111 protein-coding genes and 4 pseudogenes (1 of these 115 running past the window's edge) are annotated in these 108,965 nt (G+C 71.0%); 49 read left to right on the forward strand and 66 right to left on the reverse strand.

The genetic code is table 11. From position 1 onward, the window contains the following. From AB0L65_RS51685 to AB0L65_RS51695, 3 genes and pseudogenes are all read left to right on the forward strand, one after another. Nucleotides 1-186 (forward strand): hypothetical protein (locus AB0L65_RS51685; RefSeq protein WP_364262673.1); only part of this gene is annotated, 186 nt, incomplete at its 5' end. Nucleotides 187-224: 38 nt separating this feature from the next. Next, the gene (locus AB0L65_RS51690) at nucleotides 225-4,730 is read left to right on the forward strand and encodes a polymorphic toxin-type HINT domain-containing protein (RefSeq protein ID WP_364262676.1); all 4,506 of its coding nucleotides are present in this window, start codon (nucleotides 225-227) and stop codon (nucleotides 4,728-4,730) included. 161 nt (nucleotides 4,731-4,891) lie between these two features. Further along, nucleotides 4,892-5,077, forward strand: a pseudogene (locus tag AB0L65_RS51695) (cytochrome P450); the annotation flags it as partial. 13 nt (nucleotides 5,078-5,090) lie between these two features. On the opposite strand, the gene AB0L65_RS51700 reads toward AB0L65_RS51695, so the two are convergent. Both AB0L65_RS51700 and AB0L65_RS51705 read right to left on the reverse strand, forming a co-directional pair. Next, nucleotides 5,091-5,306 carry a hypothetical protein gene (locus tag AB0L65_RS51700; RefSeq protein ID WP_364263047.1) on the reverse strand — a complete coding sequence of 72 codons (216 nt, stop codon included), beginning with the start codon at nucleotides 5,304-5,306 and terminating at the stop codon, nucleotides 5,091-5,093. Nucleotides 5,307-5,548: 242 nt separating this feature from the next. Next, nucleotides 5,549-6,508, reverse strand: coding sequence for a zinc-binding alcohol dehydrogenase family protein (locus AB0L65_RS51705; protein ID WP_364262679.1), 960 nt, complete (start codon nucleotides 6,506-6,508; stop codon nucleotides 5,549-5,551). 339 nt (nucleotides 6,509-6,847) lie between these two features. On the opposite strand from AB0L65_RS51705, the gene AB0L65_RS51710 reads away from it, so the two are divergent. After that, nucleotides 6,848-7,480: a TetR/AcrR family transcriptional regulator C-terminal domain-containing protein gene (locus AB0L65_RS51710; RefSeq protein ID WP_364262682.1), complete on the forward strand. Its 633-nt coding sequence runs from the start codon at nucleotides 6,848-6,850 to the stop codon at nucleotides 7,478-7,480. A gap of 419 nt (nucleotides 7,481-7,899) precedes the next feature. Here the strand turns inward: AB0L65_RS51710 and AB0L65_RS51715 are convergent, their stop codons facing one another. After that, nucleotides 7,900-9,030, reverse strand: a complete 1,131-nt coding sequence (locus AB0L65_RS51715; protein ID WP_364262685.1) for an NAD(P)/FAD-dependent oxidoreductase — start codon at nucleotides 9,028-9,030, stop codon at nucleotides 7,900-7,902. 88 nt (nucleotides 9,031-9,118) lie between these two features. Here AB0L65_RS51715 and AB0L65_RS51720 point away from each other — a divergent pair, with 88 nt between their 5' ends. Continuing rightward, nucleotides 9,119-9,793 carry a TetR/AcrR family transcriptional regulator gene (locus tag AB0L65_RS51720; protein ID WP_364262688.1) on the forward strand — a complete coding sequence of 225 codons (675 nt, stop codon included), beginning with the start codon at nucleotides 9,119-9,121 and terminating at the stop codon, nucleotides 9,791-9,793. A 59-nt stretch (nucleotides 9,794-9,852) separates the two neighbouring features. On the opposite strand, the gene AB0L65_RS51725 is transcribed toward AB0L65_RS51720, so the two are convergent. From AB0L65_RS51725 to AB0L65_RS51750, 6 genes and pseudogenes are all read right to left on the reverse strand, one after another. After that, a complete protein-coding gene (locus AB0L65_RS51725; RefSeq protein WP_364262690.1) occupies nucleotides 9,853-11,268 on the reverse strand; it encodes an MFS transporter in 1,416 nt (471 codons plus the stop codon). A gap of 2 nt (nucleotides 11,269-11,270) precedes the next feature. After that, nucleotides 11,271-11,648 carry a nuclear transport factor 2 family protein gene (locus AB0L65_RS51730; RefSeq protein ID WP_364262693.1) on the reverse strand — a complete coding sequence of 126 codons (378 nt, stop codon included), beginning with the start codon at nucleotides 11,646-11,648 and terminating at the stop codon, nucleotides 11,271-11,273. 807 nt (nucleotides 11,649-12,455) lie between these two features. After that, entirely contained in the window at nucleotides 12,456-13,313 is an 858-nt protein-coding gene (locus AB0L65_RS51735) for a DUF4240 domain-containing protein (RefSeq protein ID WP_364262696.1), read from the reverse strand. A gap of 226 nt (nucleotides 13,314-13,539) precedes the next feature. Beyond that, a complete protein-coding gene (locus AB0L65_RS51740) occupies nucleotides 13,540-13,755 on the reverse strand; it encodes a tyrosine-type recombinase/integrase (RefSeq protein ID WP_364262699.1) in 216 nt (71 codons plus the stop codon). Nucleotides 13,756-13,849: 94 nt separating this feature from the next. Further along, nucleotides 13,850-14,107, reverse strand: a pseudogene (locus tag AB0L65_RS51745) (tyrosine-type recombinase/integrase); the annotation flags it as partial. Between the two features lie 254 nt (nucleotides 14,108-14,361). Beyond that, nucleotides 14,362-14,835 (reverse strand): dihydrofolate reductase family protein, encoded by a 474-nt coding sequence (locus AB0L65_RS51750; RefSeq protein ID WP_364262702.1) that lies wholly within the window; start codon nucleotides 14,833-14,835, stop codon nucleotides 14,362-14,364. Between the two features lie 64 nt (nucleotides 14,836-14,899). On the opposite strand from AB0L65_RS51750, the gene AB0L65_RS51755 reads away from it, so the two are divergent. Then, nucleotides 14,900-15,088 carry a hypothetical protein gene (locus AB0L65_RS51755; RefSeq protein WP_364262705.1) on the forward strand — a complete coding sequence of 63 codons (189 nt, stop codon included), beginning with the start codon at nucleotides 14,900-14,902 and terminating at the stop codon, nucleotides 15,086-15,088. Nucleotides 15,089-15,302: 214 nt separating this feature from the next. On the opposite strand, the gene AB0L65_RS51760 is transcribed toward AB0L65_RS51755, so the two are convergent. After that, a complete protein-coding gene (locus tag AB0L65_RS51760; RefSeq protein WP_364262708.1) occupies nucleotides 15,303-16,538 on the reverse strand; it encodes an FAD-dependent oxidoreductase in 1,236 nt (411 codons plus the stop codon). A gap of 51 nt (nucleotides 16,539-16,589) precedes the next feature. Further along, complete coding sequence (locus tag AB0L65_RS51765) at nucleotides 16,590-17,441, reverse strand: SDR family NAD(P)-dependent oxidoreductase (protein ID WP_364262711.1); 852 nt, start codon at nucleotides 17,439-17,441, stop codon at nucleotides 16,590-16,592. Nucleotides 17,442-17,696: 255 nt separating this feature from the next. On the opposite strand from AB0L65_RS51765, the gene AB0L65_RS51770 reads away from it, so the two are divergent. The 4 genes from AB0L65_RS51770 (at nucleotide 17,697) to AB0L65_RS51785 (ending at nucleotide 21,076) form a co-directional block, all read left to right on the forward strand. Then, nucleotides 17,697-18,647, forward strand: a complete 951-nt coding sequence (locus AB0L65_RS51770) for an RNA polymerase sigma-70 factor (RefSeq protein WP_364262714.1) — start codon at nucleotides 17,697-17,699, stop codon at nucleotides 18,645-18,647. Nucleotides 18,648-18,806: 159 nt separating this feature from the next. After that, the gene (locus tag AB0L65_RS51775) at nucleotides 18,807-20,024 is read left to right on the forward strand and encodes a cytochrome P450 (protein ID WP_364262717.1); all 1,218 of its coding nucleotides are present in this window, start codon (nucleotides 18,807-18,809) and stop codon (nucleotides 20,022-20,024) included. 7 nt (nucleotides 20,025-20,031) lie between these two features. Then, nucleotides 20,032-20,229, forward strand: coding sequence for a (4Fe-4S)-binding protein (locus tag AB0L65_RS51780; protein WP_364262720.1), 198 nt, complete (start codon nucleotides 20,032-20,034; stop codon nucleotides 20,227-20,229). A 121-nt stretch (nucleotides 20,230-20,350) separates the two neighbouring features. After that, complete coding sequence (locus tag AB0L65_RS51785) at nucleotides 20,351-21,076, forward strand: SDR family NAD(P)-dependent oxidoreductase (RefSeq protein ID WP_364262723.1); 726 nt, start codon at nucleotides 20,351-20,353, stop codon at nucleotides 21,074-21,076. 372 nt (nucleotides 21,077-21,448) lie between these two features. On the opposite strand, the gene AB0L65_RS51790 is transcribed toward AB0L65_RS51785, so the two are convergent. Next, the gene (locus AB0L65_RS51790) at nucleotides 21,449-21,649 is read right to left on the reverse strand and encodes a hypothetical protein (RefSeq protein ID WP_364262726.1); all 201 of its coding nucleotides are present in this window, start codon (nucleotides 21,647-21,649) and stop codon (nucleotides 21,449-21,451) included. Nucleotides 21,650-22,156: 507 nt separating this feature from the next. On the opposite strand from AB0L65_RS51790, the gene AB0L65_RS51795 reads away from it, so the two are divergent. Continuing rightward, the gene (locus AB0L65_RS51795) at nucleotides 22,157-22,546 is read left to right on the forward strand and encodes a hypothetical protein (RefSeq protein WP_364262728.1); all 390 of its coding nucleotides are present in this window, start codon (nucleotides 22,157-22,159) and stop codon (nucleotides 22,544-22,546) included. A 186-nt stretch (nucleotides 22,547-22,732) separates the two neighbouring features. Here AB0L65_RS51795 and AB0L65_RS51800 read toward each other — a convergent pair. The 4 genes and pseudogenes from AB0L65_RS51800 to AB0L65_RS51815 form a co-directional block, all read right to left on the reverse strand. Further along, a pseudogene (locus tag AB0L65_RS51800) lies at nucleotides 22,733-23,670 on the reverse strand (Tn3 family transposase). A 180-nt stretch (nucleotides 23,671-23,850) separates the two neighbouring features. Next, complete coding sequence (locus AB0L65_RS51805; protein ID WP_364262731.1) at nucleotides 23,851-23,997, reverse strand: tyrosine-type recombinase/integrase; 147 nt, start codon at nucleotides 23,995-23,997, stop codon at nucleotides 23,851-23,853. A 134-nt stretch (nucleotides 23,998-24,131) separates the two neighbouring features. Beyond that, nucleotides 24,132-24,296 carry a hypothetical protein gene (locus AB0L65_RS51810; protein ID WP_364262734.1) on the reverse strand — a complete coding sequence of 55 codons (165 nt, stop codon included), beginning with the start codon at nucleotides 24,294-24,296 and terminating at the stop codon, nucleotides 24,132-24,134. Nucleotides 24,297-24,522: 226 nt separating this feature from the next. Further along, nucleotides 24,523-25,137, reverse strand: coding sequence for a TetR/AcrR family transcriptional regulator (locus AB0L65_RS51815; protein WP_364262737.1), 615 nt, complete (start codon nucleotides 25,135-25,137; stop codon nucleotides 24,523-24,525). 168 nt (nucleotides 25,138-25,305) lie between these two features. Between AB0L65_RS51815 and AB0L65_RS51820 the strand changes: the two genes are divergently transcribed. Continuing rightward, the gene (locus tag AB0L65_RS51820; RefSeq protein ID WP_364262740.1) at nucleotides 25,306-26,778 is read left to right on the forward strand and encodes an MFS transporter; all 1,473 of its coding nucleotides are present in this window, start codon (nucleotides 25,306-25,308) and stop codon (nucleotides 26,776-26,778) included. A gap of 43 nt (nucleotides 26,779-26,821) precedes the next feature. Next, nucleotides 26,822-26,956, forward strand: a complete 135-nt coding sequence (locus AB0L65_RS51825; protein WP_364262743.1) for a hypothetical protein — start codon at nucleotides 26,822-26,824, stop codon at nucleotides 26,954-26,956. Between the two features lie 75 nt (nucleotides 26,957-27,031). On the opposite strand, the gene AB0L65_RS51830 is transcribed toward AB0L65_RS51825, so the two are convergent. Continuing rightward, nucleotides 27,032-28,120, reverse strand: a complete 1,089-nt coding sequence (locus AB0L65_RS51830) for a vWA domain-containing protein (RefSeq protein ID WP_364262746.1) — start codon at nucleotides 28,118-28,120, stop codon at nucleotides 27,032-27,034. Between the two features lie 170 nt (nucleotides 28,121-28,290). Between AB0L65_RS51830 and AB0L65_RS51835 the strand changes: the two genes are divergently transcribed. Beyond that, entirely contained in the window at nucleotides 28,291-28,845 is a 555-nt protein-coding gene (locus AB0L65_RS51835) for a hypothetical protein (RefSeq protein WP_364262749.1), read from the forward strand. 13 nt (nucleotides 28,846-28,858) lie between these two features. On the opposite strand, the gene AB0L65_RS51840 is transcribed toward AB0L65_RS51835, so the two are convergent. The 5 genes from AB0L65_RS51840 to AB0L65_RS51860 are packed head-to-tail and all read right to left on the reverse strand — an operon-like array spanning nucleotide 28,859 to nucleotide 32,982. Continuing rightward, nucleotides 28,859-29,689 carry an ABC transporter permease gene (locus AB0L65_RS51840; protein WP_364262752.1) on the reverse strand — a complete coding sequence of 277 codons (831 nt, stop codon included), beginning with the start codon at nucleotides 29,687-29,689 and terminating at the stop codon, nucleotides 28,859-28,861. Beyond that, on the reverse strand, nucleotides 29,679-30,518 hold the full coding sequence (locus AB0L65_RS51845; protein ID WP_364262755.1) for an ATP-binding cassette domain-containing protein: 840 nt from the start codon (nucleotides 30,516-30,518) through the stop codon (nucleotides 29,679-29,681). Before AB0L65_RS51845 ends, AB0L65_RS51840 begins: the two co-directional genes overlap by 11 nt. Then, nucleotides 30,515-30,970 (reverse strand): MarR family transcriptional regulator, encoded by a 456-nt coding sequence (locus AB0L65_RS51850; RefSeq protein ID WP_364262758.1) that lies wholly within the window; start codon nucleotides 30,968-30,970, stop codon nucleotides 30,515-30,517. Before AB0L65_RS51850 ends, AB0L65_RS51845 begins: the two co-directional genes overlap by 4 nt. A gap of 43 nt (nucleotides 30,971-31,013) precedes the next feature. Then, nucleotides 31,014-32,603 carry a multicopper oxidase domain-containing protein gene (locus tag AB0L65_RS51855; protein ID WP_364262761.1) on the reverse strand — a complete coding sequence of 530 codons (1,590 nt, stop codon included), beginning with the start codon at nucleotides 32,601-32,603 and terminating at the stop codon, nucleotides 31,014-31,016. Then, a complete protein-coding gene (locus tag AB0L65_RS51860; protein ID WP_364262764.1) occupies nucleotides 32,596-32,982 on the reverse strand; it encodes a hypothetical protein in 387 nt (128 codons plus the stop codon). The genes AB0L65_RS51855 and AB0L65_RS51860 overlap by 8 nt, the downstream gene beginning before the upstream one ends. Before the next feature lie 110 nt (nucleotides 32,983-33,092). Here AB0L65_RS51860 and AB0L65_RS51865 point away from each other — a divergent pair, with 110 nt between their 5' ends. Together AB0L65_RS51865 and AB0L65_RS51870 are read left to right on the forward strand one after the other, a co-directional pair. After that, entirely contained in the window at nucleotides 33,093-34,013 is a 921-nt protein-coding gene (locus tag AB0L65_RS51865; protein ID WP_364262767.1) for a LysR substrate-binding domain-containing protein, read from the forward strand. 43 nt (nucleotides 34,014-34,056) lie between these two features. Next, nucleotides 34,057-34,491, forward strand: coding sequence for an ester cyclase (locus AB0L65_RS51870; protein ID WP_364262770.1), 435 nt, complete (start codon nucleotides 34,057-34,059; stop codon nucleotides 34,489-34,491). A 344-nt stretch (nucleotides 34,492-34,835) separates the two neighbouring features. On the opposite strand, the gene AB0L65_RS51875 is transcribed toward AB0L65_RS51870, so the two are convergent. Further along, nucleotides 34,836-35,432 carry an XRE family transcriptional regulator gene (locus AB0L65_RS51875; RefSeq protein WP_364262773.1) on the reverse strand — a complete coding sequence of 199 codons (597 nt, stop codon included), beginning with the start codon at nucleotides 35,430-35,432 and terminating at the stop codon, nucleotides 34,836-34,838. Nucleotides 35,433-35,539: 107 nt separating this feature from the next. Here AB0L65_RS51875 and AB0L65_RS51880 point away from each other — a divergent pair, with 107 nt between their 5' ends. After that, nucleotides 35,540-36,175 (forward strand): class I SAM-dependent methyltransferase, encoded by a 636-nt coding sequence (locus AB0L65_RS51880; RefSeq protein ID WP_364262776.1) that lies wholly within the window; start codon nucleotides 35,540-35,542, stop codon nucleotides 36,173-36,175. Between the two features lie 36 nt (nucleotides 36,176-36,211). Then, nucleotides 36,212-37,780, forward strand: coding sequence for an MFS transporter (locus AB0L65_RS51885; RefSeq protein ID WP_364262779.1), 1,569 nt, complete (start codon nucleotides 36,212-36,214; stop codon nucleotides 37,778-37,780). A 259-nt stretch (nucleotides 37,781-38,039) separates the two neighbouring features. Here the strand turns inward: AB0L65_RS51885 and AB0L65_RS51890 are convergent, their stop codons facing one another. Continuing rightward, nucleotides 38,040-38,357 carry a hypothetical protein gene (locus tag AB0L65_RS51890; RefSeq protein WP_364262782.1) on the reverse strand — a complete coding sequence of 106 codons (318 nt, stop codon included), beginning with the start codon at nucleotides 38,355-38,357 and terminating at the stop codon, nucleotides 38,040-38,042. A gap of 193 nt (nucleotides 38,358-38,550) precedes the next feature. On the opposite strand from AB0L65_RS51890, the gene AB0L65_RS51895 reads away from it, so the two are divergent. The 4 genes from AB0L65_RS51895 (at nucleotide 38,551) to AB0L65_RS51910 (ending at nucleotide 42,417) form a co-directional block, all read left to right on the forward strand. After that, a complete protein-coding gene (locus AB0L65_RS51895; RefSeq protein ID WP_364262785.1) occupies nucleotides 38,551-39,036 on the forward strand; it encodes a carboxymuconolactone decarboxylase family protein in 486 nt (161 codons plus the stop codon). A gap of 86 nt (nucleotides 39,037-39,122) precedes the next feature. After that, nucleotides 39,123-40,064 (forward strand): RNA polymerase sigma factor SigJ, encoded by a 942-nt coding sequence (sigJ, locus tag AB0L65_RS51900; RefSeq protein WP_364262788.1) that lies wholly within the window; start codon nucleotides 39,123-39,125, stop codon nucleotides 40,062-40,064. 79 nt (nucleotides 40,065-40,143) lie between these two features. After that, nucleotides 40,144-41,340, forward strand: coding sequence for an FAD-dependent oxidoreductase (locus AB0L65_RS51905; RefSeq protein WP_364262791.1), 1,197 nt, complete (start codon nucleotides 40,144-40,146; stop codon nucleotides 41,338-41,340). Between the two features lie 102 nt (nucleotides 41,341-41,442). Then, nucleotides 41,443-42,417 carry a redoxin family protein gene (locus AB0L65_RS51910; protein WP_364262794.1) on the forward strand — a complete coding sequence of 325 codons (975 nt, stop codon included), beginning with the start codon at nucleotides 41,443-41,445 and terminating at the stop codon, nucleotides 42,415-42,417. Here AB0L65_RS51910 and AB0L65_RS51915 read toward each other — a convergent pair. The 9 genes from AB0L65_RS51915 to AB0L65_RS51955 all read right to left on the reverse strand — a co-directional run bounded on the left by AB0L65_RS51915 (nucleotide 42,398) and on the right by AB0L65_RS51955 (nucleotide 51,042). After that, nucleotides 42,398-44,188 (reverse strand): FtsX-like permease family protein, encoded by a 1,791-nt coding sequence (locus AB0L65_RS51915; protein ID WP_364262797.1) that lies wholly within the window; start codon nucleotides 44,186-44,188, stop codon nucleotides 42,398-42,400. The two genes, AB0L65_RS51910 and AB0L65_RS51915, sit on opposite strands and share 20 nt — an antisense overlap. Before the next feature lie 5 nt (nucleotides 44,189-44,193). After that, complete coding sequence (locus AB0L65_RS51920; RefSeq protein WP_364262800.1) at nucleotides 44,194-44,940, reverse strand: ABC transporter ATP-binding protein; 747 nt, start codon at nucleotides 44,938-44,940, stop codon at nucleotides 44,194-44,196. Further along, entirely contained in the window at nucleotides 44,937-45,470 is a 534-nt protein-coding gene (locus tag AB0L65_RS51925) for a PadR family transcriptional regulator (RefSeq protein WP_364262803.1), read from the reverse strand. Before AB0L65_RS51925 ends, AB0L65_RS51920 begins: the two co-directional genes overlap by 4 nt. 11 nt (nucleotides 45,471-45,481) lie before the next feature. Continuing rightward, nucleotides 45,482-47,638, reverse strand: a complete 2,157-nt coding sequence (locus tag AB0L65_RS51930; protein WP_364262806.1) for a transglycosylase domain-containing protein — start codon at nucleotides 47,636-47,638, stop codon at nucleotides 45,482-45,484. Nucleotides 47,639-47,827: 189 nt separating this feature from the next. Beyond that, the gene (locus tag AB0L65_RS51935; RefSeq protein WP_364262809.1) at nucleotides 47,828-48,787 is read right to left on the reverse strand and encodes a hypothetical protein; all 960 of its coding nucleotides are present in this window, start codon (nucleotides 48,785-48,787) and stop codon (nucleotides 47,828-47,830) included. 33 nt (nucleotides 48,788-48,820) lie between these two features. After that, complete coding sequence (locus AB0L65_RS51940; protein ID WP_364262811.1) at nucleotides 48,821-48,985, reverse strand: hypothetical protein; 165 nt, start codon at nucleotides 48,983-48,985, stop codon at nucleotides 48,821-48,823. Between the two features lie 107 nt (nucleotides 48,986-49,092). Continuing rightward, nucleotides 49,093-49,968: a sigma-70 family RNA polymerase sigma factor gene (locus AB0L65_RS51945; protein WP_364262814.1), complete on the reverse strand. Its 876-nt coding sequence runs from the start codon at nucleotides 49,966-49,968 to the stop codon at nucleotides 49,093-49,095. Beyond that, the gene (locus AB0L65_RS51950) at nucleotides 49,965-50,357 is read right to left on the reverse strand and encodes a VOC family protein (RefSeq protein ID WP_364262817.1); all 393 of its coding nucleotides are present in this window, start codon (nucleotides 50,355-50,357) and stop codon (nucleotides 49,965-49,967) included. The genes AB0L65_RS51945 and AB0L65_RS51950 overlap by 4 nt, the downstream gene beginning before the upstream one ends. Before the next feature lie 97 nt (nucleotides 50,358-50,454). Then, nucleotides 50,455-51,042, reverse strand: a complete 588-nt coding sequence (locus AB0L65_RS51955; RefSeq protein ID WP_364262820.1) for a TetR family transcriptional regulator — start codon at nucleotides 51,040-51,042, stop codon at nucleotides 50,455-50,457. A 97-nt stretch (nucleotides 51,043-51,139) separates the two neighbouring features. On the opposite strand from AB0L65_RS51955, the gene AB0L65_RS51960 reads away from it, so the two are divergent. From AB0L65_RS51960 to AB0L65_RS51985, 6 genes are all read left to right on the forward strand, one after another. Further along, on the forward strand, nucleotides 51,140-52,183 hold the full coding sequence (locus tag AB0L65_RS51960; RefSeq protein ID WP_364262823.1) for an NAD(P)-dependent alcohol dehydrogenase: 1,044 nt from the start codon (nucleotides 51,140-51,142) through the stop codon (nucleotides 52,181-52,183). Nucleotides 52,184-52,416: 233 nt separating this feature from the next. After that, complete coding sequence (gene sigJ / locus AB0L65_RS51965; protein ID WP_364262826.1) at nucleotides 52,417-53,337, forward strand: RNA polymerase sigma factor SigJ; 921 nt, start codon at nucleotides 52,417-52,419, stop codon at nucleotides 53,335-53,337. Between the two features lie 112 nt (nucleotides 53,338-53,449). After that, complete coding sequence (wrbA, locus tag AB0L65_RS51970) at nucleotides 53,450-54,058, forward strand: NAD(P)H:quinone oxidoreductase (protein WP_364262829.1); 609 nt, start codon at nucleotides 53,450-53,452, stop codon at nucleotides 54,056-54,058. A gap of 29 nt (nucleotides 54,059-54,087) precedes the next feature. Continuing rightward, nucleotides 54,088-54,516 carry a nuclear transport factor 2 family protein gene (locus AB0L65_RS51975; protein WP_364262832.1) on the forward strand — a complete coding sequence of 143 codons (429 nt, stop codon included), beginning with the start codon at nucleotides 54,088-54,090 and terminating at the stop codon, nucleotides 54,514-54,516. A gap of 120 nt (nucleotides 54,517-54,636) precedes the next feature. After that, the gene (locus tag AB0L65_RS51980) at nucleotides 54,637-55,095 is read left to right on the forward strand and encodes a hypothetical protein (RefSeq protein WP_364262835.1); all 459 of its coding nucleotides are present in this window, start codon (nucleotides 54,637-54,639) and stop codon (nucleotides 55,093-55,095) included. A gap of 106 nt (nucleotides 55,096-55,201) precedes the next feature. Next, on the forward strand, nucleotides 55,202-55,666 hold the full coding sequence (locus tag AB0L65_RS51985) for a CPBP family intramembrane glutamic endopeptidase (protein WP_364262838.1): 465 nt from the start codon (nucleotides 55,202-55,204) through the stop codon (nucleotides 55,664-55,666). On the opposite strand, the gene AB0L65_RS51990 is transcribed toward AB0L65_RS51985, so the two are convergent. After that, the gene (locus AB0L65_RS51990) at nucleotides 55,630-55,881 is read right to left on the reverse strand and encodes a hypothetical protein (protein WP_355196388.1); all 252 of its coding nucleotides are present in this window, start codon (nucleotides 55,879-55,881) and stop codon (nucleotides 55,630-55,632) included. The genes AB0L65_RS51985 and AB0L65_RS51990 overlap by 37 nt on opposite strands. 125 nt (nucleotides 55,882-56,006) lie before the next feature. Here AB0L65_RS51990 and AB0L65_RS51995 point away from each other — a divergent pair, with 125 nt between their 5' ends. Next, nucleotides 56,007-56,954, forward strand: coding sequence for a DUF1152 domain-containing protein (locus AB0L65_RS51995; RefSeq protein WP_364262841.1), 948 nt, complete (start codon nucleotides 56,007-56,009; stop codon nucleotides 56,952-56,954). A 57-nt stretch (nucleotides 56,955-57,011) separates the two neighbouring features. After that, the gene (locus AB0L65_RS52000) at nucleotides 57,012-57,560 is read left to right on the forward strand and encodes a helix-turn-helix domain-containing protein (RefSeq protein WP_364262844.1); all 549 of its coding nucleotides are present in this window, start codon (nucleotides 57,012-57,014) and stop codon (nucleotides 57,558-57,560) included. Between the two features lie 106 nt (nucleotides 57,561-57,666). On the opposite strand, the gene AB0L65_RS52005 is transcribed toward AB0L65_RS52000, so the two are convergent. From AB0L65_RS52005 to AB0L65_RS52030, 6 genes are all read right to left on the reverse strand, one after another. Next, nucleotides 57,667-58,272 (reverse strand): response regulator transcription factor, encoded by a 606-nt coding sequence (locus AB0L65_RS52005; RefSeq protein WP_364262847.1) that lies wholly within the window; start codon nucleotides 58,270-58,272, stop codon nucleotides 57,667-57,669. After that, complete coding sequence (locus AB0L65_RS52010; protein ID WP_364262849.1) at nucleotides 58,269-59,414, reverse strand: histidine kinase; 1,146 nt, start codon at nucleotides 59,412-59,414, stop codon at nucleotides 58,269-58,271. The genes AB0L65_RS52005 and AB0L65_RS52010 overlap by 4 nt, the downstream gene beginning before the upstream one ends. Beyond that, nucleotides 59,411-60,067 (reverse strand): hypothetical protein, encoded by a 657-nt coding sequence (locus AB0L65_RS52015; RefSeq protein ID WP_364262852.1) that lies wholly within the window; start codon nucleotides 60,065-60,067, stop codon nucleotides 59,411-59,413. The genes AB0L65_RS52010 and AB0L65_RS52015 overlap by 4 nt, the downstream gene beginning before the upstream one ends. Nucleotides 60,068-60,266: 199 nt before the next feature. Beyond that, nucleotides 60,267-60,761, reverse strand: a complete 495-nt coding sequence (locus tag AB0L65_RS52020; RefSeq protein ID WP_364262855.1) for an SRPBCC domain-containing protein — start codon at nucleotides 60,759-60,761, stop codon at nucleotides 60,267-60,269. A gap of 130 nt (nucleotides 60,762-60,891) precedes the next feature. Then, nucleotides 60,892-61,854: a C39 family peptidase gene (locus AB0L65_RS52025; protein ID WP_364262858.1), complete on the reverse strand. Its 963-nt coding sequence runs from the start codon at nucleotides 61,852-61,854 to the stop codon at nucleotides 60,892-60,894. Between the two features lie 154 nt (nucleotides 61,855-62,008). Beyond that, nucleotides 62,009-62,344, reverse strand: a complete 336-nt coding sequence (locus tag AB0L65_RS52030; RefSeq protein WP_364262861.1) for a helix-turn-helix domain-containing protein — start codon at nucleotides 62,342-62,344, stop codon at nucleotides 62,009-62,011. Between the two features lie 84 nt (nucleotides 62,345-62,428). Between AB0L65_RS52030 and AB0L65_RS52035 the strand changes: the two genes are divergently transcribed. After that, on the forward strand, nucleotides 62,429-63,847 hold the full coding sequence (locus tag AB0L65_RS52035; protein WP_364262864.1) for a DHA2 family efflux MFS transporter permease subunit: 1,419 nt from the start codon (nucleotides 62,429-62,431) through the stop codon (nucleotides 63,845-63,847). An 84-nt stretch (nucleotides 63,848-63,931) separates the two neighbouring features. Here the strand turns inward: AB0L65_RS52035 and AB0L65_RS52040 are convergent, their stop codons facing one another. Further along, nucleotides 63,932-64,702 (reverse strand): helix-turn-helix transcriptional regulator, encoded by a 771-nt coding sequence (locus AB0L65_RS52040; protein WP_364262867.1) that lies wholly within the window; start codon nucleotides 64,700-64,702, stop codon nucleotides 63,932-63,934. Nucleotides 64,703-64,789: 87 nt separating this feature from the next. On the opposite strand from AB0L65_RS52040, the gene AB0L65_RS52045 reads away from it, so the two are divergent. Continuing rightward, complete coding sequence (locus tag AB0L65_RS52045) at nucleotides 64,790-65,188, forward strand: nuclear transport factor 2 family protein (RefSeq protein WP_364262870.1); 399 nt, start codon at nucleotides 64,790-64,792, stop codon at nucleotides 65,186-65,188. A gap of 4 nt (nucleotides 65,189-65,192) precedes the next feature. Here AB0L65_RS52045 and AB0L65_RS52050 read toward each other — a convergent pair whose 3' ends face one another. Continuing rightward, nucleotides 65,193-66,212 carry an aldo/keto reductase gene (locus tag AB0L65_RS52050; RefSeq protein WP_364262873.1) on the reverse strand — a complete coding sequence of 340 codons (1,020 nt, stop codon included), beginning with the start codon at nucleotides 66,210-66,212 and terminating at the stop codon, nucleotides 65,193-65,195. Between the two features lie 184 nt (nucleotides 66,213-66,396). On the opposite strand from AB0L65_RS52050, the gene AB0L65_RS52055 reads away from it, so the two are divergent. Next, on the forward strand, nucleotides 66,397-67,494 hold the full coding sequence (locus AB0L65_RS52055) for a MerR family transcriptional regulator (RefSeq protein ID WP_364262876.1): 1,098 nt from the start codon (nucleotides 66,397-66,399) through the stop codon (nucleotides 67,492-67,494). Beyond that, the gene (locus AB0L65_RS52060) at nucleotides 67,491-68,738 is read left to right on the forward strand and encodes an MFS transporter (protein ID WP_364262879.1); all 1,248 of its coding nucleotides are present in this window, start codon (nucleotides 67,491-67,493) and stop codon (nucleotides 68,736-68,738) included. The genes AB0L65_RS52055 and AB0L65_RS52060 overlap by 4 nt, the downstream gene beginning before the upstream one ends. On the opposite strand, the gene AB0L65_RS52065 is transcribed toward AB0L65_RS52060, so the two are convergent. Beyond that, the gene (locus AB0L65_RS52065; RefSeq protein WP_364262882.1) at nucleotides 68,720-69,373 is read right to left on the reverse strand and encodes an SDR family oxidoreductase; all 654 of its coding nucleotides are present in this window, start codon (nucleotides 69,371-69,373) and stop codon (nucleotides 68,720-68,722) included. The two genes, AB0L65_RS52060 and AB0L65_RS52065, sit on opposite strands and share 19 nt — an antisense overlap. A gap of 275 nt (nucleotides 69,374-69,648) precedes the next feature. Between AB0L65_RS52065 and AB0L65_RS52070 the strand changes: the two genes are divergently transcribed. From AB0L65_RS52070 to AB0L65_RS52080, 3 genes are all read left to right on the forward strand, one after another. Then, complete coding sequence (locus AB0L65_RS52070; RefSeq protein WP_364262885.1) at nucleotides 69,649-70,866, forward strand: riboflavin synthase; 1,218 nt, start codon at nucleotides 69,649-69,651, stop codon at nucleotides 70,864-70,866. Continuing rightward, on the forward strand, nucleotides 70,863-71,618 hold the full coding sequence (locus AB0L65_RS52075) for a class I SAM-dependent methyltransferase (RefSeq protein WP_364262888.1): 756 nt from the start codon (nucleotides 70,863-70,865) through the stop codon (nucleotides 71,616-71,618). The genes AB0L65_RS52070 and AB0L65_RS52075 overlap by 4 nt, the downstream gene beginning before the upstream one ends. Nucleotides 71,619-71,980: 362 nt before the next feature. Further along, nucleotides 71,981-72,760: a maleylpyruvate isomerase family mycothiol-dependent enzyme gene (locus AB0L65_RS52080; RefSeq protein WP_364262891.1), complete on the forward strand. Its 780-nt coding sequence runs from the start codon at nucleotides 71,981-71,983 to the stop codon at nucleotides 72,758-72,760. A 31-nt stretch (nucleotides 72,761-72,791) separates the two neighbouring features. Here the strand turns inward: AB0L65_RS52080 and AB0L65_RS52085 are convergent, their stop codons facing one another. The 14 genes from AB0L65_RS52085 to thrC form a co-directional block, all read right to left on the reverse strand. Further along, nucleotides 72,792-74,078 carry a HAMP domain-containing sensor histidine kinase gene (locus AB0L65_RS52085; RefSeq protein ID WP_364263041.1) on the reverse strand — a complete coding sequence of 429 codons (1,287 nt, stop codon included), beginning with the start codon at nucleotides 74,076-74,078 and terminating at the stop codon, nucleotides 72,792-72,794. Then, complete coding sequence (cseB, locus tag AB0L65_RS52090; protein WP_364262894.1) at nucleotides 74,078-74,743, reverse strand: two-component system response regulator CseB; 666 nt, start codon at nucleotides 74,741-74,743, stop codon at nucleotides 74,078-74,080. The genes AB0L65_RS52085 and cseB overlap by 1 nt, the downstream gene beginning before the upstream one ends. Nucleotides 74,744-74,758: 15 nt before the next feature. Beyond that, complete coding sequence (locus AB0L65_RS52095; protein ID WP_364262897.1) at nucleotides 74,759-75,934, reverse strand: ABC transporter permease; 1,176 nt, start codon at nucleotides 75,932-75,934, stop codon at nucleotides 74,759-74,761. A gap of 2 nt (nucleotides 75,935-75,936) precedes the next feature. Further along, nucleotides 75,937-76,611: an ABC transporter ATP-binding protein gene (locus AB0L65_RS52100; RefSeq protein ID WP_364262900.1), complete on the reverse strand. Its 675-nt coding sequence runs from the start codon at nucleotides 76,609-76,611 to the stop codon at nucleotides 75,937-75,939. Continuing rightward, nucleotides 76,604-78,301: a peptidoglycan-binding protein gene (locus AB0L65_RS52105; RefSeq protein WP_364262903.1), complete on the reverse strand. Its 1,698-nt coding sequence runs from the start codon at nucleotides 78,299-78,301 to the stop codon at nucleotides 76,604-76,606. The genes AB0L65_RS52100 and AB0L65_RS52105 overlap by 8 nt, the downstream gene beginning before the upstream one ends. Continuing rightward, nucleotides 78,301-79,095, reverse strand: coding sequence for a hypothetical protein (locus AB0L65_RS52110; protein WP_364262906.1), 795 nt, complete (start codon nucleotides 79,093-79,095; stop codon nucleotides 78,301-78,303). Before AB0L65_RS52110 ends, AB0L65_RS52105 begins: the two co-directional genes overlap by 1 nt. 123 nt (nucleotides 79,096-79,218) lie before the next feature. Further along, nucleotides 79,219-79,839, reverse strand: a complete 621-nt coding sequence (locus AB0L65_RS52115; RefSeq protein WP_364262908.1) for an SRPBCC family protein — start codon at nucleotides 79,837-79,839, stop codon at nucleotides 79,219-79,221. Then, the gene (locus AB0L65_RS52120) at nucleotides 79,839-80,183 is read right to left on the reverse strand and encodes a metalloregulator ArsR/SmtB family transcription factor (protein WP_192784068.1); all 345 of its coding nucleotides are present in this window, start codon (nucleotides 80,181-80,183) and stop codon (nucleotides 79,839-79,841) included. Before AB0L65_RS52120 ends, AB0L65_RS52115 begins: the two co-directional genes overlap by 1 nt. A 54-nt stretch (nucleotides 80,184-80,237) precedes the next feature. Next, a complete protein-coding gene (locus AB0L65_RS52125) occupies nucleotides 80,238-80,843 on the reverse strand; it encodes an energy-coupling factor transporter transmembrane protein EcfT (protein ID WP_364262911.1) in 606 nt (201 codons plus the stop codon). Next, nucleotides 80,840-81,514, reverse strand: a complete 675-nt coding sequence (locus tag AB0L65_RS52130; RefSeq protein WP_364262914.1) for an ABC transporter ATP-binding protein — start codon at nucleotides 81,512-81,514, stop codon at nucleotides 80,840-80,842. The genes AB0L65_RS52125 and AB0L65_RS52130 overlap by 4 nt, the downstream gene beginning before the upstream one ends. Then, nucleotides 81,511-82,704 (reverse strand): thiolase family protein, encoded by a 1,194-nt coding sequence (locus AB0L65_RS52135; protein ID WP_364262917.1) that lies wholly within the window; start codon nucleotides 82,702-82,704, stop codon nucleotides 81,511-81,513. Before AB0L65_RS52135 ends, AB0L65_RS52130 begins: the two co-directional genes overlap by 4 nt. Before the next feature lies 1 nt (nucleotide 82,705). Continuing rightward, nucleotides 82,706-84,067: an AMP-binding protein gene (locus tag AB0L65_RS52140; RefSeq protein ID WP_364262920.1), complete on the reverse strand. Its 1,362-nt coding sequence runs from the start codon at nucleotides 84,065-84,067 to the stop codon at nucleotides 82,706-82,708. A gap of 7 nt (nucleotides 84,068-84,074) precedes the next feature. Further along, entirely contained in the window at nucleotides 84,075-84,683 is a 609-nt protein-coding gene (locus tag AB0L65_RS52145) for a biotin transporter BioY (RefSeq protein ID WP_364262923.1), read from the reverse strand. A gap of 103 nt (nucleotides 84,684-84,786) precedes the next feature. Then, nucleotides 84,787-85,851, reverse strand: coding sequence for a threonine synthase (gene thrC, locus AB0L65_RS52150; protein ID WP_364262926.1), 1,065 nt, complete (start codon nucleotides 85,849-85,851; stop codon nucleotides 84,787-84,789). A gap of 63 nt (nucleotides 85,852-85,914) precedes the next feature. On the opposite strand from thrC, the gene AB0L65_RS52155 reads away from it, so the two are divergent. Next, nucleotides 85,915-86,748 (forward strand): MurR/RpiR family transcriptional regulator, encoded by an 834-nt coding sequence (locus AB0L65_RS52155; RefSeq protein WP_364262929.1) that lies wholly within the window; start codon nucleotides 85,915-85,917, stop codon nucleotides 86,746-86,748. Nucleotides 86,749-86,909: 161 nt separating this feature from the next. On the opposite strand, the pseudogene AB0L65_RS52160 reads toward AB0L65_RS52155, so the two are convergent. The 4 genes and pseudogenes from AB0L65_RS52160 to AB0L65_RS52175 form a co-directional block, all read right to left on the reverse strand. Continuing rightward, a pseudogene (locus tag AB0L65_RS52160) lies at nucleotides 86,910-87,272 on the reverse strand (GNAT family N-acetyltransferase); the annotation flags it as partial. A 31-nt stretch (nucleotides 87,273-87,303) separates the two neighbouring features. Then, entirely contained in the window at nucleotides 87,304-87,870 is a 567-nt protein-coding gene (locus tag AB0L65_RS52165) for an XRE family transcriptional regulator (RefSeq protein ID WP_364262932.1), read from the reverse strand. A gap of 27 nt (nucleotides 87,871-87,897) precedes the next feature. Then, nucleotides 87,898-88,191 carry a DUF6204 family protein gene (locus AB0L65_RS52170; RefSeq protein ID WP_364262935.1) on the reverse strand — a complete coding sequence of 98 codons (294 nt, stop codon included), beginning with the start codon at nucleotides 88,189-88,191 and terminating at the stop codon, nucleotides 87,898-87,900. Continuing rightward, nucleotides 88,188-88,826 (reverse strand): TetR/AcrR family transcriptional regulator, encoded by a 639-nt coding sequence (locus AB0L65_RS52175; protein ID WP_364262938.1) that lies wholly within the window; start codon nucleotides 88,824-88,826, stop codon nucleotides 88,188-88,190. The genes AB0L65_RS52170 and AB0L65_RS52175 overlap by 4 nt, the downstream gene beginning before the upstream one ends. A 171-nt stretch (nucleotides 88,827-88,997) precedes the next feature. On the opposite strand from AB0L65_RS52175, the gene AB0L65_RS52180 reads away from it, so the two are divergent. Together AB0L65_RS52180 and AB0L65_RS52185 are read left to right on the forward strand one after the other, a co-directional pair. Continuing rightward, nucleotides 88,998-89,927 carry a DUF1838 family protein gene (locus AB0L65_RS52180; RefSeq protein WP_364262940.1) on the forward strand — a complete coding sequence of 310 codons (930 nt, stop codon included), beginning with the start codon at nucleotides 88,998-89,000 and terminating at the stop codon, nucleotides 89,925-89,927. Further along, nucleotides 89,924-90,937, forward strand: a complete 1,014-nt coding sequence (locus AB0L65_RS52185; RefSeq protein WP_364262943.1) for a nitrilase-related carbon-nitrogen hydrolase — start codon at nucleotides 89,924-89,926, stop codon at nucleotides 90,935-90,937. The genes AB0L65_RS52180 and AB0L65_RS52185 overlap by 4 nt, the downstream gene beginning before the upstream one ends. Here the strand turns inward: AB0L65_RS52185 and AB0L65_RS52190 are convergent. Next, complete coding sequence (locus AB0L65_RS52190; RefSeq protein WP_364262946.1) at nucleotides 90,934-92,298, reverse strand: HAMP domain-containing sensor histidine kinase; 1,365 nt, start codon at nucleotides 92,296-92,298, stop codon at nucleotides 90,934-90,936. The genes AB0L65_RS52185 and AB0L65_RS52190 overlap by 4 nt on opposite strands. A gap of 172 nt (nucleotides 92,299-92,470) precedes the next feature. On the opposite strand from AB0L65_RS52190, the gene AB0L65_RS52195 reads away from it, so the two are divergent. Continuing rightward, nucleotides 92,471-93,295: a helix-turn-helix transcriptional regulator gene (locus AB0L65_RS52195; protein ID WP_364262949.1), complete on the forward strand. Its 825-nt coding sequence runs from the start codon at nucleotides 92,471-92,473 to the stop codon at nucleotides 93,293-93,295. Nucleotides 93,296-93,328: 33 nt separating this feature from the next. Next, a complete protein-coding gene (locus tag AB0L65_RS52200; protein WP_364262952.1) occupies nucleotides 93,329-93,496 on the forward strand; it encodes a hypothetical protein in 168 nt (55 codons plus the stop codon). A gap of 293 nt (nucleotides 93,497-93,789) precedes the next feature. Here AB0L65_RS52200 and AB0L65_RS52205 read toward each other — a convergent pair whose 3' ends face one another. Continuing rightward, complete coding sequence (locus tag AB0L65_RS52205) at nucleotides 93,790-94,290, reverse strand: hypothetical protein (RefSeq protein WP_364262959.1); 501 nt, start codon at nucleotides 94,288-94,290, stop codon at nucleotides 93,790-93,792. Between the two features lie 283 nt (nucleotides 94,291-94,573). Between AB0L65_RS52205 and AB0L65_RS52210 the strand changes: the two genes are divergently transcribed. Together AB0L65_RS52210 and AB0L65_RS52215 are read left to right on the forward strand one after the other, a co-directional pair. Beyond that, nucleotides 94,574-95,581, forward strand: a complete 1,008-nt coding sequence (locus AB0L65_RS52210; protein ID WP_364262962.1) for a hypothetical protein — start codon at nucleotides 94,574-94,576, stop codon at nucleotides 95,579-95,581. Between the two features lie 264 nt (nucleotides 95,582-95,845). Further along, nucleotides 95,846-97,885, forward strand: coding sequence for an FUSC family protein (locus AB0L65_RS52215; RefSeq protein ID WP_364262965.1), 2,040 nt, complete (start codon nucleotides 95,846-95,848; stop codon nucleotides 97,883-97,885). On the opposite strand, the gene AB0L65_RS52220 is transcribed toward AB0L65_RS52215, so the two are convergent. Next, nucleotides 97,882-100,587: an AAA family ATPase gene (locus AB0L65_RS52220; RefSeq protein WP_364262968.1), complete on the reverse strand. Its 2,706-nt coding sequence runs from the start codon at nucleotides 100,585-100,587 to the stop codon at nucleotides 97,882-97,884. The genes AB0L65_RS52215 and AB0L65_RS52220 overlap by 4 nt on opposite strands. A 205-nt stretch (nucleotides 100,588-100,792) precedes the next feature. Here AB0L65_RS52220 and AB0L65_RS52225 point away from each other — a divergent pair, with 205 nt between their 5' ends. Further along, a complete protein-coding gene (locus tag AB0L65_RS52225) occupies nucleotides 100,793-101,725 on the forward strand; it encodes an MBL fold metallo-hydrolase (protein ID WP_364262971.1) in 933 nt (310 codons plus the stop codon). Beyond that, nucleotides 101,722-103,212 (forward strand): carboxylesterase family protein, encoded by a 1,491-nt coding sequence (locus tag AB0L65_RS52230; RefSeq protein WP_364262974.1) that lies wholly within the window; start codon nucleotides 101,722-101,724, stop codon nucleotides 103,210-103,212. The genes AB0L65_RS52225 and AB0L65_RS52230 overlap by 4 nt, the downstream gene beginning before the upstream one ends. A gap of 82 nt (nucleotides 103,213-103,294) precedes the next feature. Here the strand turns inward: AB0L65_RS52230 and AB0L65_RS52235 are convergent, their stop codons facing one another. Then, nucleotides 103,295-104,287, reverse strand: coding sequence for an ABC transporter substrate-binding protein (locus tag AB0L65_RS52235; RefSeq protein WP_364262977.1), 993 nt, complete (start codon nucleotides 104,285-104,287; stop codon nucleotides 103,295-103,297). Nucleotides 104,288-104,601: 314 nt separating this feature from the next. Between AB0L65_RS52235 and AB0L65_RS52240 the strand changes: the two genes are divergently transcribed. Genes AB0L65_RS52240 through AB0L65_RS52250 form a run of 3 tightly spaced genes read left to right on the forward strand, consistent with a single transcriptional unit; the run spans nucleotide 104,602 to nucleotide 108,182 of the window. Further along, on the forward strand, nucleotides 104,602-107,385 hold the full coding sequence (locus tag AB0L65_RS52240) for a nitrate- and nitrite sensing domain-containing protein (protein WP_364262980.1): 2,784 nt from the start codon (nucleotides 104,602-104,604) through the stop codon (nucleotides 107,383-107,385). After that, the gene (locus AB0L65_RS52245) at nucleotides 107,382-107,780 is read left to right on the forward strand and encodes a roadblock/LC7 domain-containing protein (RefSeq protein ID WP_185075126.1); all 399 of its coding nucleotides are present in this window, start codon (nucleotides 107,382-107,384) and stop codon (nucleotides 107,778-107,780) included. Before AB0L65_RS52240 ends, AB0L65_RS52245 begins: the two co-directional genes overlap by 4 nt. Nucleotides 107,781-107,786: 6 nt before the next feature. Next, nucleotides 107,787-108,182, forward strand: a complete 396-nt coding sequence (locus tag AB0L65_RS52250; protein ID WP_364262983.1) for a DUF742 domain-containing protein — start codon at nucleotides 107,787-107,789, stop codon at nucleotides 108,180-108,182. A 36-nt stretch (nucleotides 108,183-108,218) separates the two neighbouring features. On the opposite strand, the gene AB0L65_RS52255 is transcribed toward AB0L65_RS52250, so the two are convergent. Continuing rightward, a protein-coding gene (locus tag AB0L65_RS52255; protein ID WP_364262986.1) for an adenylyl-sulfate kinase crosses the window boundary here: on the reverse strand, nucleotides 108,219-108,965 show its 3' portion. 324 nt of this gene lie beyond the right edge of the window; the window shows 747 of its 1,071 coding nt (coding positions 325-1,071); its start codon lies off the right edge, out of view — the gene reads right to left on this strand; the stop codon is at nucleotides 108,219-108,221.

The following is a 108,965-nucleotide window of genomic DNA, read 5'->3' on the forward strand; positions in this document are numbered from 1 at the left end:
TGGGACGTCTACACCGCGCTGGTCTCGACCGGCGACAACAACGGGGACGGCAAGGCCGACCTGATCGCCCGCGACTCCGCCGGCGCGCTCTGGCTCTTCAAGGGCACCGGCGTCGCCTCGGCCCCCTTCGCCGCCAAGGAGAAGATCGGCAACGCGGGCTGGAACGCCTTCAACGCCTTCTTCTGAGCGCACCCGTCCCCGTAACCAACGGCTGAAAGCTGACCATGCTCACCAACGCCTCTTCCTCGCGCCGTGCCCGGCGCCCTCTTTTAGGCCGGCTGCGCGCCACCGCAGCGGCCTTCACCTCCACCGCCGTCGTGATCGCCGGCGTGCAGTTCGTACCCCTGCCCGGCGCCGGTCCGGCGGCCGCCTTCGCCGACGCCGCCGAGTACGACCTCGCGCACGCCGCGTCGGTCCGCGCGGCCCAGTGCCTGCTCACCACCGCGCAACGCAGGGGCGGCCAGGACATGAAGGCCGTCGCCCGCGCCGGGCTGGGCGGCACCGACGACGTCCTGCTGCGCAACGCCGCCGACGAGTACTGGGCCGACCCGCCGACCCCGCTGCACGCCGCCTTCGACCAGGACGAGGAGCGGACCGGGGCCAAGCTGGACGAGCTCGACGGCCGGCACTACGTCTGGGAGGAGTCGCTCGCCGTCCCGCCCCCGAAGGGTTACACGGACGCCGAGTTCCAGTGGATCAAGCATGAGGACAACCCGTTCAGGAAGGTGGGCCTGTTCTCCTGGATCGCCAACCAGTACTGGCAGCACGAGGACGACTTCTACGCCGACCAGACCCCGCGGGCCGCCAAGGAGTCCGTGGACGCGGTCAACAAGATCGCGGCGGAGCGTTATCCCGCCGACGGCGACGACGAGCAGGAGGAGGGGCGGCAGGCGTGGGAGGGCATGACCTTCATGCACCCCATGTACGCCGACGACGCGCGGGCGTTCCTGGAGCGCGGCGGTTTCCCGACAGGCGCGCCCGATCCGGACAGCATGGAGTTCCGGGTCGACGTCGAGAATCTCAAGGCCCGCTACGCCTCCTGCACCACCGCCAACCCGCCGGACCCGCACCAGGTGCTGAGCGCCGAGTTCACCGCCGCCTCGCAGGAGTGGCAGCAGGAGGTCGACGGCCAGCGCGCCCAGCGGGACACCATCCTCAACGAGGAGGCCGGGGCCGCCGCCGACCTCCAGGTCGCCTCCCAGGCATTGGGTGAGGCGCTGGGCCAGTCGATCATCGCGAGCCGGCTGACCGAGTGGCAGGCGTACTGGCTCAAGCAGTCGCCGGACGACCTGTCCTACCCGAGCGCGGCGGAGTTCGCCAAGGTCAAGACCGACATCGTCAAGGCCCAGGCGATGGCTCTGGGCCGGGTGTTCGTGGCCTCGCGGGCCGCGCAGTCGGCCCAGCGGCACGCCGCCGCGGCGATGGTCGCACAGCAGGCGGCGTACGCGATCGCCGACGCCGCCGGGCTGCCACGGGGGCGCGGCCTGCTGTACGGACAGCAGGCCGTCCAGGTAGCCCGCGCTTCGGCCGCCGCCACGCTGGCCGTTTCCAAGGCGACCGAGACCGCGGGCAATGCCACCCGGGCCTCGGCCGCTGACAGCAAGACGCTGATGGCGCTGGCCGAGACGCAGGCGCACGCCTCGCGGGCGGAGTTCCGGCGGATGGCCGCCGAGGAGGCCGCCGCGCAGGCCAAGGCCGCCGCCGACGGCGCCGCCACGCAGGCGGCTCTCGCGGCCGAGAACGCGACGAAGGCCAAGAACGCCCAGGCCAGGGCCGAGGCCGCCGAGCAGACGGCGAAGGCGGCGGCCGCCGACGCCCGCGCCAAGCGGGAGATCGCCGAGTCCGAGCGCGACAACGCGGAGCGGCAGAAGAACATCGCCGCCGAGCAGCGCGCCAACGCCGCCGCCGCGGAACAGCGGGCCCAGTCCGAACGGCAGACGGCCGCCAACGCGCTCAGCGACGCCCAGACGGCGGGCAACGCCGCAGCTGGGAAGAAGAACGAGGCGCTGGAGGCCGAACGCAAGGCTGTCACGGCGCGCAACGACGCGCTGCAGGCCGAGGAGCAGCGGGACGCCGCGGTGGCCAAGGCCGCGGCAGCGGAGGCGCACGCCGCGGCTGTGGAGGGCACCGACGCCGCCGAGGGCGCCAGGACCGAGGCCACCCAGGCCCGCTCGGCCGCCGATCGGGCTACGGCCGCCGCCACCGACGCCCGCGCCGCCGCCGACCAGGCCACCGCCGCCGCGTCCGCCGCCCGCGAGGCGGCCACCAAGGCGGAAGCTTCCGCGGCCCGGGCGCGCTCAGCCTCCGACGCGGCCCAGCGGGACGTGGCGGTCACCAACGCGCAGGTCACGAAGGCACACGCTGCGGCGGCCGACGCCATCAAGGCCTCATGGGACGCCTCCATCAACGTCCGTGACGCCGAGCAGTACGCGAAGACCGCCAAGGCCAACGCAGTCCAGGCCAAGATCGACGCCGTCATCGCGCGCAAGGAGGCCGACGCCGCGCATGCCAGCGCGGTCAAGACCGCCGGGTTCGCCTACGCCACCGCCCAGGCGGCGTTGGCCGCCCGCGACTCGTCCGTCCAGGTGATCAAGCCGGCCAACGACGCCATCGAGCTCGGCTCCCCGTACAAGGAGACCGACGCCTCGGCGGGCCTGGCCGTGCTGACCGCGCAGGCGTCCAAGACGCTGGCCGCCCAGCAGGCCGCCGTCGCCCAGGCCAAGGCCACCCAGGCGGACAAGGCAGCCAAGGAGGCCGCGGCACTGGCCGAGCAGGCCGACGCCGACGCCAAGGCGGCCGCCACCGCATCCGCGCAAGCCGCGCAGTCCGCGGCCAGAGCCGTGGCCTCCCTCGCCCAGGCGCGCGCCTCGGCGGCCGAGGCTGCAGCGGCGGCCAAGGCGGCGGTGAAAGCCGAGGCCAACACCGTCGAGTACGACCGCCAGGCCACCGCCGACGCCGCGGCCGCCGACTCGGCCGCCACCGCCGCCGAGGACTACGCCGGCGAGGCCCGCGACTCGGCCGACGAGGCCGAACGGGACGCCGCCTCAGCGCGGGAGGCCGCCACCGCGGCCGAGAACGACGCCGCCAAGGCCCGCGACGTGGCCACCCAGGCCGAGAAGGACGCGACGACCGCCGAGGCCGCGGCCGCCCGCGCACGCGAGGCCGCGCAAGAGGCCCAGGACGCCGCCCGGCGCGCGGAAGAGGCGGCGAACCGGCAACGCGAGTCCGAACGGGCCTCCGAGCAGGGGCCTACGGGCCTGCCCGGGGTGATCGCCACAACGTACGAGCCCTGGTACGAGATCAACCCCAAGAGCGACTGCGAAAGCAGCGGGTGGTCGGGCGGCTGCGACATCGACCTCGAGCACCACATGTGGGGGACGCAAAACTACTTCCTGCTGACCTGCACCTCGTCCGGCCACGGGATCGCCGACTGCCCCGGGACCCTGGAGCTCGACTATCTCGGCAGCGGACCGTTCGACGTGCGCTTCACCAAGCGCGAGCACATCGACGGCAAGGAGCTGAGCCGCGCCGTCATCCAGGGCTTCTTCAACGCGTTGGTTCACGACTACGTGGGCTGCTGGCGCAAGGTGAGCGGCACGGGCGGATCGACCGCCAACTGCGCCTGGGCCATCGGCGGCATCGTCGTCCCGCCGATGATCTCGGCCGGATACAGGTACGCGGTGGACGTGCGCAACGCCCTGCGCGGCGGCGCGTCGCTCGGCGCGGCCCTGTACCGGCTGCGGTACACCTCGGGACTGTCCGCCCCGGCGATCTCCGGTCTTGAGCAGTCCGTGGGCAGGGCCCTGGCGGTCGGCCAGTGTTTCCCGGCCGGGACGCTGGTGGACACCGAGGACGGTCCGCGGCGGATCGAGGACATACGCGTCGGGGATCGGGTGTGGTCGGCCGATCCGACGACCGGCCGGCGGACTCTGCGCAAGGTCGCCCGGTTGTTCCACCGGTCGGTGGACTCGCTGGTGCGGATCACCACAGCTGGTGGGACACTGTCGGCGACCGACGGACACCGGTTCTGGGTTCAGGGCAGGGGATGGACTCCGGCAGAGGACCTCCGTCCTGGTGACGCGCTCCAGAACCCGTCCGGCGCGGCCGAACGCGTCCAGGCCGTGTCCGCCGCCGACGGGCCGGTGGACGTGTACAACTTCGAGGTCGAGACCGACCACACGTACTACGTGTACGCGGGCTCCACACCGGTCCTCGTACACAACGAGTGCATCACCGTCGATGAAGTCGTCAGGAGCGGCGACCACCTCGTTCTCGGCATCGGCCGGCACTCCGACGCCCTGGCCGCCCGGTTGAACAGGGAGGGTACGGCGGGAACCGCGTTCACCGTCAACGGGGACGTGCTCGGAGCACCGATACCGCACGGTGACGGCATGCCCATCTGGATGGGCGTGGTCGACCGAGTGGTGCCCAACAGGGAGTACAGGCTGTCCATCAGCCTCGACGGCGTCTACGTGGACGAGGATCTGACGCGGCTCGCCACGACAGCCGACGAGGCGATGACCGCCCTGTTGACACGGGCCGACAAGATCAAATCGTGGAGGGACGTGAAAGACGGGAGCGATCTCGGGACCGTCTGGGAGATGGGGCGGCTCCGTACGGCACACCGGACAGACGCCCGCCCTTGGGGAGTGAACGTGGACTTCTACATGACCCAGGACGGCCAGGTCGTCCGGGTGTTCCCGAAGCCTCCACCGCCTCTGAACGGATGAGCTGAGACCGGCGCCCGCCCTCGTCCCGGACGAGGGCGGGCGCCGCCGTGCTGATGCTTGCCGCGGGGCACCTGCCCACCGCCCACATGATCGCCCTGAGCGTCTTCGCCCTGCTGCACCACCCGCGCCAGCTCGAGCTCCTGCGTCGCACCCCCTCGCTCATGGACGCCGCCATCGAGGAACTGCTGCGCTACCTGACGGTCTTCAAACGAGGCGTCACCCGCATCGCCATCGAGAACGTCCGCGTCGGCGAGACGCTCATCACTGCGGGCGACACCGTGGCGGTCTGTCTCGCTCAGGCCGACCGGGACCCGGCGCGCTGGGGCGAGCCCGATCTGCTCGACATCGCCCGGCCGCTGCTCAGCACGATGTCCAGTGGCCCCATGAACCGTACGGCGATGTCGGCGGTGAACGCTCCCGACATGCGTGCCGCCGTAGCAGCGCGCGGTGCGCCGCGAGGGTCTCGACCGAGGCGGTCGTCGCCTCGGTCAGCGCCCGTCCGGCGGCGTTGGCGTCGCGGACGGCCAGGACCAGCGGCTCGACCTCTTCGGCGAAGTACGTCTGGACGGCACGCATATGTGGCGGGCCGATCGACGGACGGGCTTCGGGCAGCAGGCTCAGGGCGTGCTGGTGAAGGGAGGAGGACGTGGCCCGACTGTCTCTGATGGGTCACGCCCCATCTCAGCTGCATAAGGCCGCTATGTGATCGCCTCGCGGGGTCCCGGATCGTCGCCTGCGGCCGCTGGGGCTGAGCACCGCCGCTCGGAGACGGAACGCTGACCGGTGATCATCGCTGGTGTGTCGTGGGCGCGGGCCGGTCATGGCACCACGACGAGTCGCCTGCCTTTGAGGTCGGTTCGCTGCCAGGCGGTCTCGATGTCGCTCAGCGGGACCTTCTCCACCTCGAAGGTGAGCTCGCCGGACCGCGTCCACGTCACGACCTGCTGGTACACCTCGTCCATGGTCTGCGGGTCGAGGCCCTTGGCCGCGCCGTAGATCTCCACGCCGGAGGTGCGCAGGCTCGACCCGGCGATGGCGACCTCGGTGCCGACCGACTCGCCGATCTGGACCACCCGGGTCGGCTTGCCGAACGCGAACGACCGCGGCACCAGGGCGCGCAGCAGGATCTCGCTGGGCCTGCCCCACAGGTAGTCCACGACGACGTCGTAGCCGTCCCCCCTGGCGTCGAGGTACGCCTGGGCCAGCGCCTCGTCGGAGACCGCGGTGTTGATCACCGTGTCCGCTCCGATGGCCTGGACCTCGCGCAACTGGTTGTCGTCGCGGCCGGTGGCCACGATCCGGCCGGCGCCCAGCAGCCGGGCCACCTTGACCGCGAGCCGCCCGGCGACCCCGGTGGCGCCCTGCACCAGCACTGTCTCCCCGGGAACGAACCCCGCGGCCGTCTTCATCGACATCGCGGTGACGGCCGAGGCCATCACCGCTACCACGGCCGGGTCGATGCCGTCGGGGATCGGCATGTAGGAGCCCTGGGGCACCACGGCCTTCTCGGCGAGCGCGCCGTAGGGCGGGCGGATGTTGCCGAACCCGACGAGCGTGCCGTCCGGGAGGGCGCCGATGCCGTCGAAGGCAGGGATCACCGGAAGCCGGCCGATGTACTTCTCGCTGGCGTAGTGCGTGCCGGCCGCGATCGCCTTGTCGACGTTCTCGACGGCGACCGCCTTGACATCGATGATCACCTCGCCGTCGCCGGCCACCGGATCGGGGAAGTCCTCATAGCGCGGGATGCCGCCGACCTCGTGGAGCACCGCTGCCTTCATCCCAGCTCCTGCCCGAACAAGCGGGCGATCCGCGTCTGCCACGCCGCCAGGACGCGAGGCGGACGGGCCGGAGAGTGGTTGAGCCCGTGGTGGTGCGAACGGTGGTGTGTGAGCGAGCGCCGCCACCCGTGGCGGGCCTGGCCCTGGTGCCCGACAGGCCGCTCGATGTGCGCGGGAACCCCCGGAATGCGATGGGTCGCCCAGTGCAGTAGGTCGCGAAGCGAGTGCTGGTGTCTCATCGTTGCCTCCTCTGGCACGTGAGTCTCTATCATTGATAGAGAACTCTATCACTGATAGAGAACTCTATCACTGATAGACTCCGGAAGGGAGGTGCCGGAATTGGCTTTGGACAAGCAGCGGATCGTCACCGAGGCCGTCGCGCTACTGGACGCCGAGGGTCTCGACGGCGTGACCACGCGCAAACTGGCCGCCCGGCTCGGCGTACAGTCGCCGACCCTCTACTGGCACATCCCGAACAAGGCGGCGCTGGTCACCGCGATCGCCGAGGCGATTCTTGAGCAGCAGTTCCCCGAGCTGGCGTCGCCCGCGCCGGAGGAGCGCTGGCAGGACTGGCTGATCGGCCTGGCCGGGCGGCTGCGCCGCGCGCTGCTGGCCCACCCGGACGGAGCCCGGATCATCGCGGCCTCCCAGCTGTCCCTCAAGATGGCCGCCATCTCCGAACTGGCGATGAGCACACTGGTCGGGCGGGACATTCCCCTGCGGCAGGCTCGCCTGATCGTGTTGACGGTGTTGCGCTTCACCGTCGGCTACGTCCTGGAGGAACAGGCCGGCCGCCCCGACGCGGACGCCCTGGACGGCTTCGACATGGCCGCCTACGCCACGGCGTACCCCACCGTGATGGCCGGCGTGACAGAGTACTTCCAGGCTGGCCGCACCGTCGACGATCTGTTCCGCGACTGCCTGGAACAGATCATCCATGGTCCTGCCGCGCAGTCCGGCCCCACGTCCTGACCAGTCAGCCGCTCCGCAGGCGAGTGAGCCCTGGCACGAGCACCCCGAGTCGCTCAACACAGCAAGCCCTGCCGGAAGGCCTCCCGATGACCTTCGCGGAAGCGCCTCGCTACGACCCCGGATGAGCAGTTCGTACGGAGTGTCCGGCTGCTGTGCGCGGCCGTCGCCACGCTGACCGCGGATCCGGGCTCGTGATCGACTCGGCGCTCAGCCGCTCCACGGTCACCTCGGTGAAGTGCCGCTCGAACATTCGACTCCGCAGCGCCCAGGAGCCGTTCGATCCAGCCTGGAGTCGGCGGTTCGATCTTCTCCTCGGCCCAGCCTGGTCGATCTCGACTTGTCGGGCAGCAGCCGAGGAGGTCTTCCAGCTCCCGGCACCCCGCCGGGTCGACCTGACCACACCGCAGGGGTGCCGCAGTTCATGAACCCTGCTCGGCTCCGGCCAGCATGGCGACCATGCTGTGGGGCGCGTCGTCGCCGAACATGATCGTGTAGATGTCATCATCTACGGCAGCGGCGGCGGCGCGCGTGAACATGGCTTGTTCGTACTCGGCGAGTGCGGCCTCGACGTCGTCTGGGCTGGTGGCGATGGCCTGGCCGAGTGCGGCGCCGTCCTGCATGGCCAGGTTGGCGCCTTCACCGTTCGGGGGCATGAGGTGGGCGGCGTCGCCGAGCAGGGTCACGCCCGATGTTCGATCCCAGCGGTGTCCGGTCGGCAGGGTGAAGAGGCGGCGCAGGACCGGCGGGGTGTCGCTGTCGATGATCAGGGCGGTGAGCTCGGGAGCCCAGCCGTCGAACTCCTCGACGACACGCGCGGTCACGGTTGCGGCATCGGTGAGATCGATGCCGGCGAGCCAGTCCTGTGGTTTCACCAGCTGCGCGTAGCTGTGCAGAGTTCCGCCGCTCTCCCGATGAGCCAGGATCCCCTTACCCGGCGTGAGCGCGAACAGCGATCCGGCGCCGACCGCCTCTGCGGTGGCGGGATGGCGGGTGTCACCGTCGAACAGGAACGTCTCGATGACCGAGACGCCGACGTACTCGGGGGTTGCGCCCGAGAGCAGCGGACGGACCCGCGACCACGCGCCGTCCGCGCCGACGAGCAGACTCGTGACGACGGTGGTGCCGTCGGCCAGGCCCACCTTGTAGCGGCCCTCGTCCAGTGTCTGCACGCCGGTGACCTTGCACCCCCACCGGACGATGCCGTTCGGAAGTGAATCGAGCAGCAGTTGCCGCAGCTCGCCGCGCTGCACCTCGGGACGCTCGCCCGTGCCGTCATCGGGCCGGTCGAGCAGCACGGTCCCCTTCCGGTCGAGGACCCGGTAGGACTCGCGGCCCTCCAGGACGAGCTCGCGAAACCCCTCGATCAGGCCGGCCGCCTCGAGCGCCGGCTGGCCGTTCCAGGGGTGGATGTCGAGCATCCCGCCCTGACGGCGCGCGGCCGGTGAGGGCTCCGCCTCGTAGACCGTGACGGGGATGCCGTGTACGTGCAGGACGCGGGCCAGCACCAGACCGCCGAGGCCGGCACCGATGATCGTGACCGGTGTCGTCATGATGTTCCCTCCAGAGGGGTTTGGATCGACGATCCAATCAAGCTAGCACGACTTTGGATCGACGATCCAAAGGTGCAATAATGCGACCATGGCGAACAAGGCTCAGCGGACCCCGCGGCGCGCGGACGGGCTGTCCAAGGAGCTGATCGTCAAGGCCGCGACCGAGATTCTCGACGACGGTGGCGAGACCGCGCTGACCTTCCGTGCGCTCACCACTCGCCTGAGCACCGGCTACGGGGCGATCTACCACCATGTCGCGAACAAGAGCGACCTGCTCGCGGCGGCCACCGGCGACGTCATGGCCGGCGTGATGACGGGCGTGGTCATCGATACGGAGCCGCGGGAAGCTCTACGTACCGTCGCATCGGGCCTGTTCGACGCGATCGACGCGCACCCCTGGGTCGGCGCTCAACTCTCCCGGGAGCCGTGGCGTCCCGCGCTGCTGGAGATCTACGAGTGCATCGGCAGGCTGCTCGATGCGCTCGGCGTTCCCGAGCATGCACTTTTCGATGCCGCGGGCGCGCTCGTGAACTACGTGCTCGGAGTCGCCGGGCAGAATGCCGCGAACGCCCGGGTTCTTGCCTCCGGCGAGGCGGACCGCTCGGCCCACCTGGCCACCGTCGCCGCACAATGGTCGCAGCTGGACCCCGGCAAGTACCCGTTCGTGGTGAGAGCGGCGACGCAGCTGCGCGAGCACGACGACCGCGAACAGTTCCTCTCCGGCGTCGACATCTTCCTGGCCGGCATCGCAACCCTTCGCTAGACGACCACCACCACCTGCCAGGGGCTGTTCCGGCGTGTCACCCACCGCGCCGCGACGCTCTACCGCTGCCTGGCGTGAGCCTCCGGGACGGGTGCGTTGATCAGCAGGGCCGCCAGCGCGGCGGCCAGGAGCAGAACCCCCGCTCCCCACGCCGTCGCGGTCGTGTACCCGTGGACCAGCGCCCGCGCCTGCGGAACGCCCGCGCGCAGGGAGGCGGCGGTGGCCGCGGTGGCGACCGTGTTGAGCAGCGCGGCGCCGAGCGAGCCGCCCACCTGCTGGGCGGTGTTGACCATGGCCGAGGCCACTCCGGCCTCCCGGCGGTCGACGCCTTGGGTCACGACGCTGAACCCAGGGGTGATGACACAGCCGATCCCCCCGCCCAGCAGCACCTCGGCCGGCACGATCATGGTGAGGTAGTCGCTCTCGGGAGTGAGCCCGGTGAGCAGCAGCAGGCCGGTGGCCGTGACGAGCAGCCCGGGTACGATGAGCAGCCGCGCGGGCACCCGCGGCAGCAACGGACTGGCGATGCCGAACGCGCTGGCCGCCACGGCCAGCGTCATGGGCAGAAAGGCCAGCCCCGCCTGGAACGGCGAGTAGCCCAATACCTCCTGAAAGTGGTACGTGAGCAGCAGCGACATGCCGAACAGCCCGACGATCGCCAGCCCCGAGGCCACGCAGGCGCCGCCCCGGTTGTGCTCCCACAACAGGCGCAGGGGCAGCAGCGGCCGAGCGGCCCGCGCCTCCCACAGGACGAACGAGGCCAGCAACAGCACGGCCGCCCCGAGCGGGACGATCACCTGAGCCGCTCCCCATCCGGCCGTCACCGCCTGCGTGCACGCGTACACCACGGCTACGAGCCCGCTCGTCACCAGCAGCACGCCGGGCACGTCGAACCGCTGCCTGCCCTGGGACTCGCCATCGGCCAGCACCCACAGCCCGGCCAGACCGGCCGCCAGCCCGATGATCATGTTCACGTACAGGCACCAGCGCCACGACGCGAACTCCGTCAGCAGCCCGCCCGCCAGCAGCCCGACCGCTCCCCCGCCGCTGGCGATCGCGCCGTAGACCGCGAACGCCCTGGCCCGCTCCTTCGGCTCGGTGAACGTCACAGCCAGCAGCGAAAGCGCGGTCGGGGTCAGGACCGCGGCGAAGGCGCCCTGCAACGCCCGGCCGGCGACCAGCATGGGAAAGTTCACCGCCGCGCCCCCGATGGCCGAGGCGGCCAGGAACCCGGCCAGCCCGGTCAGGAAGGCCCGCTTGCGTCCGAGGCAGTCGGCGATCCGCCCACCCAGCAGCAACAGGCCCGCGAACGCCAGCGTGTACGCGGTCACCACCCACTGCCGGTCGGCGTCGGACGGATGCAGGGCCTGCTGCGCCGAGGGCAGCGCGATATTCATGATCGTCGCGTCCAGAGCCACCATCAGCTGGGCCACGGAGACGACGGAGAGGGCGACCCACCGCCGGGATCCGGTCATCGCTACGCGTCGTCGGCCATCGGGCTGAACTGGATGCCCGCCAACCGCCACGAGCCCTCCTGCTTCACCCACACCTGGGACACCCGCACCCGCAACGCCACCGGCCGGCCGTGCGAGGTCGCCTTGTTGCTCTGCACGTTGCGGACGATCGCGGCGTCGCCATACATCCGGACGTCGATCCGGCTGGTGTCCAGGGCGTGGTACTCGAACTGGACGTGCCGGCCGATCCACTGCTCCTTGTCGAGCACGTACCCCTTGGGCCCGATCGACTGGAAGTCCTCGGCCAGCAACTCGCGCAAGCGGTCGGCGTCCGCGGCCAACTCGGCCTCGTCGAACTGCCGCTGCAGGCCTAAGACCGTCTCTTTCTCCGTGTCCGTCATGAAGCCGAGCATAGGCGTGGCCGCGAAAATGGGAACCGGATAATTCCGTGGGCGAGAAAATGTCCGGTGAATGTCCGGTGAATGGCCTGTCGCCCATTGATCGCCATCAGCCAGACTCTCTTTCAGCCGAAGCCGGCGAAAGAATGCGAGGCGAGCATCGCCACCCGGCATATCGCGGTCACGAACGCCTGGCTCATCCCCCACCGCCCCAACCGAAACCCGCGAAACAGGAGAGTGCGGATCGGCAAACTCGTCCTCGCGGCCACCTCTGTGATCATCGGAGGAGCCGCGCTGTTCGCGACCCCGGCGACGGCCGAAGCCGCCGCCCTGGCTCCCTGCCACGTGGTCACATGGGGGGTCGTTGCGGCTCTGGTACTGCGACGGCACCGGTGGAACAAGAAACGGCTATCACGGGCAAGCGGTGGGCGCGTTCGAAGGCGATCAGCTATTCCTCAGAAGCGCCGCCGGCACCAAGACCGCCGTGGTTAACATCCCCCGGAACGGCAATTACGACACCGCCACAGTCGGTCGCCAGGGAGGGCCGTGGAAAGCCTGCTACGACCCTTGGCCAACGGCTCCGGGCGTAGGGGACGAATTCTGCACCGCGGCAGGCTGGTGACCCGAGGGTTGTTCTGTGCTCCCGGCGGCGTAGCGGATCACGGTTATCAGCCCCGATCACGATGTACGTGACACTCAGCCGCTCCGACTCCCCGTGGCGTGCCAGGTCGGAGACCAGATCCCGGCCTGGCGCAACAAGCCGGTAGCAGGCGCTTCGGCCATGAAGAGGACCCGCTCTGACGGACACACTCATCCATGCATGGGGCAGGCGTCCGGCGGCAGCGTCCCGTAGCGCAGGAAGAGACGATCGGCTTTGCTCAGGAAGGGCTCGATCTGGCCCTGCATCGTGCCGTCCGCCCCGCGGGAGAACGACCAGATGCGGGTTCTTTCTCCGCCTCGATGCATAAATCGCGGCCACCATTCGGAGACCTTTTTGTCCGGGTCGTCATTGACGCCGTAGTGGTGGGCGAGCCGCGGGAGCCGGCGCGTGAACTCGGCCTCATCGCCGAAATCCCATTCCTCGCCATCAGGCCGGGCGATGAAGCTCAGGAAGGGGAATTTGCTCTCGACCCCGCGCGCCGCGACGGCGTCCCCCAAGGCGCTCGAGTCCAGGCCTGTCGCCCGTTCGTGCGCACGCCTGGTCACATAGGCGAACAACTCGAAGTTCGGATAAACCCCCTCCGGCCAGCGTGAGCGCCTGGTAAACGTGACCCGCTTGAGCCGGAGCCTGCCGTCCCTTGATATGCTCATCCGCTCGTGTCGGTAATTACGCGACAGCTCATCGAGCTGCTGCATGGCCGACAACTCGAGAATGCGATCGGGACAGTCGACGGCCTTTTCGAAGTCCTCTCGGCCCAGGCTGATCAGCCAGTCCGCGAAATACTCGAATCCGTCGGACGATGCGTAGCCGGTGGTGATGTAGAAGGCCGCGTACATGTCCCAGGAACAGGCGCGGTTGCGGCAGATCGTGAACCAGACGTCGTAGTCCACGATCTCATCAGCGAACAGACTGGAGAGATGATTCTCGAGCCATTCCACTCGCGCCTGCCGGGTGCCGGTCTCCGCAGCGGAGCGCTCGACCAGGTCCCAGAAACCGTCGATGTCCATGGTCCATGATCATGGCATCCGGAAGGACTTCCCGCTTACCCGCCGCCTACTGGGCCGTCGGAGGCAGCGCGCCGCCGATACGCTCTGGCGCAGAGCGCTGGTGGCGAACAACGTGAGCGATGGACGAATGCCATTCCGGTGCGACACTTGGTGACCAAGACGGGGTGTCGGTAAGACTCGTGCAGCCAGGTACACGCGATTGAGTTCGCCCAGGTCAGCGGTGGCCCTACTGATCGGTGGGGAGATGGCTGACGGCGTCTTCGAGGTCGGCGTGGGTAGGCAGGGTGTCGAGGCGGGGGTGGCCGAGGAGTTCGGCGACGACGACGATGTCCACGCCCGCGCGCAGGAGGTCGGTCGCCAAGGTGTGCCGCAGGATGTGGGCGGAAAGGGCGAGGGCGCCCGCGTCCTCGAGGATGTCGGCGTCGGTGGCGAGTTCGTCCACGAGCTGGGCGACCGCCCGGGCCGACAGACGCCCCGCCGCGGCGATTGAGGAACAGAGCCGGGGTGTCGGCGCCGGGCCAGGAGGCGCGGTCGGTGCGCCACTCGGTGATGGAGGTCCGCGCGGTGCCGTCCAGGAGCGGGATCTCGCGGGAGGTCTCGCCCTTGCCGGAGCGGACGATGACCTTGCCTTTGCACGCCGACAGCGGGACGTCGTCGTCCAGAGCGACGAGCTCGGCGACCCGGACGCCGGAGTAGAACAGCAGCCGGCCGATGGCGCGGTCGCGGGCGAGGGGGCGGCGTTCGACAGCGCGCAGGTAGCGCTTCTGCCGGCGGGCGTCCAGGGCGCGGGGCACGAGCTTGGGGGCGTCGGCGCGTTGATCGGGCCCAAAGTCCCGAGGCCACGCTCAGGCCAAGTCCGTTCGGGGGTCGGCCAAGATACGACGGAAACCGGCAACCAGTGATCTTGAGTTGAACTTGCCGCAGGTGAGGTGCTGGGGCGGATCGGCGTCGGCTGCCCGGCCAGGGACAGCGATGCGCAAACGCAGCCGGAGGCCCGATCTTGTGTCACCGTTCGCAGTGGACTTCTTCGCGTACCCGCTCAGATCGGTCAACGGCGCACCCGATAGCGCAGGTGAAGCACCCGGTTGCCCTGAATCATCACGTCAGGATCCTCCAACAGGTGCTGCGCGTGGACCGACCCGAAGTAGCGCTTGCCGGACCCGAACACGACGGGTACGACGTCCATGCGCACCTCGTCGATCAGGCCCGCGGCAAGCACCTGGCCACCGACGTCGCCAGCGGCGACCTCGACCATGCGGTCACCCGCAAGCTCCTGCGCCTTGGCCATGGCTGCCTCGACGCCGTCGACGAAGTGAAACGGCGCCTCGGGGTCCCAGCCCTCGGGCATCGGCCGGTGCGACACGACGACCACGTGGTCGATGCCGCTCGGCGGCTTCCCGTCCCAGCCGTCCGTCAGGTCGAAGACGTGGCGGCCGGCGATCGTGACTCCGATCCGGTCCCAGTACGTCCGGGTGTAGTCGTAGGACGTCTGCGACACCTTCAGCTCGCCGCTCTCGTCCAACGGGACGTCACCGCTGGACAACCAGTCGAACAGCGGTCCGGGCTGGTCATTTTCGTCCGCGACGATGACCGAGGTCGCGGTCGAAGTCGTCGAGGGCTCGGATGTAGTCGAGTTCACGGGCGAGGACCTCCGATTCCGGCAGGAGATTGTGCTGCTCGGCGAGGCGGTCCAGGGCGCTGGCAAGCTCGTCCAGGCCGTGGCGCACCCGGTCGGGATCGTCGTCGTCCTCGGCTGCCGGTGGCCCACAAGATGATCAGGGCCGCAGGGTCAAGGTGGGCGGGCGCGTGGACAGGGGCGACGGCGGCGCAGATGCCGGCGGCCTGCTCGTGGGTCGCCGGCCAGCGGTCGCGGCCTGGCCGACCAGGTGGAGCAGACGCAAGAACGCGTCCTGCACGGTGTCTTCGGCGTCGGCTGCTGGTGTCGAAGCGATCGATGGCGGTGCTGTCCACGCGGACCACGTGAGGCGGCTACGCGAGCGCCTTCTCGGCGGACGCATCCGGCGCGGCGGCCAGGCGGCGCTTGCGCTTGGGCAGGCCGAAGGTCGGGTGCGAGATGCCCCACAGCGAGATCTGGAGGATGCCCGTCTTGATCCGCGCGGCCTTCCGGCCGCCCACGTACTTTGGCTTCGCTTGCGCTTTGTCGTCGACCATCTGCAGGATTCCGTCCCGCCGTCCGAGGCTGATGTGGTTGCCCGGGTAGTCCAGCTTGCTCTTCGCAATCTTGCGGCCGGTCAGGCGTCCCACGATCGCGTCCGTGGCCTGCCGACCGGTGGAGCCGGCCGAAGCGCAGGACATCGGCAGCGGCCGGCCGTTGTCGCCGGTGGCGTAGGCGCTGTCGCCGGCGGCGTAGACGTTCGGGTGCGAGACCGACCGCATGGTGTCATCGACGATGATCTGACCGTTATCGGTGACCTCCAGGCCGCTGGCGGCGGCGATGGGGTTGACCGCGAACCCGGCCGTCCACACGGTTGCGTCGGAGGCCAGGGCGGTGCCGTCGGCGCACAGCACCCGCGTCGCTTGGACGGCTTTGACGCTGGTGTGCTCCAGGACGGTGATGCCCAGCCGGTCGCAGGCCTGGCGCAGGTGGCTGCGGGCTCCGGCGGACAGCCGGGCGCCCAGCTCGCCGCGGGCGATGAGCGCCACCGACAGGCCGGGCCGGGATTCGGCGAACTCGGTGGCGGTCTCGATGCCGGTCAACCCGTCGCCGACGACCAGCACCGTTCCGCCTTCGCCACGCCTGCCCCGCCTGTCCAGGCTGTCCAGGCTGTCCAGGCTGTCCAGGCGCTCGCGCAGGCGCAGCGCCGCGGGCCGGGCGGTGACGTGGAAGGCATGCTCGGCCACGCCGGGGACGCCGCAGTCGGCGACATGGCTGCCGAGCGCGTAGACAAGCGTGTCGTAGCCGAGTTCGCCGTAGCCGAGTTCGCCGTCGGCGTCCGCGACGGCGACGACCTGGCGCTCGGGGTCGACGGCGGTGACCCGGGCCAGGCGCAGCCGTATCCCCGTGCCCGCGAAGACGTCGGCGAGTTTTGGAGCCTCGATGTCCTGGCCGGCCGCGAGCTGGTGCAGCCGCAGCCGCTCGACGAAGTCCGGCTCAGCGTTGACCACGGTGATCTCGGTGTCCGCCGGGGACAGCCGGCGGGCCAGGTTCCCGGCCACGTAGGCTCCGGCATAGCCGGCGCCGAGGACGACGATGCGGTGCTTCATGTGTTGCTCCTGTCGGTTGGCTTGCTCCAGGTGAGTTGACGCGGTCCTGGGTCACCGATTTTCTTGATCGAGGTTGCCGTGAGCCTGCGCCGAAAGGTCCTGCCAGTCGGCCCAGGTCTTGAGCCGATCGGCGTAGACCTGCTGGAGCATCGGGTAGAAGCCCAGGCCGAAGAGCACCCGCAGGGGCGGGTTGCCGGAGTCGACGATCTTGAGGAGTGCCTGGGCCGCGGCGGCCGGGTCGCCGGCGGGCTGCTTGCCCGCGAACGCGGCGATGCGCCGGCGAAGGCCGTCGTAGGTCGGGTTGGGCTCGGACAGGTGGCCGTTGTTGAGGGGGTCGGGGTTCTTGCCGGAGCGGGTGGCGAAGCCGCCGGGCTCGATCACGGTCACCTTGATGCCGAAGTCGGCGACCTCTTGGGCGAGGGATTCGTTCAGGGCTTCCAGGGCCCACTTGGAGGCGCTGTAGGCGCCGCTGAGCGGCATCGCCATGATCCCGGCGGCCGAGGACAGCTGGATGATGTGCCCCGAGCCCTGCTCGCGCAGGTAGGGCAGCGCGGCCTGGATCACCCACAGCGCGCCGAACAGGTTGGTCTCCAGCTGGTCGCGCAACTGCTGCTCGGCCAGCTCCTCGATCGCGCCGACCTGCGCGTAGCCGGCGTTGTTCACGATGACGTCCAGGCGGCCGAAGTGCTCCTTGGCCCGCTTCACACTCTCGAAGACGGCGGCCTTGTCGGTCACGTCCAGCTCCAGCGCAAGCACCGCCTCGCCGTAGGCGGCGACCAGCTCGTCAAGGCTTGCGGTGGTCCGGGCGGCCGCGGCCACTTGGTCGCCGCGCGACAGGGCGGCATCGACGAAGTTACGGCCGAGGCCGCGAGACGAACCGGTGACGAACCAGACCTTGCTCATGATGTCGTTCCGTTCCTTCTGCGGTGGCGGTCGCGCGGGGTCACCACGCAACCGGCCAAAGCGATCAATTCGGGGAGTCGTGTGCCGCGCGCATCGTTCGCGCGGCGTCCTGACGACCATGAGGCGCCGGCGACCCGGTCCCTGTGACAGTGCGGTCATGTGACGTGTGTCACCGATCACGGGTGTCACACAGCGGTGGGCGCCGGCGCCTTGTGCATGGAGCAGGATTTGCGGGTGAACTGGGAGGAGCCAGGTATGAACGAGCGCAGGGATGGAACGACGGGCACAGCCGAGCCGATGGCTGGTGGCGGCCGGATGGCCTGCGTTTCCGAGGCGACCGAGGCATTCCTCGTCCACCGCAACCTGCTGTTCACCGTCGCCTACGAGATGCTCGGCTCGGCCGCCGACGCCGAGGACGTCCTGCAGGAGACCTGGTTGCGGTGGATGAAGGTCGACCTGGAGCAGGTGCTCGACCAGCGCGCCTACCTCGTGCGGATCGCCACCCGGCGCTCGCTCGACCGGCTGCGTAGCATGAAGCGCCGCAAGGAGGCGTACGTCGGCCCCTGGTTGCCCGAGCCGCTGCTCACCGCGCCGGACGTGGCCGAGGACGTTGAGCTCGCCGAGAGCGTGTCGATGGCGCTGATGCTCGTCCTGGAGACGCTGTCGCCGACCGAGCGCGTCGTCTTCGTCCTGCGCGAGGTCTTCGACGTCGGCTACGACGAGATCTCGGCCGCCGTCGGCAAGACCCCGGCGACCGTCCGCCAGATCGCCCACCGCGCCCGCCGGCACGTCGATGCCCGCCGCCCGCGCGAGGTGGTCTCCCCGAGCCAGACCCGGGCGGTACTGGAGTCGTTCCAGCGCGCGGTCGAAACCCGGGACCTGCAGGGCCTGCTCGACGTGCTCGCCCCCGAGGTCGTCCTGATCAGCGACGGCGGCGGCGTCAAGCAGGCCGCGCCGCAGCCGATCATCGGCGCCGGCAAGGTGGCCCGCATGATCGTCAGCGGCCTCGGCAAGGCCCAGATCGCGCTCGCCGGCGAACCCACCGTGGTCAACGGCAACCCGGCACTCCTCCTGCGCGTGGACGGCGACATCGACGGCGTCATAGCAGCCCGGGTCGAGGACGCCCGCATCACCGGCCTCTACTACGTCCGCAACCCGCAGAAGCTGACCCGCATCGCATCCGAGACCCCGCTCACCCTGCGATGAACACCGGTGACGAGCCGGCCCAGAGCCTCGGGGCGATATGGACCTGACGGTGGCGCAACAGGCGCCTGTCGTCCTACGCGTAACCGGCGATGTCGATCACGCTCCGAGGCCGCCACAAGCAGAACGAATTCCGCCAGATCTCATACTGGGAGGTCATTCATGACAAAGAACGTCGCCGACACCGGCGAACTCGCCGGTCTGGAACTGCCGGTCGAGCGGGGCTGCCCGTTCACCCCGCCCGCCGCCTACGAGCGACTGCGCGAGCAGGCGCCGATCAGCAAGGTCCGGCTGGCCGGCGGCGGCGAGGCGTGGTGGGTGTCCGGGCATGAGGAAGCCCGGGCCGTCCTCGTCGACGGCCGTTTCTCCTCCGACAAGCGCAAGGACGGCTTCCCGCTCTTCACCCTCGATGCGGCGACCCTGCAGCAGCTCCGCAGCCAGCCGCCGTTGATGCTCGGGATGGACGGCGCGGAACACTCCGCGGCCCGGCGCGCGGTGATCGGCGAGTTCACCGTGAAGCGGCTGGCCGCGCTGCGCCCGCGCATCCAGGACATCGTCGACCACTTCATCGACGACATGCTCGCCGCCGACCAGCGGCCGGTCGACCTGGTGCAGGCGCTGTCCCTGCCGGTGCCCTCCCTGGTGATCTGCGAACTGCTCGGCGTCCCGTACTCCGACCACGACTTCTTCCAAAGCCGCACCACCATGATGGTGAGCCGGACCTCGATGGAAGACCGCCGGCGAGCCTTCGCCGACCTGCGCGCCTACATCGACGACCTGGTCACCCGCAAGGAATTCGAACCCGGCGACGACCTGTTCGGCCGGCAACGCCAGGAGGGCACCCTCGACCACGCGAGCCTGGTGAGCCTGGCCTTCCTGCTGCTGACCGCCGGACATGAGACCACGGCGAACATGATCTCGCTCGGCGTGGTCGGGCTGCTCTCCCATCCGGAGCAACTGGCCCTGGTCACCGCCGACCCGGGCAGGACGCCCATGGCCGTGGAGGAACTGCTGCGCTACTTCACCATCGCCGACGGGGTCACCTCCCGGCTGGCCACCGAAGAGGTGGAGATCGGCGGGGTGAGCATCAAGGCCGGCGAGGGAGTCATCGTCTCGATGCTGTCGGCCAACTGGGACCCGGCGGTGTTCAAGGACCCGGGCGAACTGGATGTCGAGCGCGGGGCCCGCCACCACCTCGCCTTCGGGTTCGGCCCGCACCAGTGCCTCGGCCAGAACCTGGCCCGGATGGAGCTGCAGATCGTCTTCGACACGCTGTTCCGCCGCATCCCCACCCTGCGGCTCGCCGCACCGGCCGAGGACCTGCCGTTCAAGACCGACGCCGTCATCTACGGCGTTCACGAACTCCCGGTCACCTGGTGAGCAGGACATGATGCGGATCAAAGCCGACACCCGTCTCTGCGTCGGCTCCGGCCAGTGCGTCCTGACCGAGCCGGCCGTCTTCGACCAAGACGACGACGGCATCGTGGCGCTGCTGACCGATCACCCCGACGACCAGAGCGCCGCACAGGCGCGCCACGCCGTCACCCTGTGCCCGTCCCGCGCCCTGTCCATCCTGCAGGAGTAAGCCCTACCCGGGGTGGACCACGCGTCCGTCCGTGTCCGTAGCGGGCGGGTAGGTCAGACCTTGCCTCCAGTGCACCCGCGCTGGAGGCATGGCCGTAGGTACAACGACGTCAGGAGAGAACATGACCTCAGTATTGATCACTGGAGCGAACAAAGGCCTGGGCTACGAGACCGCACGTAGGCTCGGAGAGCTGGGCTGGACGGTCTTCCTCGGCTCACGCGACGAGGGCCGAGGAAGGACCGCGGCGCAGAAGCTGGCCGCCGACGGCGCACACGTCATCATGGTCCCATTGGACGTGACCTCGGAGGAGTCGGTGGCCGGGGCTGTGCGGCTAGTCCGGGAGCACACCGACCGGATCGACGTGCTGATCAACAACGCCGGCACGCCGGGCGGCGGTGTCAACCCGGCGGACGCGACGGCCAAGGACATCCACGCCGTCTACGACACCAATGTGTACGGGCCGGTCCGGGTCACGCACGCGTTCCTGCCGCTGTTGCAGACGGCCGATAACCCGCGGGTGGTGATGGTCACCGGCGCCGGGGGGTCTATCGCGTTCGTGACTGACCCCGGGCAAGCCGTCTCGAAGATGTACGAACTCGCCTACACCTCGTCGAAGGCGGCACTGAACATGATCACCGTCAGATACGCCCAGGCGCTGCCAGTCATCAAGTTCAACGCCGTGACCCCCGGCGAGATCGCCAACGGCAGGTTTCCCGCCACCGACATGAACCGCGCGGGCGTGCTGACGGTCACCGAGGGCAGTGATCCGATCATCGAGCTCGCGACGCTCGCCTCTGACGGGCCGACCGGGACCTTCATCGACCGCCTCGGCCCCATCGCCTGGTAAAACATCCCAGAACGGAGAGACAGATGAGCAGGGGCTGGTTCGTCACGGGCTCCTGACCACCACCGCCAACCGCAAAGCGATCGACCGGATCCCCATCGAAACCCCGCGCAGCGGCAGATATTCGGGGAGCAGCCCGATGACCTGTGGCTGTGGGTCGAGACCGGCAAGCGCTGGCAGGCCCAGGACCTGAACACGGCCGCGACCGCGAAGGCCGACCAGCACGGGAGATCGTCGCACAACGCGGCAGCCGGGGTTCAGGCAAGCATGGCTTGACAGGTGCAGAGAAATTTCGAGCGCCGGAAGATGGCAAGCGGGGTTTGTGGCCGCGCTTACGGCACGAGCTGCCAACATGAGCATGTTTGTCTTAAATGTTCACTTTTGCGGATCGACCAAGCCGATCGACCTCGCCTGGAAGGGATCCGGGACAACGTGATCGCCCGCCTGGCCGAGGCCGAACGTGAAGGCCGGCTCGGCGAGATCGAGGAGCAGCGGATTTACCTGGCCGCCGCCGAAGGCAAGCTCGCCCAGCTCGATGAACGAGCCCGACGAGCCCGCCGCGCAGGTCGCGGCCATCCGAGACCTGGTGGCTGCCCAGAGCGTCGAAGCGGTGACCCTGACCACCCGCTGGAGCGCCTGGCTGGACGAGAACGGGATCACCGCCGGCCGCCCCGCCAACCAGCACGCGACCGCGCCGGCCCGCTGCTGCGGGCTCTGCGGCTATCTTGGGTTCTTGGCCCCTTCTCGCAGGTCAGAGCGAGATGATCTTGTCAGGCAGGTAAGGCGCGATGCCGAGCCGGGCAGCCATAGGCGCCAGGTTCGCGGCCCTGTCCCGCAAGCGCGGTGAGCACGAGGAGGTGGTCGGCGTTCCCCGGCCGCGGCGGCTGTGGCGCGGCATCGGCCGACGCGTCCGCCGTTCATCCCTTCTGCATGGGCCCGGAATCCCCACAGGGTGCATCGAGCCGCGTTTCTGAACCCCGCTTGCGGCAGACCAGCGAGGTACGGCGCACGAGACCGGGGGAAGGGCGCCGTCCGCGAAGCGGCCATGGTGACGGGGCAACGCCCCTATGCCATGGTGATCACATGACCGAGAACCCGATCCCCACGCCGGTCCCGCTTCCCCCGCCTATGCGCTACCTGACTGAAGACGAGAATAGCCACGTCAAGAAGACCGCCTCCGAACAAACCCAGAATTATGAGGTGGATGAGACAGTGGCCATCGCAGTGGCCTACGCTGCTCTGGGCGCTATAGGCCTGTTCGGGACGCAGTCGATTCTTGCGGAAAGCAACGACGAGCATTGCAACGCGCTGAGACTGGCATGGGACGCCACGCGGTCAGAGGAGAGGAAGTATCTTGGGTCGTGGTGGCAGTGCGTGGGATATCCCGGCCACCCCGGCCGCCACTTCGCCTACAGCATAGTTGAGTGGTCTGACGGCGAGCCCGGCACTGTGCCCGCCACCAGGACGGCCTGACGGCCTCACGGTGCGCAACTCAGGGCTCGGACGGCGGTCCGTCGGCCGGGCTCTGAACGAGGTACTGGCAGCACTGCGCCCACTGACGGCCGATGCGCAGGCCGCTGTCTCTTTCAACCCACAGCCCATGAGCCATCACGGTTCCGAAGGCCCACTCTTACCAGGCAACTTGCAGCCTCCATGTGATCAGATTCTTGGTTCAGAGAAGATCAGACCGAGGGCCGACTGGAGAATGTGCAGGCACAACATCCCCGGTTCCTGTTCTTCGCGCCGGTCGGAGGCGAGCTCTCCGCGCTTGCCGAACTTGATGTAGTCGTTGACGCCGTTGTAGTTCTCCACCACGTTCAGCCCGGATTCGGTCTCCTGCTGAAGATCGCGGTCGCGAAGCCAGCGGGCCGGGAAGACGGTGCGCTGGGCGCGGCCGACCTCCAGCATCGCGGCGTAGGCGGGGTGGTGGTCTCGCTGGTGAACCGGCGCAGCAGGGCCTCGGTGGAGGCGGTCCGCAGCCGGATCGCGGTGGCGTACTTCATCATGATGTCGTAGTTCTGGGTGATGATGTCCCGCCGGATCGGCCTGGTCAGCGCGAGTCCGAGCAACGGGTAGGAGAACTCCTCGCCCCGGCCGGGCACATACAGCTTCATCTTGTTGATCTGCTTGAACCTGGCGACCAGGTCGAAGTCCAGCAGCCGGGTGATCCCGAACCCGACGTACGAGGCGCCGTGGGAGTCGACGAAGTTCTGCTCGATCTCCATGTCGGTGCCGTGCCGCATCGCGCCCTCGACCATGGCGTGCACCTCGGACGCGGAGCAGGAGATCAGTTGGGAGTGGACGGCCATGGACCCGCCGGTTTCGACCGTCCAGTAGATCAGCACGCCGCGCTTGGCCCTGCGGTAGCGGGAGTGTCACTCGGTGAAGATGTTCTGATCGAAGGCCGAGAAGTGAGTGGAGTCCGAGGCGACCGCGGTCGTGCCCTCGCCCCACAGGGCGGCCTGCCAGACGGCGAAGGTCGCGTTGGCGATCACCCGGGCGACCTCGCGGCAGGCCTCGACGGTCAGATAGCGGCGGCGCGCGTACCGAAGGTCGTCCTCGGTGTGGGGATGGTCGCCGGCGGCGACCGCGCGGATCCCCGGTCCCCGTCCCGTAGGCGTAGCTCAGCAGCAGGAGCCGTTCAAACAGCACCGCCGCGTCCAGGTGGTTCTGCGTCCCGGCCGGGGTGAAGACGTTCAGGCAGCCCGTCCGCAGGGCGGTCCCGGTCAGCATGTCCATCAGCGGGACGACGCCCCACCGGTCCCGGATCGCCGCCTTCAGCCGGCGCTGTCCATGTCCTCGTGCCGCAGGCCCAGGGCCTCGCCGATGCGAACGCCGCAGTCCAGCAGAACGCCGAAGACGAGGCGATCCTGCAGATGATCGCAGGCATCCAGGATGGCATGGGCCTCGGCAGAGGCCAGCACGTGGGGCCGCCGCCGCGAGGCCCTCAGCTTGATGGTCCGCCTTCGCTCAGCCAGGTGCTTGGTGACGTGGTGCAGGAACGGCTTGTAGGAGGTCGCTGCGGATCCGCGTCGATGTCCTGAAGGGAGGTTGGTGATCAGGAGACCGGCCAGCTCGACGCCGTACCGTGCAAGGAAGTCAAGGCCGCCAGCTTGCGGTTCACGCTCGCCGCCGAGCAGTGGAGGTCAACGGTGGGCAGGACGGTGACCTTGCCATGGCGGGCCTCGGGCGGCAGCCGCAGCCAGGCCACGAACCCGGCCACGTCTTCCAGCGTGGTGGTCTTCCGGTTGAGGTCGTGGCCACGCCTTGAGCCCTACGCCGAGGCGGGCCCGCACGTGGCTGCACGGCGAGGCCGAGGTCGTCGACACCACGCACCTCACGCCCGCCCAGGCCGCCGTGCAGATTGCGGAGGCCGTCAAGAGTTGAGGTCCGCCTGCCTCGCGAAAAGAGGCGGGGTGGCAACAGCGCTCATAGGGGGATAGTGATCCTCACGGGCGGGGCACGACTCCGCTGCTGAGGGCGTCGAACAGGCGCTCCAGGCGGGCGCGGTGGTCGTCTGCGACGGTGTCGGCCGGGTCTCCGGCGATCAGGCGCCGGGCGGTCTCCACCAGCACGACAGTGTAGCCGGCGATGAAGAAGGCGGCGAGCAGCGGGGCGTCGCCGTCGAAGAGCGGGTCGTGTTCGAGCTCGTCGGCGAGAGTCCGTTGGAGGTCGGAGGCGATCTCCCTGGCGCGGGCCACCAGCGTGGGCGAGGCCGCGACGGTCCGGAAGAAGGGGGCGGACCCGTCCTTGAGGCCGGACAGGGCGTGCCGCTCCTCGAGGAGGCGGAACGCCGTGTCGCGCAGGGACTGGAGCACTCCGACGTCCGGGGCGCGGTCGCGTACCGCTGAGTGCAGGAGCCCGACGGCGTCGACCTCGCGGTCCAGCAGGAGGTCCTCCTTGCGCGGGAAGTGCTTGAAGACCGTCACGGCCGAGACCCCGGCCTCCCGCGCGACCTCGGTGACCGTGACCGTGTCGAATCCGCGTTCGAGGAACAGCCGGGTCGCGACCTCCGAGATCTTCGCGCGCGTCTGCGGTCCGCCTCGCGCTCCGGTCCTGGGCATCCCGACCTCACTTTCTTGTGTCACTTAACTTAGTCGCATAACCTAGTGGCATGTCCTTCGAACAGACCACTGTCATTGTCGCCGGAGCAGGCCCCAGCTGGCCGCGCGAGCGGCCGGATCGCCCCGGCCAGGGTTCCTGTCGGGATCACGACATGAAGGGAGTCCTCCATGAATGAGATGGCTGGTCCTACTCCCCGGTCGCTGCGGGAGGCGTGGGTCGCGTTGGCGGGGCTGTCGGCGGTGTTCCTCTTCGAGATGCTGGACAACTCGATCCTGAACGTCGCGCTGCCCGTGATCGGACGCGAGCTGCACGCCTCGACGATCGCGTTGCAGTGGGTGACGGGCGCCTATGCGGTCGTGTTCGGCGGGTTGATGCTGGCGTTCGGCGCGATCGCCGATCGGTTCGGCCGGCGGCGGATCATGCTGATCGGGCTGGTCCTGCTCGGCGTGGCGAGCCTGGCGACCGCCGTGGTCACCACCGCCGAGCAGCTGATCGCCGTCCGGGCGACGATGGGGGTCGCCGCGGCGATGACCACCCCGGGATCGATGGCGCTGGCGTTCCGGCTGTTCGACGAGGACGGCCTGCGCGTGCGCGCGGTGACCCTCATCTCGACCGTCGGCCTGATCGGGCTCGCGATCGGCCCGACGGCGGGCGGCCTGGTGCTGGAGATCGTGCCCTGGCAGGCCCTGCTGCTGGTGAATGCGCCGATCGCCGTGCTCGCGTTTCTCGGCGTGCGCGCCGGCATCGCCGCCGACGACCCGGCCGACCTCCACCGCGACCCGCTCGACGTCCCCGGGATGCTGCTGGGCACGGCGACGATCGTGCTCGCGCTCCTCACGCCGACGCTGTTCGTGGACGAGGGCGCCGGCTCATGGGCGCCCTGGGCGGCCACCGCCGCGGCCGCGGTGACGGCGATCTGCTTCGTCCTGCGCGAGCGCCTGGCCCGCCATCCGCTCCTAGACCTGAAACTCCTCGCCCTTCCCCTGGTTTCCAGCGGCCTGGCCTACAAGGCCGCCACCGGACTGGCCACCGCCGGACTCGGTTACCTGGTGACGCTGCAGTTGCAGCTCGACTGGGGCTGGACGCCCGCACAGGCAGCCATCGGGATGCTGCCGCAGGTCGTCGTCCTCATCGCGGGCAGCGTGTTCGTCAACCCGTTCGTGCAGCGCGTCGGCCTGGACCGGGCCGCCTGGATCAGCGCCGCGGCGGTCGTGTCCGGCCTCGCCGTCTACGGCCTGCTCGGCCGGTTCGGCTACCTGTGGGTCGCGATCGCGCTTGTCCTCGTGGCGGCCGGGATGCGCGTGGTCGGCGTCGTCGCCGGGCTCAACGTGGTCCGCGGCCTGCCCGCGAACCGGACCACGATCGGCACCGCGCTCGTCGACACCGCCACCGAGGTCACCTCCGGCACCGGCATCGCCATCACCGGCACCATCCTCGCCGCCCTGTTCACCGGCGACATCGCCATCTCCCACTGGAGCCCGCAGCAGACCGGCGAGTTCCACCAGGCCGTCACCATCGCGGGCCTCACCCTCACCACCGTCGCGGCGGCCCTCGTCGGCTGGGGGATCGCCCGCACCCGGTACGCCGCCGGCGACCAGGCGGCCGCTCCCCTCGACGCCGCCGTCCCCCAGGACGCCTGACACCCTCCGCCGCAGCGCCCGCACCATCATCAAAGGAGCACACATGACGATCACCCTCCGACCGGGCAGCACCGTGATGTTCACCGGCGATTCGATCACCGACTGCGAGGACGGCGTGCACCCGACGCCGGCCGGCCACGCCGCACTCGCGGCGGCGTGGCCGCGCCTGGTCCCGTGACCCAGCCTTCGAGCGTGGCCCAGCCTTCGAGCCGCCCTGGTTACGGCGCCGTGACGGTGGAGACCGCGCGTCGCCTCATCGCGACAGGGGCTTCAGCTCGTCGGCGACCAGCTTGACCACCAGGTCGTCCAGGGCCAGCACGGCGTACTCCGAGACGTGATGCTCGGTCTTGTCGCCCGGCGAGACGCCGTCGGCCCCGTACGTGAGGAAGGTGAAGCGGCCCATGGTGAGCTGGGCGAGCTGGCGGTAGATGTACTCGCCCTGGGCGTCGAGGCCCGACGAGGCGATCGGCTCGATCTTGATGCCACGTTCGGCGGCCCGGCGGGCCTCGGTCAGGTAGTCCGGCCCGTCGTAGTCGAGGTGCGGCGGGGCGTCGGCGATGAGGAAGACCAGCTTGACGGCGTCCTCGCGCCAGGCCGGCTTGGCCAGCGCCTCGGCGAGCGCCGCGTTCAGGTCCTCGGGGGTGTCACCGCCGCCGTCGGCCCGCACGGCGGTGAGCTGCTCGCGGAACGTTCCCACATCGGCGGTGAAGTCGGTGGTCCTGGTGAGGTATTCGTCGCCCTTGTCGCGATAAAGCGTCATGCCGAGCTCCAGCTCGGGCCCCGCCGTCAGCTTGGCGATGCGTGCGGCGACCGAGTCGACGCTGGCGGTCAGGCGGCCGATCTCGTCGCCCATCGAGCCGGTGGTGTCGATGAGGAACAGCACCTGCAGCTTGGCCCGGCCCTCCGGTCCGGTGACGGGCAGCTTGACCTTGGGCGTCTGGCCGGTGGCCGCGGCGGTGGCTCCGCCGTACGAGACGGTGATCCGGCCGTCACCGAAGATCAGCGCGCGTCCGTCGGCGTAGGTGCGCGCCTTCTGATCTCCAGCCTGTACGGTGGCGCCGAACAGCGGCCGGCCGCCGCGGTCCGTCACGGTCACGATCCTGCGCCCGCGGACATCGGCGTCGCGCACCTCCTGGTCGCCGTCGGCGAACTTCTTCCGGTAGTCGAGGTAGGCGGTGAAGGCGGCGTTGTCGTCGACGCTGCCCGCGCGTAACCCCGATTGCCCCTGGGCTCCGGACCTCGGTTCGGGGGCACCGGCGGCGGTCGTATCCGCTGCGCCGCAGGCGGTCAGGAGGATGGCGGACAACGGCAGGACGGCGAGACGTACACGGTGACGTGTCATGACCTTTCCGACGGAAGGATCGGCGCGGGCGTTCGAGCCTGGGCCACACGGTGACCGTGCCGTGCCCGACGTGTGACCTCCCGGCCGCTGTCATGGCCGCCAGAGGTGTACGGCGGTCGTCTCAGCGGCGTGCGAGTGCCGTGTCAGCGGCAGGCGCGATCGTCTGGCGCATGGAGAACACCGAGTCCCGAATCCGTCCCCGTACCGTCACCATCGCCGGCGTCCTGCAGCTGCTGTTCGCCCTGGCCTTCCTGATCGCCCCCGTGGCGGGCCTCGTCTACGGCGCCGAGGTCAAGACCGCGATCGAGGCCGAACTCGTCCGGCAAGGCCTGTCCCCCACCATCCTGACCGACCACGGCATCCGGCTCGACGAGGGCGGCTACGCGCTGGTGCTGCCCGTCGCCACCACGGTGATCGCCGCGATCCTGGCATGGCTGAACCTGGCGGGCAGGCGGGCCGGCCGCATCCTGACCTTGATCATTCAACCGGTCTTCCTCGCTCTGGACGTCTTCATCCTCGCCACCCAGGTGACCAGGGTGCCGACGTTCCAGTCGATCCTCGGGGAGACCGCCGACGCCCAGGCGATCTTCGACGCCGCCGGGCGCGTCTATCCGGCCTGGCTGCTCGCCGTGTCCGACGGCCGCCTCGTCTTCACCCTCCTGGCCTCGCTGACGGTCATCGTCCTGCTCCTGCTGCCCTCGGCCCGCGCCTACTTCCGCAAGTGAGGCGTCCCGCAGATCACCGTGCCAGCCGCCCCAGCAGTACGGACGCCGCCGTGATGCCGATCGCCGTGGCCGCGAACAGCACCGCGAAGTCCAGCGGCAGGTGCGCGGGCACGCCGAGCAGCAGCCCGCGCAGCGCGTCGACCTGGTAGCTGAGCGGGTTGACCGCGCTGACGTACTGCAGCCAGTCCGGCATGGCCGTGGTCGGGTAGAGCGCGTTGGACGCGAAGAACAGCGGCATCGTGATCGCCTGCCCGATGCCCATCAGCCGGTCGCGGGTCAGGACGATCCCGGCGATCGTCACCGACAGGCAGGAGAAGAACGCCGAGCCGAGCAGCACGGCCACGGTCACGCCGGCCAGGCGCACGGGGTTCCAGGTCATGCTCACGCCCAGGAGCGCGGCGATGAGCATGACGACCACCGCCTGGATCATCGCCTTCACGCCGGCGGCGAACGCCTTGCCGGTGACCAGCGCGGCTCGCGGGGTCGGCGTGACCAGGAGCTTGGTCAGGACCCCCGAGTCGCGCTCCCAGATGATCTGGATGCCGTAGAAGATGGCGATGAACATCGTGGACTGGGCGATGATCCCGGGGGCCAGATAGTCGAGGTACGGGATGCCGTCGCTGGGGATCAGCTTGATGCGGGTGAACGTCTCACCGAAGATCAGCAGCCACAGGGCGGGCTGGATCGCGCGGGTGTAGAGCTCGGTGCGATCGTGGCGCAGCTTCTGCAGCTCCACCACGCACATCGCGGCGACCCTGGCGGGCAGCACGCGCCACCCCGTACGGGCGCGCGGCGGAACGAGCAGCAGGTCGAGGCCGCCCGCGCCGGCGCTGTCAGCCGACACGGGAGGCGGTGTTGCGGGTACGGCGGACATCGCGGAACTCCCCTCCTCCTTCGTCGAGGCCGCTTCCGGCGACGTCGCGGAACACGTCCTCCAGCGTCGGCACCGCGCCGTCACCGCGCCGCTCGCGCAGGTCGGCGATGAGCCGCTCCGGGGTGCCGAGGGCCCGTACGCGTCCCTTGTGCATGAGCGCGACCCGGTCGCAGTACTGTTCGGCCTCGTCCATGTAGTGCGTGGTGACCAGGACGGTCATCCCGGTGGCGGCGCGCACCGCCATGATGTGCTCCCAGACGCTGGTGCGGGCGATGGGGTCGAGCCCGATCGTCGGCTCGTCCAGCATGAGCAGGCGGGGCGCGCTGACCAGGGCCTGGGCGAGTTCGAGGCGGCGTACCATGCCACCGGAGTAGGTGCCGGCCATCCGGTCGGCGGCGTCGGCGAGCCCGACCGCCTCCAGCGCCTGGCCGACACGGCCCGCGCGCTCGCGCCGGGGGACGTCGAACACCCGGGCGAACAGGGAGACGTTCTCACGGCCCGTGAGGCTCGCGTCCGCCGACAGCTGCTGGGGCACGTACCCGAGCAGGCGGCGCACCGCCATCTTCTCGGTGGCCGCGTCGTGCCCGAAAACCCGCACCATCCCGGACGGAACGGGCAGCAGCGTGGTCACACACCGGATGGCGGTGGTCTTGCCCGCCCCGTTGGGGCCGAGCAGACCGAACACCTCTCCGGCGGTGACCGTCAGGTCGACGCCATCGACGGCCCTGGTCTGGCCGAACGAATAGCGCAGGCCGGTGCAGGTGACCGCGTCACCCGTCGTCGGCGTACCGTCCCTCATGCCGTCCCCACCTCCTCGTGCAGGCCCTCGGCGAGCCTGCGCAGCGCCGGGAGCGCGGCGGTCAGCGCGGCCCGGTCCTCCTCACTGAGCCGCTCCACCTGCTCGCGGACGAGCGCCGCGCGCCGCTCCTCCCAGGCGCGCAGCCGCGCCTCGGCCTCGGGGGTGGGCAGCAACCGGGCGGAACGGCGGTCGTCGTGGCCGATCTCCCGGCGCAGCAACCCGGCGGTCGTGAGCTGATTGACCAGCGTGGACACCGAGTTTCCGGCCAGGTACAGCTCCTTGGCCGCCGCCGAGACGCCGATGCCGGGGTTGGTGGAGACCAGTCGCAGCAGCTCGACCTGGGCACCGCGCAACCGCGGCCCGGTCAGCCCCCGGCGCAGCCTGCGCCGGAGGAGCCGCTGGATACCGGTCAGGACGCCCGCGAGAGCGTCGGGAAGATCTGTACTGCCCATACACAAAACATTAGCTCTGTTCACGAGCTAATGTGAAGTAGTCTCAAATGATCTCGAGGTTGGCCATCATGCCCATGTCCTCGTGTTCGGCGTTGTGGCAGTGGAAAAGGTAACGGCCGCGGTAGCCGTCGAACCGGGTGATGATCTCCACGGCTTCGCCGGGCCGTAGCGAGACGGTGTCCTTGAGCCCCGCGTCGTGGGCCAGCGGCGCCCTGCCGCTGCGCGAGAGCACGCGGAAGCCGATCAGGTGCAGGTGGACGGGATGGTGAACGTCGGCGACGAGCCGCCATACTTCGACGTCGCCGAGCCCGGCCGTGACATCGGCGCGGACGGGGTCGAACGGCAGGCCGCCGATGAGCCAGCCGTGGCCCGCGTGCATCTGACCGGCGCGGAAGGAGAAGTCGCGCACCCTGACGGCGTCCGAACGCCGCCAATCCGGCAGATCGGTGGACAGCCTGCTGGGGATGCGGCTGTCGTCGGCGGCTCCGCGGGCGACGCGGAAAGCCATCACGTCGCCGGTACGGCCGGAGCCGAGCCGGTTGATCACCTTGACGAGGCTGCCCGTCGGGACGCCGGAGAAGTCGACGACCACGTCGTAGCGTTCGGCGGGCGCGATCGGCAGCAGCCGGTGGGTGACCGGGGCGGCGAGCAGCCCCTGGTCGGCCCCGATCTGGACGAGGTCGAGGCGGCGCCCGTCGTCGGTGACCGCTTCGAGTTCGTAGTGGCGGGCGTTGGAGGCGTTGAGGATGCGCAGCCGGTAGCGGGCCGCGTCGACCTCGTGCACGGGCCAGGGTGCGCCGTTGACCAGGATCACGTCGCCGAGAACCCCGGCGAGGTACGGCTCGCGGACGCCGGGCCGTACGCGCAGGGTGGGATCGAGGGCTGGGTAGGCGAGGCTGCCGTCGGCGGCGAACGCCCGGTCGGCGATCATGAGGGGCAGCTCGCGCGGTCCGGCGGGCAGGCCGAGGGCTTCCTCGGCGTCGTCGCGGACGATGTGCAGCCCGGCCAGGCCGCGCCAGATCGCGGGGGCGGTGAAGTCCATCCGATGGTCGTGGTACCACAGCAGCGTGGGCCGCTGGTCAAGCGGGAAGGTGTAGTCCCTGGTCAGCTCGGTCACCACGGCCCTCGGGTCGCGCATGCCGTGCTCCATGTGCATGGCGTGCTCCTGCCGGCCCTCGGGCAGGACGAGGTCGGTCGGATACCCGTCGGAAGCCGCCGGGGTACGCCCGCCGTGCAGGTGCACGACCGTCGGGACGGGCAGCTCGTTGCGGTGCGTCACGGTGACCGGCCGGCCGCGGCGTGACTCGATCGTCGGCCCGGGGAAGGTCCCACCGTACGTCCACATCGGCGTCGTGACCCCGGGCAGGATCTCCGCGCTCGCTTCACGCTGGGTGATCTCGTAGCGGTCGGCGCCGCCGGAGGCGCCGACCGGCTTCAGTACGGCGGGGACCGGCAGCGGCACCCGGAAAGGCGGCGGCAGCGGTACGGCACTGCGCAACTCGGCACCCGTGACCGACGGCCGGCGGGCCAGCGCGGCCGAGGCCGACAGCCCGGTGGCCGCCATCAGCCCGAGCGCCCCGCCGATGCCCAGAACCCGCCGCCGGGTCAGGCTTCGGGCGTCATCCTCACGCATCGCGAGCCTCCCGCCGCGGCAAGGGCCGGCTCCAGACGGCGATGAACAGCACGACGAGCGCGACGACGGTCATCACACCCAACGGGATGTGCAACCACAGCACGCCGTCCAACCCGGCGAAGTACTGCACCGTCTCGGCCGCCACCACCCCCGTCGTGGCCAGGAACGGCCACGCCTGACGCAGCCGGACCCACACCACGATCGCCACGATCACCTGCAGGTAGCCGATGGAGGTGACCACGTCGGCGCCGATCGCGTGCCAGCGAAGGCCGTCGAAGTCGCCGGTCAGATAGACCCCGGCGAACACCGGCTGGCCGACGATCGCCACCACATGCGCGCTGACGACGGCCCGCAGTGTCCGCGCGGCCATGGTGAGCATGCGACATCCCTCCTCACTTGTTCTCGCTGTTCGCGAGCGGGCTCGACACTATGGCTCGCCGGTTATCTTGTCTAAGATCAATATCGCTATGCTGTTATGCCTCGGGAGTCATGATGGAGCTGAACACGCTCAGGCAGTTCCTGGTGGTGGCGCGGCTGGAGCACCTCAGCCGCGCGGCCGACGAGCTGCGGGTCGCCCAGCCTTCGCTGAGCCGTACCATCGCCCGTTTGGAGAGCGAGCTGGGCACACCGCTGTTCGATCGCAGCGGCCGGCTCCGGCTGAACGACACGGGCAAGCTCTTCCGCGGTTACGTCGAACGCGCTCTCGGTGAGCTCGACGCGGGCCGGCGAGCCGTCGCCGAGGCCACCAGTGAGGGTGTGGGCACGGTGCGGCTGGCGTCGGAGACGTTCCTCACCCTCACCGGGCCGCTGGCGGCCTTCAAGCGGGCCCATCCCTCCATCGAGGTCGCGCTCCACTGGGCGGCTGCCGAGGACATGGCCCGCCACCTGCGGGCCCAAGAGGTCGATCTGTGCGTCGCCTCGCAGCCGATCCACGCCGCGGGCTTGGAGGCGGTTCAGCTGCTCGACGAGGCGGTGTGGGTGGCCACGTCGCTCGATCATCCGTTGGCGGGCCGTACCTCGGTGAGCATCGACGAACTCGCCGATCAGTCCTTCGTCTCCGCCCGCAAGGGGCACTGGCAGCGCCGGCTCCTCGACCGGCTCTTCGCCGCCAGAGGCCTCACCCCGAAGATCGTCTGTGAGGTCGACGAGCCCAGCGCCATCGCCGACCTGATCGGCGCGGGGCTCGGCATCGGCCTCGTCCCTTCGTTCGCCCGGCATACCTCCATCCGGGCTCCCCTCGCCGCGATCACCGTCGACAGCCCCGACTGCCGTCGCGCGCTCACGCTGTACTGGGGTGCCGACAGCCACCTGTCGACCGCCGCCCGCCTGATGCGCACCACGATCACCAGCTGGAACTGGAGCACCGGCGAAGCGCCGGCCTCACATTCCGAGGGGCTGTCCGGTCGGTAACTACAGAGACGCGGGTTTCACTATCTCGACCAGAAGAGGCGACATGTCAACAGCTCAGGAAGCACGCAACAAGGAGACGTACCACCGCTTCCACGAGGCCATCAACAGCGGCGATCTGGAGATCATTTCGAAGGCGATCGACGAGTTCATTCACCCGGACGGGCGCTTCCACGCGGCGGAGCGGACTGATGTGACCGCGGTGCAGGCGCAGAAGCGCATATGGGACGTCCTCCTGCGCGCGTTCCCCGACATTCACGTGAGTGTCGAGGACCTGCTCGCCGAGGGAGACAAGATCGTCGCTCGGCAGACGGTCACCGGGACCAACTCCGGTGAATACCGGGGCATGCCCCCGACCGGCAGATCCGTCACGTACAACGAGATCTTCATCGCCCGCTTCGCCGACGGCCAGATCACCGACATCTGGGGGGTCGTGGACATCTATTCACAGCTGCAGCAGCTCGGCCTGATCAAGGCGTAGCACCTCACGATCATCGTGCCCGGAGGCCCTCCCCCGGCGTCGGCCGGGGCTGGGCTTCAAGGACTTCCCCGGTCGCCCGTGGATGATGATGCGGGGAGACGGGGAAGAGGCCGGTTTCGCCGCGCTACGTGCGTGACGCTGTTATGCCGGGATGGCGCTTCGAGCGGGATGGCCGGGGCCGACCTGCTGGGCACCATGCTGGCCCGCCACCCCGGCAGCATGACGCGGACGCTGGCCGAGTGGGAGCGGCAGCTGGAGCCCTCGCCCCGGGTTCGCCCGCCCACCGAGCCGCCCCGCTCCCCCAGGTCAGGCCGGGCCTCGGCACCGCAACGGCCGACGCTTTCTTACTCGACCGGGCCCTGCCTCGGTGCCGCACGGACGTGCGCGCGTTCGCCTTGTTTCCCGATGAGGCTCAGGAACTCGACGGGTCCGGCGCTGGTGGCCCCGAACCAGTGCGGGGTGCGCGTGTCGAACTCCGCCGCCTCCCCGGGCCTGAGGATGAGGTCGTGCTCCCCGAGCACCAGGCGGAGCGTTCCGTTGAGGACATAGGCCCAGTCGTAGCCCTCGTGGGTGCGCAGGTCGGGTTCGGCGTCGTCGCTTCCGGTCGGGAGGACGAACTTGTAGGCCTGGATTCCTCCGGGCCTACGGGTCAGCGGCAGGACGATCGAGCCGTCGCCGCACGGGATGGGACGCAGATTGATGCGCGGGTCGCCGGTCGGCGGCGCGTCGACGAGCTCGTCGAGTGTGACCCCGTAGGCGCGAGCAAGCGGAAGCAGCTGCTCGAGCGTGGGACGTCGCAGGCCCGCCTCGAGCCGGGACAAGGTGCTGGTGGAGATGCCGGTCTCCGCCGCGAGGTCGGAGAGCGTGACGTCTCGATGCAGCCGAAGGCGTTTCAACCTCGGTCCCACAGCGTCAAGAGTTCGGTCCATGGTTTCGTCCACCCCGCCATTTTGCCATTCGGCAACAGCGTTTGCGCATCTGCCTGCTCTGTCAGCACCATGAACAACGCCACGGCGGAGAGATCATCGCGAACAGGGGAAAGCGACCTATGACGTACGACTTCGACAAGGACTTCTGGGAGCGGCACTGGCAGGAGGGGCGAGCCGGGGGCTCCGGGTCCATGGGCGGCAACCCGCCGAACCCGTACCTCGCCCGTGAGACCAGCGGCCTGGCACCGAGCACGGCGCTGGATGCGGGGTGCGGCGGTGGCGCGGAGGCGATCTGGCTCGCCGCTCACGGCTGGCATGTCACCGCGGCCGACATCTCGTCCGAGGCCCTTGCTCGCGCTGCCGAGCGCGCGGCGACGAGCGGGGCTTCCGAGCGCTTGCAGTGGGTCGAGGCGGATCTGGGCCTCTGGAGCCCGGGCGCTCAGTTCGACCTGGTCATGACCCACTACGCCCACCCGGCGATGCCCCAGCTGGAGTTCTACGATCGCATCGCCGGCTGGGTGGCTCCCGGGGGCACGCTGCTCATCGTGGGGCACCTGCACACCTCGGACTCCACCGGCCACGCGCACCAGCATCCTGCCGAAGCGTCGGCCACCTCCGCGGCCATAACCGCGCGCCTGGACGGCACGGAGTGGGAGATCGTCACCGCCGAAGAGTCCCGCCGCACGCTCACCGGCCACGGGGGCCGAGCGGTCCCCCTGCACGACGTCGTCGTCCGCGCCACCCGTCGCCGGTGACCGCGCCGACTCCCCTGGCCTTCTGAAAGGAATTGCATGAGTACGAACCCGGGAGCACCCGACCCGACCATCCACGACCCACGACAACGACGTACGATCCTGGCCGGGGTGTGCATCGCGCTCATGGCGGTCATCGCTTCGGTGTCCGGGCTGAACGTCGCCCAGTCGGAGCTCACCGTCGCGTTCGACGCCTCGCAGACCGAGGTCTTGTGGTTCATCAACATCTACACCCTCAGCCTGGCCGCGTTGCTCCTGCCACTCGGCGCGATGGGCGACCGGTGGGGCCGCAGGCCGGTGCTGCTCGCCGGCCTGGTCGTGTTTGGAGCAGCGAGTGCGGCGGCCGGCCTGGCCACGTCGTCCGGGATCATGCTCGCCGCGCGATTCCTGAGCGGCGTGGGCGCAGCGATGATCATGCCGGCCACCCTCGCCGTCATCACCTCGACCTTTCCGGAGGAGGAACGTTCCAAGGCGATCGGCGTGTGGACCGGCGTAGCCGGCGGTGGCGGCATCTTGGGGATGTACCTGTCGGCAGTCCTGGTCGACCTGGCGAGCTGGCGGTGGCTGTTCGTCCTGCCGGTCGTGCTCGTCGTCGTCGCCATCGTCATGGCGCTGCGATCCGTCCCGAACTCGCGCGAGGCGTCAGGGCACGGGTTCGACGCCATAGGCTCGGTGTCGTCCGCGGTCGCGGTGATCGGGCTCGTCTTCTTCCTCCACGAGGGCCCCGAACGAGGCTGGACCGCGCCCGCGACGCTGCTGGGCCTTATCGTCGGCCTCGTCGCCGCTGTCGGATTCGTGGCATGGGAGCTGCGCCGGCAAGCACCGCTTCTCGACGTCCGCCTGTTCCGCGAACCTGGTCTCGCGAGCGGTTCCGTGTCGCTCTTGACGGTCTTCGGCGTGCAGGCGGGGATCTTCGTGGTCCTCTTCCCGTACTTCCAGGCGGTGCTCGGCTGGTCCGGCCTTCGCTCCACCCTGGCGCTCATGCCGATGGCGCTGCTGATGATGTTCGCCTCCGGCCTCGCCCCGCAGGTGGCCGCGCGCATCGGCAGCCGTTCGACGATGGCCTCAGGGATCTTCCTGGGCGGCGCGGGGCTGGTCCTCATGGCCACCTTCGTCTCCATCGACGGCGGCTACCTGTCGATCCTCCCCGGCATGCTCGCCATGGGACTCGGCATGGGTTTGACGATGACGCCCTCCACCGAGGCCATCACCACCGCCTTGCCGCGTGAGCGCCAAGGTGTCGCGTCCGCGCTCAACGACGTCACCAGGGAGTTCGGGACGGCGCTCGGTGTCGCGCTGCTGGGAGCGGTCCTGACCGCCGGGTACCGCGGCGCCATCGACTCCCGGCTCGGCGGAGTGCCGGACGCCGCCGCCGACACCGCCCGCGAGGGGGTCGCCAACGCCCTCGCGGGCGGTGTCGGGACGCAGGCGCTGATCCGGGCCGCCCAAGAGTCCTTTGTCGCCGGGTGGCAGCAGGCCATGTGGGCGGGCGCAGTGGTCATGGCGGTCCTGTTCGTGTACGTTCTCGCGCGAGGTCCGCGGCCACGGCCCCGGGGTTCCGGCAGCGACAGCCGTGAATCCGACGATGTAGCCGCCGACCTGCGCTGACTCACCGAGGCGACGGCTTTCAGGATGTCCTCCCGGTGTGCTCGCTGCCGTCCTACGTTTGGGCGGGCGGCAGGTCGGCCTGCTTGGCTCTGATGAGCGGCGTCCAGCGCGGCTCCCTTGGCCTGCTCCGGCAACGGGCTCGGGGTCCAGCGACGACCGTCTCCTCGTCGCCACTCACGCACCTGACCGCTTGACCTGCCTGGTGGCCGGGAGGTTCCTTCCGATCGAAGGCTTCCGTGTCCGCCGCGAATCACCAGGGCTACAAGACCATGTACTGGTCGTGGCGGCCGTAGAGGTCGGTCCACTCCTCCTCGCCGAGTTGCCGCCCGCTCGCCACGATCTCGGCCAGCTCCTCGAAGTAGGCCTCGCGAGGAGCGCCAGGGGCGAACAGCACCAGCATCGTGGCCGGCCCGTCCGAGTTGCGGAACCCGTATTGGGGGCCGGTACTCGCGCCGGTGGCCAGGTAGTGCACCCTCGTACGCCCGCCGATCAACAGGTCCGGCGCGGTGTCCGCCGTGTGGAGCCTGCCGGTGATCTCTCCCCTGTCACCCAGGTAGCGAGCGTCCGGATATGACATCCCATTCCTCCTCGTCGATGGAGGAACTCTACGCACCTGACGCCGGTTCCGGGCGGTTTGTGACACCCAGGCCCGGTGGCGCACGTCACATCGTCGAGTTGTCACAACGAACGGGTGGCCGGCATCTCCATGCCGTCAGGACGCCGCGCGAACGATCCGCGCGGCGCACATCTCCACAAGTGAGGACGAAGTCATGGAACCCCGTATGAACCTGAACGCCAACGAGTTCGGCGCCAAGCTCGGCAAGCGGTTCTACAACGTCAGCCTGGCGATCGAGCAGTCGACGCTGCCCAAGCCCACCCAGGACCTGGTGATGCTGCGGGCCAGCCAGATCAACGGCTGCGGCTTCTGCGTCGACTACCACTCCAAGGATGCCGCGGCCGCCGGGGAGAGCGCGGTGCGGCTCAGCCTGGTCGCCGCCTGGCGCGAGTCCACCGTGTTCACCGAGGCCGAGCGGGCCGCGCTGGCGCTCGCCGAGGAGGGCACCCGGCTCGCCGACGCCTACCAAGGGGTGTCCGACGAGACCTGGGCCCAGGTGCGCAAGCACTACGACGACGACCAGATCACCGCGCTGGTCTACCTGGTCGCCATGATCAACGCGGCCAACCGGCTCGGCGTGATCGTGCGCACCCAGGGAGGCTCCTACGAGCCCGGCATGTTCGCGAGCATCTCGAGCTGATCGACGGGCGAACCCCGGTCCAGGATCGTTCGATCCGGGCCGGGGCCTGCCCATGTAAGGGTGCGGCCGCGGGCTAGGATCGCGCCATGCCCTTGACTGTGGACGACGTCGACCGGTTCGAGGCGTCCAGGCCGCGCCTGGAGGCCATCGCCTACCGCCTCCTCGGCTCCGCCGCGGAGGCCGAGGACGCCGTGCAGGAGACGTTCCTGCGCTGGCAGGCCGCCGACGTCGATCGCATCGAGGTCCACGAGGCCTGGCTGACGAAGGTCCTCACCAACCTGTGCCTCAACCAGCTCACCTCCGCGCGGGCGCGCCGCGAGACCTACGTGGGCCGATGGCTTCCCGAGCCGCTGCTCGCCGGGGACCCGATGCTCGGCCCGGCCGACACCGCCGAGCAGCGCGACTCGGTCTCGTACGCGGTCCTCACCCTCATGGAGCGCCTCTCCCCCAACGAGCGGGCCGTGTACGTGCTGCGGGAGGCCTTCGACTACCCGCACCGGGAGATCGCCGAGATCCTCGACCTCACCGAGGCCGCCAGCCAGCAGATCTTCCACCGCGCCAAGAAGCACGTCGCGGACGGCAAGGCCCGTACCGAGATCGACGCGGTCGCCGCCCGGCGGATCGTCGAGGAGTTCCTGGCGGCCGCCACCAGCGGCCGGACCGAGCCGCTCGTACGCCTGCTCACCGCGGACGCCATCTCGGTCGGCGACGGCGGCGGGAAGATCCCGGCCCGCGTCAAGGCGTTCGAGGGCGCCGTCGCGGTCTCGAAGTTCCTGCGGGGCCTGTTCAAACCCGCCGAGGCCAAGCGCACCCTGGTCGGCGGGTCGCCCGAGATCTACGCCTGGATCGCCAACGGCGACCCCGCCGTGGTGGCCGTCGTGGACGGCCGGGTCGTGGGCATCATGTGCCTGGAGGTCACCGCCGAGGGCATCACCGCGTTCCGCAACCAGGTCAACCCCGACAAGCTCGAACGCGCGACCGCGCAATGGGCGACCGCCGACCACGGAGAGCCCCTGTTCGATATGTGAGGTGCTTCACATCCCGTTCCTGTCAGGAAACGGCGGGCTGCCCGGTTCAAGAGGCAACCGCACCAGACAGGAGCAGAAAATGCAGCACCGCATCGTCGTCCTCGGAGCCGGATACACCGGAGCCGTCGCCGCCGGCCGCCTCGCCAAGCGGCTCCACCGCGAGGACGTCGCCATCACCCTCGTCAACGCCGAGCCCGACTTCGTCGAACGTGTCCGCATGCACCAGGTGGCGACCGGCCAGGACCTCAAGCCCCGGCCGTTCAGCGAGATGTTCGCGGGCACCGGCGTCGACGTCCGGCTCGCGCAGGTCACCGGCGTCGACGTCGACCGCAAGACCGTCGCCGTCATCGACGCGAACGGTGAGGGACAACTCCCCTACGACACGCTCGTCTACGCCCTCGGCAGCCGCTGGAACGCCCAAGGCGTCCCCGGGACCGCCGAGCACGCCCAGGAGATCGCCAGCCGCCCCGGAGCGCTCCGGCTGCGCGAGCGCCTGGCCCGCCTCGACGCCGGGCAGAGCGTGGTCGTCGTCGGCGGCGGTCTCACCGGTCTGGAGGCCGCGACCGAGATCGCCGAGGCCCGCCCGGACCTCGACGTCGCCCTCGCCGCCCGGGACGGCCTCGGTGACTGGCTCTCCCCCAAGGGCCGCGAGCACCTGCGCAAGGTCTTCGGCAAGCTCGGGATCACCGCGTACGAGCACGCCGCCGTCACCGGCGTCGAAGCCGACCGCGTCACCACCGCCGACGGCACGGCCATCCCGGCCGCGGTCACCGTGTGGACCGCCGGCTTCGCGGTTCACCCGATCGCGAAGGCGACCGCCCTGGAGGTCACCGGCAGCGGCCAGATCGTGGTCGACGGGACCATGCGCTCGGTCTCGCACCCGGACGTGTACGCCATCGGCGACGCGGCCATGGTGATGGGCCCCGGCGACAAGCCGCTGCGCATGTCGTGCGCCTCGGGAACCCCGACCGCGTGGCAGGCCGCCGACGTGATCGCGGCGCGCCTGACCGGCGGGAAGCTCCCGAACGTGTCGATCCGCTACTTCAACCAGTGCATCTCGCTGGGCCGCAAGGAGGGCTTGATCCAGTACGTCACCGCCGACGACCGCGCCGTGCAGGCGGTCCTGACCGGCCGGCTCGCCGCCGTCTACAAGGAACTGATCTGCAAGAGCGCCGCCTGGGGCGTCGCCAACCCGACGCTCGGGCTGCCCACCCGGCGCCGCCGCGTCACGCGGGAGCGCGCCGCGGCGGGCTCGGCCGTCAAGGCGTCGGCATAGAGCGCGAGGGGCGGCGGGCGCCCGCGCGGCCACAGAGACGTCCTCGGCCCGGCTTGACCTTACCCTCAAGGGCAGGGTTTACCGTTCTTCGAGGTGAGAGGCATGCGGATCAGCGAGCTGGCCCGTCGGGCGGGCGTGACGACAAAAGCGGTGCGTTACTACGAATCGCTGGGACTCCTCACGCCCGGGCGGCTGGCCAACGGCTACCGGGACTACGACGAGCACGACGTACGACTCACGCGGGAGATCCGGGCACTCGGCAACCTCGGGATCCCCGTCGAGCGCACCCGGCCGTTCCTGGACTGCCTCACGGCCGGCCACCGGCACGCCGACGACTGCCCGGCCTCGCTGGCCGGGTACCGGGACGCGATCGCCGAGCTCACGCAGCGGATCGAAGGGCTCACCGCCCGGCGGGCGGTGCTGATCGGGCACCTGGAGGAGGCCGCCCACCGCAACAGCCGCGTCTCACCGGCCACCGAAGGAGAGGACCCGATGACCGACTACGCGAGCCTGCCCGCTGACCTGCCCGTTCCCGAGGACGACGGCGCGGCCGCCCATCTGCCGGGCATGAAGGTGCCGCACCTGGAATTCCAGGGCACCGGCGGCGCGACGATCCGCCTTGACGCGCTCGGCGCGGGCCGTACGGTGCTCTACGTTTACCCGCTCACCGGCCGCCCGGGCACCGACCTGCCCGACGGCTGGGACTCGATCCCCGGAGCGCGCGGCTGCACCCCCGAGGCCTGCGGCTTCCGCGACCACCATCAGGACCTGCTCGCCGCCGGCGCGGCCGGCGTGTTCGGCCTGTCGAGCCAGGACACCGACTATCAGCGCGAGGTCGTCGAGCGGCTCCACCTGCCGTTCCGGATGCTCTCCGACCCTGCGCGGAGCCTGGCCCGGTCGCTCGGTCTGCCCACGTTCGAGGCCGGCGGGCGGACGCTGTACAAGCGGCTGACCCTGATCATCCGCGACGACGTGATCGAGCACGTCTTCTACCCGATCTTCCCGCCGGACGAGCACGCCGGCCAGGTCCTGACCTGGCTGCGCAACAACCCTCTGGTCAGGCCGTTTCGGCGCTGAGGGTCTGTGCCACGGGCCGACGGGCCGCCCAGCGTGCGGGTACGGCGGTGAGTGCCGCCGTTGCCAGGACGATCACGAGTGCGGCCGCCAGCATCCAGGAGACGGGCGGTGTGATCGTGTTCCCGACGCTGAAGAGCCCGAACAAGCCGATGCCCAGGGGAACACCGGCAAGTGCGCCGAGCAGGGCGGGCAGGAGCTGGGCGGCGGACAGCCCCGCGGAGATCTGTCCCGGGGTGGCGCCGAGGGTGCGGGCGATGGCCATGTTCGCTCGGGCGTCCATCGCCGTGGTCCAGGTGAGCGTGATGGTGTTCACGACGGCGAGTGCGATCAGCAGGATGGCGACGGCGAGCATCAGCCGGCGGTCGTGCTCGCCCCGCAGGTTGGGCAGGGCGGAGGAGCCGTTCAGGCCGTAACCCCTCTCGGTTTGGACGTAGAGGGTCAGCAGGGCGACGATCGCGATCATTGTGGTGGCGGTGGAGCACACCTGCAGCACGGCGCGGCCCGGCCGGCGGGCGGTCAGCCGCAGCCCGAGCAGCAGCGGCGTGGGCAGCAGCGCGGACAGCGCGGTGAGCCAGGGCCGGTGGCGGGGCTGGTGCGCGGTGGCGGACAGCGCCGTGACGGTCGCCGTACGCATGGCCCGCAGGGTGGGACGCAGCGTGGACAGCACCGCCACCGCCACGGCGAGGACGGTCGCCGTGGCGACGGTGGCACCGCCGGGCCCGGCCGCTTCGCCGATCCGGCTGGCGGTGGGGCTGGCGATGGCGGGCACGGTCAGGCGGGCGATCACCAGCCCCAGCACGTCGCCGACCAGCGCCAGCACCAGGTACTCGGTGAACAGGACGGCGGCGATCAGACCCGGGGTGGCGCCGACGGCCTTGAGCAGCCCGGCCCGGCGCGTCTGCTCGACGGCACGTCCCGCGGCCAGCGCCGCCACTCCGGTGATGGCCAGGAAGCTGAGCAGCCAGCTACCGACGACCAGGATCGGCTGGCTGTTCCTGAGGATGACCATGTCCTGTTGCGCGGTGAACTGCCAGGAGTGGAAGTTGACCCTGAGGGTGGGCACGCTGCGGGCGTCGATGAAGGTCTCGGTGGCGGCGGGGTCGCGCAGCTTGAGGTCCATGGCCGTGGTCACCGGGAGGTCTTGGGACGACGCCAGTGTCCGGGCGTCCGATCGGGTCATCCAGGCCAGGCCGCTGTAGTCGCTGGGGCCGCCGCCCGGGCCGATCTGCGCCGCCCAGGGGTAGATGGAGGTGGCCGCGGTGACGGCGATCCCGACGACGGGGTACGACCGGCCGGCGATGGTGACGTGGTCGCCGACGCCGACGCCCAGCGCGGTGGCGAAGCCGCGTTCGAGGACCGTGCCGCCGGAGCGGACCCACTGACCCGAGGTCACCAGGGGCCGGTTGACCTCGCCGGGCTTCTCGGCGAAGCCCTGCACCACCACTGGGGACGACGTTGAATCGCGCGTGGTGAGGTTGGCGTAGACGATGCGATAAGGGCCATGGTGGGCGACCACTTCGGGAGTGTCCGTCAGCGAGGCCAGGGTCGGGGTCACGGCGGGGCCCGTCTCGCCGGAGAGCACCACCACGTCCGGCCCGGCGGTGGCCGCGCGGGTCTGCTCGTACAGCGCGTCGCTCACGCCGCGCAGGGACAGGCCCAGTGCCATCGTGGCGGTGGCCACGGTCACCGCGAGCAGGAGCATCACGGCCTGGACCCGGTGCCGCCGCACGTCAGCCAGCACCAGACGCACGACGAGGACGATGGAGCCCATGCCGTTCAGCCCTCCAGCCCGATCAGGCCGCCGAGCCACCCGGTGCCGGTGCCCGTGCCGGCCATCCGGGTGTCGTCGACGAACATCCCGTCGCGCATCGAGATCAGCCGGTCCGCGGTGGCCGCCACCCGCTCGTCGTGCGTGACGATCACGAGGGTCTGCCCCGCCGAACGCAGGTCCTCGAAGATCCTCAGCACGTCGAGTGTCGCCGCGGTGTCGAGGTTGCCGGTCGGCTCGTCGGCCAGGACGACCAGCGGGTCGTTGGCCAGCGCGCGGGCGATGGCGATCCGCTGGCGCTGCCCGCCCGACAGCTGCGACGGCAGATGCCGGGCACGATCGGTGAGCCCGACCCGTTCCAGCAGCAGGCCCGTGCGCCGCCTGGCCTCGCGCCGTGAGCGTCCGGCCAGCAGTACGGGCAGCTCCACGTTCTCGGCCGCCGACAGCTCCTCCACCAGATGGAAGGCCTGGAAGACGAACCCCACCGACCGGCGCCGCAGCCGCGCCAGCGCCCGCTCGCTCAGCGTGTCGATGCGCCGGCCCGCCAGCCACACCTCCCCGTCGCTGGGCCGCTCCAGGCCACCGAGCAGGTGGAGCAGGGTGGACTTCCCGCAGCCGCTGGGGCCCATCACCGCCAGCATCTGCCCCTGGGGGACCTCCAGGTCGACGTCGTCGACCGCGCGGACCCGGCCCTGCCCCTGACCATGGTGTTTCACCAGGCCGCGGACACCGACCACGGGACTCGACTCGTTCATGCGTCCTCAACCTTGTCGTCGATCCTGGACCAGGCTCGCTCGCAGGCCGCCAGCCAGCGCAGGTCCGCCTGCAGCCGCAGCATGATCCCTTCCAGCAGCAGGCCGGCGCCCGAGCCCGCCGGCTCGGCCAGCGCCGCGTGCTGCGTCTCGTTCAGGCGGCGCAGCAGCTCGCGGCGCTGCGCCGCGACCAGCTCGACCGGGTCGGCGAGCCGGGCCGCGTCGGCCGCGACGAGCTTGAGGTGAAACTCCGCCAGGTCCGGTTTCGGCCAGCCCACCTCGGCCAGCCACGCGGCCACCCGCTGCTGCCCGGCCGGCGTCAGCGCATAGACCTTGCGGTCCGGCCGCTCGGGAAGGCCGTCGGCCCGCTCGCAGACCACGAGCCCCGCCTTTTCCAGCCGGGCCAACGTCACATAGATCTGACCGCGGTTCATCGACTCACCCAGCGGGCCGAGACTCTGCCGCAGCCGGGCGTGCAGGTGGTAGCCGTGCGACGCCTCCTTGGCGAGCATCGCCAGCACTGCGTCCTGCATGTCCCCTCCCCCTAAGGTTTCCTGAGCCGGAACCCGGTGGTGACGTCGTCCCCTTCGAGGGGATCGCCGTCCTCGAACGGGTCGTCGCTGGTGGACGGCTCCTGGGTCGGCTTGGGTGTCGGCTTCCGCACCAGGTCGTGTTGCCGGCCGCCGAAGGTCGCCGCCGGAAACTGCTCGACCGGCTTGCCGTCCATCGCGATCGTCATGAAGTCACGCCAGATCTTGGTGGGTGTCCCGGCTCCCTGGATGTTGCCCAGGGAGACCTCCTTGGGCAGGGGGTAGCCGTTGGCGTCCTTGATGATTTTCTTGGTCTTCGGGTCCGTCCGCGGGACCTCCTTGTACATCCCGACGGCCGCGGAGAGCTGCGGGGTGTATCCGACGAACCAGGCTTCCTTGTTCTCGTTGTTGGTGCCGGTCTTGCCGGCGATCGGACGCCCGCCGGGCAGTGAGGTGCCCGCGGCGGTGCCGTACTTGACCACCTGCTGCATCGCGTAGGTCGCGTCCGCGGCGCTGTCCGGGCTGATGACCGTTTTGGGCACGCCGGCCTCCTCAATGACGGTCATCCCCTTGAACGTCTTGACCGAGACGACCACGTGCGCGTCGTGGTGGACACCGCCATTGGCGAAGATGCCGTACCCGTCGGCCTGCTCGACCGGGGTGACCAGGCCGGCGCCGATGGACATGCCGAACGCGTGGTCCTTGACGGCCTGGTCCAGGTTCTTCTTGTTGATCCCGGCGCCCCCGGCGACCCTCTCGACCTCCTTCAGGCCGACCTCCTGCGCCATCGTGGCGAACGCCGTGTTCACCGACTCGGCGGTGGCCCGGTCGATCTGCACGGCCGCACCCACGTCGTGCGAGTTGCCGATCGGCTTGGTGCCCGGCAGCGTGACCGGGCCGTTGCCGGACACGTAGCTCTTGAGGCTGTAGCCGTTCTCGAGCCAGGCGGCCAGCACGTACGGCTTGAACGCCGACGCGGCCTGCTTGTAGGCGTCGAAGGCGTTGTTGGTGAAGCTCTTCAGGTAGTCGCGGCCGCTGTAGAACGCGATCACCCGGCCGTTGCGCGGGTCCACGGCGGCCATGTTCGCGCGGATGTGCTTGTCGTTGACGGTGGCCAGGTTGCTCTCCACCGCCTTCTTCGCGGCCTGCATGAGCTTCCTGTCGAACGTCGTCGTGACCCGGAAACCGCCGCTGCGCAGGCTCTCCCTGGAGATCCCCCGCTGCTCCAGCTCACGCTGCGCGATGTCGACCATGTAGCCGTTGATGCCCTTGAGGGTCTCCTTCTTGTCCAGCTTGGCGAGCTTGGGGAACTTCGCCGTCCTGGGCAGCTGCCCGTACTTCGCCGGGTCGACGATCGCCATGCCGCCGATGACGTACGCGAACCGCTCCCGGGTCGGCGCCCAGTTCTTCTTGGCCTCCGTCTTGTCGAAGACGACCGGGTTCTGGATCCGGCCCGCCAGGTAGGCCGCCTCGGCGGGGGTCAGCTTGTCGACGTCCTTGTCGAAGAACGCCTGGGCGGCGGCCTGGATGCCGTCCGCGCCGCGGCCGAAATAGATGGTGTTGAGGTAGTTGGCGAGGATCTCGTCCTTCGACATCTCCTTGCTGGCGCGGATCGAGACGAAGATCTCCTTGACCTTCCGCTGAATGGTCCGCTCCTGGCTGAGGCCGTCGTAGTAGGCCCGCGCCATCTCCTGCGTGATCGTCGAGCCACCCTGGACCTGCTGGCCGGTCAGGGTGCTCCACGCCGCCCGCGTGATGCCGGACACCGAGATGCCCGGGTCGGTGCGGAACGTGCGGTTCTCGGCGGCGATGAAGGCGTCCTGGACATGCCGCGGGATCTTGGTGATCGGGACGATCTCGCGCTTGGTGCCGAGCCGGGCGATCTCGGTCTTGCCGTCCCGGTAGTAGATGACGCTGCCCTGCTCGGTTGCCTTCTGCTGGGTCGCCAGAGGCAGCGGGGTGTTGGCGTACGCCACCATGATCATGCCGAAGAGACCCACCGCCAGCACCGTGCAGGCGAGGACCACGACCTTCCAGCTGGGGATGAACCGCTTCCAGCCGGTCCGGCGCGGCCGGCCGCCGTCCTCGTCCGGCCCTCCCCCGGGCCCTTCGCCGCCCGGCCCGCCTCGTCCCTGACCGCCGGATCTCCGTAACCCGTCACCACCTGGCACCGTCGCCTGGGGAGTGGCGCGGCGCCGCCCCCTGCGCGGGCTTTCCCCGGCACCGCTGCGGCCAGCCTCGCGCCGAGTATGTGAGCGGTACCCGCGCGACGGCTCCTCGGCCATTGCCAGCAATCCATCCCCCTAACGGTTAGCCAATAGATAGCGGTTACCCTAAGGGGTGTCAAAGCGCCGGGGGCGTCATTCCCGGGCGAGGTCGGACTCGTCCCAGATCCGCAGGACTCCGTCGCCCCCGGAGGTGACGAGCACCCGACGGCCGTCGACGATCGCCGGCTCCATCGTCGTGATGCCGTGCCCGTGCGCGTTGACGTGGCCGACCTCGGTCCCGTCGGTGGCGTCCCACAGGCGCAGCGAGTCCTGGGTCGGGGTCACCACCAGCGGCCGCCCGTCCACCGTCATCACCGCCACCGTCTCCAGAGCCCCGCCCGAAGCGGGGACCGGTCCGTACAGCGGCTCGTCCGGTTCGGCGTCAAGGGCCCAGGCGTACAGTTCGCCCTTCTCGGTGACCGCGACGATCGCCGTGCGCTCTGCGAGAGCGCAGGCCGTCACGGCCCACACCCGCCCCTCGTACGGATAGAAGGAGCCGAGCTCGGTGAGGTTCGCGGCTTCCCACACCTGGGCTCCCGAACCGCCTGCCAGGATCAGACGGCGGTCACCGACCTGTGCCGTCCCCAGGCAGGACAACTGGCCCACTTCGTCAAGCAGCGTGTCCGTGCCGTCCGGCGACCAGAGCCGCACCTCCTCGGAATACTGCTGCGCGGTGACGAACCGGCCGTCGAACGCGATGACATCGGCGAGGTAGGCACCGTTGAGCGGTGTCCGCCACAGGAGCTCACCGCTGCCGAGGTCCCACAGAGCCGGCTCCTGCTCGTCCCCGCCGGCCGCCAGGAGGAGCCTGCCGTCAACGGAGAGCGCGGCGACCATGTCGATGACGTTCCCGGCATCGGGGAACTGCGCCACGGCCGGATCCCCCGCGTGCGCGTACGGCAGGGAATGCCCCGACCACTCGCCGGTCGACGGAGACCACGTCCACACCCCGCCCCACCTGTCCGTGCAGACGATCAGGGAGCTTCCCTCGTGGCGTACAACGGAGAGGTCGCGGATCGGGGAATCGGTGGGGATCGTTTCGCTCATGATCATCCGCAGAGTGTAGCCACCCGCCGCGGGCCACCATCAAGCATTGCCGATGCGGAGTGCCTCCTTCGGGAACACGCGGTAGACGCTCGGCGTGCCCTCGGCGGTGATGGCCTCGACGACGGAGCGGACGCTGCGATCCTCGACGGCCTCGCGGACGAGCGCGTCGGCCAGGTCGCGGCGTGCGGTGAACCGGCCGACCATCTGCGCGCCTCCGGATGCCGGGTGACGGCGGTGACGGTGTGGCCCTCGGCCAGGGCCTGGGCTCGGCCCGGGTCGCACATGCACGGGCCGAGCCTGACGACACCGCCTCAGGCCGGGGCGGACAGCTGGATCGAGGCGAGTTTGGCCGGGTCGACGACGATGTGGATGCCGGTGATCCGGCCTTCGGCGACGGTGAAGGCGATGACGGAGAGAGGAGTTCCGTCGGGACGCCAGGACATGTGGCCGGGGATGCCGTTGACCAGCACGGGTCGGTGGCGGGCGACCTCGCCGGAGAACATGCGGGCGCCGGCGGCGACCTCGGTGGCGCCGAGGGTGACCACCACGCCGCCGGGGGTGTCGACGGTCAGCTTCACGTTCGGGTCGAGGACCCGCAGGAGCGCTTCGAAGTCGCCGCCGAGGGCGGCGGCGCGGAACGCGTGGACGACCTCCCGGTGCTCGCGGCCGGGGCCCGCCGGCCGGTCCGTGGCTTGGACCTTACGGCGGGCGCGGCTGGCGAGCATCTTGCTGGCGTCGGCGGATTTGCCCAGGATCTGGCCGATTTCGTGGAACGGGACCGCGAACATGTCGTGCAGGACGAACGCCAGGCGCTCGCTCGGGGTGAGCGAGTCGAGCACGACGAGCAGGGCGAGGCCGACCGAATCGGCCAGCGCCACCTGCTCGTCCGGCGCGGGTTCGTCGTGGGGCGTCACCACGAGGTCCGCATGCTCGTGCCCGTAGGCGGTTTCGGGGTGGGCCTGGCGGGATCTCAGGAGGTCCAGGCTGATGCGGCCGACCACGGTGGTCAGCCAGCCCGCCAGGTTGCCGATGGTCGCCTCGTCCTGGCGGACGAGACGCATCCAGGCCTCCTGGACCACGTCCTCGGCGTCGGCGTGCGAGCCCAGCACGCGGTACGCGACGGCGCGCAGCCGCTCGCGCTGGGCCTCGAACGCCTCGGTCACGAGACCGGACGGGTGGGCGGTCACGGCTTTCGCTGCTGACGGAGCGAGACCCGGTTGCCGTCCGGGTCCACCGCCTCGATACGGACCCCGAACGGATAGTCCACGGGTTCGGACTCTTCGAAAGTGACGCCGCGCCGGCGCAGGAGCTCGAAATCCTTCCGCAGATCATCGGATTCGAGGATCAGCGGACCGGGCGCGCCATCCTGGCCCCCGTCGCCCGGCTGACCCGCGGCCGCCGCATGCGACCACAGGAGAATCTGCACGGGGCTGTCGGGAACGCCCACGGTGAGGAAACGTCCGTCGGGCCCCCGGAAGTCGATCCGCTTTTCCAGGCCGAGTCCCTCGGTGTAGAACTCCAGCGCGCGGTCCTGATCGGTGACGTAGACCGTCGCGTACATGATGTTGTTCAGCATCTTGTTCTCACTTCACTCGTTGGCGCGACCTCGTATTCGGTCGTCGCACCTATGACGAGTGCCGATGGGAGAAGGTAACAGGACCGCTCCGGGAGCCTCAATCGGCCGCGACTGCGTGCCGGACGCATTCGCGGAGCAGGGCGCGGCGCTGTTCGTGGACGTCGGAGGGCTCCTCGGCGGTCGCCGCATAGACGTTGCTGACCGGCGACCAGGCCATGGACATGGCGATGACCATGGCCATCACGTCGAACGGGTCTCCCTGGCGCACTCGCCCGGCGGCCTGGGCCTCGGCGATGGCACGCAGCTTGCGATCGTCGACCCGGTCGTGCTCCTCCACGAGGTGGCCGGTCGGCCGGCGTTCCAGGCGCGCCCAGGTGGCCAACCGGATGAGGTCGGGACGGCGGAGGTACTCGTCGTAGAGGCGTACGGCCCAGTCCGCGAGGTCGGCGGCGTCGATCGGGACGACGTTCACGATCCGCTCCAGCGAGCCGAAGAAGATCGCGTCGAAGAGCTTGTCCTTGTTGCCGAAGTAGGCGTAGAGCTGGGCCTTGTTGGTGTTCGCAGCGGACACGATCCGCTCGATCCGCGCCCCGGCGATGCCGTACTGGGCGAACTCCCGGGTCGCCGCATCAAGAATGCGCTGGTAGGTCGCGGCTCCGCGCGAGGTCAGGGGCTGGTCCGCCATGCTGACGACCCTACCAAACAGAACAGTTGGTTTGCCGAGCAGGCGACGCCGTGCCTAGACTCCAATAAACCGAACAGTCTGTTTAAGGAGAATCGCCGTGCGAACCACGACCGGATGGCAGGCGGACGGCGCGGCGGCGAGTCTGCGGCGCACCCTGTTGCGGCGTCGCGACCTGCGCCCCGACGACCTCGCGGTCCAGATCGACTACTGCGGCGTCTGCCACAGCGACCTGCATGCGCTCCGCGACCACGACGCCAAAGCGGGGCAACCCTTGGTTCCGGGGCACGAGTTCACCGGCGTAGTGACCGAGACCGGGCCCGCGGTCACCCGCTTCTCCGCCGGCGACCGGGTCGCCGTCGGCAACATCATCGATTCCTGCGGCGAGTGCGCCATGTGCCGGGCCGGCCAGGAGAACTTCTGTCACGCCTTCCCGACCCTGACCTACGGCGGCAGCGACCGGCAGGACGAATCGACCACCCTGGGCGGGTACTCCCGCGAGTACGTCGTCCGCGAGCGGTTCGTCTACCCGCTGCCCCCTGGCCTGGACCCGGCCGGCGCCGCCCCGCTGCTCTGCGCCGGCATCACCGTCTGGGAGCCCCTGCACACTCTGGGGGTGGGGCCCGGCAGTCACGTCGCCGTGGCGGGCCTGGGCGGCCTGGGGCACCTCGCGGTCAAGATGGCCGTGGCCCTCGGCGCCACGACGTCGGTCATCAGCCGATCCCCCGCCAAGGCCGACGACGCGCGCCGTTTCGGCGCCCACGGGTTCATCGTGTCCACGGATCCGGAACAGATGGCCGCGGCCCGAGACACGTTCGACGTCGTCATCGACACCATCTCCACCCCGCACGACCTCGGCCCGTATCTGCGGCTGGTCGCCATGGACGGCACCCTCAGCCACCTCGGGCATCTCGGATCGCTCACCGTGGAGGCCATGGACCTGCTCGTGGGGCGCAAGAAGCTCAGCTCCGCGGGCAGCGGCGGCCGTCCTGCGACCGCCGCCATGCTGGACTTCTGCGCCGACAAGGGCATCACCGCCGAGATCGAACTGCTCCCCTCTGCGCGGGTGAACGAGGTCCTCGACCGCCTCCGCCGCAACGACGTCCGCTACCGTTTCGTACTCGACATGTCCGACCTGGATTAAGGACAGCCACGCGCTCATCGGCGAGGCCGCGCCCGCGATCTCCGCACCCACCGAGCCTCGGTTGATCCATGGCTCGGCTCGGCCTCCAACGGCATCCGGACGGCCTGGAGGTCTACGCCCGCGGGCCGTTCTCGGATGCGCGGCGTCGTGGAATGTCAGGCCAGACCTCACATTCCACGGCGCTGTCTCGTCGTAGTGGTGAGAGCGATTGCGACAAGGAAAGACGACATATCATGACCACCCGATCAGAGCCAGGAGACAACCGGCGCGATCCGAGCCTGAGCGCGATCATGAGCGAGCGGCGTCGGCTGATCAATCTCGCCTATCGGCTGCTCGGCTCGCTGGCCGACGCCGAGGACGTCGTGCAAGAGACCTACACCCGCTGGTACGCCATGACCCCGCAGCAACAGGAGGCCATCGAGAGCCCCGGCGCCTGGCTGACCAAGGTCGCCGGCCGCATCTGCCTGGACCTGCTCGGCTCGGCCCGGGTCCGCCGCGAGAGCTACGTGGGCGAATGGGTTCCCGAGCCGCTGCCCGACCGTACGGAGTGGACCGGCGCGCGGCCGGGCGACCCCGCCGACCGGATCACCCTCGACGAGTCGGTCACCATGGCGTTCCTCGTGGTGCTCGAAGCGATGACCCCGGCCGAGCGCGTCGCGTTCGTCCTGCACGACGTCTTCCGCTACTCCTTCGCCGAAGTGGCCGAGGTCGTCGGCCGTACCCCGGCCGCCTGCCGCCAGCTCGCGTCCTCCGCGCGCCGCCGCATCCGCGAGTCGCAGACGCCCGTGACGCCGGAGGCCCGGCAGGCCGACGTCGTCAGGGACTTCAAGCAGGCTTGGGAGGCCAAGGACATCAGAGCCCTCGTCGGCCTCCTCGACCCCGACGCCACGGCGATCGCCGACGGCGGCGGCCTGGTCACCGCCATGCTGGAGCCGGTCGAGGGCGCCGAGCGGATCGCGCGCTACCTGGTCGAGGTCGCCGGCCTGGCACCCGACCTCGTGTTCCTGGAGCGTACGGTCAACGGTCAGCCCGGCCTGGCGGCCCAGCAGAACGGGGAGACCGTGGTGGTCATGGCGTTCGACGTCGCAGGCGAGCGGATCAAGCACCTGTGGGCCGTACGCAACCCCAACAAGCTCCGGCCCTGGACGGCCTGACGCGCGCGGCGATGAACCCGCACGCGAAGCGCTCGGCAAAGACGTCCGCCTGACATTTCGCACGGCTCTGTCGTCAATCTCCTGAGACGAACATTACGAAAGGAAACTGACCATGGAACCCGTCAACCTCGCGATCATTTACTACAGTGCCACCGGCACCGTGCATGCCTTGGCGCGAGCCGCCGCCGAAGGCGCGGAAAAGGCCGGTGCCAATGTGCGACTGCGCAAGGTTGCCGAAACGGCTCCGCCGGAGGCGATCAGCGCCAATCCGGCCTGGGGCCAGCACATTCAGGACACCGCCGACGTCGTCCAGGCCGGCCTCGACGACCTGGGCTGGGCCGACGCGGTGCTGTTCGGTACCCCCACCCGCTTCGGCAACCCGGCCAGTCAGCTCAGGGCGTTCATCGACACCACCGGGCCCCTGTGGTTCCAGGGCCTGCTCGCCAACAAGGTGTACTCGGCTTTCACCGCCTCCAACACCGCCCATGGCGGGCAGGAATCCACCATCCTGGCGCTGGGGAACACGTTCTACCACTGGGGCGGCATCATCGTGCCTCCCGGCTATACCGACCCCATCCAGTTCCAGTCAGGCAACCCGTACGGCACCTCCCACGTGGCCGGCGACGGCGCGCCCGGCGAGGTGCCCTTGGACGCGGCCCGCTACCAGGCCCGCCGAATCGTCGACACCGCCGCCTCACTCAAGGCCGGCCGCGCCGCCTGACACCACACATTCCTTGAATGGAGGATGCAATGACTACGAACGATGCCGAATTTCTGGCCTTCCTGGACGGTCGAGTCGATGCCTGCCAGGCAAAGGACATTGACCGGCTCATGTCGCACTATTCTCCCGACATCGTTTATTACGATGTCGTTCCCCCTCTCCAGTTCGCGGGGTCCGACGAAGTCAGCCGCAATTTCGTGCGGTGGTTCGACGAATATGTCGGCCCCATCGGCCTGGAAACGCACGAACTCAACATCGCCATCAACGGAGACGTCGCGTTCGCGCACATGCTCCACCTGGACACCGGAACCCTGAAGGACGGCTCTGATCGCGTGATGTGGGTACGTTCGACGGTCTGCTGCCGCCGGTCCAGCGGCAAGTGGCTGATCACGCACGAACACATCTCCATGCCGTTCGACCCGGAGACCCTTCAACCCTGGGTCCCACCGGCGGTGTGAGCCGGCCGCTTGACGACAGAGACACCGCCCGCCCGGCATTCGTGACGGCCGATCCCGCATCGTGTGATGAAACGATGACAACCCGGCTGAGCTCCGAATTCGTCTGATTGCCTGCTGGCCATGCGATCGACGAACCTCTCTCGCCGGTTCCACCACGGGTACACCGGCCTGATCCTGGCTGTCGCGACCGGGCTCACACTCGCGGGTTGCGGCGCGTCCGCGACCTCCCCCGGCGCGGCGACCCAGCAGACCGCCACCGGCGTCAAGGTGCTCTGGATGGGTGACTCCATCGCGGGCGCGCAGGCCCCGGCGCTGGAGGCGGCGTTGAAGGCCGCGGGCGTGGCGTTCAAGAACGCCACGTCCGACGGCGGCGGCAACGTCGTCGCCGGTGACCACGAGGTGACGGCCATGGCGGCCAGGGACACCTGGAAGACGCTGAAGGAGAACGTCGCCTCCTTCCGGCCGACGGCGATCGCCTACCAGATCACCACCTACGATTGGGGCACCGCTGCCAACGCCCCTCACGGCGGAGCCATCCTGGCCCTCGCCCTCCCCCTGAACTCGTCCCATCCCCCGTGAGAGCTATCCCGAATGTCCCTTCCGGTGGGATGGCACAGCCCGCTCCGTTCCCTAGCCTCCCTTCTGCCGCAGGATCACTGCGGAGACCCGAACGGAAGAATCCGCCATGGCTTCCGCCTCCTCCACGGGCCGGCGCCGGCTCCGCGCGTTCCGGTTGCCCGTGCTGCTGGTCGCGATGTTCGGTGGCCTGCGGGAGGTGTCCTGGGGCTCCTTCGGCGGGTTCGTCGGCACCGCCGGCATGATGGCGAGCGTCGCGGTCGCCGAGGAACTCCTGTTCCGAGGGGTCCTGTTCCGCATCGTGGAGGAACATACCGGCACCGTGATCGCCCTGGTCGTGTCCGCCGTGCTGTTCGGCGCGACGCATCCGGTCAACGTCAACGCCACGCTGTCCGGCCCGGCCCCGCTGACCGGCGGAACGTTCGGCCCCGAGGCCAGCCTGCTCGCGCTGCTGGTCTGCCTCGGACCCACAGTCTTCTGGCTACGGCGGGCCGCCCGCACCGGCCAGATCCGGCACCGCCCGCGCCGGGCCGTGGCTCACGCCGGCTCGGATTCGTCCTCGAAGACGAAGTAGATGCTCAGGACGTACGGTTCTGCTTCACCGGTCGCGTAGTCCCACGAGACGTCCACCAGAAATACGTTGTGAGCCCCCACCCACTCCTGGGCCTTGCCGAACGCTTCCGCGGCGGTCCGTGCGGGGAACAGCAACCTGGCCATCGGATGGACTTGCGAGTCGGCATCGGAGTCGTCGAAGTCCGCCGGAACGTCGAGGCGCAAATCGGGCTTCATGCCCCGCACTCTGCCACATTGATCGCAGCGCCCGCTGATGAACGGCCCCGAACCCCGGGCCGACGCCTGCGGCGCGAGCGATTACGGGACGCTGATCGTGCTGTCCACGGTGCAAGATGTGATGCATGTTCGGATCGCCGCTGTCCGCCCGGCTTGAGCGTTGCAGCCGGATCCTCGTCGCCGGTGCGGGCGGGGGTTCCGACGTGTACGCCGGGTTACCCCTTGCCCTGACCCTCCGGGAGGCCGGCAAGGAGGTGCACCTGGCGAACCTGTCGTTCAGCCACCTCGACGCCCTCGACCTCGACGTGTGGCTGTTCGAGGACGTCGCGGAGATACGCCCGGACACCGAGGCCCGCGACTGGTACTTCCCCGAGGGCTGCCTGGCCCGCTGGCTGGCCACGCACGGCCTGCCGTCGACCGTGTACGCCTTCCCCAAGGTCGGCGTCCGCCCGCTGCGGGCCGCGTACGCCAAGCTCGCCGCGCACCTCGACCTGGACGCGGTCGTCCTGGTGGACGGTGGCACCGACATCCTCATGCGCGGCGACGAGGCCGGCCTCGGCACCCCGGCCGACGACATGACGAGCCTGGCCGCCGCCCACGCTCTCGACGTCCCCGAGAAGATCGTGGCCTGCCTGGGCTTCGGGGTGGACGCCTATCACGGCGTCAACCACGCACAGGTCCTGGAGAACCTGGCAGCCCTGGAGCGCGACGGCGCCTACCTGGGCGCGTTCTCCGTCTCCAGGACCACGAAGGCGGGCGCGCTCTACCTCGACGCCGTCGCCCACGCGCAGGCCGAGTTGCCGGCGTACCCGAGCATCGTGAACGGCTCGATCGCGGCGGCCGTGCGCGGAGAGTTCGGGGATGTCCGCTTCACCGACAGGACGAAGGGCAGCGAGCTGTTCGTCAACCCGCTGATGGCCATCTACTTCGCCGTGGACCTCGACGCGCTGGCCCGGCGCTCGCTCTACCTGGACCGGCTCCGGGACACCGTGCTCATGCGCCAGGTCGTCTCCGTCATCGAGGCGTTCCGCGACGAGGTGACGCCCCGCCCGCCGAAGGCGTTCCCGCACTAGAGGCAGCCACCGTTCTCGTGTTTGTGTAATGGTGGCACGGCATGAGACCGTTGCGAGGTGGACACCCTGGAACTGCTGGCGCATCCCGTACGGCTGCGGATCGTGCACGCGATGCGCGGAGGGCGCGAACTCACCACCGCTCAATTGTGCGCCCGCATCCCCGACAGCTCGAAGGCCATGATCTACCGGCACGTCGACCTGCTCGCGGCCAACGGAATCCTGGAGGTGGCCGACGAGCGGCGCGTGCGCGGCGCGGTGGAACGCCGCTACCGGCTACGCCTTGACCGGGTCATCGTGGACGCCGACGCGGCGGCGGCGCTGTCGCCCGACGACCACCGGCGCGTGTTCGCCACGTCGATGGCCGTGCTGGTGGCCGAGTTCAACGCCTACCTCGATCGCGACAACGCCGAGCCGGCCGCGGACCTGGTCGGCTACCGGCAGCACGCCGTCTGGCTCAACCGCGACGAACTGGAGAAGATGATCATCGAGCTGCGGCGCGTGATCCTGCCCCTGCTGGCCAACGAGCCGACGCCGGATCGCGCGCAGTACCTGCTCAGCCCGGTCTTCTTCCCCATCGAGCAAGCGTCCGCGGCCGAGACCGAGTGAGAGGACCCAGGACGCTTGACAACCTCGAAGCCCTCGACGCGACCCCGATCCTGGACGTCAAGCCCCTCCTCACCCCCGACCGCTGACAGCCCGAGCACTGACATGTCTAGAGCCAGCCGGCGTCGCGAGATATGCGGATGGCGTCGATGCGGTTGCGCCCGCCCACCTTGCTGATCGCGTTCGACAGGTAGTTGCGCACCGTGGCCTGCGAGAGCGAGAGCTGGGTGGCGATCTGGGCGACGCGGTTGCCGCTCGCCGCGGCGCGCAGCACCTCGGTCTCGCGGGCCGTCAGCGGGCTGCTGCCGGTCTCGAGAGCGGCGGCGACGAGCTCGGGGTCGATCACCCGCTCCCCCGCCGCGATGCGCCTGATCCCGTCCGTGAGGGTCTGCGCCGGGGCGTCCTTCACGATGAAGCCCTTGACGTGCACCTTCAGCGCGCGCAGCAGGCTGCCCGGCTGGCTGAGCCCTGTCAGCACGAGAGTGCGGCAGTCGGGAAGCCGCGTGGACAGTTGCTCGGCCGCCGACAGCCCGTCCAGGCCCGGCATGTCGATGTCCAGCACCGCGACGTCGGGGCGTACCCGCAGCGCGGCGTCCAGCACCTCGTCCCCGCGCTCGATCTCGGCGACCACCTCCATGTCGTCCTCCAGCGACAGCAACGCGACCAGCGCGGACCCGATCATGTGCATGTCCTCGGCGATCAGCACGCGGATCACGCGACCTCCTCGGGAACCTCGACCGACAGCCGGAACCGGCCGTCGCGGACACCGGCCTCGGACGAGCCGGACACGGCTTCGGCCCGCTCGGCCACCCCGGCGAGCCCGGAGCCGCTCCCAAGGCCGGCGGCGCCGCGGACGCCGTCGTTGACGATCTCCAGCCGTATTCTCCCGTGCTGCCGGGAAAGCCTGATGGTGCAGGAGCCGGCCTCGCTGTGGCGCAGCAGGTTGGTGGTGCCCTCTCTGACGGCCCAGGCCAGGGCGCTCTGCGCGGACGCGGGCAGCGAGCGCAGGTCGGCCACGTCGAGCCGGGTCTCCACGCCTGCGGCGCCGAGCAGGGCCGCGGCCCCGTCGATCTCCGTACGCAGCGACACGGCGTGCTGGTCCCGCGTGATCGCCCGTACGTCGTGCAGCGCGTCGCGGGCCACGCCGGTCAGGCTCTCGACCTCGGCGCGGGCGGCGACGGCGTCCCTGGTGAGCAGCCGCAGCGCCAGGTCACCCTTGAGAGCGATCGCCGACAGGCTCTGGCCGAGCAGGTCGTGCAGGTCGCGCGAGACCCGGATCCGCTCCTCGCCGACGGCGGTCGCGGCCAGCTCGGTACGGGCGGCGTCCAGCTCGTTCAGCAGCCGGACCAGCCGGGCGCCCCCGACCAGGGCCGCGGCGTACAGGCCGGTGGCGACCACCGCGTACAGGCCGAGGAGGACGGCCTGCGGGATCGTGCCCTGGCTCTGCAGCATCGTCAGCACCTCCCTCGTGGCGTTGGCCGTCAACTGCAGCGTGGCGGCCGCCGCCAGCACCCACCTGCCGCGCAGCAAGGTCATCATCGAGGCGAGCGCGAAGATCCCGGGGGCTTCCCAGTTGGAGCCGAGCCACCAGATCGGCAGGTCCGCGAGCAGCACCAGCGCCGCGAGGCTCCAGAGCCAGCCCGCGGGACGCTCTCCCCGGGCCGCCGCGAGGCTGTGCCGCAGCTGGATCGCGCCGGCCGCGGCGGCCCCCAGGATCGCGGCGACCGGGTTGCCGGGCGGGCCGTCCATGCCGAGGATCGTGTAGACCGGCACCTGCAAGGTCAGCGGCACGTGCAGGGCGATCAGCGGCCAGTGCGGGTGCCGCAGCACCCAGCGGGGCGGGATGGACGCGGTCATGCCGGTATCTCGATCGTCTCGGTGGCCTCGCCGGTGCGCAGCTCCAGCCGTAGGCGACCGTCCGTGGAGGTCACCGTGATCGTGCAGGAGGGTACGGCGTCGGCGAGCGCGGCCAGCTCGTCCGACAGGCCCTCGGGCACGGCTCCCCCGAGCCTGCGCCCGGCCTGTTCGCCGCGCGCCGCGATCGACTCCAGCGCGCGGCCGAGACTCCGGCGCAGATCGTCGTCGAGGCGGCGGCGTTCCTGCGCCACGGCCTGCTGGGCGAGCAACTCCCTGGCCGCCCGCAGCCGTGTCAGCGCGGCGGGGAGCCAGACCAGCAGCAGCGCCGACACCACCAGGGCCGCGTACGACCGCGGCCACATGTTCCCGGCCAAGGGAGTGACGCCGAGGATGACGGCGGCCATCACGGTGAAGGTCCAGACGCCGGCCGGTGGCCGCCGCGCGTGTGCCGCGTACCAGACGTGGCGCAGGTGCAGCGGCAGGTACGTCACCACCGCCGCGAGGCTCCACAGCCCCGTGCGGGTGTCGTTGCCCATGTAGCCGAACGCCAGCATCACCTGCACCACCGGCAGCAGAGCGCTGTAGGCGACCGCGCCGACCGGCGCCAGCCGGACGAGGCGGTCGGATCGCCACAGCTCCGCCAATCCTCCCACCGCCCGTCCTCGCGTCCTGGCTGACCAGAGTAGAGGCCGCGGCCGGGAGCCGGATCCGGCGCGGGCGGGAGTCCTGGACGGGCCGGCACGCCGACGACCTGGATCCGCTCCGATCGTGCGGCGGCGGAGGGGTGGGGCGAGAGCGGCGGTGTCGTGGCTGTTCAGGGGGGAGACGATGCGCACCACGAGCGTGAGAGGATCAGACTTCTCCGCCGTCGATGACCCGGCCGAGGTTGTCCAGCTCGTTGCCGCGGCCGGCCGTCAGGCGCTGGGTCCACTCCTCGTCGTGCATCGCGTCCATGGTCATGACGACGTGGACGCCGTCGCCGGAGGGCCGGATCTCGACCACGGTGAGGAAGTCGTACGGCTCCACCCCCGGGATGAAGTCGGCCAGCGAGGTGTAGGAGAGCCGCGTGGGCTCGTCCACCTCGACGAAGGTCTTGCGCGACTCGGTGCTCAGCGGCAGCCCGGCGCCCTCCATGAACGCGATCTGCTCGGGCGCGGTCGCGGTCATCGTGTAGATCAGCTCGCCGCCGGGCCGCAGGTCCAGCTTCCCGACGTTGACCGTGAAGCCGTCGGGCGACCACCAGGACTCTATGCCGGCACTGGTGGTCCACAGGCGCCACACGTGCTCGGGCGTGGTCGCGTAGGTGCGCTCGATCCGGACGGTCTTGGCCACGGGTGAGACGGTCATGAATGCTCCCTTTGAGGTGGGGTTACGCGAACGATCCTCCTCGTGAGGGCCCGTGGCAGACAGAGGTAAATGTCACGAGACAGGTGATGAGTTTCGGGCCGGCCGGGCGGTGCGCCCGGCCGGCCGGGTCTCATGACGAGATCGCCCAGATGCTGTCGCTCAACTCCGCGCCCAGTGCCGCGTGGTAGAGCTGGTCGACGGTGAGGTTCTCCTCCCGGGAGGCGCCCGGGTCCCACACCTTGAAGTTGTCGGGCACCCACGGCCAGAAACCCGGCTCCGACCACTCGTGGCCGCCGAACCCGTGGATGACGACGTAGTGCCGGATGCCCCCGGGAGCGTCGGGCGACCAAGGCAGCTGACCCGGCTTGACCAGCACCGCCACGGGCCTGCCCCGCGAGAGCGACTTCACGATGACCTCCAGCCCGCGGATCCTGGGCAGCCCGCTGGCGGCGGCCTCATAGTCCCCGTAGGGGAAGTCCTGCGGCACGTACGCGTTGATGCCGGTCTTCATCATCCACGGCATCGTCCCGAACCTGGTGGTCTCCATCTTGTCCGCCAGAGTGGACTGCGAGGGCGCGGAGACGCCCATGGTGGCGATGATCGTCTGGGCGGCCGCGGGCCCGCACCAGTTCGAGTCCTCTTGTTGCTTGCCCGAGAGCTGCATGTCGAGAGCGCGGATGGGCGTCATCCACGCGCCGGCGATGCCGACGTCCGCGTCGGCCACCACGTACGTACGCCTGAGGGCGGTGAACCCGGTGTAGCAGGCCCGGCTGGCGTTCGTGGTCATCGTGGGGCACGAGTCGGTGATCGTCGGGCCGCCGCCGCCGAACGCGAGCCGCAGGTTGACCTGGAAGTTCGTGTACGCCCCCGGATTGACGAAGGCGATGGCGCGTACCTGGGTGCGGGCGTAGTTGAACTCCAGGCACACCTGGTAGGCGGTGCCGTTGTACGTCCGGGTGTCGCTGCAGGTGCGGTTGGCCGCTGGCGGATACTCGTGCCAGATCCCGGCCTGAGCGGGAAGTGCCGGCACGGCGACGAGCGCGAGGGTCGCTCCGGTGAGGAGCGAGAGTAATGCCGACATCAGTCTTTTCACAGGCTCACACCCTTGACGTCATGGGATCGGCGGCCCGCGGACGGCACTCGGGACGCTCAATCATGCTCACTTTCGGCCCTGACCGTAACCTTGCGAGCGAGGGCGGTCAAGCGCGATGCCGAACATTGGCTTTACTTACGGCCCACACCCTTATTCACTGCAGGCCGCCGTCCGGCGGCTCGGCCGCGCTGAGGCGCAGGATCGGGTCGAGCAGGCCCGGGAAGCGGCCGCTCAGATCGTCGGCGCGCGGCCGGATCCGCCGGTGCCGGCCGTCGACGGTCATGGTGATCAGCCCGGCCTCGCGCAGGATCCGCCAGTGGTTGGACAGCGTCGACAGCGGCACGTCCAGGCCGTCGGCGAGAGCGGAGCAGGTCGACTCGGGGTTGTCCCAGGCCCGCCGTACCAGCTCCAGGCGCACCGGATCGCCGAGCGCGTGCAGGACTGGCGCGAGCGTCAACGACTCGCGGGCCGGCTGGGGTAGCGGTCGCATGCCCTCCACAATACAACGCTTCGACACTTCGGAATTATCGAACTATCGTGTGCCGGAGCATCCGCCCCATGAGAGGGAGCAGCTTTGACCGCACACGAAAGCACGAACCGGACAGCGCTACTCACAGTGGCCTGCCTGGGCCAGTTCATGGTGCTGCTCGACAGCACGATCGTCGGCGCGGCGCTGCCCGACATGCAGCAGCGGCTGCACACCCAGCTGACCGGCCTGCAATGGATCGTCGACGCCTACGTGCTGCTGGTCGCCATGCTGCTGCTGTCCGGCGGCGTCTTCGCCGACCGCTTCGGCCGCAAGCGGGTGTTCCTGGCCGGCGTCGTGGTGTTCACGGTCGCGTCCGTGGTGTGCTCCGTCGCGCCCTCGATCGGCTGGCTGATCGCCGGCCGGGTGGTGCAGGGCATCGGGGCCGCGGCGCTGAGCCCCGCCTCGCTGGCCCTGCTCGCCGCCGCGTATCCCGTTCCGCAGGAACGGGTCAAGGCGATCGGGCTGTGGGCCGGATTCAGCGGGATCGGCCTGGCCGCCGGACCGTTGGCCGGCGGCATCCTGGTGGACGCCTTCGGCTGGCCCGCCATCTTCCTCGTCAACATGCCCATCGGCGCGATCCTGCTGCTGGTCGGGATGCGCGTCCTGAGCGAGTCCCGCAATCCGAACGCGCCGGCGATCGATCTCCCGGGGACGGTCCTGTCCGTGCTGGGCGTGGGGGCGCTGACCTTTGGGCTGATCGAGGGCGGCTCCCGTGGCTGGACCTCGCCGGTGATCCTGGGCACCTTCGCCGCCGCGGTGGCGATCCTCGCCGTCTTCGTCGTCGTCGAACGACGTGGCGCGACGCCGATGCTGCCGCTGCGGCTGTTCCGGCAGCGGCTGTTCACAGTGTCCAACACGGCGATGATCGTGGTGGGTTTCGCGCTGATGGGTTCGTCCTTCTTCTTCTCCCAGTTCTTCGTGTACGTCCAGGGCAGTTCGATTCTGCTGGCCGGCCTGCAGACCCTGCCCGCCTCGCTCGCCATGGTGATCGTCAGCCCGTTCGCGGGCCGGTTCGCGGCCAGACACGGCTTCCGGATCGTGGTCACCATCGGCCTGGCGCTGGCCGGGCTGGGGCTGCTGGCGCTGGGCTTCGTGCACGCGGACACCGGCTACGGGAACGTGTGGTGGCGGCTGGCCATCGTCGGCGTCGGGTTCGCCCTGACCATGTCCCCGCTGACCGGCGCCGCCATCCAGGCGGTCAGCCCGCAGGAGGGAGGCCTCGCCTCGGGCATCAGCAGCACCACCCGGCAGATTGGCGCGGTGCTCGGCGTGGCGGTGCTCGGAGCCGTCGTCCGCTCCCGGGAGGCCGGCGGCGCGTCCTTCGAGGCCGGCCTCGACAGTGCCTTCGTCGCGGCCGGCGTCGTCACCTTGGCCGGTGCCGTGTTCACCGGCTTGTGGCTGGTGAGGTCCAGGCCCGCGGAAGTCTCCGCGCCGCAGGCGCCCACCGTCACGACACCGTCCTGATGAGCCGTCAGCCGATCGCGGGACCCGCCGCATCAAGGCGGGCGACGAGCAGGCGTCCCTGCGCCACTTCCTCCGTGGTTGAGGTCAAGCGCGGACGAGGTTCTCGAAGTAGGCGGCGCTCTCCGCGTCCTCCGGGTAGTACGACTCGATCGCGACCTCGTCCAGCGTGATGTCCATCGGGGTGCCGAACGTCGTGGTGGTCGAGAACAGCCGCAGTTCCCGCCCGCCGAAGTTGAAGATCATCGGAATCACGACCTCGGACTCGATCGCGTGGCTCATGTCCTCGGAGCCGGGCGCCAGCAGCTCCTCGTAGAGCGCGGTGAGCTCGGGGTCGGGAGCGGTGGCGAGCTGACGCGCGATCCGGGTACGGAGCACCACGCGCATCTCGGCCAGATTGACGATCCGAGGGGCGAGCCCGCGCGGGTCCAGTCCCAGGCGCAGCATGTTGATCGGCGGCCGCAGCAGGTCGGGGGCGACGTCCGCGAGGAACGGGTCGAGAGCGCGGTTGGTCATCACGATGTTCCACCGGCGGTCGATGACCAGCGCCGGGTACGGCTCGTGCGCGCGGAGCACCCTCTCGACCGCGCCCCAGGCCGCCGACAGCGCGTCCCCGTCGAGCGGCCGCTCGACGTAGCGGGGTGCGAAGCCGGCGGCCAGCAACAGCCGGTTGCGCTCACGCAACGGCACCTCGAGCTGATCCGCGAGCCGGAGGATCATGTCTGCGCTCGGGTTGGACTTGCCGGTCTCCACCAGGCTGACGTGACGAGCCGAGACGTCGGCGGCGATCGCGAGATCGAGCTGGCTGATTCGCCGGCGATGCCGCCACTGCCGCAACATCTCCCCGACCGTGTACATGCCCGTCGATGTTACTCCTCGTGGCGCCGGACGCGATGAAATGCGAGTTCATCGACAACCCTGGGCAACGGCCGAAACACTGCCGCCATGACTACGCAGAACCTGACCACGGACAACAAGAGCATCGTCCAGCGGGCGCTGACGGCACTGGTCGCGACGGGCGACGTCGATGCGCTCGCGCCGTTGCTGAGCGAGGACTTCGTCCATCACCGGCCGGGTCCGACCTCGTCGACCAAGGCGGAATGGCTCGCCGCCGTACGCGCCGCGCTCGGCCCGCTCGCCGGCATGCAGGTCGAGATCCATCACGTGCTGGCCGAGGGTGAACATGTCGTGATGTACTCGCGGCGCCGGCTCCCTGATGCCGGGCCAGAGATCGCGGTCGTCGACATCTGGCGGTTGGACGACGGGCTGATCGCCGAGGCGTGGGAGATCATCGAGCCGGTGGCCCAGGTGGCCGCCAATCTGGTGTGGTGGGAGTCCGCCTGAGCGATCAGCGGCGGCGTAGCGACGGGTCGAGCAGGGAGGGCGGGGTGTCGTACTTCTCGTCCGGGGCCAGGTCGACGCCGGGTGCGACGATCGTGTCGATGGCGTCGAGCACGTCGGCGGAGAGCACCGTGTCGGCGGCGGCGAGGTGCGAGCGCAGGTGGTCCAGCGTGCGGGGGCCGATGATCGCGCTGGTCACGGCCGGGTGCGCGGTCACGAAACCGAGCGCGAGCTGGATCATCGTCAGCCCGGCCGCGTCGGCGACCTTCGCCAGTCGCTCGACCGCGTCGAGCCTGGCGCGGTTGGACGGGATGGCGGTGTCGAACCGCCGTGGCATGAACGCCGAGCGGTTGGTGGCGATCTCCCGGCCCTGCCGGATCGCGCCCGACAGCCAGCCCGAGGCCAGCGGGCTCCACACCAGCACGCCGAGCCCGTACTGCTCGGTCACGGGCAGGACGTGGCTCTCGATCCCGCGCTGCAGGATCGAGTAGCTGGGCTGCTCGGTGACGTAGCGGCTCAGGTGGTGTTCGCGGGCGGCCCATTGGGCCTGGACGACGCGGTGGGCGGGGAAGGTCGAGGAGCCGAAGTAGCGGATCTTCCCCGCGCGCTGCAGGTCGGTCAGGGCCGACAGCGTCTCCTCGTCGCCGGCCGTCGGGTCCCACCGGTGGATCTGGTAGAGATCGACGTGGTCGACGCCGAGGCGGCGCAGGCTGTTGTCCAGCTCGGTGACCAGCCAGCGGCGCGAGCCGCCCTGACGGTTGCGCTCCTCGCCCATCGGCAGGCCCGCCTTCGTGGCCAGCACGATGTCGTCGCGGCGGCCGGCGATGGCCTTGCCGACCATCTCTTCCGACTCGCCGTCGCTGTACATGTCGGCGGTGTCGATGAGGTTGATCCCGGCTTCGAGGGCGGCGTCGACGATGGCGGTGGCGTCGTCCTGGGTGGTGCGTCCGATCCTGCCGAAGTTCATCGCGCCGAGCACGAGGGAGCTGACCTGCACACCGGTACGGCCCAAGGTGCGGTACTGCATGACTCTGTTCCTCCCGATTTAAACGGAACCGTGTTCCGATAAAGATAGGGAATGTGGTTCCGTTTTGGCAACTTGCCTGTGCTGTGCATGCGGAACTGGTTTCCGGAAAGCGCGGTGTTGACCTTCCCCTAGGGTGAAGCCGCAGCATCGTCGGTACCGGCCACGGGGGCCGGGACGAGGAGGAATGGTGCGGCTGCTGACGATCGGGGCGTTCGCTCGGGCCGCGCGGTTGTCGCCGAAGGCCCTGCGGCTCTACGACCAGCTCGGGTTGCTGCGACCGGCCGCGGTGGACGGCGAGTCCGGATACCGGTTCTACGATCCGGGGCAGCTGGAGCGGGCCCGGTTGATCGCCTGGCTGCGGCGGCTGGGCATGCCGCTGGCGCGCATCCGGCGGGTGTGCGACCTGCCGGCGGGCGCGGCGGCCGAGGAGATCGCCGGCTACTGGGAGCAGGTGCTGGCCGAGACCGCCGCCCGTGGAGAGCTGGCCACGTTCCTCGTCGACTATCTGTCGGGGAGGGGAAGCACCGTGGAAGAGACGGCGACGATGCTGGGGATCCGTTACGCGGCCCGGTCGGAGTCGGGCCTGGTGCGTACGAGCAACCAGGACACCGCCTACGCCGGCCCCCGGTTGCTGGCGGTGGCCGACGGGGCCGGCGGCTCGGGCGGGGACCTGGCGAGCGCGGCGGCCGTCGACGCGCTCAAACCGCTGGAGACGCTGGCCGTACCGGCCGAGGACCTGCTCGGCGCGCTCGCCGAGGCGGTCGGAGAAGCCGACCGGGCCATCGGGGAGATCGCCGCCTCGACGCCGTCGGGTGAGGCGGTGACCACGTTGACCGCGCTGCTGTGGTCCGGGTCCCGGCTGGCGCTGGTGCACATCGGTGACACCCGGGCGTACCTGGTGCGGGACGGCGAGTTGTTCCAGATCACGCATGACCACACCTATGTGCAGGGGCTGGTCGACGAGGGCCGGCTGACCGTGGAGGAGGCGGCCTCGCATCCGCAGCGCGCGCTGCTCGCACGAGCGCTGACCGGCACGGGCGGGGCCCGGCCGGAACTGTCGCTGCACGCCGCCGCGGCCGGCGACCGGTACCTGCTGTGCTCCGACGGGCTGTCCACCGTCGTCCCGGCCGCATCGCTGCGCGCGGCGCTGACCGGGCCCGGCGCCCCCCAGCAGGTGCTCGACGAGTTGATGGCGCTGGCGTACGCCGCCGGCGCCCCCGACAACATCGCCTGCGTCGTCGCCGACGTGGTGAGCCTGGACGCCGATGGGGCCCGACGGTGATCACGTCAACGGCCCGGTCGCTCGGCGCCTACACCGTGGACCGCCGCCCGCTGGCCATCGCGGCCTACCGGCGCTTGTGGGTGTCATCGGCGGTTTGCGCCATTGGTGGTTCGTTCAGCGTGGTCGCCCTGCCGGCGCAGCTGTTCACGGTGACCGGCTCCTCGGCGGCCGTGGGCGTGGCGGGGGCGGTGTCGTTCGTCGCGCTGGTGGTGGCGGCGTTAGGGGTGGGCGCGCTCGCCGATGTCATGGACCGGCGAAAGGTGCTGCTGGCGGCCCACTGTGGCCTGGCGCTCACGTACGTGGCCTTCTGGGCGCAGGCCGTACTGGGCGGACGTTTCGTCCCCGTCCTGATGGTGCTGGTCGCCTGCCAGGGACTGTCCTTCGCCGCGATCATGACCACGATGGGCGCCGTGGTGCCCCGCCTGGTCCCGGTCGAGCTCCTGCCGGCGGCCAACAGCCTCAGCTCCCTGACCCGTTACGCCGGGTCGATTCTCGGGCCGGTGCTGGCCGGCGGCTTGATACCGGTGGTCGGGCTCGGCGCGCTGTACCTGTTCGACGCCGTCGCGCTGCTGGCCGTCGTGTGGGCGGTCGTCAAGCTCCCGCCGCTGCCGCCCCGGCCTCACCCGGCCCCGCAGCGCCGGTCGGCGGCCGGGTTCCGGTATCTGGCGGCCAGCCGGCTGCTGGTGGCGGTGCTCCTGGTGGACCTCGCGGCGATGGTCTTCGGCATGCCGACGGCGCTGTTCCCGGAGCTCGCCCAGCAGACCTACGGCGGGCCCGCGGGAGGCGGCCTGGAGCTGGGGTTGCTGTACGCCGCCTATCCGGCCGGGGTGGTCACGGCCGGGCTGCTGTCGGGCACGTTCACCCGGGCCCGACGCCACGGCGCGCTCATGGCGGCGGCCGCCGCGGCCTGGGGCGTCACCGTGGTGCTCCTCGGGCTGGCCGCCCAGCTGTGGCTCGCCCTGGTGGCACTCGTCCTCGGCGGTGCGGTCAACTTCGTGCTGAGCACCTTCCGCAACGCCATCACACAGGCGCACACCCACGACTCCATGCGCGGCCGGATCCAGGGCTCGCTCACCGTCGTCCTCTTCGGCGGCCCGCACCTCGCGAACCTGCTGCACGGGGCCGCCACCTCGATCCTCGATCACCGGCTGGTGATCTGCGCCGGCGGGCTGCTCACCACGGTGACGGTGGCCGCGGTCGCATGGGCACTGCCGGAGCTGCGGAACTACACCTCCGGCCCCTGAGAGGCGACCGAGACGACGTGGCGGACGGACGACGGGTCGTCGATGAGGTCGAGCATGCAGTGGGCCACGTCGGCGCGGGTGGTGCTGAGCCCTCCTCTGATGTTGAGGTCCCGTGCGGTCCGGTACTGACCGGGCCGCTCGGTGTCGAGCAGGCGGGAGGGGCGCACGATCGTCCAGTCCAGGTCGGAGGCGCGCAGCAGCTCCTCGGCCTGGGCCAGGTCGGTGTAGGAGTGGCGGAACAGGCGTTGCACGATGAGCGGCTTGAGTACGTACCGCGTGAAAACGCCGTCGCCCGCGTCGGCGACCAGGCCGCTGGCGCTGACCAGCAGCATGCGGCGGGCCTGCGCCTGGGTCATGGCCTGGATGATCGAGGTGGTGCTGGCGCTGTGGACGGTGGTGGGGCCGCGATCGCGCGTGCCCATCGCGGACAGCACGGCCCCGCAGCCCTTGACCGCCGGGACGATGGCGTCGGGGTTCATCACGTCGGCCTCGACGACGTCCAGCAGCCCGCGCAGTTCGGCGGGCAGCCGGGACGCGTCGCGTACGACGGCGGTGACCTCGTGGCCGAGACCGAGGGCCTGACGCAGGAGCTGCAGGCCGATGCCGCCGGTCGCGCCGAAGATCGCGAGCCTCATCAGTGTCGCCCCTCTAGGTTTGTGAGTATTCACTCACCCTACCTCGCGGGGACGGACCAGGCGAAGACCATGCCCGCATCCCAGGGGCTTTGATCTCCCGGGCCGCCGGGTGATAAAAGGTTGATTGGTGCGATTCCAAGGTGCGGCGGTGACAGCCCGCCGGTTCTGCCGGTTCCGGCGGGACGACTCGGTGCGACTCCGGGCCACGCGGTGACACCCCGCCACCTCTCGGGCCTGTCCGGCCCCTGGTTCCTGCTGTCGAGAGGTGGTGTCGCATGTTCACCGGAAATATCCAAGAAATCGGCACGGTGGTGGCCGTCGACGAGGCGCGCATCGCGGTCAGCGCCCCCGGGGCCGCCGCCGGCGCGCCGGGTTCGATCTGCTTGAACGGCGTGGGTCTGACCGTTCTCCGGACCGCGCACGAGACGCAGCCGCTGGAGGCCGGGCTGTCGGCGGAGACCCGGCGCAGATCGACCCTCGACCAGATCAGGCCGGGCACGCGGGTCAACGTGGAGACCCCGTTGACGCTGGGCGACCCGCTCGCCGGTCACCTGGTCCAGGGCAACGTGGACGCCGTGGGCAAGATCGTGCGGATCGATGACGAGGGGATCGCACGGCGCTTGTGGATCAAGCCGCCCGAGCGCTTCCTCTCACTGGTCGTCGCGAAGGGGCAGATCGCGGTCGACGGCGTCAGCCTGACCGTCGCCGAGGTGGCCCGCGACCGGTTCTCGGTGGCGCTGATCCCGCTGACGCTGCGGGCCACCACGCTGTCGGAGCTGTCCGTCGGCGATCGGGTGAACCTGGAGCCCGACCTGGTCGTCCGCCTGGCCCGCCGCCTGCCCGACCCGGCGAAGTCGGTGACCGAGGTGGTCGCGGCGCTTCCCTGGGCCGGACGGCTCTCGGGCGCGCGCGGCGTGCAGCAGGCGCTCACGCAACTCGCCGCCGGAGGAGCCGTGGTGCTCTGGGACCCCGAGCGGGAGGGCGAAGGCGACGTGGTGTTCGCGGGGGCCCGGCTGCGCCCGGAGGCGTTCACGTTCCTGCTCACCCAGGTGTGCGGCCATCCGACCGTGCCCTGCGCGCCCGAGATCCTCGACCGGCTGGAGATCGGCCCCGTCCCCGGCCCCGGCGACCGGCACGGCACCCGCCCGCACATCCCCGTGGACCTGACCTCCGGGACCGGCACCGGAGTGTCGGCCGCCGAACGCGCCGCGACCGTGCGCCGCCTGGCCCATCCGGACGCCAGGCCGGCCGACTTCCTGCGGCCGGGACACGTCTTCCCGCTCGCCGCCCGCCCCGGCGGGCTGGCCGAACGCGCCGGACACACCGAGGCCACCGTGGCCATGTGCGTGGCGGCCGGGCTGCCGCCCATCGGGGTGTGCTGCGAGGTCATGAACCCCGACGGCACCATGGCCGGCGCCGCCGACCTGGAGATCGCCGCCCTGCGCTGGGGCCTGCCCCTGCTGGACGTGGCCGACCTCGGGAAGCACCTGTGACCGCCAATCCGTACGAGTCGATCGGGCTCGGCTACTCCCACCACCGCCGCCCCGACCCCCGGATCGCCGGCCTGATCGACCAGGCCTTGGGCCCGGCCCGAACGGTGGTCAACGTGGGCGCCGGGACCGGCTCCTACGAGCCGCGCGGCCGGCGGGTCACCGCCGTGGAGCCGTCCACGGTGATGATCGAGCAGCGTCCCCCTGGTTCCGCGACGGTCGTCCAGGGCTATGCCGAGTCCCTGCCCTTTCCCGACCGGTCGTTCGACGCCGCGATGGCGATCCTCACCGTCCACCACTGGACCGACGCGGCCGCGGGCCTCGCCGAGCTGCGCAGGGTGTCCGCCCGGCAGGTCGTCCTCACCTGGGATCCCGCCGTCACGGCACGATTCTGGCTGGTCGCGGAGTACCTCCCGGAGATCGCCGCAGCCGACGCCCGGCTTGCCGCCCTCGAGGTCGTCGAGGCCCACCTCGGGCGTGACGGCACGCCGGTGACCGTCGTCCCGGTCCCGGTGCCGGCCGACTGCACCGACGGGTTCCTGGGCGCGTACTGGCGACGGCCGCACTGCTATCTCGACCCGCAGGTCCGCGCCGCCGTCTCCGCGCTGGCGACCCTCGACCAGGAGCGGGTCGAGCGCGCGATGCGGCGCGTCGCCGCCGACCTCGCGACCGGGCGCTGGCACGAACGCCACCGGGCTCTCCTCGATGCCGACACCCTCGACCTCGGCTACCGCCTGGTGACAACCGCCGCCTGATGGTGCTCGGCGCTCAGGGCCGGACAGCCGTCGGGGCGCACGAGCACCAGAGCGTCGCCGGTGATGCCGTAGGCATCCGCCGCGTGGCCGTCGTGGTCGGCGAGCGGGCCGTTCCAGGCGACCGAGACGGCCGCGATCGAGGGCCGGCTCGCATGTCCGAACCCCAGGAGGCCCCCGGTCAGGTCCGCTTGCGGCGCACCGCCGCTGCCTTGATCGCCGCTGAAGTCCGGAGAGTGTCCGGTTACTGACCTGGTCAGGCGCGTTTCCGTAAGCCAAAATCAGTGCGGTGTTTCGCCCCTGATCATCGACACCGACTGGCGGCCGAGCTTCGGGAAGATCACAAAGCACTTGGAGGTGCAGCGATGGACACATCCGCGTATGTGAAGGCGGTCGTCGAGCAGACGAGCACGTTTGCCGATTGGGTGCACGGCAGGGATGCGGCGGCCCCGGTGCCGACCTGTCCGAAATGGACGCTGGCCGATCTTGTCGACCATGTCGGCGGGACACAGCGTATGGTGGCCATGCTCGTGAGTGAGCAGATGACCGATCCGAGCAAGGCGTTCGCCGGCTACGTTCCGGGTCCGACCGATTCGGGCCAGTGGCGCGCCTGGCTGAACGACGGCGCGGCCGAGGCGAGACAGGCGTTCGCATCGGCCGCCGATGACACGCCGGTGTGGGATCCGTCGGGCGACGCCGCAGGCGTGCCGTTCTGGTCACGTCGGCTGTTCGGCGAGGCTTGCGTGCATCGCGCGGACGCGGCTGCGGCGCTCGGCATGCGGTACGAGTTGGCGCCGGAGCTTGCCGTTGCGGCCATCGAGGACTGGCTGGACACGATGGCGTCCCGCGGCTATTGGGAGAACAGGGCGGGCTTCGCCGATGCGATGCGCGGGGAGGGTCAGACTCTGCTTTTCCACGCAACCGACGCGCCTGGGGAGTGGGTGGCACGCCGGGAACCGGACAAGGTCGTGCTGGAGCGCACGCACACCAAGGCAGACGTCGTGGTACGCGGCCCGGCCGCCGAGCTCCTGCTCGTGATCAGCAGGCGTCGCCCGCTGGATGCGGCTCCCACGCTGGAATTGCAGGGGGATCGGGCGCTGCTCGACCACTGGATCGAACACATGGACTGGGTCACCAACGGCTGACCAACCCCGAGCCGGGGCCTGCTCCTCGAAGTCACGGTAAATGTCCACTGGGATGATCTGTCGAGCACAAGCCCCGTGGGAGGCGGAGGGTGGCGACGGCGCCGCCGCCGGGGGTGTTGGCCAGGGTCAGGTCGGCGCCGATGACCTGGGCCTGGCCCAGCGCGATCGTCAGCCCGAGCCCGTGGCCACGGCCGCGTTCGGCGGCGCCCGTGCGGAAGCGGCTCGGGCCGTCGGCGAGGAGCTCAGGAGGGAAGCCCGGTCCCCGGTCGCGGACCTCGATCACGTGGTCGCGGACCGTGATCTCCACCGGGGGCGCACCGTGGCGCTGGGCGTTGAGGACGAGGTTGGCGAGGATGCGGTCCAGGCGGCGCGGGTCGGTCTCGGCCACCGGATTCCCCGACGCCGTCACGCGGGTCTCGACCCCTGCCCGGGCCGCGGACTCCTCGGCCACCTCGGCCAGCGGCACCCGTACGCGCTCGGCGACCTCGGCGCCCGTGTCCAGCCTGGAGACCTCCAGCAGGTCCTCCACCAGCGAGCGCAGCACCCGGACCCGGTCGCGTACCAGATCGGTGGCCTCGCTCTCCTCCAGCAGCTCGACCGCGGCGACCAGGCCCATCAGCGGGGTCCGCAGGTCGTGGGCGACATCGGCGGTGAAGCGCTGCTCGGCCAGCAGCCGGTGCTGCAGGCTCGCCGCCATGGAGTCCACGGCGGCGGAGATGCCGGCGATCTCGTCGCGCCCGCCCCACCGGGAGAGGCCCCGGCGGTCCGTGGCGACGCGGGCGTCCAGGTCGCCGTCCGCGATCCTGCGGGCGGTGGCGGCGACCCGGCGCAGGCGCCGGTTGGCCAGCTCGGCAATGCCCATCGAGACCGGCAGCACCACGGCGAGCGCGGTCAGGGCGGCCCGGACCATGGCTCGGTCGAGGGCACTCAGCCCGCGCATGTCCGAGGTCATGTCGATCTTCGGGGCGGCCACGAGCCCATCGCCCACCGGCCGTGCCGCCCACATCCACCGCTCTTCGGCCCGCAGGTCGTCGTACCAGGTGGCGGGCGACTCGACGGCCAGCCGCGCGCGCAGGGGCGGGGGCAGCTCGTCCGCACTCATGATCGACTCGGTGTACGGGACCAGTCCCTCCTCGGGAGGAGCGTCCCTGCGGTGCTTGTCGGCGACCTCCGCGGCCGACACCAGCGCCCGCTCCTCGCCCAGCCGCATCGTGCGCTCGAGCGTCGTGCGGTGGACCAGGATCCCGACCACGGTCACGATCGCGCAGCAGGCCAGCGTGATCAGTGCCGCCAGCTTCCAGCGCAGCGAGCCCAGCATCACGACCTGCGCAGCTTGTAGCCGAACCCGCGCACCGTCTCGATCCGGTCCGTGCCGATCTTCCTGCGCAGCCGCTGCACGCAGAGGTCGACCACGCGGCTGTCGCCGTCCCAGCCGTAGTCCCACACGTTACGCAGCAGCGTGGCGCGCTCCAGCACGATCCCCGGATTGGCGGCGAACTCCAGCAGCAGGCGCAGCTCGGTCGGCGCCAGCTCGACCAGCCGCCCGGCGAGCCGTACCTCCAGCGCGGCCGGGTCCACCGTCAGCTCCCCGAACGTCAGCACGCCCGATGAAGGGGCAGGAGCAGTGGTACGGCGCAGCAGCGACCTGATCCGGGCCACCAGCACCGGGATGTCGACCGGTTTGACCACATAGTCGTCGGCACCGGCCTCCAGGCCCGACACCACGTCCAGCGAGTCGCCGCGCGCCGACATCATCAGGATCGGCACCTGGCTGGACTCCCTGACCCTGCGGCACAGGCCGATGCCGTCCAGGCCGGGCAGCATCACATCCAGCAGCAGGAGGTCGTGGCCGCCCGCCCGGGCCGCCTCCAGGCCGCTCAGCCCGTCGGCGACGGTGGTCATCCGGTAGCCGTAGCGTTCCAGGGCCAGGCCGAGCGACTCACGGATCACCGTGTCATCTTCGACGAGCAGCAGGGATGTCATGAAAGGGCACCATATCTAGCGAAGTGCGTTGACCGGTTCCATGCGAGCGGCGCGCAGGGCCGGGTAGAGGCCCGCGAGCAGCCCGACGACGGCACCGGCGGCAGGCGCCATGAGGGCCAGCCGTACGTCCATGACCGGCGTCCACTGCTTGACGGCGCAGACCGCGACGATCACGACGATCCCTACCGAAGCGCCGATGACGCCGCCGGTCAGGCCGGTGAGGGTGGACTCCAGCAGGAACTGCGCGGCGATGTGGCGGCGGGCGGCGCCGAGGGCGCGGCGCAGGCCGATCTCGGCGACGCGCTCCATCACGGTCACCAGCGTGACGTTGGCGATGCCGACCGCGCCGACCACCAGGGAGACCAGCCCGAGGATCAGGAAGAGGGCGTCGACGTCGCCTTCCACCGCATCGCGGGCCCTGGTGGGGCTGGGCGGCGAGCCGACCTGGAGGAGTGCCTCGTTGCCGGGGCTGAGCGCGGCCGGGGCCTGCCTGGCGATCAGTTCCGCGGCGCCGAGACCGGTGTTGATCAGGACCCGGGTCACGGTGCTCAGGCCGTAGCGCCTGCCGACGGACGGCGGCAGCATGACCGCGCTCGCGAGGCTCTTCTCGCGTCGCAGGTCGCCGAGGACGCCGATGACGGTGTACGCCTGCGTGCCGATGAAGACGGCCGGAGCCCGGGTCAGCCGGGTGATGCCCAGCAGCTCGGCCGCGTGCCGGCCCAGCACGACGACCTCGTCCCCGCGGGCGATGTGCCCGGCGTCGAAGTAGCGGCCCTCGATCATCCTGCCTTTGACCGCGGCGGGCAGGTCAGGGCCGCTGGAGACCACGGTCAGGGTCTGGTCGGTGACCCGGGTGGGGTCCACGATGTCGTTGGAGCGGACGCTGAGGTTGGCGCTCTGCTTCGACTCGGCGAGGGCGGCGGCGGAGACCACCCCGCGCAGCCTGGTCACCCGGCCGATGTCGGCCCAGTCGACCAGGGGGAACGGGTTCTCCGGGACCTCGACCGTGACGGAGGTGGCGGTGAGCTCGTCGAAGCGGCCGACGATCTGGTTGCCCGCCGTCGCGGCGACGCCCAGGGTGACCACGAGCGTGGTGATGCCCAGCACGGTACCCAGCGTGGTCAGCGCCGAGCGCACCGGGCGGGCCAGCAGCCCCGCCACGGCCTCGTTCAGCAGGTCGCGAGGGTGCACGTCTACTCCTCCGTGAGGACGCCGTCGGTGATGCGCACCCGGCGCGCGGCCCGGTCGCTCACGTCGGTCTCGTGAGTGATGACCACGATGGTCATCCCCTGGGCGCGCAGCTCGTCGAACAGGTCGAGCACGGCGTCGGTGTTCCTGCTGTCGAGGTTGCCGGTGGGTTCGTCGCACAGCAGCAGCGACGGTTCGCCCATGAGGGCGCGGGCGATGGCGGCGCGCTGCCGCTCACCGCCGGACAGCCTGCCGGGCAGGAAGTCCACCCGGTGCGACAGCCGTACCCGCTCCAGGGCCCGCAGCGCGCGTTGCCGCCGCCCCGCGCGCGGTGCCGCGCCGTAGACCTCGGCCAGCATGACGTTCTCCAGCACGCTGCGGTGCGGCAACAGGTGGAAGGACTGGAAGACGAAGCCGATCCGGCTGCCGCGGATGGTGGTCCGCGCGCCGTCCTTCAGGGTGGTGGTCTCGATGCCGTCGAGCCGGTAGCTGCCGCTGGTCGGCCGGTCGAGGAGGCCGAGCGTGTTGAGCAGCGTGGACTTCCCGGACCCCGAGGGGCCAATTATGGCGACATAGTCCGATTTTTCAACTCTTAGGGTGACGGCGGAGAGCGCTCTGACGGGAGGGTCGGCGGGGAACTCCTTGGTCAGGCCGTCGAGCAGGATGACCGGCTCAGGCACTGTTGATCACCACCAGGTCGCCCGGCCTGAGCTCGCCGGTCACCTCCACGGCTCCGTCGGCGGACAGGCCCGTGCGTACCTCGACCTCCTTGGTCCGGTCGGGGGCGATCTCCACCTGCACCCGGGCCCGGCCGTCCGCGGCGGTGACGACCGCCGCGGCGGGGACCACGAGCACTTCCCGGTCGGTGGCGCCGATGGTCACGCGAACCGTGACGGGCGCGCCGGCGAGCTTCTTGAGGCCCTTCATCGACGTGGGGGTGATCGTCACCGGCACGGCGCCCTTCGCGTCGCGTCCGCCGAGGGAGGTCACCGTGCCGGGGACGGTCTTGCCGGCCTCGGTCTCGATGCTCGCGTTCAGGCCGGGTTTCACCCGCTCGGCCTCGGCCACGTCCACCGAGCCCGAGACCACGAACGAGGCGCTGGTCACCGTGGCGAACGACTTGTCCACCAGTTCGCCCGCCTTGACGGCCGGCTTGTGCAGGCGGGCGGGCAGCCTGGGCAGGAAGACGACCTCTCCCGGCGGGACGGTGACGCCGTAGGTGCGGGAGAACTCGGCCAGCAGCGCCCGTGCCGCGGCCAGGTCACGCTGGGCGTTGGCCACCTTCAGCTTGACGGGCGAGAGCTGCCTGGCCTGCCGGAGCGCCTGCTCGGCGGTGGCGACCGCCTCGCGCGCCAGCCGGACGTTCTTCCCCAGCTCGGTCAGCCGCGCGGCCCGCGTGATCCCGGCCTCCTTCAGTACGCGCTCCAGCGCCGACCTGGCGGCGGCCAGATCCGCTCGGGCGTTGGCGACCCGGAGTTCGAGCAGGCGGGTGTCGGCGGGCGGCCCGGCCGTGGCACTCACCGTGGAGCTGGGCTCAGGAGTGGGCGTCGCGGTGGCCTGGGCGAGCTCCTGCTGGGCCGTCAGCAGCTTCTCCTCGGCTGCCCGTACGGCGCTCTCGGCGGCCTCGACCTTGGCCTCGTCGTCGGTGGTGCGGTCCTGCGCCCGCGCGTTCCCGAGCGCCTGTTCGGCCTCCTTGAGATCCTGCCGGGCGTCGGCGAGCTTGAGTTTCAGCGGGAGCACGTCCTTGCCCTGGTCAAGGGCCAGGCGCTCGGTCGCGAGCACCTCCTGGGCGGTCCGTACGGCCCGGCGCAGGTCGTCGCGCTTCTGCCGGAGCTCCAAGGTGGGCTGCTGCGCCTCATAGCCCTTCTTGGCGTAGAAACGTGACACCGCGGCGACGGTCGCCCGGTCGAACACGCCGGTCGCGGGCGCGCGGTGACCGAGCCTGCGCAGCGCCTTCTGCAACTGCTCGACATCGGCCCCCTTGGCGCCGGAGACGATGCTGCGGTGCATCGGCACCGTGCCGGAGAAGACGAACACCGGGCGCCCGTTCACCTCCATCATCACCGCGCCCTCCGCCAGGGTGCCCCGCCGGGGAGCGCGGGTCGCGCGCTGGGTGGTTTCGCCGCCGCCCACCACCCCGGCCAGCGACACCGGATACGGCGAGCCGTACTCCAGCGCGCCGCTGACGACGACGGTGGCGACCAGCTTGCGCCGCTCGACCGCGACGGTGACCAGCGACGGTCTGGGCGGCTTGCGCGCCGCCGCCTCGTCGGCCGGGGAGCGCAGCAGGGCGGCCACTCCCCAGCCGGTCCCCGCGACCGCCAGGACCACGGCCGGCACGAGCAGCAGCTTTCCGCGAGGGGTGCGCATCACCGCTCTTGGAACCCGTACTTCACCCTGGCCTCGTTGGTGAGCCGCTTCTGCAGGGGGATGAAGGCGGCGTAGAAGTCCTTGCCGCATTCCAGGTCGACCAGCGCTGACTTGATCTCCCTGGCGAGGTACGGCCTGGCGGCCTCCGCCGTGACGGTGCCCGCCTTGCCGAGCCGGTCGGCCTGCTCACTCCACAGCACCACGCCGCGGCCGCTCAGCGCGACCGGCTTCTCGGAGGTCACCCGCTCGCCCTTGGACTTCAGGCACTCGGCGAACGGCGCGGCGAGCTCCAGCAGCTTGGGGTCGCCGTCGAGAGTCTTGTCGATGTTCTCGATCTCCGTGGCCATCTGGTCCTGGTAGTCGGCGACCGAGGTGGCTTTGAGGCCGTTCACCTGCCGGAGGGCGGTGACCCGGCACTCGTTCAGGGTCTTGAGGTAGGCGTCCCGCCTGGCACCGGAGAGGCCGTCGATCGTCGCCTGGTTGGGGTCCGGGGCCTGTGTCTCCGGCGGCTTCGGATAGACGACGGCGGAGAAGACGCCGAAGCCGTTCTTGCCGCGCTCGGCCTTCATCGCCGCGTAGTCAGCGGGGTTCGCCGCGGACTTCCTGGGCGGGCTGACCGAGGGGGTGTAGGTGAAACCCTTCTGCTTCATGCAGGTGGCGATGACGGTCTCGCGCTCGCGGGCCTTGTCCGTCGTGGCACCGCCACCGCCACCGCCGTCGGCCGCGGGGGCCGGGTCTCCCCCGCAGCCGGTCAGCACCGCCAGACCGAGCAGGCCACACATCAGCACACGCATCGGGGACTCCTTCCCGGTGACTCACGCCGCCCTTCGCGACGCCGTGGCCACCTTGGAGCCCTCTCCCGGCCGATCTGTATTGGCCGGGTATCCGCGCGTGCTCAGCCGTGTATCCGCCGCGTATCAACGCTCCGGTTCGGGGGCGTAGAAAGCGGTGGTGGCGGCGACGGCGGCGGCGACCTCGTCGGGCTCGCCGCCCGCGGCCAGGTGGGCCTCGCCCCAGGCCCGGCTGCTCTCGGTGATGTAGCGCCGCCCCTCGCTGGTCTCGTGGAACGTGGCCTCGTCGACCCCTGTGTCGCCACCCGTCGACAGGTGCAGGGCCAGGCCCAGCAGCGACAGGTCCCAGCCCACGCCGGTCGCGCCCGGCCCGAACCGCCCCCAGAACTCCGGCGGCACCTCGGCGCTGTGGCGCAGCTCGAACAGGGTGCCGCCGTCCTGGGCGGACAGGTGCACCTCGACCTCGGAGAAGCCGGGGTTCTCGCCGAACAGCCAGCTGACCTTCAGCAGGCTGGGCGGCTCGCAGCGCAGGATCTCCCCGCCCGCGTTGCCCTGGAGCTGGTACGTCCCCCCGACCCGGAGGTCCCCGCTCACCGGCAGGAACCAGCGGGACAGGCGCCCGGCGTCGGTGCAGGCGTCCCAGACGTCCTCGACCTCGGCGTCGTAGTGCCGTCGCAGCACCACGCTCTTGACGTCGCCGTCCTTCACCTCGCGCTGCGCCTTGAGCAGCTCGTCCACGATATCCATCAGGTGTCCTTTTCGTTCATGCGGCGCTCGCGCTTGCCGCGGGCCAGCTCCGTCGCCAGCGCGTCCAGTCGTTGGGTCCAGAAGCCGCGAAATCGCTCCAGCCAGAGATCGACCTCCTGCAGCGGCCCCGGCTCGACGGCGTAGAGCCGCCGGGTGCCCTGGGCTCGTACGCTGGCGAAGCCGTTGTCGCGCAGCACCCGCAGGTGCTGGGAGACGGCCGGTTGGGAGATGCCGAACTCGCGCTGGATGACGCCGGTGAGCTCTCCCGAGCTCTGCTCACCGGCGGCCAGCAGCTCCAGGATCCGCCGCCGGACCGGATCGCCGAGGACGTCGAATGCGTGCACGACCTGATTGTTCAGGACGGGCTTATATAAGTCAAACCTGGGATATGCCTTCGCTCAGTCGTCCAGGCCGCGGGCGCTCAGGGCCTCGCCGAGCGCGTCGGCGTGCCGGAGGGAGCCGACCACCAGCGGCACGGCGAAGGCCCGGAAGCTGCGTTCGACACCCCTGGCCCGCTGGGCCTCCCTGACGCGGGTGGCCAGCGCGGCCACGACGGGCACGCTGCGTACCGTCAGCGACAGCAGCAACGACAGCCGGAACGGGTCCAGACCCACGAACCTGGCCGGCGACAGGCAGCGCTCCAGCGCCGACATCATGGCCGAGGTGCGGGTGGTGAGCGTGACCAGCCCGGCCAGCGCGACCGCGAGGACCACGCGCAGCGTCGTGGACACCGCCCCCGGCAGGTCCACGAGCACCCACTGCATCCCGAACAACCCCACCGCGAACCACCGCACCGGCCTGACCTGCGCCCACGCCGCCGCCACGCCGACCCCGGACAGCGCGTACAGACCGGCCGCCACGACCGCCGCGCCGGCCAGCGCGATCGGCGAGCTCAGCAGCACCAGACCCGTGCACGCCAGCGCCAGCCCCGCCAGCTTGGCGCCGGCCGGGAGCCGGTGCAGCGGCGAGGAGCCGGGGACGTAGGCGCCGGTGAGGCCGTTCACGACATGATCTTCCGGTAGTGGGTGATGGCCTCGTCGGGGGTGCCGTCGGCGACGACGCGGCCCTGGTCGAGCACCAGGACGCGGTCGAAGTCGGCCAGCAGCGGCAGGTCGTGGCTGACCACCAGCACCTGTTGCGGCAGCTCGCGCAGCAGGTCGGCGACCTGGCGGGAGTGGCGCAGGTCCAGCAGTGTGGTCGGCTCGTCCATGACGAGGATGTCCGGTTCGAGCACCATGACCGAGCACAGGGCGAGCAGCTGCTTCTGGCCTCCCGACAGGTGGTGGGCGGGATGGTCGGCGTGCCCGGCCAGGCCGTACCGGCTGAGCACGTCGTGCACGCGCCGCTCGACCTCCTCGCGCGCCAGGCCCTTGCGGCGCAGGGAGAAGGCCACGTCCTCGGCCACGGTGGGCATCACGATCTGCGCGTCCGGGTCGGTGAACAGGAATCCGACGCCCCGCCTGATCTTGGCGGCGTGGCGGCGGGTGTCGAGGCCGAGCACGGTGATGCTGCCCGAGGTCGGCAGGGCCAGGCCGTTGATCAGGCGGGCGAAGGTGCTCTTGCCCGAGCCGTTGGCGCCGACCACGCCGATCCGCCGCTCGGGCAGGGCGGCGGTGACGCCGTTGAGGACGTCGCGGGCGCCGAGGCGTACGCGCACGTCGGCGAACTCGATCACGCCCGCGCTCCGTCCCGGCCGGTGCCGACCACCTCGAACAGGGCGGCCACGCCGAGCCCGCCGCCCACCGCGGCCGCCGCCAGGCCCAGCGTCCCCGGCGGGGCGCCCGCGCGCACGAGGCGGCCGAACAGCCGGGTCACCACGACCGCGCCGGTGGCGCCCCAGGGATGCCCCAGGGCCAGCGCACCGCCGTCGGCGCACACCCGATCGTCGTCCAGGGCGTCGATCCCGAGCGCGTCGGTGACGGCCAGCACCTGCGCCGCGAACGCCTCCACGATCTCCACCGCCGCGACCTGTTCCAACTCCACCCCCGCACGCGCCAGCACCCGCCGCACCGCCGGCACCGGACCCCACCCGGGCAGCTCGGGATCGCACCCGACGACGGACCCGGCCACCAGCCGCATCCCCGGCAGGCCCGCGCGCAGCCGCTCGGGCACGATGGCCACGGCCGCGGCGCCGTCGCTGACCGGGGAGGAATTACCGGCCGTCACTGTACCGTCCGCCACGAAGGCCGCGGGCAACCGGGCCAGCGACGCCGCCCGCAGCGGCCGGGGCCGCTGGTCGTCGCGGCGCTCGCCGATCGGGACGATCTCCTCCTTGAACCGGCCCGCCTCGCGCGCGGCCAGCGCCCTCGCGTGGCTGCGGCAGGCGTAGGCGTCCTGGCGCGCCCGGCTGACGCCGCGCGCCGCCGCCAGCGCCTCGGCGGCCGGCCCCATGTCGGGGTCGGGGTGGCCGTGCGGCGCGAAGGGCGCCCTGGGATACGGCTCCGTCGAACCCCGATGGGTACGCAGCGGCGCGGTCGAGGCGCTCTCCGCCCCTCCCGCGATCACCAGGTCCATCTCCCCCGCCCGGACGGCCTGGCCGGCCACCAGGATCGCGGCCAGCCCGCTGCCGCACTGCCGGTCCACCGTCAGGCCGGGCACCTCGTGCCCCAGGCCCGCCGCCAGGGCCGACACCCTGGCCACGTTCCCGCCGGGCCCCATGCAGTTGCCCAGCACCACGTCGTCCACCCGCCGCCCGGCCAGCTCGCGCGCCACGGCGGCGATCACGGGCGCGGCCAGCCGATCGACCGTCACGCCCTTGAACGCGTGCCCGGCCGTCCCGATGGGGGTGCGCCGGGCCGCCACGACGACCGGATCGTCCCCGAGGGTCCGGGTCGCGGCTTCGTGGCGCGGATCGGAGTCGCGCATGTCAGATCAGCCGCCGGATGTCGGGGTCGCCGCCCGCCAGCCGGGCCGCGACCAGGGCTCGGGCGGGCTTGCCCGTCTGGGTGCGGGGCAGGCTCGGCACCGCGTACCAGCGGCGTGGCCGTTGCGCCTCGTCCAGGCCGCCCCTGGCCGTCGCCTCCAGCAGCGCGCGCGGCGGCGGCATGGCGCACTCGGCCTCGATGACCGCCGTGACCACCGCACCCAGCGACGGATGCGGCGAGCCGATCACGACGATGTCCCCCACACCGGGCACCTTCCTGAGCACCTCCTCGACGTCCTCGGGCACGACGGTGGCGCCCCCGGTCTGGATCGCGCCGTCACCACGGCCGCGTACCCGCAGCACCTCTCCTACCCGGTACGGCTCCGCCACGTCGCCCACGCTCGCCCAACCGTCGGCGTCCCGGCGCAACGGGCCCGCCGCGTCGCCCAGATATCCGTCGGCCAGCCACGGCGACCGCGCCCACACCTCGCCGAGCCCGCCCTCGGACCTGACCTCGATCTCCACGCCCGGAAAAGGGCGCAGCCCGCCCCCGTCGGCGTCGACCGCCACGAACGACAGCTCCGTCGCCCCGTAATAGGACACGACCCGGATCCCCGCCCGGGCGGCCGCCGCCCGGGTGCCGGGGTCGAGGGCCGCGCCGCCGACGACGGCCACGCGCAGCGCCCCCGGGTGCTCCAGCACGTCGGGCAGCCGGTGCGGCACCAGGTGCACGACCGTGGCCCTGGCCAGCAGGCCGGGCAGCGTGCGGGAGGGCCGGCGGCCGGGAAGGAGGGCCGTCGCGCCGGTGGCCAGGGTGTGGACGGCGGCGAAGGCGTACAGGCTGGAGAGGAGGGGGCCCGGGATCAGCACGACGTCGTCCGGGCCGATCCCGGCCAGCTCGCCGAGGTGCCGGAACGACTCCGTCCACGACGCGCGGGTGCGCACGATCGCGCGCGGCCGGCCGGTGCTGCCCGAGCTGAAGCACGCCCACGCCCGGTCCCCGGGCTCCGGATCGTGCCGCACCGCCGGACCCGCCGCCCCGGGCAGCGGCGCGTCCACGAGGAAGCCGGGCCCGGCCGCGGCGGCGACGCTCGACCACCGCTCCCGGCCCCAGACGGGGTCGCCCACCAGCGGCGTCGCGCCCGCCAGGTCGGCCGCGAGCACGGCGGTGAGCAGCTCGACCGGGTCCGCCAGGCCGATCGAGACCAGCGCGCCCGGGCCGATCCCGCGGCCGAGCAGGTGGCGGGCGGCGCCGTGGATCCGTTCGGCGAACTGGGCGTAGGTGAACTCGACGGAGGGGCCGCACACCGCCGGGTGCGAAGGGCGTTCGGCGGCGTGCCGCATCACGTGTTGTGCTACGGGCATCGAGCGGTCAACGCCCCTCGCCGGAGCGCAGCCGTTCGCGGTGCACGGCCGGGACCGCGTCCGGGTAGGCCCGCTGCGTGCCCCTGGCCACGCCGGACGCCAGCACCACCTTGATCAGGTCGCCGGGCAGGAAGACGAGGCTGGACACCGCCGTCGCGCCCAGGGACACCCCGGTGACGAGCGACTGGACGGGGATGCCGAACAGGTAGACCACCCCGATCCCGCCCACCAGGCACGCCACCATCAGCGGGAAGATCCCCGGGTTGCGGCCCGCGCGCTCGACGAGCCAGCCGGTCACCGCCGCGCCCGGGATCCAGCCGATCAGGTATCCGGCCGACGGCATGGCGAACACGGCGAGCCCGCCCCGCCCGCCCGCCAGCAGCGGCAGGCCGACGGCGACCAGCACGAGCAGCACCACGACGGCCAGCGCGGCCCGCCACGTGCCGAGGATCGCCCCCGCCAGCATCACGCCGAGGGTCTGTAGCGTGATCGGGACCGCGTTGCCGAACAGGTTGAACGAGCCGGGCACGCCCAGCACCGCGATCAGCGCCGCGAACACGGCCACCCGCGCCAGGTCGCCCGTGGGGAACCTGCGCCGCTTCGATGCATCCATCATGGGGACGATCCCACACCAGAACCGCACCCTTCAGGCATGGAGGGATCCCACAACTTTCCGGGTGTTCCTCTGCGAACGATCGATACCTTCTCCACAACTACGGTCAGGCCGCCAGGCGGAGGGCCCGGGCCACGTCGGAGGCGGACGAGGAGGTCTCCGTCGAGGAGTAGCCGCCGCGCAGGGAGGCGTCCAGGTCCTTCAGGCCGTTGCCGCTGAGCGTGATCACGATCCGCAGGCCCGGCTCCAGCAGGCCCCGCTCGTGCCGGTCGAGCAGGCCCGCGACGCCGGCCGCCGAGGCGGGCTCGGCGAAGACGCCGTCGCGGCGGGCCAGCAGCCGGTACGCGGCGAAGATCTGCTCGTCGGTCACCGCCTCGATCAGCCCGCCGGACTCGTCGCGGGCGGCCACGGCGCCGTCCCAGGTGGCCGGGTTGCCCACGCTGATCGCGCTGGCCGCCGTCTGCGGAGCCGCCACGGGAGCGCCGTGGACGAGCGGGGCCGCCCCGGCCGCCTGGAAGCCCCACATGCGCGGCAGCCGCCCGGCCAGGCCGGCGCCGTGGTAGTTGCGGTAGCCGCCCCAGGTGGCGGTGATGTTGCCGCCGTTGCCGACCGGCAGGCAGTGCACGTCGGGCGCCTCGCCGAGGGCGTCCACGATCTCGTAGGCGACCGTGCGCTGCCCGGCCAGGCGCAGCTCGTTGCCGACCGAGTTGACCAGCGCGATCGGGTGGTGGGCGGCCAGCTCGCGGGCCACGCGCAGGCAGTCGTCGAAGTTGCCGTCGATCTCGACGATCTCGGCGCCGTAGCGTACGGCCTGGCTCAGCTTGCCGAGCGCGATCCGTCCCTTGGGGACCAGCACGGCGGCCGTCACCCCGGCGCGGGCGGCGTAGGCGGCGGCCGAGGCGCTGGTGTTGCCGGTGGAGGCGCAGATGACGGCCTGTGCCCCGGCCTCGGCGGCCTTGCTGATCGCCACCGTCATCCCGCGGTCCTTGAACGAGCCCGTCGGGTTGGCGCCCTCGACCTTCAGCCAGACCTCGCAGCCGGTGAGCTCCGACAGGTGCGCGGAGCGCAGGAGCGGGGTGTTGCCCTCGTTGAGCGAGATGGAGGGGGTGTCGGCGGTGACCGGCAGCCAGCGCCGGTAGTCGCTGTCGATCAGGCCATGCCAGGTTCTCATGCCCGCACCGTAACATTCGTTTCGCAAACCTGGGTAGCCGGTGTTGATGTAACATTTGTCATTGTGGAGAACGATCCGGTGGCCGACCGCCTCAGCGCCGTCTATCCCGAGCTGCCGCCCGGGGAGCGGGCGATCGTGCGGGTGCTGCTCGACGACTATCCGTTCGCGGCGCTGGGTTCGCTGCGGGCGCTGGCCGAGCGCGCCGGGGTGAGCCCGCCAACGGCTTCGCGGCTGTTCGACCGGCTGGGGTACGGCGGGTTCGCCGACTTCCAGGCCGCGGTGCGTGACGGGGCGCGGGGGCGGTCGCGGCTGCTGGAGTTCGTCTCGCGCGCGCCCGACTCCCCCGCCGCCAGTCCCGAGCTGCGACAGGCCGCCGAGGACCTGCGCGCGGGGCTGGACGGCACGCTCGCCGCCGCCACGGACCCGCTCCTCGACGCGTCCGCGGCCCTGCTCGCCGAGGCCAGGACCGTGTGGGCACTGGGCGGGCCGCTGAGCGAGCTGGCCGCCGAATACCTGATCCGCCAGTTGGCCAGCCTGCGGCCCGGCGCGCACCGGGTGCCCGACTCCGTGCCGGCCCGGGCGCGTACCGTGCTGGATCTGAAGGGGTCCGACCTGGTGGTGGCGTACGACTTCCGGCGCTACTCCTCCGGCACCGCCCGCTTCGTCAAGGCCGCGCGCGCCCGGGGAGCCCGGCTGGTGCTCGTCACCGACGCGTGGGAGTCGCCGCTGGCCGCCGAGGCGGAGGTGCTGATCAGGCTGCCGCGCGAGGCCGCCGGGCCGATCGCGCCGCTCGCCCACGAGATCGCCGTCACCGAGCTGCTGCTCGTCGCCACGGCCGCCCGCCTGGCCCCCACCGAGCGGCTGGCCGACCTCGACGCGCTCACCCGGACGCTGTGAGCTTCTTGTAGAAGAAGCTGCAGTCCTGGAGCGTGCCGTCCGGGGATCCGGCGTAGTCGGGGACGATGCCGTAGCGGGTCCAGCCGCCCGTGCGGTAGACGTGCTCGGCGGTGCTGCCCGGTCTCGGTGTCCAGGAGCAGCAGGTACGCGCCGGCGTCGAGGGCGGCCTGCTCGGCGGCGGCCAGCAGAGCGCGTGACAGGCCCCGGCCGCGGGCTTCGCGGTGGACCATCAGCTTGACGATCTCGGCGCGGTGGCGGGCGTTCGGCTTGCTCGCCAGGGCGAGGCTGACGGTGCCAGTGACGGGGCCGGTGACGGTGCTCCCGTCGCGGCACACCCACACCAGGAGGCTGCCGTCGGCCACCGCCGGAGCCTGGGACCGCCACCAGGCGGCGGCCTCCTCGTGGCCGAACGGCGCGAGAAAGCCCACGGACGCGCCACTGTCCACGGCGTCGACCAGCAGGCCGGCCAGCTCCTTGACGTCGGCGTCGAAGCCGTCGGCGGTCAGGCGCTCGATGGCGGGCATGGGACTCCTCCGGGGTCTTTCGAGCTGAGGGTCATGGGAGGACGATCAGGAGGGCGTACCGGACCGGGTCGGGGCCGGGGCAGCGGAAGCGGGACGGCCCCCACAGGCGGAAGCGCAGACAGTCGCCCGCCTCCACGGTGTGCGTGTGACCGTTGGCGGTGATCTCCACGGCCCCCTCCAGCACCCAGATGTGCTGCTCCAGGCCGGGCACCGGCGACGCGTCGTACGAGATGTCCGCCCCCGGCCGGAGCCTGCCCTCCACGACCTCGCCCCGCATCCCGGGATGGGGCGGCGACACCGAACGCCGGACGAATCCGGACTCCTCATCCCGGAACACCGCCTGCGCCCCCGCCCGTACGAGCTGCGGCGGCTCGGCCTCCACCTCGGCCAGCAGCCGCGACATCGTACGCCCGTAGACGGCGCACAGCCTGCCCAGCAGGGCGGCGGTCGGGCTGATCTCGCCCCGCTCCAGCCGCGACAGCGTCGAGCGGCTGATCCCCGAGTGGCTCGCCAGCTCCTCCAGCGACCAGCCCCGCTCGACGCGCAGCTCCGCGAGCCGCCCGGCGAGCCGGGCCTCGACCTCCTCCATCCGTCTCATATAAGAGAGAATATCCCAAATCTGGGATCAGCGGCGACGACGCACCTTGATCTCGCGCATGTCGGTCACCGCGAGCTGCAGGATCTCGTACGGATGTCCGTGCGCCTCCAGCGCCTCCATCGCCCCCAGCGCCGCCTCGTCCTCACCGTCGTCGGGCCCCGCGGGCACCTGGCAGCGGAAGGTGAAGGCCGTGACGCCCGCGTCATGGGTGAAGGTCCCGGCCTCGGTGTACGCCGCGCCGCTCGCGGCCAGCACGGCGGCCCGCCCGGCGTCGTCGAGCCCCTTGAACTTGCCCCTGATCGTCACCCTGAACACGGTCATCCCTTTCGTACGGCATAGGCCAGGACACGCTCGCCCAGCAGCCCTTCTGCGACATCCATCAGCTCCAGCACGGCGGCGGCGATGGCGTCGGGCGGCTCGCCCGCGACCGTCCGCCGGCCGATCTCGGCGTAGACCAGCGCGTGCAGGCACCCGATGTGCCAGGCCGCCACGCGCGGCAGCGGATCGCCCTCGGCCGCCCCGGTCTCCTCGGCCAGCACGACGGCCAGCTCGTCGGTCATCCGGCGACCGAGGTCGTCCAGGCGGGCGGCCAGCGTGGGCGCGGCCCGCATCATCTCCAGCACCCGCCCGAACCCCTCCGTCAGCCCCACCTGGCGCTCGCGCCCGCGCACCTCCGCACGCAGCCGCGCCAGCACCGCCCCGGCCGCCGACTGACCGGGCGGGCGGTCCCGCACGATGTCGGCCAGCCGGTGCGGCGAGGCCTCCTCCGGCGGCAGGACGAGGTCCTCCTTGGCCGGGAAGTAGTTGTAGACGGTGTTCACCGACACCTCGGCGGCCGCCGCGACCTCGGCGATCGTGACGTGCTCGAAGCCGCGCTCCACGAACAGGCCGATGGCCACGCCGATGATGCGCTGCCGGGTCTGCCGCTTCTTCCGCTCCCGAAGCCCCTCCACCATACCTGGAGTCTACTCCAAATTTGGAGTCCATTGCAGTTTTCTGGGCCTGATGGACAGCGCCGAGCGCGACATGATCACATTGGGCTCGCTCACTCGCCTAAGTGTTCGGAGATGCCCATGGTCAAGCGCAATATCCTCCGGTCTTTAGCCCTTGCCGCCCTCTTGTTGAGCGTGACCGCTCCAGGCGCCGCGGCCGACGACAAGCCCGCCGACCCGACAGCTCCGGGACCGGTCTACAAGACGGTCACCGATCGGAGCGGCCTGCTCTCGCTCCAGACCTTCGGCCGTCCCGACGGCAAGGACATGGTCTTCCGGATCTCCGGCAGCGTGTACGCCAACATCGAGGGCAACAGCCTGGACCCGGCGATGCGGCACGGCCAGAAGCTGTTCAACATCGAGGGCTACAACATCAGGCGGCTGTACCGGGTGCCGGACACGACGCAGCTCTACCAGCTCTCCCGCGAGATCGTCTTCTACACCGACCCCGCCGATCCCACGCGGGTCCTGCGGGAATGGAAGAACCCGATCGACCAGAAGACCTATCCGGTCATCCCCATCAACAACGACGCGGTGAACTTCGGCCCGTTCAACATCACCTCCGCCTACGTGGGCCCGCCGGTGCGCCAGTTGCATGATGAGAACGTGTGGACCAGCGACATCCCCGTACGCGCCGACTTCGGCACCGCGCTCGGCGAGCGGTTCGGCCTGGTGGGCGGCGTGTACGCGGCCCAGGAGATGTTCGACTTCTCCGTGGACGAGCGCGAGGCGGCCGCCAGGACCGTTCCGGGCACCGTCCCCTCCGGTGCCATGGAGACGAAGATCAGCTGGGCGCGGACGAGCCCGTGGGCGCCGTTCATGTGCCTGGCCGAGAGCGACGTACGCGGCCAGCTCACCTACCACGCCCGCAGCTGGTCCCTGAGTTCCTACGCCGAGATCGAGCCGTGGCTGCGCGCCGAGGTCGAGACGAACCACCCGCTCTTCAAGGCCGCCCCCACCGCGCCCGGCGCCAGCGAGAACTCCTGGAGCTCCTTCTACAACAAGCAGCTCGGCAAGGGCGCCACCACCTGGTCGTCCTGGTGCGCGGCCAACGGGCGCGCATGACCGCCTACACGGCTCTGGCGCTCCAGATGGAGACCAGGGCCGTCAACGCCGCCGCCGACCCCAGGGCCGCCATCCGCGCCGCCATCGAGCGGGTCGCCGAGCAGGTCGGCGGCAGCAAGGCCTGGCTCGGCCGCGACCTGCGCCTGGTGGTGCTGCCCGAGTACGTGCTGACCGGCTTCCCGATGCGCGAGAGCTTCGCCGAGTGGCGTGACAAGGCCGGGCTCGACCCCGGCGGCCCGGAGTACGAGGCGCTGGCCGGGATCGCCGTCCGGCACGAGGTCTACCTGTGTGTGAACGCCTATGAGCGCGACGAGCACTTCCCCGAGCTGTACTTCCAGGCGTCGGTGATCCTCTCTCCGCAGGGTGCGCCGGTCCTGCGCTACCGCAGGCTGCACTCGATGTTCACGCCGAGCCCGTACGACGTGTGGGAGCGCTACCTGGAGGTCTACGGCATCGACGGGGTGCTGCCGGTGGCCCGTACCGAGATCGGCAACCTGGCGGTGCTGGCCTCGGAGGAGATCCTCATGCCCGAGCTGGCCCGCACGCTGGCCCTGCGCGGCGCCGAGGTCTTCTGCCACCCCACCTCCGAGGCCTCCTCACCGGCGCCGACCCCGAAGGCGATCGCCCGCCGCGCCAGGGCCGCCGAGAACCTGGCCTACGTGGTCTCGGCCAACAGCGGCGGCCTGAGGGGCATCCCGATCCCCGGCGACTCCACCAACGGCGGCTCGGAGGTCCTCGACCACCAGGGACGCGTGCTCGCCCAGGCGGGCGCGGGCGAGTCGCTGGTGGCCGCCGCCGAGCTGGACGTGGGCGCGCTGCGCCGGCTGCGGCGGCGGCCCGGCATGGGCAACCTGCTGAGCAGGGTGAAGACGGGGTTGTGGGCCGAGGAGTACGCCAGGCACGACGGCGAGCGGCCCGGCGGGCTGTCGCAGGGCGCGCGCGATCGGGCTTGGTTCGCGGCCCGGCAGATCGAGGCGATCGAACGCCTGTACGACCCGGGCGACTACTAGGCGACAGCGCTCACGCGTTCCGTCTGATCGACCGGAGGGGCGTCGAGAAGCGGGAGCCGCAGGACGAAGCTGGCGCCGCGCGGCGCATCCTCGACCTTGAGCGTCCCACCGTGGCTCTGGGCGATGTCGCGGGAGATGGCCAGGCCAAGCCCGCTGCCGCCGGCGTCGCGGTGGCGGGCGTCGTCGAGGCGGGTGAACCGCTCGAAGACCCGCTCGCGGTCGGCGGGCGCGATGCCGGCGCCGTCGTCCGCCACATTCACCACGGCCTCGCCGTCCGAGGCTGCCACGAAGACGTCCACGGCGCTGCCGGCGTGCCGGATCGCGTTGCTCACCAGGTTGGCGAGCAGCCGGGCGAGCTGGATGTGGGACCCGCGGACCCAGACGTCCGAGGCCGCGTGGACGCGTACGGGCACGCGGCCCGCGCGCGGCGCCTCCTGGCCCACCAGCCGCCCGAGGTCGATGGGCTCGGGCGGCGCCGGGTCGCCGGCCCCGAGCCGCGCGAGCGCCAGCAGGTCGCCGACGATGGCGTCGAGCCGGTCGGTGACCGACAGGGCCGAGCGGATGGTCTTGTGCGGATCGATCTCGCCCGGGTGGAGCAGCGCCTCCTCCAGTTGCGCCCGCAGGCCGGCGATCGGGTTCCTGAGCTCGTGCGACGTGCTGGAGGCGAACCTGCGCTGCTGCGCCACCGCCTCGTCGAGCCGCTCCAGGGTCTGGTTGGCGGTACGGACGAGCATGGCGACCTCGTCGTCGCCCGGCGGCACGGGGATGCTCAGGCTGAGGTCGCTGACGGTGATCTCGGCCAGGCGCGCGCGGATCGCCTCGACCGGCCGCAGCGTGCGGCCCACCGTTCTCCAGGAGGTCCAGGAGACGATCGCGAGGAGGACGAGGGCCGCCGCCGCGAGCGCGTACTCCAGGTTGTGGCCGCGCAGCAGGGCCGGCTCCCGGCGCTCCGCCAGCAGGACCTGGGCGCCGGCCGCCGTGGTGATCCGGATGGCCACCAGGAGGCGGCACCCATCGCTCCGCCGCTGGACGCGATCGTCGACGGGTGGTCGCAGCGTGCTCAGCGCCGAGCGCGCGAGGGCGGAGTGGCTGGCGGCGAGGACCCGGCCGCGCGCGTCGACCAGCTGAATGAGAGCCAGGTCGTCCGGGGTGGGTATCACCTTGGGGATCGTGCCGGCGCGGGCCGCCGCACTCCACCGGCTGGCGACCTGTTCGACCCGGTTGAAGGCGTCGTCCTGGATGCGGTAGCGGATGGCCAGCGAGGAGGTGACGCCCACCACGGCCAGCGCGACCAGGGCGAGCAGTGACGCGGCCACGGTGCAGCGCGCTCGGATGGACCGGGGGCGAGGAATCACGGTCATCGTTTCCTTTCCGTCACTGCGACGGTAAGGCGGGACGATGCTGAGAAGGGTGGGCGTGTGACACCCAGGAAATTCGCATACTTGGATGAATGCCGACGGATGCGGCGGTGCCGTCTCAGCCTGGTAGTGACACGCCCACCCTGGCACTCAAATCCCGACATATCGTACTTAAATGGACAGCACTAAGTTGTTGGGGGAGTTCCTGCGCGCGCGGAGAGAGGTCATGACTCCCGCGCAGGCGGGGCTCCTCGACGTGGGCCCGCGCCGGACCCCGGGGTTGCGGCGCGAGGAGGTGGCGATGCTGGCCCACGTCAGCACGGATTACTACATCCGCCTCGAACAGGGCAGGGAGCGCCACCCGTCCGAGCGCGTGCTCGGAGCCCTTGCCCAGGTGTTCGGGCTGACTCTCGAGGCCACGGCTCACATGCACGCACTGGCCCATCCCATGCTCCAGCCCCGGCGGGCGCCGGCCCGGCGGGTCAGCCCTGCGCTGCGCACGCTGATCGGCGGCTGGCCCGTCACGCCCGCGCTGATCTGCGACGACCTCATGAACATCCTCGCCGCGAACTCCCTCGCCGACGCCCTGTACGGCGGGTTCGAGGACCGCGACAACCTGCTCCGCATGATCTTCCTGGATCCCGCGGCCCGCGAGTTCTATCCCGAGTGGGAGAAGTCGGCCCGTTCCAAGGTCGCCCACCTGCGCCTCGTCGCCGGGTCGCAGCTCGACGACCCCCGCCTGACCGAGCTCGTGGGAGAGTTGTCCGTCAAGAGCTCCGACTTCCGGAGGCTGTGGGCCCGCCACGACGTCTCGCCCAAGGTGGCCGAGGTCAAGCGCATGTGCCACCGGGAGGTCGGGGAGCTGGAGCTGACCTGCGAGGTCTTCTCGGTGAACGGCTCCGACGGCCTACAGCTCATCACTTTGCTCGCCCAGCCGGGCAGCCCTTCGGAGCAGGCGCTGAAACTGCTGGGCAGCCTCGCCGCGCCCGTCCGTGGCTGAGATCGCTCTTCAACGGCTTTCGTCCCCGGGCGGGTGGGCCGCGGCGCACGGGCTGTCCTCCCCGCGCTCTACCGGCTGCGCCACGCCGTGGAATGCGGCATCAACCTGTGCGGCATAACAATCTGTTACGACAAGCTCGCTGTACGCTACGAAGCCGTCGTCATCATCGCCGCGATCAACCAGTGGCTCAACGCCTTGTGAAACGCGGTCCCACTTGATCTTCAACCTTTCTCATCGGCCGGTTCGTTGAACTGGGTGAAGGTCGGGCCGTTCGCGGGACATGGACACGCGGCGGGCGGTGAGCACGGCACCCCTGCCCAGAGCGGCAGACGGACGGTCGGTGCTGGCGGTGGATGTGACGTGCTGGCTGCGGCCGGACGCGCACACCTCGCCAGAGCGGATCTTGTGCCACAGCAATCGAGGTGGACCGGATGTGGCAGCTGGACCTGGCCGTCTACACCCAACTCCGGCCGGCCCGCCCCTTGGCCGCCGACCTACGCCGCCCTTGGGAGGAGCCTACATCCCCGCAGCGTCTGTCGCCCGCTCGCGTTCGCAGAGGGTTTCGGCACCTGCGCGCCAAGACGCTTGGCCCGGCCCGGGCACCGAAACCTTTCCGGCCAGGACCGGGACGACCACTCGAGCGGCGCAACACCCAACCCGCCCCACGCCACGACGTCTACACCGCCGCGGACGCGGCGGTGGGCTCTCCCGCAGAACACCTCCGACACGCTGGTGCCGCCGACCACGGGTCCATCCTCGGTGGGTTCGGCGATGAACCTGCAGCGGACGTGCACCTGGTGCCAGTGCGTCCACGTGCCGGGCGGGCAGATCGAGCGGGCCCCCTGCTGCTCGCCGACGTTGATGTCCACCACGTAGCAAGGACCGTCGGTCCTCATGGTGCCGGTCTCCACGGGCACCGGCCCGAACAGCGTGAGGCCCAGGACCGGCGCGGAGAGGCCGGCCAGGAATGCCTTCCGGCCGAATTTGCGCTTCATGCGTGCTCCTTCGCGCGGCCCGGCGCCCACCCGCGGTGGACGCCGGGCGGGTGGACCAGCGCTGACCCTTGTTGATGCAGCTGGCCCAGCCGTGCGCAGGATGGCTGAGCAGCGGCAACGTGCCGGCGGCCATGACGACAGCGAAACCCACCCCGGCGGGTGTCCAACAGGAACTCGGCCAGACTCGGCCAGGCTCGGACACGCCTAGCAATCGCCCGTACACTGTCTGTCGCAACAGGCGAGGCCGAACGGCCCGGTCAGGAGAGGGCAGGGTCCGGGAACGATGAGCGAGGCCCCTCAAGGCGACCAAGATCCTCGGCCCGAGGGCGGGCCGGAGTCGGTGACGTCTCCCGAGGACCTGGTGAAACTGCTGGCCGAGCAGTTCGCGCGGGCCGACGTGTCACTTCGGGAGCTTCAGACACGGGCGGACAGGGCGGGCGGAACGCGGCTGCCACGCTCCACCTGCGCCGACATGCTGGCCGGTCGGCGCTTCCCCAAGAAGGCGGTGATGGTGGCGTTCCTTCGGGGCTGCCGCGTCCCCGACCATCAGCTCCCGGCATGGGAACGGGCGTGGGAGCGGGTGCGTGTCAATCAGCTGCCCCCCGGGTCCCCGGAGATCGCCGCCCAGGTCATGACCGCACCTGGCACCACGGGGACGACCCGTGCCACCGGCCGGCGTCGCCGCCGAGCCGCCCTGCTCACAGCGGTGACCGTGCTGGCAGCCGCGGTGGTCCTGAGCGTCGTCATCGCCCAGCGGGCTACGCCGCAACGCGCCGCATCCAAAGAGGTGCCCGACCACATCGTCAATCCCGCCCACATCGTCAGCGACGATGGTCGTGCGTTCCCCCGTGGCGGGTGGAGCCGGTTCACCGTGACCGTCGACCCGGCCAACACGGGCGTACGGCTGATCCGCCGGCTTGATGCGGGCGTCGGTCTGCAACATGCCACCATCACCGTCAACGGGACCCCGGCCGCAGAATGGCGACCGCTGCTCGAGGACGGCATCTACAAGTGGCGAAACCAGATCGTCACCCTCCCGCCGGATCTGACGACGGGGCGGCGCTCGCTCACCATCGTCAACACGTGCGTGTCCACCTCGGGCTTCAACGAGTTTCTCTACACCGTGCAGCACCAGGTCAACGGTGTCTGGTCGACTGCCGACACGGTCGACATCGGCCGCCGCCACACCGCGAGCGAAGCCGCGCACGACTACCGCGTCGTCGGGGAAGACTGGGCCGAGACGCAGACCTTCACCTATCCGCCGCGCAAGGAGGCCTGGAGCGTCCAGTGAGCCGCCTGTCCCGCGCGCCGCAGTCTGGTCGAGCGTTCTGCCCCGGGTCTCCGGCCAGGCGGTGCGCCTCACCGCTCGAGCGGGACCGTCCGCCCGCCCAGAGCCCGCCCGGTCCCAGCAGGCGGAACGCCATGCCGTCCGGCTGGTGCGTCTTCGGGGACCGGCTGCGGTAGCCGGGCTGAAGTGCAGTCATGCGTCCGATACCCCGGCGGGGCCGCACGTCCGCATGATTGCCCGGAGAACCGGACAACCTCGAGGAAACCGATGGGCATTCAACTCCGGCGTGCGTGGGATCGCCTCGCGGTCCGCGACCCCGGGCTCATGCGTTCGACGACCGCGCTCGCCGCCGTCGCGGGCATCGCGCTCGCCCTGGCGGTCCTGGCCTTCCTGGACATGCCCGCCCCGTTCCTCGTCGCCGGCTGCTTCGCCCCCTTCACCGCCGCGCTGGCCATCGGCGACGGCTCCGCGCGGGATCAGGTCTTCGTGGTCGTCGCGGCAGTTCCCCTGGTGTTCGCCGTGCTGCCCGCGGGCGGTGCGCTGGCGCCCTTTCCCGTGATGGCCGAGGCCGTCTTCGTTGTGCTGATCTTCTGGGCGGTGTACATCCGCCGGTACGGGCCGCGGGGCCAGGCGCTTGGGATCTTCGCCTTCATGGCGTATTTCCTGACCCAGTTCCTGGACGCGCGGGTGAGCGATCTGCCCGGCCTGTACGCCGCCGTGGGCGTGGGCTTCGCCGCCCATGCGCTGGTGCGTTTCGGCCTGCTGCGGACGGGACCCGCGAGGACGCTGCGACGGCTGAGGCGGGCCTTCCACACGCACCTGGGACACGTCGTGCTCGGAGCGATCGAGGTGGTGCGGGCGGGACGGGACGATGCCCGCCTTACGCGGTCGCTGGAACGCCGGGTCGCCCGGCTGCACCGTGACGCGCTGCTGATCGCGGACCTCCTGGACCAGGACGTGGGCGCGCAGTCCTCCGCGAACCGGGTGCTGAGGCGGGTCGCGCAGGCCGAGGTGGCCGCGCAGCGGCTGGCGGTGCTGATCGTCCGCTCCGCCTCGGCCGGGCCGGCGTGCTCACGCGCCCGGGAGCACCTGGTCGCGGAGCTGCAGGTTGTCCACGGCCATCTCATGCGCCCTCGTGACACGGACCACGACCGGGTCGACCGGCAGCTCGGGGGCGCTCCTGACGCCTTCCTCGACGTGCGTCACGCGATCGGCGAGCTGACGCGGGCCGTGGCCGGACTCCGGCTGGTCGACGGTGCCCCTTACCGGCTGGGAGACGGCAGGCGGCCACCTCGTACCAGCCCTCGCGGGCTGAGGCGGGTCACGACGCGGCAGGCCGTCCAGGTCGCCGCGGCAGGGGCGATCGCCGTCGTGCTCGGGGAGTTGCTGTCCTCCGAGCGCTGGTACTGGGCCGTGCTCACCGCGTGGGTCGTCTTCGTGAGCACCGAGAGCTCTGAGGAGATCCTGGTCCAGGGCTTCCAGCGGCTGCTGGGCACCGTCCTGGGCGTCGTGTGCGGGCCGGCGCTCGCCGCCGTGGGCGGGGGCGGCGTCCTGGCGGCGCTCTGCGTGTCGCTGGTCTGTGTCTACGGGATCTTCCGAACCCCGCCGCGTGCGTACTGGGCGGTCACCTTCTTCGTCACCTGCCTGATCGCCATGACGTTCGTCCTGCTCGGCACCTTCTCGGCCGAGCTCCTCGCGCTGCGCGTCCAGGAGACCGTCCTCGGGGCGCTGTGCGGGGTGCTCATGGGGACGCTCGTGCTGCCCACCACCGCGGGCCGGGCCGGCGCGGCGCGGTTGCTCGAAGTGTTGCGGATCCTCCGGCGGGCGCGCGTAAGGGAAGGGGGCGCGCTGTTCGACATCCGTGAGCTGGACGGGGCTATCGAGGAGCTGGCCGGTTCGCTCCGTCCGCTGACCCACCCGCTGAACCCGCGCCGCGCCCGGCGTGCCCATGCCCGCCGTCTGCTCGCGCTGCTGGAGTCGTGTGCCTATCACGCCCGCAGCCTCGCCGCCGTGACCGCCGAACCAGCGGCTCAGCTGGGCGGAGCGGGGTGCGAGGTGCGCGCCGTCGAGCGCATCCGGGCCACGCTCGACCGGACGATCACCCTGGTGGAGGCGGGCGGGTGGCCCGCGATCCCCTGTCACGACGGCCGCCGCACGCTGGCGCGGCTCGCCGCCGAGCGCCGGTGGGGCGGCGACCGCACCTCCGCGGCGCACCGCGAACTGTTTCACCTGGAACGCCTGGACGAGGCGACGACCGAGCTCGCGGGGGCTCTCGGCGGAGCCCGCATCGGTTGCCCGGCACGTTAGTCGGTCGTGCGGGTCCCCGTCTCCAGCACGTCACGCAGCTGGGAGCGGGCGGTGACGCCCAGCTTGGGAAAGGTGCGGTAGAGGTGGGAGCCGACGGTGCGCGGCGACAGGAAGAGGCGTTCGCCGATCTCCCGGTTGGTCAGCCCGCGGGCGGCGAGCCGGACGATCTGCTGCTGTTGCGGGGAGAGTCCGGCGAAGGCGTCGGGGTCCGGGGTGTCGACGTCCAGACCGGCCGCCCGCAGCTCGGCCTGCGCGCGTTCCGTCCACGGGCGTGCGCCGAGGCGGCGGAAGATGTCGTACGCGGTGCTGAGGTACGGCCGCGCCTCGGCGATCCGGCGTCGGCGGCGCAGCCATTCGGCGTACTCCAGCAGCGCCTGCGCGCGCTCGAAGGGCCAGTGTTCCAGTGCCGGGTCGGCCAGGGCGGCCAGGAAGTCGGGCTCGGCGTGGCTGGGCTCGGCGAGCAGCGCGCGGCTGCGGTGGACCAGGGCCCGCAGGCGGGGCGAGCCTCCGCGCGCGAGAGCGCGGGCCGAGCGCTCGACGATCTCGACGGCTTCGGCGTGGTGCCCGCCGCGCGCGGCAGACGCGGCGAGCTCCGGCAGCGCCGGGTAGGAGGCGTGGTAGTGGACGGGGTCGCCGTCGGCGTCGAACACCATCCGCGCGTGCTCGTAGGCCGCCTCGTAATCGCCCTCGGCCAGGGCGGCAGCGGCCAGGGCGCGGCGCGCGTACATGGCAACCGACCGGCTCTCCAACGGGTTCACCAGGCTCAGCGCCTCCTCGGCGAGTGCGCGGGCACCCGCGGCGTCTCCGTGGGAGGCCTGGACCATCGCGTCGACGGCGCGCGCGCACGCGACGGCGTGGGCGAGCCCGGCCGCGACGGACAGCTCGGCGAGTTCCGCGCACACCGCCCGGGCCTGTTCCCAGTGGCCGTACTCGAAGTAGGCGAGCGCGACGACGCCGCCCAGCCCGTCGGGCAGCGGTCCCGCGGCGCGCCACGACTGTACGGCCTCCTCGAACGTATGGACGGCCAGGGGCAGCTCATCCAGCACCCAGGCCGCGACGGCGAGCGCGGTCCGCCGTTCCGGGTGGGCCCCGGCCGCGGCGATCAGGTCCGGCAGCCGTGGCACGAGCTCGCGCCCGCCGCCGAACGGGTCCGACACGATCCGCACCCAGTCCCGCAGCGGTCCGGCGGGCAGGCGGGGCAGGATCCGGTCGATCTCCCGCCGTTGGGATTCCTCGCCGGAGTAGAAGCGCAACACGGCGGCGGTGGCGAGCGCGTCCAGCGCGGTGTCCGGACGCGTGGCGGCCAGGTCGTCGGCGATCGCGGCCAGGCCGGCGAAAGCGGTGGCGTGCTGCCTGGTCAGCGCCGCCAGCCGGCCGACGTGCAGGGAGGCCGCGGCGAGCACGGCCGGGTCGTCGGTACGGTCGCGGGCCCGATCGGCGAGTTCCCGCACCCAGGACAGGTCCCCGGTGAAGACGGCCAGGCCGGCCGCGTCCGCGAGCAGGCGGGCGCCGTCGTCGCGTCCGGGACGCAGCTCCGCCGCGCGGGCCAGCGCCTTGGCCGCCGCCGCGTAGCCACCTCGCCGACGAGCCCTACCGGCCGTGTGCTCCAGGGCCGCCGACACCTCGGCGTCCGGGCGGAGGGTCGCGGCGGCGAGATGCCAGGCACGGCGGTCCGGTTCGTCGCGCAGGGCGTCGGCCAGCGCGCGGTGGGCCGCCACCCGGGCGTCGAACGGCGCGGCGTGGTAGACCGCGGAGCGGATCAGCGGGTGGCGGAACCGTAGGTGCCGGCCCGCCCGGCGGATCAGCCCGGACTCTTCGACCGCGGGCCAGGCTTTGTCGTCGGCGTCGGGCAGCAGCGCCAGGACGGCGTCCGGGGGGTCCTCCACATCGGCGGCGGCCAGCAGCAGCAGGGCGCGCCGGCCGGCTTCCGGCAGCTCTGTCAGCCGGGCGGCGTAGATGTCCTCCAGGCGCTCGCCGACCGGCGGCGGACCGTGATCGTCGCGGTCGGGGCGAGCGTGTTCGGCCAGCTCGAGCAGGGCCAGCGGATTGCCCGCGGCCTGGTCGAGGACGCGGTTCCTGATCCTTCCCGTCAGGCCGGGCGAGTGCAGGTCGAGCAGCCGCCGGGACGCCACGTCGTCGAGCGGGCCCAGCGTGAGCGTCGGGAAATCCCGGTCGAGGCCGGGATCGCCGTCGCGTGCGGCGACCAGCACGGCAATCGGGTCGGCGTCCAGCCGCCGGGCGACGAAGGCGAGGACGGCGGCGGAGGCGGAGTCGATCCACTGGGCGTCGTCGAGCACGACCAGGAGGGGCGCCCGCTCGGCGACCTGGGACAGGAGGGTCAGGACCGCGACGCCTGTCAGCAGGGGGTCGGGGGCCTCGGGCGCGAAGCCGAAAGCCCCCAGCAGCGCCAGGCGCTGCCTGTCCGGCAGGTCGGCCGCCTCCTGCAGCACCGGCCGCAGGAGCTGGTGGAGTCCTGCGAAGGCCAGGTCTCTCTCGGATCCGTGGCCGGTCGCGCGCAGCACCCGGTGGCCTGCCGCCTCGGCGCGGCGGACCGCTTCCTCCAGCAGGGTGCTCTTGCCCGTCCCCTCGGCTCCGGACAGGAGTAGGACGTGTCCGCCGGACCCGTCGGCCACGAGGGCGGAGAGCCGCTCGATCTCGGAGTCCCGCCCGATGATCGGGTCGCGTGGCACCCGCTCGTCCATGGGCCTCCCTCCGGAAATCGCCTGTGCCGTCGGCCGTGGCGCAGCGTCGTCGCAGGTCCGTGCCGCCTCCTTGCCAACTTAGCAACGGGTGCCGGACGGCAGATGCAGTCACCTGTCGCATACCGCTCGACCTGGGCGGCGGCGCACGATGGACGGGCGGCGGATTCCGCCGCGTTCATCACCATACATCGATCAAGGGATACTCATGATCACCGATCGGATCACTCTGGGTGATGTCACGATCACGAGAGTGTGGGAGTTCTACGGGCCCGTCGCGATGACGCCCGAGACGTTCTTCCCGGAAAGCTCGCCACGCGCCTGGGAGGAGCACGCCTCCTGGCTGGAGCCGCACTTCGTGGACCCTGAGACGCGGATCGTCAACGCCGCGATCCAGACCTGGCTGCTGCGTAGCGAGGGCCGGAACATCCTCATCGACACCGGGGTCGGCAACCACAAGGAACGGCCCTACGCGCCGGTGTGGAGCCGCCTCGACACCGGTTTCCTGGACAACCTGGCCCGCGCCGGCGTACGGCCCGAGGACGTCGACCTCGTGGTCAACACCCACCTCCACGTGGACCACGTCGGCTGGAACACCTACCTGGACGGCCGCGCCTGGGTGCCGACCTTCCCCAACGCCACCTACCTCATGCCCAAGACCGACTTCGACTTCTGGAACCCGGCGAACGAGCACGAGCCGCTGCTCGGCCGGGGCAACCAGAACGTGTTCGAGGACAGCGTCGCCCCCGTCCACGAGGCGGGTCTGACCACGCTGTGGGAGGACTCGTACACGATCGACGCCAACCTGCGCCTGGAGTCCGCGCCCGGTCACACCCCCGGGTCCTCCGTGGTCGTCCTGGAATCGGGTGCGGACCGCGCGGTGTTCGTCGGCGACCTGCTGCACAGCCCCGTGCAGCTCGTGGAGCCCGACACGAACAGCTGCTTCTGCGAGGACCCGGCCGGGGCCCGCGCCACCCGCCGCAAGGTGCTCGGCTGGGCCGCCGATCACAACGCCCTGGTCGTCCCCGCACACCTGGGCGGACAGGGGGCCGCCGAGGTGAGGCGCGAAGGGAGCGGGTTCGCCATCAAGGGCTGGGCGCCGTTCGCACCGCACGCCGACAGCCTGGAGGACGCTCGATGAACCACCGTACGCGAGACACCGCCGTCACCGCGCAGGGCGCCGTGCGGGGCCTGCGCCGCGACGGGTCGAGCGTCTTCCTGAACATCCCCTACGCCGCTCCCCCGGTGGGCGCCGCCCGATTCGCCGCCCCAAGGCCGCACGTCCCTTGGGACGGCGTGCGGGAGGCCACCACGCCGGGTCCGACCGCGCCGCAATCCGAACGCAGGCTCGGCGGTGTGGACATGACCCCGTACTTCGGGCCGGGCTGGATCCCCGGCGAGGACTTCCTGACCGTCAACGTGTGGACGCCGGAAGCCGGCGGCGCGCGGCTGCCCGTGATGGTGTTCGTGCACGGCGGCGGGTTCGTGGCGGGATCCACCCGGTCCGAGATCTACGACGGCGCCGCCTTCGCCCGCGACGGGGTCGTCCTGGTGACGCTGAACTACCGGCTGGGCGTCGCGGGCTTCCTCGACCTGCCCGGGGCGCCCGCCAACCGGGGCCTGCTCGACGTGATCGCCGCCCTGCGCTGGGTACGGGAGAACATCGCCGCGTTCGGCGGCGACCCCGGCCGCGTCACGCTGTCCGGCCAGTCCGCGGGCGCCACGATCGTGGGCGGTGTGCTGGCCGCGCCGCAGGCCGAGGGGCTGTTCCGGCGCGCGATCGTGCAGAGCGGCAGCGGTCTGGGCGCCTTCACGTCCGAGCAGGCCGCCCGCGTGACCCGCGCCGCGGCCCGCGCCCTGGGGATCGAGCCGCACGCCGCCGCCTTCGCCGGCGTCCCCGACCAACGGCTCGTCGAGGTCGTATCCGAACTGTCGGGCATCGACCTGCGGACCGAGACCCACACGGACCCGCTCATCGGGCTCAGCGCGTTCAGCGTCGTGCTCGACCGGCAACCGGCCGAGGCGGTCGCCGCGGGCCGCGGCGCGGGCGTGGACCTGCTGGTGGGCACCAACACGGAGGAAGGCAACCTCTACCTGGCGCCGTTCGGGAGCCTGTCCACCTCGACCGCGGTGGACGTGGACGCCGCCGCGGCCCGCTCGCACCCGGATCCGGCCCGCCTCGTCGAGACCTACCGCAAGGCCAGGCCGGAGGCGTCCTTCGGGGAACTGCGCTCGGCCATCATGGGCGACGCCCTGTTCGGTGTGGGCAGCCGGCGCCTGGCCGACGCGCACGCGGGACGCGCGGACGCCGCCACTTACCGGTACTCATTCGCGTGGCGCTCGAACGCTCTGGGCGGCGAACTGGGCGCCACCCACGCCGTGGAGCTGCCGTTCGTCTTCGACGTCACCGGGCTGCCCCGGCTGCGGGGTCCCGAGGCCCTGCTCGGGCCGGACGAACCGCCCGCGGAGCCGGCCGCCCGCATGCATGCCGCCTGGGTCTCCTTCGCCACGACCGGCGACCCCGGCTGGGACCGCTACGACACCGGCCGCCGGGCCACCATGCGCATCGACGCCGAATGGAGCCTGGTGGACGACCCGCACGGCGAGGAGCTCCAGGCGTGGCCCTGACCCCATCGGCCCGGGATGCATGCAGTTCGCGGGCACCGGTGGGGCCGCCGCGAGCTGATCGCCGAGGGGTCGTCCGGCGCGGCTAACCGGGTTGCGGAACGGGCTCGGGGACGACCATGGAGGCCACGTCCACCTTGGACTTCAGGTAGCCGAACTCGTACATCAGGTCGGCCACCCGCTGGATCCGCTTGGGGTTCAGCGAGGTCGGGAAGGTGCCCATCGCCATGGTCATCACCGCCTGCTTGGGCGTCTGCGTGTAGAGCGGGACGACCTCGGCCAGCTCGGCGCGGTTGGTGGCGGCCAGGCGCTGGGCCTTGGCGACCGCGCGCTGGAAGGCGGCGGTGGTCTTCGGGTGCTTGCTCACCCACTCCGCCGTGCCGGCCCAGCCGTCGATCGGCAGCGCGTCGGTCGGGCCGGTGTTGGTGTCGAGCAGCAGCCGGGCGCCGGCCTGCTGGGCGGCCGACAGGAACGGCTCCACCATCCAGGCCGCGTCCACCTTCTCGCTCGTCAGCGCGCCCAGCTGCGCCTGGAAATCGATGGCGACGAACTTCACCTGTTTCGGCGTTACTTCATACGCCTTCAAATGGGCGCTCATAGACATGGTGCCCAGGTTGTTCAGGGAGTTGACCGCGATCGTCTTGCCTTTGAGGTCTTTGGGGGTCTGCAGCGGCGAGTCTTTGCGTACGACGACGCCGGCGATGCCGGGCGCGCCCTGCAAAGTATCTGAAAGGATCTTCAATTTGGCGGCGCCGCTGCCCTGGATGTTGATGAGGGAGACGTAACTGCCCTTGAATATGTCGATGCCGCCGTTGAGGATCTTCGGCATGACCTGCTGCGGGGCCTGGATGATCTCCGTCTTGACGGTCAGGCCCTCGGCCTTGAAGAAGCCCTTGCGATCGGCGATGAACACCGGCGCCGAGGAGGGAGTGGGGCTGACACCGATGGTCAGCGTGGTCTTCTCCAGGTCTCCCGGCGTGCCCGGGTTCGCCGCGAGGGTGCTGCCGCCGCCGCACCCGGCGAGGGCGGCGGCGGCCAGGAACGCCAGGAACGCGCGAAAAGCAGAACCGGATTCCATTGGGGGTTTCTCCTTGGCGAGTCCACGCATCCGAAAGGCCGCCGGTGATCGTACAGCAGGATCTGCGGCAATTGCCATGAAATGTCATGAGTCATGACTCGGTGGAACATTACGGGTTGTCCAAAAGTGTCCTATTTCTGACAACCTTGGGCAGATAGGAGGGATTCCAGGTCAATCGGCCATTCCAATGGAAGTCACGGTCTTTGTAAGGTTGGCCTACCTCGTCGGTGTGTGCTCAAATTGCTCTTCGTCTCATGGCGCACATCACGCGCCTCGCATGCCGGCGTGCGTTCAGGCGACAGAGTGGGGAGCCAGTGACGAAGCAACCGACCGCGCGCCGCCCTCACCCCCGATTAGCGCACGTCCGCAGGAGGCAGAAGCGCAGGCTGCGACTGCGTGACTGGCGGGTGCGGGCGCGTCTCGTCGCCCTGATCCTCATCCCCACCGGGGTGGGCGTGGTGCTCGGCGCCCAGCAGGTGATCACCTCGTGGGCCGCGGCGGGCCAGTACCAGCGCGTGCTGGAGAAGGCCGAGCTCGGTGACACCGTCATCGAGCTGACCCACCAGCTCGCCCGCGAGCGCGACCTCGCGGTCTACTTCGTGGCCACCGGCCGTTCGGCCGCGCGTGCTGAGCCGCTGCGCCGGCAGTTCGCCCCCGTCGACGAGGCGGTCGCCGCCGTACGCGCGAAGGCCCAGACGATCACCCCCGACCACGGCGAGAGCGCCTGGACCATCACCCAGCAGATGATCAGCCGCCTGCCGGAGATCCCCGCGACCCGCGGCATCGTGCAGTCCACCCAGTTGCTCGCGCTGCCGGCGCTGACCAAGTACTCCCAGATCATCAACGCCTTCCAGCAGTTCCACGACCAGATCGCCCAGGGCGGCGACCAGGAGGCCCTGGGCAACAGCGTCCGCGCGCTGGCGGCCCTGTCCAAGGCGCACGACGCCGCCTCGCAGCAGCGCGGCCTGCTCGCCGCGGTGGCCTCGGCGGGCCGCTTCCAGAGCGGCGAGCTCGAACGCTTCATGGCCGCACGGGCCCAGCAGGAGAGCGAGATCGCCGTGTTCAGGTCGGTGGCCACGCTGGACCAGCTGCAGACCTACGACGACACCGTCACCGGCACGCTGGTGGACCGCGCCGAGGCGATCAGGCTGCGCGCGCTGGCCCAGGTCACCGAGGGCGGCCGGGTCGATCTCGACCCGGGCCGCGAGGACGACGCCGAGCGCTGGTTCGAGGCGATCAGCGGCACCGTGGACGGCATGTGGACCGTCCAGCGGCGGCTCGGCGAGTCGATCAACGTGCAGAGCCGCACGCTGCAGGACTCCGCCCGCCGCGACGCGCTGCTGGCCGCCACCTACAGCCTCCTGCTGCTGCTCGCGGTGCTGATGGTCACCGCCATCATGGCCCAGTCGCTGGTGAGGCCGCTGCGCCGGCTGCGCACCGAGGCCCTGCACATCGCCGGGGTACGCCTGCCCCGGACCGTGCGCTCGCTGCACGAGGCCGGCGACGAGACCACCGTGGCCATCCCGCCCATCGGGGTCGACTCCCTGGACGAGGTCGGCGAGGTCGCGCGGGCCTTCGACGAGGTCCACCGCGAGGCCGTCCGGCTGGCCGGCGAGGAGTCCAGGCTGCGTGCCAACGTCAACGCCATGTTCGTCAGCCTGTCGAGGCGCAGCCAGACCCTGGTGCAGCGGCAGATCAAGCTCATCGACGGGCTGGAGCGGGGCGAGCAGGACGAGCAGCGGCTGGCCAGCCTGTTCACGCTCGACCACCTGGCCACGCGCATGCGGCGCAACAACGAGAACCTGCTGCTCCTGGCCGGTCAGGAGCCTCCCAGGCGCTGGAACAAACCGGTCAGCGTGGCCGACGTCGTACGCGCCTGCCTGTCGGAGGTGGAGAACTACGAGCGGGTCACGCCCCGGGTCGCCACCCGCAGCGCCGTCTCCGGGCAGGCGGTCAACGACATCATCCACCTGCTGGCCGAGCTGGTGGAGAACGCGCTGTCGTTCTCGCCCCAGACCACGTCCGTCGTCGTCACCGCCGCCGCCATCGAGGGCGGCGGCGCCGTGCTGTCCATCTCCGACAGCGGCATCGGCATGGTGCCCAACGAGCTGGCGCAGGCCAACGAGCGCCTGTCCAACGTGCCCACGGTGGACGTGTCGGTCTCGCGGCGCATGGGGCTGTTCGTGGTCGCCCGGCTGGCCCACCGCCACGGCATCCGGGTGCAGCTGCACCTCAACGACTCCAAGGGGCTGACCGCGACGGTGTTCCTGCCGGAGGCGCTGCTGCAGCCGCCCGCCCAGCCGACGCCGGAGGCCTCCTTCGGGCGGCCGTTCGACATCTCCGACTCCTGGGTCACCCCTCCCCCGCCCGTGGTCCCGTCCCCGCGGCCGTACTCGCCGGCCGTGGGGACGGGTTCGGCCGACTGGCCGTCGTTCGCCACCGATCCCGGGCCCGACAAGTCCTCGGCGGACTGGTCGGCGGCCTCCATCTGGCCGGGGATGTTCGACACGCCCGGGGCCAGGGCGCGTTTCGACCTCCTGCGCGGCGGACCGGGCCCGGTCCCGGGAGGCCCGTCCTTCGGCGGCGCGGCCCCGGGCCCGGTCCCGGAAAGCCCGACCTTCGGCGGCCCGATCCCAGGCCAGGTCCCGGACGGGTCCGTCCCCGCCAGGGCGATCTCCGTGGACCCGCTCGGCACGGGGCTGGGCGTCGCGCCCGTCCCCGACCCCGACGGCTACCTGCCGATCTTCGCGGCGGTGAAGTCGGCCTGGTTCAACCACGACACCTCCGACGGCGCCTGGAGCTCGCCCCAGGCCGACGCCGGGTGGAGCGCGGCCGAGGCCGCCGCCAGCCCGGCCAACGACGGCACCACCGCCTCCGGCCTGCCCAAGCGCGTGCCCAAGGCCAATCTGGTGCCCGGCAGCGCCGACAACCCCTCGGTGCCCAAGGGCGTCGCCCCCATCCCGCAGATCTCGCCCGAGCAGGTCCGCGACCGCATGGCCAACTACCAGCAGGGGTTCCGTGCGGCCCGCGACGACATCTGCATGCGCAGCATCCCTCCCTTCGATGCAGGGAGCACGACCCGCGAGGAAGGCCCATGACCCGCAACAGCAATCTCGACTGGCTGATCACCGACTTCGCCCGGTCGGTCCCCGGCGTCGCCCACGCGGCGGTCGTCTCCTCCGACGGGTTGCCGCTCGCCGTCTCGGCCGGTTTCCCGCCCGAACGCGCCGAGCAGCTGGCCGCCGTCGCCTCGGGGCTGGCCAGCCTGACGCAGGGCGCGGCCACGCTGTTCGAGGGCGGGCCGGTCGTCCAGACCGCGATCGAGATGCAGCGCGGTCTCATGCTGAACGTGGCCATCAGCGACGGCTCCTGCCTGGCCGTGCTGGCCGCTCCCGACTGCGACATGGGTGTGGTGGCGTACCAGATGACGCTCCTGGCCGACCGGGCCGGACAGGTGCTCACCCCGGCCCTTCGCGCCCGGCAGTCCTGGTGAGCGGACATGACCGACCCGCCCTGGAACGGCGGCTGGCGGCCGCCGCCCGACCCCGACGAGCAGGACCCGGATTCGCCGGTCCGGCCTTACGCCGTCACCGGCGGGCGCACGGCGCCGCGCATCAAGCTGGCGATGGAGGCCCTGGTGTGCTCCGCCGACGCACCGCCGCACACCTTCGCCCTGATCACGCCCGAGTACGCGGCCATCAGCGAGCTGTGCCGGCAGGTCCGCTCGGTGGCCGAGGTGGCGGCGGTGCTGCAGATCCCGCTCGGGGTCGCCCGTGTGCTGATCGCCGACATGGCGGCCGAGGGGCTGTTGCACCTGTACCACCCGCGCCTGCCCGGCGGACGGCCGGAGGCCGGCCTGCTCGAACGGGTGCTCAGCGGGCTGCAGCGGCTCTGAGCCCGGCGTCCGTGGGCTGACGGCCGCCGCACCGCCTCACGCGCCGGCGGGACGGCCGGGCCAGGCGGCCAGCACCTCTTCGGCCAGTTCGGCCGCCGACCGGCCGTCGGTGTCGAGGCGGAGGTCTCCCGCGCCGGCGTGCTCCAGTACCTCGGCCTCGCGGGCCGCCCGTTCGGCGACCTGCCGCAGGGCTCCGGGGTCCAGCCCTTTCAGCTCGTCGCCGGGGATGGCCGGCCCTCCGCCCTGCCCGCGCAGCACCACCCGTTCGGCCAGCGTCCCTGGTCCGGCGTGCAGGCGGCACACCGTCAGCGCGGCTCCGGGGAGGGAGTCCGCGTAGGTGTCGAGGCCGGCGTCACCCGAGACGATCAGGCAGCGGGCTCCGGCGGCCCGGTAGCCGGACCACAGGGCGGCGAGGTTGCCCGCTCTGAGCCGCTGGGCGTCGTCGGTGACGGGACGGAGCACGCCGATCTGCTGGAGATCGACGTAGGCGGCCGGGACGCCGCTCCTGATGAGGCGCGAGAAGACCTCGTACGCGACCGTGGACTTGCCGACGGCGGTCGCGCCGGAGAACCACAGCACCGGCACCCGCGCGAGCGGCCATCCCCCGGCCCGGGCGAGGACCGTCCTGGCCGCCTCCGCGATCGAGAGCCCGTCGGTGTCCACGCACACGTCGGCGAAGTCCGTACGCTCCAGGGCCTCCGCGTCCGCGATGGCCTGCTCGACCAGGTCGGGACGCCAGCCCCTGGCGAGGAAGCGCTCCTTGAGCTCGGCCGGTCCGACCCG

The sequence above is a fragment of the Nonomuraea sp. NPDC052116 genome (genome assembly GCF_040680035.1).
In the GTDB taxonomy this organism is placed as follows: domain Bacteria; phylum Actinomycetota; class Actinomycetes; order Streptosporangiales; family Streptosporangiaceae; genus Nonomuraea; species Nonomuraea angiospora_A.

Excerpts from the sequence above, each read along its gene's own strand:
- cseB (WP_364262894.1), bottom strand. The coding sequence starts at position 74,743 with ATGACATCCCTGCTGCTCGTCGAAGATGACACGGTGATCCGTGAGTCG.
- AB0L65_RS51690 (WP_364262676.1), top strand. The coding sequence starts at position 225 with ATGCTCACCAACGCCTCTTCCTCGCGCCGTGCCCGGCGCCCTCTTTTA.
- AB0L65_RS51870 (WP_364262770.1), top strand. The coding sequence starts at position 34,057 with ATGTCAACAGCTCAGGAAGCACGCAACAAGGAGACGTACCACCGCTTC.
- thrC (WP_364262926.1), bottom strand. The coding sequence starts at position 85,851 with ATGAGAACCTGGCATGGCCTGATCGACAGCGACTACCGGCGCTGGCTG.
- AB0L65_RS51935 (WP_364262809.1), bottom strand. The coding sequence starts at position 48,787 with ATGATCATGAGCGAAACGATCCCCACCGATTCCCCGATCCGCGACCTC.
- AB0L65_RS52115 (WP_364262908.1), bottom strand. The coding sequence starts at position 79,839 with ATGGATATCGTGGACGAGCTGCTCAAGGCGCAGCGCGAGGTGAAGGAC.
- AB0L65_RS51765 (WP_364262711.1), bottom strand. The coding sequence starts at position 17,441 with ATGAGCAAGGTCTGGTTCGTCACCGGTTCGTCTCGCGGCCTCGGCCGT.
- AB0L65_RS52225 (WP_364262971.1), top strand. The coding sequence starts at position 100,793 with ATGATCACCGATCGGATCACTCTGGGTGATGTCACGATCACGAGAGTG.
- AB0L65_RS51730 (WP_364262693.1), bottom strand. The coding sequence starts at position 11,648 with ATGACGGACACGGAGAAAGAGACGGTCTTAGGCCTGCAGCGGCAGTTC.
- AB0L65_RS52065 (WP_364262882.1), bottom strand. The coding sequence starts at position 69,373 with ATGAGGCTCGCGATCTTCGGCGCGACCGGCGGCATCGGCCTGCAGCTC.
- AB0L65_RS52110 (WP_364262906.1), bottom strand. The coding sequence starts at position 79,095 with ATGCGTGTGCTGATGTGTGGCCTGCTCGGTCTGGCGGTGCTGACCGGC.
- AB0L65_RS51790 (WP_364262726.1), bottom strand. The coding sequence starts at position 21,649 with ATGGCCGCGACCTGCGCGGCGGGCTCGTCGGGCTCGTTCATCGAGCTG.
- AB0L65_RS51975 (WP_364262832.1), top strand. The coding sequence starts at position 54,088 with ATGACTACGAACGATGCCGAATTTCTGGCCTTCCTGGACGGTCGAGTC.
- AB0L65_RS52030 (WP_364262861.1), bottom strand. The coding sequence starts at position 62,344 with ATGCGACCGCTACCCCAGCCGGCCCGCGAGTCGTTGACGCTCGCGCCA.
- AB0L65_RS51815 (WP_364262737.1), bottom strand. The coding sequence starts at position 25,137 with ATGCCCAGGACCGGAGCGCGAGGCGGACCGCAGACGCGCGCGAAGATC.
- AB0L65_RS52170 (WP_364262935.1), bottom strand. The coding sequence starts at position 88,191 with ATGACCGTGTTCAGGGTGACGATCAGGGGCAAGTTCAAGGGGCTCGAC.
- AB0L65_RS52215 (WP_364262965.1), top strand. The coding sequence starts at position 95,846 with ATGGGCATTCAACTCCGGCGTGCGTGGGATCGCCTCGCGGTCCGCGAC.
- AB0L65_RS51760 (WP_364262708.1), bottom strand. The coding sequence starts at position 16,538 with ATGAAGCACCGCATCGTCGTCCTCGGCGCCGGCTATGCCGGAGCCTAC.
- AB0L65_RS51860 (WP_364262764.1), bottom strand. The coding sequence starts at position 32,982 with ATGCTCACCATGGCCGCGCGGACACTGCGGGCCGTCGTCAGCGCGCAT.
- sigJ (WP_364262826.1), top strand. The coding sequence starts at position 52,417 with ATGACCACCCGATCAGAGCCAGGAGACAACCGGCGCGATCCGAGCCTG.
- AB0L65_RS52190 (WP_364262946.1), bottom strand. The coding sequence starts at position 92,298 with ATGACCGTGATTCCTCGCCCCCGGTCCATCCGAGCGCGCTGCACCGTG.
- AB0L65_RS51915 (WP_364262797.1), bottom strand. The coding sequence starts at position 44,188 with ATGGGCTCCATCGTCCTCGTCGTGCGTCTGGTGCTGGCTGACGTGCGG.
- AB0L65_RS51845 (WP_364262755.1), bottom strand. The coding sequence starts at position 30,518 with ATGAGGGACGGTACGCCGACGACGGGTGACGCGGTCACCTGCACCGGC.
- AB0L65_RS52085 (WP_364263041.1), bottom strand. The coding sequence starts at position 74,078 with ATGCTGGGCTCGCTGCGCTGGAAGCTGGCGGCACTGATCACGCTGGCC.
- AB0L65_RS51880 (WP_364262776.1), top strand. The coding sequence starts at position 35,540 with ATGACGTACGACTTCGACAAGGACTTCTGGGAGCGGCACTGGCAGGAG.
- wrbA (WP_364262829.1), top strand. The coding sequence starts at position 53,450 with ATGGAACCCGTCAACCTCGCGATCATTTACTACAGTGCCACCGGCACC.
- AB0L65_RS51890 (WP_364262782.1), bottom strand. The coding sequence starts at position 38,357 with ATGTCATATCCGGACGCTCGCTACCTGGGTGACAGGGGAGAGATCACC.
- AB0L65_RS52235 (WP_364262977.1), bottom strand. The coding sequence starts at position 104,287 with ATGGAATCCGGTTCTGCTTTTCGCGCGTTCCTGGCGTTCCTGGCCGCC.
- AB0L65_RS52010 (WP_364262849.1), bottom strand. The coding sequence starts at position 59,414 with ATGACCGCGTCCATCCCGCCCCGCTGGGTGCTGCGGCACCCGCACTGG.
- AB0L65_RS51715 (WP_364262685.1), bottom strand. The coding sequence starts at position 9,030 with ATGACGACACCGGTCACGATCATCGGTGCCGGCCTCGGCGGTCTGGTG.
- AB0L65_RS52020 (WP_364262855.1), bottom strand. The coding sequence starts at position 60,761 with ATGACCGTCTCACCCGTGGCCAAGACCGTCCGGATCGAGCGCACCTAC.
- AB0L65_RS52220 (WP_364262968.1), bottom strand. The coding sequence starts at position 100,587 with ATGGACGAGCGGGTGCCACGCGACCCGATCATCGGGCGGGACTCCGAG.
- AB0L65_RS51940 (WP_364262811.1), bottom strand. The coding sequence starts at position 48,985 with ATGGTCGGCCGGTTCACCGCACGCCGCGACCTGGCCGACGCGCTCGTC.
- AB0L65_RS52245 (WP_185075126.1), top strand. The coding sequence starts at position 107,382 with ATGACCCGCAACAGCAATCTCGACTGGCTGATCACCGACTTCGCCCGG.
- AB0L65_RS51720 (WP_364262688.1), top strand. The coding sequence starts at position 9,119 with ATGGCGAACAAGGCTCAGCGGACCCCGCGGCGCGCGGACGGGCTGTCC.
- AB0L65_RS51775 (WP_364262717.1), top strand. The coding sequence starts at position 18,807 with ATGACAAAGAACGTCGCCGACACCGGCGAACTCGCCGGTCTGGAACTG.
- AB0L65_RS51920 (WP_364262800.1), bottom strand. The coding sequence starts at position 44,940 with ATGAACGAGTCGAGTCCCGTGGTCGGTGTCCGCGGCCTGGTGAAACAC.
- AB0L65_RS51735 (WP_364262696.1), bottom strand. The coding sequence starts at position 13,313 with ATGGACATCGACGGTTTCTGGGACCTGGTCGAGCGCTCCGCTGCGGAG.
- AB0L65_RS52105 (WP_364262903.1), bottom strand. The coding sequence starts at position 78,301 with ATGCGCACCCCTCGCGGAAAGCTGCTGCTCGTGCCGGCCGTGGTCCTG.
- AB0L65_RS51955 (WP_364262820.1), bottom strand. The coding sequence starts at position 51,042 with ATGGCGGACCAGCCCCTGACCTCGCGCGGAGCCGCGACCTACCAGCGC.
- AB0L65_RS52055 (WP_364262876.1), top strand. The coding sequence starts at position 66,397 with ATGGTGCGGCTGCTGACGATCGGGGCGTTCGCTCGGGCCGCGCGGTTG.
- AB0L65_RS52040 (WP_364262867.1), bottom strand. The coding sequence starts at position 64,702 with ATGTACACGGTCGGGGAGATGTTGCGGCAGTGGCGGCATCGCCGGCGA.
- AB0L65_RS52185 (WP_364262943.1), top strand. The coding sequence starts at position 89,924 with ATGACCGCCTACACGGCTCTGGCGCTCCAGATGGAGACCAGGGCCGTC.
- AB0L65_RS52135 (WP_364262917.1), bottom strand. The coding sequence starts at position 82,704 with ATGCGCGACTCCGATCCGCGCCACGAAGCCGCGACCCGGACCCTCGGG.
- AB0L65_RS51885 (WP_364262779.1), top strand. The coding sequence starts at position 36,212 with ATGAGTACGAACCCGGGAGCACCCGACCCGACCATCCACGACCCACGA.
- AB0L65_RS51950 (WP_364262817.1), bottom strand. The coding sequence starts at position 50,357 with ATGCTGAACAACATCATGTACGCGACGGTCTACGTCACCGATCAGGAC.
- AB0L65_RS52045 (WP_364262870.1), top strand. The coding sequence starts at position 64,790 with ATGACTACGCAGAACCTGACCACGGACAACAAGAGCATCGTCCAGCGG.
- AB0L65_RS51705 (WP_364262679.1), bottom strand. The coding sequence starts at position 6,508 with ATGAAGGCAGCGGTGCTCCACGAGGTCGGCGGCATCCCGCGCTATGAG.
- AB0L65_RS51855 (WP_364262761.1), bottom strand. The coding sequence starts at position 32,603 with ATGCGTGAGGATGACGCCCGAAGCCTGACCCGGCGGCGGGTTCTGGGC.
- AB0L65_RS52175 (WP_364262938.1), bottom strand. The coding sequence starts at position 88,826 with ATGGTGGAGGGGCTTCGGGAGCGGAAGAAGCGGCAGACCCGGCAGCGC.
- AB0L65_RS52050 (WP_364262873.1), bottom strand. The coding sequence starts at position 66,212 with ATGCAGTACCGCACCTTGGGCCGTACCGGTGTGCAGGTCAGCTCCCTC.
- AB0L65_RS51755 (WP_364262705.1), top strand. The coding sequence starts at position 14,900 with ATGACCGAGGTCGCGGTCGAAGTCGTCGAGGGCTCGGATGTAGTCGAG.
- AB0L65_RS51995 (WP_364262841.1), top strand. The coding sequence starts at position 56,007 with ATGTTCGGATCGCCGCTGTCCGCCCGGCTTGAGCGTTGCAGCCGGATC.
- AB0L65_RS51990 (WP_355196388.1), bottom strand. The coding sequence starts at position 55,881 with ATGAAGCCCGATTTGCGCCTCGACGTTCCGGCGGACTTCGACGACTCC.
- AB0L65_RS52205 (WP_364262959.1), bottom strand. The coding sequence starts at position 94,290 with ATGAAGCGCAAATTCGGCCGGAAGGCATTCCTGGCCGGCCTCTCCGCG.
- AB0L65_RS52080 (WP_364262891.1), top strand. The coding sequence starts at position 71,981 with ATGGACACATCCGCGTATGTGAAGGCGGTCGTCGAGCAGACGAGCACG.
- AB0L65_RS51770 (WP_364262714.1), top strand. The coding sequence starts at position 17,697 with ATGAACGAGCGCAGGGATGGAACGACGGGCACAGCCGAGCCGATGGCT.
- AB0L65_RS51725 (WP_364262690.1), bottom strand. The coding sequence starts at position 11,268 with ATGACCGGATCCCGGCGGTGGGTCGCCCTCTCCGTCGTCTCCGTGGCC.
- AB0L65_RS51830 (WP_364262746.1), bottom strand. The coding sequence starts at position 28,120 with ATGACACGTCACCGTGTACGTCTCGCCGTCCTGCCGTTGTCCGCCATC.
- AB0L65_RS52165 (WP_364262932.1), bottom strand. The coding sequence starts at position 87,870 with ATGAGACGGATGGAGGAGGTCGAGGCCCGGCTCGCCGGGCGGCTCGCG.
- AB0L65_RS51835 (WP_364262749.1), top strand. The coding sequence starts at position 28,291 with ATGGAGAACACCGAGTCCCGAATCCGTCCCCGTACCGTCACCATCGCC.
- AB0L65_RS51910 (WP_364262794.1), top strand. The coding sequence starts at position 41,443 with ATGCGGATCAGCGAGCTGGCCCGTCGGGCGGGCGTGACGACAAAAGCG.
- AB0L65_RS51780 (WP_364262720.1), top strand. The coding sequence starts at position 20,032 with ATGATGCGGATCAAAGCCGACACCCGTCTCTGCGTCGGCTCCGGCCAG.
- AB0L65_RS52070 (WP_364262885.1), top strand. The coding sequence starts at position 69,649 with ATGTTCACCGGAAATATCCAAGAAATCGGCACGGTGGTGGCCGTCGAC.
- AB0L65_RS51785 (WP_364262723.1), top strand. The coding sequence starts at position 20,351 with ATGACCTCAGTATTGATCACTGGAGCGAACAAAGGCCTGGGCTACGAG.
- AB0L65_RS51925 (WP_364262803.1), bottom strand. The coding sequence starts at position 45,470 with ATGCAGGACGCAGTGCTGGCGATGCTCGCCAAGGAGGCGTCGCACGGC.
- sigJ (WP_364262788.1), top strand. The coding sequence starts at position 39,123 with ATGCCCTTGACTGTGGACGACGTCGACCGGTTCGAGGCGTCCAGGCCG.
- AB0L65_RS51865 (WP_364262767.1), top strand. The coding sequence starts at position 33,093 with ATGATGGAGCTGAACACGCTCAGGCAGTTCCTGGTGGTGGCGCGGCTG.
- AB0L65_RS51850 (WP_364262758.1), bottom strand. The coding sequence starts at position 30,970 with ATGGGCAGTACAGATCTTCCCGACGCTCTCGCGGGCGTCCTGACCGGT.
- AB0L65_RS52195 (WP_364262949.1), top strand. The coding sequence starts at position 92,471 with ATGGACAGCACTAAGTTGTTGGGGGAGTTCCTGCGCGCGCGGAGAGAG.
- AB0L65_RS51905 (WP_364262791.1), top strand. The coding sequence starts at position 40,144 with ATGCAGCACCGCATCGTCGTCCTCGGAGCCGGATACACCGGAGCCGTC.
- AB0L65_RS51795 (WP_364262728.1), top strand. The coding sequence starts at position 22,157 with ATGACCGAGAACCCGATCCCCACGCCGGTCCCGCTTCCCCCGCCTATG.
- AB0L65_RS52140 (WP_364262920.1), bottom strand. The coding sequence starts at position 84,067 with ATGCCCGTAGCACAACACGTGATGCGGCACGCCGCCGAACGCCCTTCG.
- AB0L65_RS51825 (WP_364262743.1), top strand. The coding sequence starts at position 26,822 with ATGACGATCACCCTCCGACCGGGCAGCACCGTGATGTTCACCGGCGAT.
- AB0L65_RS52250 (WP_364262983.1), top strand. The coding sequence starts at position 107,787 with ATGACCGACCCGCCCTGGAACGGCGGCTGGCGGCCGCCGCCCGACCCC.
- AB0L65_RS52230 (WP_364262974.1), top strand. The coding sequence starts at position 101,722 with ATGAACCACCGTACGCGAGACACCGCCGTCACCGCGCAGGGCGCCGTG.
- AB0L65_RS51980 (WP_364262835.1), top strand. The coding sequence starts at position 54,637 with ATGCGATCGACGAACCTCTCTCGCCGGTTCCACCACGGGTACACCGGC.
- AB0L65_RS51820 (WP_364262740.1), top strand. The coding sequence starts at position 25,306 with ATGAATGAGATGGCTGGTCCTACTCCCCGGTCGCTGCGGGAGGCGTGG.
- AB0L65_RS51895 (WP_364262785.1), top strand. The coding sequence starts at position 38,551 with ATGGAACCCCGTATGAACCTGAACGCCAACGAGTTCGGCGCCAAGCTC.
- AB0L65_RS51985 (WP_364262838.1), top strand. The coding sequence starts at position 55,202 with ATGGCTTCCGCCTCCTCCACGGGCCGGCGCCGGCTCCGCGCGTTCCGG.
- AB0L65_RS52145 (WP_364262923.1), bottom strand. The coding sequence starts at position 84,683 with ATGATGGATGCATCGAAGCGGCGCAGGTTCCCCACGGGCGACCTGGCG.
- AB0L65_RS51700 (WP_364263047.1), bottom strand. The coding sequence starts at position 5,306 with ATGCGTGCCGTCCAGACGTACTTCGCCGAAGAGGTCGAGCCGCTGGTC.
- AB0L65_RS52210 (WP_364262962.1), top strand. The coding sequence starts at position 94,574 with ATGAGCGAGGCCCCTCAAGGCGACCAAGATCCTCGGCCCGAGGGCGGG.